The organism is Salinicola rhizosphaerae (assembly GCF_014652715.1).
GTDB lineage: Bacteria > Pseudomonadota > Gammaproteobacteria > Pseudomonadales > Halomonadaceae > Salinicola > Salinicola rhizosphaerae.
Window position 1 is genome coordinate 155,222 of record NZ_BMZI01000005.1, and the last position, 83,447, is coordinate 238,668.

The 83,447-nt window shown below is 62.6% G+C and carries 88 protein-coding genes, 1 tRNA gene and 1 other RNA gene (1 of these 90 cut by a window edge); 78 read left to right on the forward strand and 12 right to left on the reverse strand.

Annotated elements, in window-relative coordinates; translation table 11 throughout:
• From efeU to efeO (IE125_RS12105), 4 genes are all read left to right on the forward strand, one after another.
• A protein-coding gene (gene efeU / locus IE125_RS12090; protein WP_189444939.1) for an iron uptake transporter permease EfeU crosses the window boundary here: on the forward strand, nucleotides 1-131 show its 3' portion. 730 nt of this gene lie to the left of the window's left edge; the window shows 131 of its 861 coding nt (coding positions 731-861); its start codon lies beyond the left edge, outside the window; the stop codon is at nucleotides 129-131.
• Complete coding sequence (gene efeO, locus IE125_RS12095; RefSeq protein WP_189444940.1) at nucleotides 128-1,348, forward strand: iron uptake system protein EfeO; 1,221 nt, start codon at nucleotides 128-130, stop codon at nucleotides 1,346-1,348. Before efeU ends, efeO (IE125_RS12095) begins: the two co-directional genes overlap by 4 nt.
• A 55-nt stretch (nucleotides 1,349-1,403) precedes the next feature.
• Nucleotides 1,404-2,741, forward strand: coding sequence for an iron uptake transporter deferrochelatase/peroxidase subunit (efeB, locus tag IE125_RS12100; RefSeq protein ID WP_229809078.1), 1,338 nt, complete (start codon nucleotides 1,404-1,406; stop codon nucleotides 2,739-2,741).
• Between the two features lie 122 nt (nucleotides 2,742-2,863).
• Nucleotides 2,864-3,703 carry an iron uptake system protein EfeO gene (gene efeO, locus IE125_RS12105; protein WP_189444942.1) on the forward strand — a complete coding sequence of 280 codons (840 nt, stop codon included), beginning with the start codon at nucleotides 2,864-2,866 and terminating at the stop codon, nucleotides 3,701-3,703.
• A gap of 114 nt (nucleotides 3,704-3,817) precedes the next feature.
• On the opposite strand, the gene IE125_RS12110 is transcribed toward efeO (IE125_RS12105), so the two are convergent.
• On the reverse strand, nucleotides 3,818-5,062 hold the full coding sequence (locus IE125_RS12110; RefSeq protein WP_189444943.1) for a DUF2254 domain-containing protein: 1,245 nt from the start codon (nucleotides 5,060-5,062) through the stop codon (nucleotides 3,818-3,820).
• A 96-nt stretch (nucleotides 5,063-5,158) separates the two neighbouring features.
• Between IE125_RS12110 and IE125_RS12115 the strand changes: the two genes are divergently transcribed.
• The 3 genes from IE125_RS12115 to IE125_RS12125 all read left to right on the forward strand — a co-directional run bounded on the left by IE125_RS12115 (nucleotide 5,159) and on the right by IE125_RS12125 (nucleotide 9,798).
• Entirely contained in the window at nucleotides 5,159-6,169 is a 1,011-nt protein-coding gene (locus tag IE125_RS12115; RefSeq protein ID WP_189444944.1) for a DNA topoisomerase IB, read from the forward strand.
• A 90-nt stretch (nucleotides 6,170-6,259) separates the two neighbouring features.
• Nucleotides 6,260-7,330: a lactonase family protein gene (locus IE125_RS12120; protein WP_189444945.1), complete on the forward strand. Its 1,071-nt coding sequence runs from the start codon at nucleotides 6,260-6,262 to the stop codon at nucleotides 7,328-7,330.
• Nucleotides 7,331-7,560: 230 nt separating this feature from the next.
• Nucleotides 7,561-9,798 carry an NADP-dependent isocitrate dehydrogenase gene (locus IE125_RS12125; RefSeq protein ID WP_189444946.1) on the forward strand — a complete coding sequence of 746 codons (2,238 nt, stop codon included), beginning with the start codon at nucleotides 7,561-7,563 and terminating at the stop codon, nucleotides 9,796-9,798.
• 141 nt (nucleotides 9,799-9,939) lie between these two features.
• Here IE125_RS12125 and IE125_RS12130 read toward each other — a convergent pair whose 3' ends face one another.
• The gene (locus IE125_RS12130; protein ID WP_189444947.1) at nucleotides 9,940-11,412 is read right to left on the reverse strand and encodes a carbon starvation CstA family protein; all 1,473 of its coding nucleotides are present in this window, start codon (nucleotides 11,410-11,412) and stop codon (nucleotides 9,940-9,942) included.
• 155 nt (nucleotides 11,413-11,567) lie between these two features.
• Here IE125_RS12130 and IE125_RS12135 point away from each other — a divergent pair, with 155 nt between their 5' ends.
• From IE125_RS12135 to IE125_RS12150, 4 genes are all read left to right on the forward strand, one after another.
• Entirely contained in the window at nucleotides 11,568-12,389 is an 822-nt protein-coding gene (locus IE125_RS12135) for a murein L,D-transpeptidase catalytic domain family protein (protein WP_229809079.1), read from the forward strand.
• 145 nt (nucleotides 12,390-12,534) lie between these two features.
• Complete coding sequence (locus IE125_RS12140) at nucleotides 12,535-13,620, forward strand: L,D-transpeptidase (RefSeq protein ID WP_189444948.1); 1,086 nt, start codon at nucleotides 12,535-12,537, stop codon at nucleotides 13,618-13,620.
• Nucleotides 13,621-13,730: 110 nt separating this feature from the next.
• Nucleotides 13,731-14,234 carry a universal stress protein gene (locus IE125_RS12145; RefSeq protein ID WP_189444949.1) on the forward strand — a complete coding sequence of 168 codons (504 nt, stop codon included), beginning with the start codon at nucleotides 13,731-13,733 and terminating at the stop codon, nucleotides 14,232-14,234.
• A 17-nt stretch (nucleotides 14,235-14,251) separates the two neighbouring features.
• Entirely contained in the window at nucleotides 14,252-14,521 is a 270-nt protein-coding gene (locus tag IE125_RS12150) for a DksA/TraR family C4-type zinc finger protein (protein ID WP_189444950.1), read from the forward strand.
• 21 nt (nucleotides 14,522-14,542) lie between these two features.
• Here IE125_RS12150 and IE125_RS12155 read toward each other — a convergent pair whose 3' ends face one another.
• From IE125_RS12155 to IE125_RS12165, 3 genes are all read right to left on the reverse strand, one after another.
• The gene (locus IE125_RS12155; RefSeq protein ID WP_189444951.1) at nucleotides 14,543-15,580 is read right to left on the reverse strand and encodes a hypothetical protein; all 1,038 of its coding nucleotides are present in this window, start codon (nucleotides 15,578-15,580) and stop codon (nucleotides 14,543-14,545) included.
• Between the two features lie 2,022 nt (nucleotides 15,581-17,602).
• A complete protein-coding gene (locus tag IE125_RS12160) occupies nucleotides 17,603-17,842 on the reverse strand; it encodes a hypothetical protein (protein WP_189444952.1) in 240 nt (79 codons plus the stop codon).
• Nucleotides 17,843-17,850: 8 nt separating this feature from the next.
• A complete protein-coding gene (locus tag IE125_RS12165) occupies nucleotides 17,851-18,540 on the reverse strand; it encodes an XRE family transcriptional regulator (RefSeq protein WP_229809080.1) in 690 nt (229 codons plus the stop codon).
• Nucleotides 18,541-18,702: 162 nt separating this feature from the next.
• Between IE125_RS12165 and IE125_RS12170 the strand changes: the two genes are divergently transcribed.
• From IE125_RS12170 to IE125_RS12405, 48 genes are all read left to right on the forward strand, one after another.
• Nucleotides 18,703-19,062, forward strand: a complete 360-nt coding sequence (locus IE125_RS12170; RefSeq protein ID WP_189444954.1) for a helix-turn-helix domain-containing protein — start codon at nucleotides 18,703-18,705, stop codon at nucleotides 19,060-19,062.
• A gap of 2 nt (nucleotides 19,063-19,064) precedes the next feature.
• Complete coding sequence (locus IE125_RS12175) at nucleotides 19,065-19,502, forward strand: hypothetical protein (protein WP_189444955.1); 438 nt, start codon at nucleotides 19,065-19,067, stop codon at nucleotides 19,500-19,502.
• 56 nt (nucleotides 19,503-19,558) lie between these two features.
• A complete protein-coding gene (locus tag IE125_RS12180; protein ID WP_189444956.1) occupies nucleotides 19,559-21,583 on the forward strand; it encodes a DNA-binding protein in 2,025 nt (674 codons plus the stop codon).
• Between the two features lie 44 nt (nucleotides 21,584-21,627).
• Complete coding sequence (locus IE125_RS12185; RefSeq protein WP_189444957.1) at nucleotides 21,628-22,347, forward strand: AAA family ATPase; 720 nt, start codon at nucleotides 21,628-21,630, stop codon at nucleotides 22,345-22,347.
• 2 nt (nucleotides 22,348-22,349) lie between these two features.
• Entirely contained in the window at nucleotides 22,350-22,970 is a 621-nt protein-coding gene (locus IE125_RS12190) for a hypothetical protein (protein ID WP_189444958.1), read from the forward strand.
• Nucleotides 22,967-23,344 (forward strand): helix-turn-helix domain-containing protein, encoded by a 378-nt coding sequence (locus IE125_RS12195; protein WP_189444959.1) that lies wholly within the window; start codon nucleotides 22,967-22,969, stop codon nucleotides 23,342-23,344. Before IE125_RS12190 ends, IE125_RS12195 begins: the two co-directional genes overlap by 4 nt.
• The gene (locus tag IE125_RS12200) at nucleotides 23,341-23,841 is read left to right on the forward strand and encodes a hypothetical protein (protein WP_189444960.1); all 501 of its coding nucleotides are present in this window, start codon (nucleotides 23,341-23,343) and stop codon (nucleotides 23,839-23,841) included. The genes IE125_RS12195 and IE125_RS12200 overlap by 4 nt, the downstream gene beginning before the upstream one ends.
• Entirely contained in the window at nucleotides 23,838-24,458 is a 621-nt protein-coding gene (locus IE125_RS12205; protein ID WP_189444961.1) for a DUF3164 family protein, read from the forward strand. The genes IE125_RS12200 and IE125_RS12205 overlap by 4 nt, the downstream gene beginning before the upstream one ends.
• Before the next feature lie 2 nt (nucleotides 24,459-24,460).
• Nucleotides 24,461-24,688 carry a hypothetical protein gene (locus IE125_RS12210; protein WP_189444962.1) on the forward strand — a complete coding sequence of 76 codons (228 nt, stop codon included), beginning with the start codon at nucleotides 24,461-24,463 and terminating at the stop codon, nucleotides 24,686-24,688.
• Nucleotides 24,688-25,002 carry a host nuclease inhibitor protein gene (locus tag IE125_RS12215; RefSeq protein WP_189444963.1) on the forward strand — a complete coding sequence of 105 codons (315 nt, stop codon included), beginning with the start codon at nucleotides 24,688-24,690 and terminating at the stop codon, nucleotides 25,000-25,002. Before IE125_RS12210 ends, IE125_RS12215 begins: the two co-directional genes overlap by 1 nt.
• Nucleotides 24,999-25,202 (forward strand): hypothetical protein, encoded by a 204-nt coding sequence (locus IE125_RS12220; protein WP_189444964.1) that lies wholly within the window; start codon nucleotides 24,999-25,001, stop codon nucleotides 25,200-25,202. Before IE125_RS12215 ends, IE125_RS12220 begins: the two co-directional genes overlap by 4 nt.
• Nucleotides 25,201-25,276: hammerhead ribozyme type II (locus IE125_RS12225), an RNA gene on the forward strand. Before IE125_RS12220 ends, IE125_RS12225 begins: the two co-directional genes overlap by 2 nt.
• Nucleotides 25,277-25,285: 9 nt before the next feature.
• Nucleotides 25,286-25,984, forward strand: coding sequence for a DUF2786 domain-containing protein (locus tag IE125_RS12230; protein WP_189444965.1), 699 nt, complete (start codon nucleotides 25,286-25,288; stop codon nucleotides 25,982-25,984).
• On the forward strand, nucleotides 25,981-26,385 hold the full coding sequence (locus IE125_RS12235) for a gp16 family protein (RefSeq protein WP_189444966.1): 405 nt from the start codon (nucleotides 25,981-25,983) through the stop codon (nucleotides 26,383-26,385). The genes IE125_RS12230 and IE125_RS12235 overlap by 4 nt, the downstream gene beginning before the upstream one ends.
• Entirely contained in the window at nucleotides 26,382-26,831 is a 450-nt protein-coding gene (locus tag IE125_RS12240) for an HI_1489 N-terminal domain-containing protein (protein WP_189444967.1), read from the forward strand. The genes IE125_RS12235 and IE125_RS12240 overlap by 4 nt, the downstream gene beginning before the upstream one ends.
• Nucleotides 26,828-27,223, forward strand: coding sequence for a hypothetical protein (locus IE125_RS12245; protein ID WP_189444968.1), 396 nt, complete (start codon nucleotides 26,828-26,830; stop codon nucleotides 27,221-27,223). The genes IE125_RS12240 and IE125_RS12245 overlap by 4 nt, the downstream gene beginning before the upstream one ends.
• Nucleotides 27,213-27,614: a Mor transcription activator family protein gene (locus IE125_RS12250; RefSeq protein WP_189444969.1), complete on the forward strand. Its 402-nt coding sequence runs from the start codon at nucleotides 27,213-27,215 to the stop codon at nucleotides 27,612-27,614. Before IE125_RS12245 ends, IE125_RS12250 begins: the two co-directional genes overlap by 11 nt.
• Nucleotides 27,615-27,639: 25 nt before the next feature.
• Nucleotides 27,640-27,975: a hypothetical protein gene (locus IE125_RS12255; RefSeq protein ID WP_189444970.1), complete on the forward strand. Its 336-nt coding sequence runs from the start codon at nucleotides 27,640-27,642 to the stop codon at nucleotides 27,973-27,975.
• A 340-nt stretch (nucleotides 27,976-28,315) separates the two neighbouring features.
• Nucleotides 28,316-28,627, forward strand: a complete 312-nt coding sequence (locus IE125_RS12260; RefSeq protein ID WP_189444971.1) for a putative holin — start codon at nucleotides 28,316-28,318, stop codon at nucleotides 28,625-28,627.
• Nucleotides 28,627-29,148 (forward strand): hypothetical protein, encoded by a 522-nt coding sequence (locus tag IE125_RS12265; protein WP_189444972.1) that lies wholly within the window; start codon nucleotides 28,627-28,629, stop codon nucleotides 29,146-29,148. The genes IE125_RS12260 and IE125_RS12265 overlap by 1 nt, the downstream gene beginning before the upstream one ends.
• A complete protein-coding gene (locus IE125_RS12270) occupies nucleotides 29,145-29,756 on the forward strand; it encodes a transglycosylase SLT domain-containing protein (RefSeq protein ID WP_189444973.1) in 612 nt (203 codons plus the stop codon). The genes IE125_RS12265 and IE125_RS12270 overlap by 4 nt, the downstream gene beginning before the upstream one ends.
• Nucleotides 29,741-30,142, forward strand: coding sequence for a hypothetical protein (locus tag IE125_RS12275; RefSeq protein WP_189444974.1), 402 nt, complete (start codon nucleotides 29,741-29,743; stop codon nucleotides 30,140-30,142). Before IE125_RS12270 ends, IE125_RS12275 begins: the two co-directional genes overlap by 16 nt.
• Nucleotides 30,139-30,438: a hypothetical protein gene (locus tag IE125_RS12280; protein ID WP_189444975.1), complete on the forward strand. Its 300-nt coding sequence runs from the start codon at nucleotides 30,139-30,141 to the stop codon at nucleotides 30,436-30,438. Before IE125_RS12275 ends, IE125_RS12280 begins: the two co-directional genes overlap by 4 nt.
• 20 nt (nucleotides 30,439-30,458) lie before the next feature.
• Complete coding sequence (locus IE125_RS12285; protein ID WP_157958913.1) at nucleotides 30,459-30,800, forward strand: DUF2730 family protein; 342 nt, start codon at nucleotides 30,459-30,461, stop codon at nucleotides 30,798-30,800.
• Entirely contained in the window at nucleotides 30,797-31,096 is a 300-nt protein-coding gene (locus IE125_RS12290; protein ID WP_189444976.1) for a VpaChn25_0724 family phage protein, read from the forward strand. The genes IE125_RS12285 and IE125_RS12290 overlap by 4 nt, the downstream gene beginning before the upstream one ends.
• A gap of 1 nt (nucleotide 31,097) precedes the next feature.
• A complete protein-coding gene (locus tag IE125_RS12295; RefSeq protein WP_189444977.1) occupies nucleotides 31,098-31,646 on the forward strand; it encodes a DUF3486 family protein in 549 nt (182 codons plus the stop codon).
• A complete protein-coding gene (locus IE125_RS12300) occupies nucleotides 31,646-33,154 on the forward strand; it encodes a hypothetical protein (RefSeq protein ID WP_189444978.1) in 1,509 nt (502 codons plus the stop codon). Before IE125_RS12295 ends, IE125_RS12300 begins: the two co-directional genes overlap by 1 nt.
• On the forward strand, nucleotides 33,151-34,782 hold the full coding sequence (locus IE125_RS12305; RefSeq protein WP_189444979.1) for a DUF935 domain-containing protein: 1,632 nt from the start codon (nucleotides 33,151-33,153) through the stop codon (nucleotides 34,780-34,782). Before IE125_RS12300 ends, IE125_RS12305 begins: the two co-directional genes overlap by 4 nt.
• On the forward strand, nucleotides 34,769-35,938 hold the full coding sequence (locus IE125_RS12310; protein WP_189444980.1) for a phage head morphogenesis protein: 1,170 nt from the start codon (nucleotides 34,769-34,771) through the stop codon (nucleotides 35,936-35,938). Before IE125_RS12305 ends, IE125_RS12310 begins: the two co-directional genes overlap by 14 nt.
• Before the next feature lie 145 nt (nucleotides 35,939-36,083).
• Nucleotides 36,084-36,527: a phage virion morphogenesis protein gene (locus IE125_RS12315; protein WP_189444981.1), complete on the forward strand. Its 444-nt coding sequence runs from the start codon at nucleotides 36,084-36,086 to the stop codon at nucleotides 36,525-36,527.
• 220 nt (nucleotides 36,528-36,747) lie between these two features.
• Nucleotides 36,748-37,776: a hypothetical protein gene (locus tag IE125_RS12320; RefSeq protein WP_189444982.1), complete on the forward strand. Its 1,029-nt coding sequence runs from the start codon at nucleotides 36,748-36,750 to the stop codon at nucleotides 37,774-37,776.
• Nucleotides 37,763-38,269, forward strand: coding sequence for a hypothetical protein (locus IE125_RS12325; RefSeq protein ID WP_189444983.1), 507 nt, complete (start codon nucleotides 37,763-37,765; stop codon nucleotides 38,267-38,269). The genes IE125_RS12320 and IE125_RS12325 overlap by 14 nt, the downstream gene beginning before the upstream one ends.
• A gap of 67 nt (nucleotides 38,270-38,336) precedes the next feature.
• Nucleotides 38,337-39,461: a phage protease gene (locus IE125_RS12330; RefSeq protein WP_189444984.1), complete on the forward strand. Its 1,125-nt coding sequence runs from the start codon at nucleotides 38,337-38,339 to the stop codon at nucleotides 39,459-39,461.
• A 46-nt stretch (nucleotides 39,462-39,507) separates the two neighbouring features.
• Nucleotides 39,508-39,930 carry a hypothetical protein gene (locus IE125_RS12335; RefSeq protein ID WP_189444985.1) on the forward strand — a complete coding sequence of 141 codons (423 nt, stop codon included), beginning with the start codon at nucleotides 39,508-39,510 and terminating at the stop codon, nucleotides 39,928-39,930.
• Between the two features lie 53 nt (nucleotides 39,931-39,983).
• Nucleotides 39,984-40,889 carry a Mu-like prophage major head subunit gpT family protein gene (locus IE125_RS12340; RefSeq protein WP_189444986.1) on the forward strand — a complete coding sequence of 302 codons (906 nt, stop codon included), beginning with the start codon at nucleotides 39,984-39,986 and terminating at the stop codon, nucleotides 40,887-40,889.
• 38 nt (nucleotides 40,890-40,927) lie between these two features.
• Nucleotides 40,928-41,464, forward strand: coding sequence for an HI1506-related protein (locus tag IE125_RS12345; protein WP_189444987.1), 537 nt, complete (start codon nucleotides 40,928-40,930; stop codon nucleotides 41,462-41,464).
• Nucleotides 41,465-41,466: 2 nt separating this feature from the next.
• Nucleotides 41,467-41,874 carry a gp436 family protein gene (locus tag IE125_RS12350; protein ID WP_189444988.1) on the forward strand — a complete coding sequence of 136 codons (408 nt, stop codon included), beginning with the start codon at nucleotides 41,467-41,469 and terminating at the stop codon, nucleotides 41,872-41,874.
• A 12-nt stretch (nucleotides 41,875-41,886) separates the two neighbouring features.
• Nucleotides 41,887-42,171 (forward strand): hypothetical protein, encoded by a 285-nt coding sequence (locus tag IE125_RS12355; protein ID WP_189444989.1) that lies wholly within the window; start codon nucleotides 41,887-41,889, stop codon nucleotides 42,169-42,171.
• Nucleotides 42,171-42,605 carry a phage tail terminator protein gene (locus IE125_RS12360; protein ID WP_189444990.1) on the forward strand — a complete coding sequence of 145 codons (435 nt, stop codon included), beginning with the start codon at nucleotides 42,171-42,173 and terminating at the stop codon, nucleotides 42,603-42,605. The genes IE125_RS12355 and IE125_RS12360 overlap by 1 nt, the downstream gene beginning before the upstream one ends.
• The gene (locus IE125_RS12365) at nucleotides 42,602-43,543 is read left to right on the forward strand and encodes a phage tail tube protein (protein ID WP_189444991.1); all 942 of its coding nucleotides are present in this window, start codon (nucleotides 42,602-42,604) and stop codon (nucleotides 43,541-43,543) included. The genes IE125_RS12360 and IE125_RS12365 overlap by 4 nt, the downstream gene beginning before the upstream one ends.
• A 76-nt stretch (nucleotides 43,544-43,619) precedes the next feature.
• Nucleotides 43,620-43,943 (forward strand): hypothetical protein, encoded by a 324-nt coding sequence (locus IE125_RS12370; protein ID WP_189444992.1) that lies wholly within the window; start codon nucleotides 43,620-43,622, stop codon nucleotides 43,941-43,943.
• Between the two features lie 89 nt (nucleotides 43,944-44,032).
• Nucleotides 44,033-44,302, forward strand: coding sequence for a DUF1799 domain-containing protein (locus IE125_RS19265; RefSeq protein ID WP_268249108.1), 270 nt, complete (start codon nucleotides 44,033-44,035; stop codon nucleotides 44,300-44,302).
• Nucleotides 44,303-50,626 carry a tape measure protein gene (locus IE125_RS12380; RefSeq protein ID WP_189444993.1) on the forward strand — a complete coding sequence of 2,108 codons (6,324 nt, stop codon included), beginning with the start codon at nucleotides 44,303-44,305 and terminating at the stop codon, nucleotides 50,624-50,626. It abuts the gene before it with no gap.
• A complete protein-coding gene (locus tag IE125_RS12385; protein WP_189444994.1) occupies nucleotides 50,623-52,071 on the forward strand; it encodes a hypothetical protein in 1,449 nt (482 codons plus the stop codon). Before IE125_RS12380 ends, IE125_RS12385 begins: the two co-directional genes overlap by 4 nt.
• Complete coding sequence (locus tag IE125_RS12390; protein WP_189444995.1) at nucleotides 52,071-52,940, forward strand: hypothetical protein; 870 nt, start codon at nucleotides 52,071-52,073, stop codon at nucleotides 52,938-52,940. The genes IE125_RS12385 and IE125_RS12390 overlap by 1 nt, the downstream gene beginning before the upstream one ends.
• A 1-nt stretch (nucleotide 52,941) precedes the next feature.
• Nucleotides 52,942-54,294, forward strand: coding sequence for a hypothetical protein (locus IE125_RS12395; protein WP_189444996.1), 1,353 nt, complete (start codon nucleotides 52,942-52,944; stop codon nucleotides 54,292-54,294).
• An 11-nt stretch (nucleotides 54,295-54,305) separates the two neighbouring features.
• On the forward strand, nucleotides 54,306-54,632 hold the full coding sequence (locus IE125_RS12400; protein ID WP_189444997.1) for a hypothetical protein: 327 nt from the start codon (nucleotides 54,306-54,308) through the stop codon (nucleotides 54,630-54,632).
• Nucleotides 54,632-55,069, forward strand: a complete 438-nt coding sequence (locus tag IE125_RS12405; protein WP_189444998.1) for a hypothetical protein — start codon at nucleotides 54,632-54,634, stop codon at nucleotides 55,067-55,069. Before IE125_RS12400 ends, IE125_RS12405 begins: the two co-directional genes overlap by 1 nt.
• 48 nt (nucleotides 55,070-55,117) lie before the next feature.
• On the opposite strand, the gene IE125_RS12410 is transcribed toward IE125_RS12405, so the two are convergent.
• The gene (locus IE125_RS12410; protein ID WP_189444999.1) at nucleotides 55,118-55,396 is read right to left on the reverse strand and encodes a hypothetical protein; all 279 of its coding nucleotides are present in this window, start codon (nucleotides 55,394-55,396) and stop codon (nucleotides 55,118-55,120) included.
• A gap of 285 nt (nucleotides 55,397-55,681) precedes the next feature.
• Here IE125_RS12410 and IE125_RS12415 point away from each other — a divergent pair, with 285 nt between their 5' ends.
• From IE125_RS12415 to IE125_RS12425, 3 genes are read left to right on the forward strand one after another with little or no spacing between them, the layout of a single operon-like run.
• Complete coding sequence (locus tag IE125_RS12415; protein ID WP_189445000.1) at nucleotides 55,682-55,876, forward strand: Com family DNA-binding transcriptional regulator; 195 nt, start codon at nucleotides 55,682-55,684, stop codon at nucleotides 55,874-55,876.
• The gene (locus tag IE125_RS12420; RefSeq protein ID WP_268249104.1) at nucleotides 55,848-56,615 is read left to right on the forward strand and encodes a DNA adenine methylase; all 768 of its coding nucleotides are present in this window, start codon (nucleotides 55,848-55,850) and stop codon (nucleotides 56,613-56,615) included. Before IE125_RS12415 ends, IE125_RS12420 begins: the two co-directional genes overlap by 29 nt.
• 11 nt (nucleotides 56,616-56,626) lie before the next feature.
• On the forward strand, nucleotides 56,627-57,190 hold the full coding sequence (locus IE125_RS12425; protein ID WP_189445002.1) for a hypothetical protein: 564 nt from the start codon (nucleotides 56,627-56,629) through the stop codon (nucleotides 57,188-57,190).
• A gap of 5 nt (nucleotides 57,191-57,195) precedes the next feature.
• On the opposite strand, the gene IE125_RS12430 is transcribed toward IE125_RS12425, so the two are convergent.
• The gene (locus tag IE125_RS12430; RefSeq protein ID WP_189445184.1) at nucleotides 57,196-57,603 is read right to left on the reverse strand and encodes a hypothetical protein; all 408 of its coding nucleotides are present in this window, start codon (nucleotides 57,601-57,603) and stop codon (nucleotides 57,196-57,198) included.
• Here IE125_RS12430 and IE125_RS19445 point away from each other — a divergent pair.
• The gene (locus tag IE125_RS19445; RefSeq protein ID WP_189445003.1) at nucleotides 57,539-57,937 is read left to right on the forward strand and encodes a tyrosine-type recombinase/integrase; all 399 of its coding nucleotides are present in this window, start codon (nucleotides 57,539-57,541) and stop codon (nucleotides 57,935-57,937) included. The genes IE125_RS12430 and IE125_RS19445 overlap by 65 nt on opposite strands.
• Nucleotides 57,938-57,976: 39 nt before the next feature.
• Here IE125_RS19445 and IE125_RS12440 read toward each other — a convergent pair.
• Nucleotides 57,977-58,053 (reverse strand) — tRNA-Ile (locus IE125_RS12440).
• A gap of 83 nt (nucleotides 58,054-58,136) precedes the next feature.
• On the opposite strand from IE125_RS12440, the gene IE125_RS12445 reads away from it, so the two are divergent.
• From IE125_RS12445 to IE125_RS12465, 5 genes are all read left to right on the forward strand, one after another.
• Nucleotides 58,137-58,742 (forward strand): hypothetical protein, encoded by a 606-nt coding sequence (locus IE125_RS12445; RefSeq protein WP_229809083.1) that lies wholly within the window; start codon nucleotides 58,137-58,139, stop codon nucleotides 58,740-58,742.
• 7 nt (nucleotides 58,743-58,749) lie between these two features.
• A complete protein-coding gene (locus tag IE125_RS12450; RefSeq protein WP_189445004.1) occupies nucleotides 58,750-59,490 on the forward strand; it encodes a 4'-phosphopantetheinyl transferase family protein in 741 nt (246 codons plus the stop codon).
• A 65-nt stretch (nucleotides 59,491-59,555) separates the two neighbouring features.
• Nucleotides 59,556-60,458: a lipid A hydroxylase LpxO gene (gene lpxO / locus IE125_RS12455; RefSeq protein WP_229809084.1), complete on the forward strand. Its 903-nt coding sequence runs from the start codon at nucleotides 59,556-59,558 to the stop codon at nucleotides 60,456-60,458.
• Between the two features lie 174 nt (nucleotides 60,459-60,632).
• Nucleotides 60,633-61,658, forward strand: a complete 1,026-nt coding sequence (locus IE125_RS12460; protein ID WP_189445005.1) for a helix-turn-helix transcriptional regulator — start codon at nucleotides 60,633-60,635, stop codon at nucleotides 61,656-61,658.
• 89 nt (nucleotides 61,659-61,747) lie between these two features.
• Nucleotides 61,748-63,874, forward strand: a complete 2,127-nt coding sequence (locus IE125_RS12465) for a TonB-dependent siderophore receptor (protein ID WP_189445006.1) — start codon at nucleotides 61,748-61,750, stop codon at nucleotides 63,872-63,874.
• A gap of 57 nt (nucleotides 63,875-63,931) precedes the next feature.
• Here IE125_RS12465 and IE125_RS12470 read toward each other — a convergent pair whose 3' ends face one another.
• Nucleotides 63,932-64,372: a GNAT family N-acetyltransferase gene (locus IE125_RS12470; protein ID WP_229809085.1), complete on the reverse strand. Its 441-nt coding sequence runs from the start codon at nucleotides 64,370-64,372 to the stop codon at nucleotides 63,932-63,934.
• Nucleotides 64,359-65,624 (reverse strand): hypothetical protein, encoded by a 1,266-nt coding sequence (locus IE125_RS12475; protein ID WP_189445007.1) that lies wholly within the window; start codon nucleotides 65,622-65,624, stop codon nucleotides 64,359-64,361. The genes IE125_RS12470 and IE125_RS12475 overlap by 14 nt, the downstream gene beginning before the upstream one ends.
• Before the next feature lie 150 nt (nucleotides 65,625-65,774).
• Here IE125_RS12475 and IE125_RS12480 point away from each other — a divergent pair, with 150 nt between their 5' ends.
• From IE125_RS12480 to IE125_RS19315, 7 genes are all read left to right on the forward strand, one after another.
• Nucleotides 65,775-66,542, forward strand: a complete 768-nt coding sequence (locus IE125_RS12480; RefSeq protein ID WP_189445008.1) for an ABC transporter ATP-binding protein — start codon at nucleotides 65,775-65,777, stop codon at nucleotides 66,540-66,542.
• 214 nt (nucleotides 66,543-66,756) lie between these two features.
• Nucleotides 66,757-68,523 (forward strand): MFS transporter, encoded by a 1,767-nt coding sequence (locus IE125_RS12485; RefSeq protein WP_189445009.1) that lies wholly within the window; start codon nucleotides 66,757-66,759, stop codon nucleotides 68,521-68,523.
• Between the two features lie 30 nt (nucleotides 68,524-68,553).
• On the forward strand, nucleotides 68,554-70,605 hold the full coding sequence (locus IE125_RS12490; RefSeq protein WP_189445010.1) for a RecQ family ATP-dependent DNA helicase: 2,052 nt from the start codon (nucleotides 68,554-68,556) through the stop codon (nucleotides 70,603-70,605).
• A gap of 55 nt (nucleotides 70,606-70,660) precedes the next feature.
• The gene (locus IE125_RS12495; RefSeq protein WP_229809086.1) at nucleotides 70,661-71,962 is read left to right on the forward strand and encodes a putative DNA modification/repair radical SAM protein; all 1,302 of its coding nucleotides are present in this window, start codon (nucleotides 70,661-70,663) and stop codon (nucleotides 71,960-71,962) included.
• Nucleotides 71,963-72,043: 81 nt separating this feature from the next.
• Nucleotides 72,044-72,985, forward strand: a complete 942-nt coding sequence (locus IE125_RS12500) for a TIGR03915 family putative DNA repair protein (RefSeq protein ID WP_229809087.1) — start codon at nucleotides 72,044-72,046, stop codon at nucleotides 72,983-72,985.
• A gap of 290 nt (nucleotides 72,986-73,275) precedes the next feature.
• Nucleotides 73,276-75,927 (forward strand): cellulose binding domain-containing protein, encoded by a 2,652-nt coding sequence (locus IE125_RS19375; protein WP_189445011.1) that lies wholly within the window; start codon nucleotides 73,276-73,278, stop codon nucleotides 75,925-75,927.
• Nucleotides 75,928-75,941: 14 nt separating this feature from the next.
• Nucleotides 75,942-77,501, forward strand: a complete 1,560-nt coding sequence (locus tag IE125_RS19315; RefSeq protein ID WP_268249105.1) for a calcium-binding protein — start codon at nucleotides 75,942-75,944, stop codon at nucleotides 77,499-77,501.
• Nucleotides 77,502-77,535: 34 nt separating this feature from the next.
• On the opposite strand, the gene IE125_RS12515 is transcribed toward IE125_RS19315, so the two are convergent.
• Both IE125_RS12515 and IE125_RS12520 read right to left on the reverse strand, forming a co-directional pair.
• Complete coding sequence (locus IE125_RS12515; protein ID WP_189445012.1) at nucleotides 77,536-79,212, reverse strand: multidrug ABC transporter permease/ATP-binding protein; 1,677 nt, start codon at nucleotides 79,210-79,212, stop codon at nucleotides 77,536-77,538.
• A 169-nt stretch (nucleotides 79,213-79,381) separates the two neighbouring features.
• Nucleotides 79,382-80,290: a LysR family transcriptional regulator gene (locus IE125_RS12520; RefSeq protein ID WP_189445013.1), complete on the reverse strand. Its 909-nt coding sequence runs from the start codon at nucleotides 80,288-80,290 to the stop codon at nucleotides 79,382-79,384.
• Nucleotides 80,291-80,522: 232 nt separating this feature from the next.
• Between IE125_RS12520 and IE125_RS12525 the strand changes: the two genes are divergently transcribed.
• The 3 genes from IE125_RS12525 to IE125_RS12535 all read left to right on the forward strand — a co-directional run bounded on the left by IE125_RS12525 (nucleotide 80,523) and on the right by IE125_RS12535 (nucleotide 83,344).
• Entirely contained in the window at nucleotides 80,523-81,542 is a 1,020-nt protein-coding gene (locus IE125_RS12525; RefSeq protein WP_189445014.1) for a zinc-dependent alcohol dehydrogenase family protein, read from the forward strand.
• A 134-nt stretch (nucleotides 81,543-81,676) separates the two neighbouring features.
• Nucleotides 81,677-82,552, forward strand: a complete 876-nt coding sequence (locus tag IE125_RS12530) for an AEC family transporter (protein WP_189445015.1) — start codon at nucleotides 81,677-81,679, stop codon at nucleotides 82,550-82,552.
• 252 nt (nucleotides 82,553-82,804) lie between these two features.
• Nucleotides 82,805-83,344 (forward strand): PRC-barrel domain containing protein, encoded by a 540-nt coding sequence (locus IE125_RS12535; protein WP_229809088.1) that lies wholly within the window; start codon nucleotides 82,805-82,807, stop codon nucleotides 83,342-83,344.
• Nucleotides 83,345-83,447 lie beyond the last annotated feature (103 nt).

An 83,447-nucleotide genomic window follows, 5' to 3' on the forward strand; every position in this document is an offset into this window, starting at 1 on the left:
CGGTTAGCGAGGTGGTTTGCTACCTCGGCTATCTCGCTTTCGCCTACTGGCTACTGCGACCGCGGGCGTTATCCCGCCCTTCCGCCGCGGCAAGGGCAGCATCGCCGGCATCTTCGGCGAGCCAGCCATGAGCCAAGCCACGATGCCCAACCAGGCGCCCGCTGCGAGCGCGCCCCCGCCCGGCCTGCTCCGGCTCGGTGTCGCGCTCTCCGGCCTGACGATGCTCGCCGGACTCGCCACCTTTGCGCTGTCGCTCGAACATGCCGGATCGACGGGAGGAAAAGCGACGAAGGCGGGCACCGTGGTCAATGTGACCGCCAGCGGTTGCGAACCCGCGCAGCTCGAGGTGCCGGCCGGACGGCGCACCTTCACGGTCGTGAACCAATCGAACCGCGCCGTGGAGTGGGAGATCATCGACGGCGTCATGGTGCTGGCCGAGCGCGAGAATATTGCACCTGGCCTGCGCCAGCCGCTGACGGTCGATCTCGCCGCCGGTACCTACGCGATCACCTGCGGCCTGCTGAGCAATCCGCACGGCGAACTCAAGGTCGTGGCCAGCGACAATGGCGCACCACCGACGCCGCTGTCGAAAACGGCATTCATCGGGCCGCTGGCAGAGTATCGCGTCTATACCACGCTCGAGCTGCGCAAGCTTCAGGCTGGCGCCAAGGCATTGGCGGCAGCGATCGACAGCGGCGATCTTGAACGGGCCAAGGCTGCCTATGACGCGGCCAGACGCGCGGACATGCATCTCGCCATGCCGATCGGGCTGTTCAGCGATCTAGACCAGCGCCTCAACGCGCGCGCCGAGGATTTTGCCAGACGTGATCAAGATCCGGACTTCGCGGGTTTTCATCGCCTCGCCATCGGACTTTTCGACCATGGCAGCACTGTCGACCTCGCCCCCATCGCCGATCAATTGGTGACGGATGCCGCAGCGTTGAAGACCCGCCTGGACGCCACCGCGGTTCCGGCCAGCCAGCTTGCCGACGGCACGGCGCGGGTGCTTGGTGCCTGGAGCGATCGACAACGCGGTGCCACGGTGCTGACGACGCAGGACCTTGCCGACCTCAAAGCATTGACCGAGGGCGCGCACAAGGTCGTTACGCTGCTTTCACCGCTGCTGGCAAGCCAGTCGCCCGAGACGCTCACGTCACTGCAGTCGTCTCTCGCCACGCTCGAGCAGCGTCTGCCGTCCTCCGCTGGCGCCGCAGAACCTCCTGGAGACAGCCCCCCGGCGGGCGCCGCCCCTGCTGTGCTGCTGAACCCTTCTGTGTTGCTGAAAGAGACGCAGGCGCTCGCGGATTCGCTCGCCGACGTCAATGCCGCGCTGACGCAACAAGGATAATCAAGGTACCGGTTCTCTCATGTCATCATCGAACGCTTTCTGGCGCTGCCCTTTCTTGAAATCTGACGCCTCGAACTCAAGCGCCTCGAGGTCAGACGCCGCCGTCGAGGCCCCCGAAGCCGACCGTCGCCGCTTTCTCAAGACGGCCGGCATGACCGGCCTGGGCGCTGGAATGGCCGGCTTGAGCGGGCTCTGCCCTGCGCGGGCCGATGCGCCGGTCAGTCACGGCAAGGAGGTGACCAGCACCCCGCAGATGCAGGACGCCCAGCTGCGCTATCCGTTTCACGGCGTTCACCAGCAGGGTGTCGTCACACCGCGCCCCGCTTCCGGCATGCTGGTCGCGTTCGATGTACTCGCGCGCGACCGCGAGAGCCTCGATCGGCTGTTTCGAACGTTGAACGAGCGGATCGCCTTTCTGACCCAAGGCGGCGCCGTGCCGACCCGCGATCCCCGCTACCCGCCGCCCGACTCCGGCACGCTCGGCCCGGTTGTGCCGCCCGATGGGCTGACGATGACCCTCGCCGTCGGCGATTCATTCTTCGATGAGCGCTTCGGTCTGACAAACCTGCGCCCTCGCCACCTTCAGCGGATGGAAGGCTTTCCCAACGATGCGCTCGACGCCGACCGCTGCCACGGCGATCTGGCAATCCAGATATGTGCCAATACGCTCGATACCGCCTATCACGCGCTGCGCGACATCATCAAGAACACGCCGGGGCTGCTGGTGGTGCGCTGGAAGCAGGAGGGCACGGTGCCGCTGCTTCCCCCCTCCCCCGGCGCTGTCGATGGCAGTGCCCGCAACTTTCTCGGTTTTCGCGACGGCTCCGCCAACCCGAGCGGTGATGATCAAGCCCTGATGAACGAACTGGTCTGGGTGGGTAGCTCTCACGGAGAACCGGCCTGGGCCAGCGGCGGCACCTACCTGGCGGCGCGCATCATCCGCAATTTCGTCGAGCGCTGGGATCGCACCCCGCTGCAGGAGCAGGAGGCCATCTTCGGCCGCCGCAAGATGAGCGGCTCGCCGCTGGCGGGCGGCAGCGAGCAGGATCTGCCCGACTACGCTACCGATCCGGACGGCGACGTGACGCCGCTGGATGCGCATATTCGTCTGGCCAACCCGCGCACTGCCGCGACAGAGAAGAGCCGCATCCTGCGCCGCCCGTTCAACTACTCGAATGGCGTCGAACGCAACGGCCAGCTCGACATGGGGCTGCTGTTTCTTTGCTTCCAGGCCGATCTCGAAGCCGGTTTCATCAGCGTTCAGCGCCGTCTCGACGGGGAACCGCTGGAGGAGTACATCAAGCCCGTGGGCGGCGGCTACTTCTTCGTGCTTCCCGGCGTGCGAGACGAAAACGACTATCTCGGCCGCAGCCTGCTGGCAGCGGCCGTTTGAAGATGCGTCCCATACCGACGTAAGCACAGAAGAGCGCTCGACCTTCAGAGCGCCGCGGAAAGACCGCTGATTGGCTAGTGAATCATCAAGATTGGCTAGTGGATCATTAAAAGGAGCATCTTATGACAACCTATCGACAGTGCATCGCCGCAGGCGCCTTGAGCCTGCTCACCCTGGGCGCCACCGCACAGGCTGCCGTGGCACCGGAATCTCTGGTCGGGCCCATCGCCGACTACAAGCTCTATGTGCTCGACAACCTCGACCAGTTCGTCAGCCACACCAAGGCCTTCACGCAGGCGGTCGAAGCCGGCGATCTTCAGGAGGCGCAGGCGCTCTACGCACCGACCCGCATCTATTACGAGCGGATCGAACCGATCGCCGAGCTGTTCGCCGATCTGGATGCCAGCATCGATGCACGTGAGGACGACTACGAAAACGGTGTCGACGATCCCGACTTCACCGGCTTCCACCGGCTCGAGTACGGCCTCTTCCACGAACAGACCACCGACGGTCTGAAACCATTCGCCGAGCGCCTGATGAGCGACGTCAACGATCTCGACAGCCGGGTCCAGGATTTGACCTTCCCGCCCTCCTCGGTCGTCGGTGGTGCCGCGGCGCTGATGGAAGAAGTCGCCGCGACCAAGGTATCGGGTGAAGAGGACCGCTACAGCCGCACCGATCTGTGGGACTTCCAGGCCAACGTGGATGGCGCCAAGGAGATATTCGAGCTCTTCAAGCCACTCGCAGCCCAGGAAGATCAGGCGTTCGTCTCCCGCGTCGAACAGAACTTTGCCGCGGTCGATTCGACCCTGGCCGATTATCGCCTCGACGCCGATGACCCGCAGTCCGGGTTCGAGTCCTACGACGAAGTCAGCGACAGCGACCGCCGTGCGCTGACCGGGCCCGTTACCGTTCTCGCCGAGGATCTCTCGACCCTGCGTGGCCTGTTGGGCCTCGACTGACGAGGTCTGGCCTGCCCGGCGCCTGATGAACCGTGCCGGCCGTCGAACGATTCTGCCGGAGACCGGCACCGCTGGCGCCGGTCACCTCTCCGTGACTCGCGCTTGCGTTGCCGCCTAGACCCGCTCGACTGTGTTCAAGCGACGCAGATCCACCGCCATCTCGAGCCCTGCCTCGAAGCGTGCCCCGATCAGCGCCTGATGCGCCCTGATCAACTCGCGGGTCCGCTCGTCACTCACCGCGGCCAGCGCCACCAGCGCCTTCTGCAGGCGGATGCCGATCTCCACCGTCGAGGCACCGTCACGCGCAATCGGCGTGAAGAAGTCCTCGAACAGATCCTCGCTTTCGAGCGGCTCGACGTAGACATGCTCGGCGGCGGGAACGGCTTCGTCGATTCCGCCGGCCGCATGACGCAGCCACGGCGTCAGCACGCGCACGCCGCAACCGATGATATCGATCGCCGTACCGGGGTCGTTGATGCCGGGAGAGAGCGCCTTGGAAGCCACTTCGGCCAGCACGATGATGCCGAAACGCGGATCCTGCTCGAAATGTCGCGACGGCCCGATGGTAAAGGCCTCTGCAATCGCCTCCGCGCGCTCGTCGTCCAGACCGGCGGTGAGCGCCAGTACGCTGCCAGCGTGAACGAAGCTGCCCGGCAGCACCTGGACGTAGATGGCCTGGGCGTCGGACTCGGCCAGCGACGAAAGCCTTGGCATATCGACATGCTGCACGTAGCCGATCTGCTCGGACGGCACCGACTTCAGGTTGACCGGCAGCGACTCCGGCATTGCACTGCCGCCGAGATAGGGGTTTTCCATGCGCTGCTCCAGCGCCTGCCGCGCGGCCGTCTCGACCTTGTCGATGGTGTCGCGCACGCGCCCGAGCCGGGTCAGGTAGCCTGCCCATTTGATCAGCTGATAGACCACCAGAACGACGACCACGATCGTCACCGCGAACAGCAGCGAGCGTCCGTCCTCGTCATAGATACCTGCCGCCAGCGCGATGATACCGACGAGACTGAACAGGAAGGCGCCGATAAACGTGGCCAACGTGTTCTGGGTCACGCGGTCTTCGATCAACAGGATGTTGGCGCGCGGGCTGACGTTGCTGGTGGCGGACCCATAGGAGGTGACCATCGCGCTGAGCGAGAACGTCGTCACCGCCAGCATGCTCGACGCCATGATGTTGAGAATGCTGTCGACGGCGCTGGCGCCGACACTGATCGCACTGGGCACCTCCAGCCACGGCGTGGCGAGCCATGCGACCAGCGCCGTCACCATGCCGGCCAGCGAGTAGAGCGTGGCGCGATACCACAGCGAGCGGTGCAGCCGCTGCCACAGCCAGTGAAGACGTCCTGTCATGCCAAATCCTTTTATGAAGTGCTCGGGCCTTAGTCTAGGCGCTGAACTATGCTTGTTGCGCCAATTGAGAGACCGGTTCGGCAAAAGGAGTTTGCCATGACCACCAGATCCGCCCGGCGCGTGACGCGCCATCGCTGCGGCAAGGGATTCACCTATCGTACGGCCAGCGGCAAGACGCTGACCGACAAGTCCTGGCGCGACTGGATCGCGACGCTGGCGATTCCACCGGCCTGGCGCGACGTCGAGATCGTGCTCGACAAGCAGCACCATATCCACGCCACCGGCCGTGACAGCGCCGGACGCAAGCAGTACGTCTACAACGCCGAATGGCGGGAAAAGCGCGAGGTACTCAAGTTCGACCGTATCGTCGAGTTCGCCCAGCGGCTGACGCCGATGCGGCGCACCACTGGCCAGCATCTCGCGCTCGACGGCATGCCGCGTGAGAAGGTGCTGGCCTGCATGGTGCGACTGATCGATAGCGCTTACTTCCGCCCGGGCAGTGAGCGCTATCGCGACGAGAACGAATCCTACGGCTTGACCACCATGCGCTCGAAGCACCTGACCATCGAGGGTGACGAGCTGATCTTCGACTATCAGGGCAAGAGCGGGCAGCAGCAGCACCGCGTGGTCGAAGATGAGCGGCTGGCCAGGATCGTCGCCGAGCTCGATGACATTCCCGGCTACGAGATCTTCAAGTATTTCGACGATGACGGGAACAAGGTGCACGTCGACAGTCACGACCTCAACGACTACATCCATGACGTCATGGGCGAACGCTTCAGTGCCAAGGACTTCCGCACCTGGGCCGGCACTTCCATCGCCGCGCTGGCGCTCGAAGAGCTCGGCCCGGGCGAGGACGACAAGACGAGCGAGAAGAACGTGCGAGAAGCGGTCGAGCGCGTCGCCAAGATGCTCGGCAACACCCCGAGCATCGCCAAGGCCAGCTACATCGACCCACGGGTGGTCGAGAATTACCTCGACGGCCGCACCCTCGAGCACTTTCGCAAGCTGGTGGAAACGAAGCTCGAGCAGGACGACGAGCTCATCGGGCCGGACGAGCGTGCCATACTCGGCCTGCTGCGTAGTCGTCTGAAATCGGAACGTTGAACGCTATCCCGCTCGACGTAACGGTAATCGACGCCGCAAGTAAGCAGATGCTAAAAGAGAAGGTCATTTTCCACTGTCAGGGATCGCCCCATGAGCCACGCCGACACGACATTCGATACCGTCGTCTACGTCACCAACGCCGGGGACGGCACCATCGGCAGCTATGGCCTCGATCGACAGGCTCAGCGGCTGGTGCCGATGGCGACGACGCCAGCGGCTGAGAACGTGATGCCGCTGGCGCTGAGTCCGGATCGTCGCTTCCTTTACGCCGGCGTGCGCAGCGAACCGCTGCGAGCGCTGAGTTTTCGCATCGAGCCCGACGGCACGCTGAGCGAGCTTAGTAGTGGCGCGCTCGAGGGCAGCATGGCCTATATCGAAACCGATCGCAGCGGTCGCTACCTGCTCGCGGCGTCCTACGGCGGCAGCGTCGTCAGCACGAGCCCCATCGACGAGCACGGCGTCGTCGGTGACGCGCTGGAGACGCTTCCCTCCGGCAAGAGCGCTCACGCCATCGCCGCCACACCCGACAACCGGTACGTTTTCGCCACCCACCTCGGCGACGACACGCTGGCGCAGTACCGCTTCGAGGACGGCACGTTGACGCCGAACGACCCTCCCCTGGTCGACGTCGAATCCGGCTCCGGTCCTCGCCACTTCGTGTTCGCGCCCAACGGCCGTTTCGTTTTCGTGCTCGGCGAATTCAGCGGCAGCGTGACGACTTTCGCCCTGGATGCCGAGAGCGGCACCCTGAGCCATGTCGCCGTCTGCAGCGCGCTGCCCGATTCGATGGCGCTGGCTCCCGGCATGCCGCAGGAGAACATCCCGGCGGGCGATGACACGCAGCGCATCTGGGCGGCTGATATCCATATCACGCCCGATGGACGCCATCTCTACGTTTCCGAGCGCACCAGCAGCACCTTGAGCACGCTGCGAGTCGATCCCGACTCCGGCCAGCTCGAATTCATCGCCAGTCAGCCGACGGTGAAACAGCCGCGTGGTTTCGAGATCGACCCCACTGGGCGCTACCTGGTGGCCGTTGGCGAGCGCAGCGATCACCTGATCCTGTACGCCATCGATCCGGCGAGCGGCACACTCGAGCACCTGAGCGAGGCCCCGGTGGGTGCCAAGGCCAACTGGGTCGAGATCGTGGCCTTCGACTGACACCCAGGCTCTTTGATGGCAGTCCAAAGCCCTTGAATGGCAGCCCACAGCCCTTTAATGGCAGTCAAAAGCCCTTTGAATGCGCGTGACACCGCGCGCTGTTATACTCTTGGCCCGTTCCAAGTTGTCGACAACTTGTGACAGCGGTCGAATGACGCTGCCGAGTCGCTCGCGAAATCCGCGCCACCGCCACATTCGTGCAATCGCTAAAGAGAGGTCAACGAACAGACATGTCCAATACGCCCAAGATCATCTACACGCTCACCGACGAAGCGCCTGCACTGGCCACCTACTCTCTATTGCCGATCATCGAAGCCTTCACCGGGACCGCCGGCATCAGCGTCGAAACGCGAGACATCTCGCTGGCCGCCCGCGTGCTGGCCCAGTTTCCAGACGCACTGAGCGATGAGCAGCGCGTCAGCGACGACCTGGCAGAGCTCGGCGAGCTCGCCAAGACGCCGGAAGCCAACATCATCAAGCTGCCCAACATCAGCGCCTCCGGGCCGCAGTTGAAGGCCACCATCAAGGAGCTGCAAAGCCAGGGCTATCCGCTGCCGGATTACCCGGACGAGCCGAAGGACGACAAGGAAAAGGCAGTCAAGGCGGCCTACGACAAGGCCAAGGGCAGCGCGGTCAACCCGGTGCTGCGCGAGGGCAACTCCGATCGCCGCGCGCCGAAGTCGGTCAAGAACTACGCCAGAAAGTACCCGCACCGCATGGGTGAGTGGGCCAGCGACTCCGCCTCTCATGTCGCCCACATGAGCGAGGGCGACTTCTACGGCAGCGAACAGTCCGCGACCCTGGCCAAGGCCGGCAAGCTCAAGATCGCGCTGAAGCAGAAAGACGGCACCGAAATCGTGCTCAAGGATGGCCTGGCCGTTCAGGCGGGCGAAGTCATCGACGCCGCGCGCATGAGCAGTCGCCAGCTGCGCAACTTCATCGACAGCGAGATCAAGGATGCCAAGAAGCGTAACGTGCTCTTCTCGCTGCACCTGAAGGCCACGATGATGAAGGTCTCCGACCCGATCATGTTCGGCATGGTGGTCGAGGAGTTCTACAAGGAGGCACTCGAGAAGCACGCCGAGGCGCTGAAGCTGGCTGGCTTCAACCCCAACAGCGGCATCGGCGATCTCTACAGCGCGATCGAGAAACTGCCGACCGAGCAGCAGGACGCGATCAAGTCCGACATCGACGCGCTCTACAAGGAGCGCCCGCCGATGGCGATGGTCAACTCGCACAAGGGCATCACCAACCTGCACGTGCCGTCCGACGTCATTATCGACGCTTCCATGCCGGCGATGATTCGCGACTCCGGCAAGATGTGGGGGGCCGATGACGCGCTTCACGACACCAAGGCGGTGATTCCGGACCGCTGCTACGCGACCATCTATCAGACCGTGATCGAGGACTGCAAGCAGCACGGCGCCTTCGATCCGACCACCATGGGCAGCGTGCCCAACGTCGGCCTGATGGCGCAGAAGGCCGAAGAGTACGGCTCCCATGACAAGACGTTCCAGATGCCGGCCGATGGCACCGTAGTCGTCACCGACGAGAACGGTCAGACGCTGTTCAGCCACGACGTCGAAGCCGGCGATATCTGGCGCATGTGCCAGACCAAGGACGCGCCGATCGCCGATTGGGTCAAGCTCGCCGTCACGCGGGCTCGCGACAGCGGCGCACCCGCTCTGTTCTGGCTGGATGCCAACCGCGCTCACGATGCCCAGCTGATCGAGAAGGTCGAGACCTATCTCAAGGATCACGACACCAGCGGCCTGGATATCCGCATCCTGGCGCCGGTCGAGGCAATGAAGGTCTCGCTCGAGCGTATCCGTAAAGGCGAAGACACCATCTCGGTTACCGGCAACGTGCTGCGCGACTACCTGACCGACCTGTTCCCGATCATGGAGCTCGGCACCAGCGCCAAGATGCTCTCCATCGTGCCCTTGATGAACGGTGGCGGCCTTTTCGAGACCGGCGCCGGTGGCTCCGCGCCGAAGCACGTGCAGCAGTTCCTCGAGGAAAACCACCTGCGCTGGGATTCGCTGGGCGAATTCCTCGCACTGGCGGCCTCGCTCGAACACCTCGGCAGCACCTTCGACAACGCCCGCGCCAAGATCCTCTCGGCGACGCTCGACCGCGCCAACGGCGAGTTCCTCGACAGCGACAAGTCGCCCAAGCGCAAGGTCGGCGAACTCGACAACCGCGGCAGCCACTTCTACCTGGCGCTCTACTGGGCCAAGCAGCTCGCCGCCCAGACCGACGACGCGGAGCTGAAGTCGCTGTTCGAAGAGATCGCCGGCACGCTGGAGAAAAGCGAGAAGACGATCGTCGACGAACTCAATGGCGTGCAGGGCAAGCCGGTCGATATCCAGGGTTACTTCCATCCTAACGGCAAGCTGGCGAGCGACGCCATGCGCCCGAGCCAGACGCTGAACGCCGCACTCGAGAAGCTCTACAAGGCCTCTTGATCGGAGCGCCGGTACCGCCGGGTACCGGCTCTCCGGGCTGGAGCGTTCAAAGTAGCCTGAAAGAAACGGGCCCGTGCCAATGGCACGGGCCCGTTTGTATTGCTGCCCGGTGACCCCGTTGGATCATCGGGCAAAAGTGCCTCAGCTCGTCGCGAGTGACGAGTTCGACTTGCCACCGAAGGCCGCCGGCACTTCCGGCTCGTCGACCGCGAAGATGCCGCCGCTCAATCGGCGCACGCGCTTCATGAACAGCGCAATGCAGATCAGCGTGCCGATGGCGGCAACCACATAGCTCACCTGCAGCGTCAGGCCGAAGCCGATCGGCGCATACGCCAGATAGGTGAAGGTCGCCATGGTCATGAACAGCGCCGGAATCAGCGTGATCAGGTACGGCTTGCGCGAGAGAACGAGATACATGGTCGCGACCCACAGCGCGATGACAGCCGTCGTCTGGTTCGCCCAGGAGAAGTAGCGCCACAGCAGGGTGAAGTCCATGTGCGTCAGCGCATACGACACCACGAACAGCGGTGCCGCAATCAGCAGACGCCTTACCAGCGGGCGCTGGTCGATCTTCAGATAGTCGGCGATGATCATGCGCGCACTGCGGAACGCCGTGTCGCCCGATGTGATCGGCAGCACGATGACACCGAGGATTGCCAGCGTGCCGCCAATCGCCCCGAGCATCGTGGTCGAGACTTCGCTGACTACCGCCGCCGGGCCACCCGCCGCCAGCACGTCGGAGAGCGTGTGGTCACCGTGGAACAGGCTCATCGCGGCCGCCGCCCAGATCATCGCGATGACGCCTTCGGTGATCATCATGCCGTAGAAGATCTTGCGCCCATTACCCTCGTTCTCGGTGGTGCGCGAGATGATCGGCGTCTGCGTGGCGTGGAAGCCGGAGAGCGCCCCGCAGGAGATGGTCAAGAAGAGCAGCGGGAAGATCGGGGCACCTTCAGGGTGCATGTTCTGGAACGACAGTTCCGGAATCGGCGCGCCGGTAAAGATCAGACCGAGGCCGACGCCGAGCGCACTGAACAACAGCAGTGCACCGAAGTAAGGGTAGATTCGGCCGATGACCTTATCGATCGGCAGTAGCGTCGCCAGCAGATAGTAGGCGAAGATCACCAGCGTGATCAGCGTCAGCGAAATCGGCGTCATGTTGGCGAGCAAGGCCGCGGGCGAGGTCACGAAGACGGTACCAACCAGCAGCAAAAGCAGAATGGCAAACCCGTTGACCACGTGTTTCATCGCCTTGCCGAGGAACTTGCCCGCTAGCTGCGGCAGATGCGCGCCGTGGTTGCGAATCGAGATCATCCCGGTCAGGTAGTCATGCACGGCGCCCGCGAAGATGCAGCCGATCACGATCCAGAAGAACGCGACGGGGCCGTAAAGCGCACCAAGAATGGGGCCGAATATCGGGCCGACACCGGCAATATTGAGCAGCTGGATCAGCGAATTGCGTGTGGTGTTCATCGGCACGTAGTCGATGTCGTCACGCATGGTGAACGCCGGCGTACGCCGCTTGCGGTCGGTCACGAAGACCCGTTCCACGAATTTTCCGTACGTGAAGTAGCCTGCTATCAGCAGCAGGATCGATGCGATGAATGTGATCATTTTGGGTCCCTGAAACAGAAGAAACGCCTTTTGAGCGTTCGACGGGAACGTCACTCGACCGATCAAGGCCGCAGCTTCGTCATTCAGGCGCTAATTTACGAATGTCGCTAATCGATTACAGCTAGACTTTAGTGGCAACATCACGGTAAATCCGCTTGTCTGTCAGGCACCGCTCACGCATTCTTGGCCTTTCCCGACACCTGCCCTTCTGCCGCATGATGAAAAACTCCATCGCCGTCTGGCTGATCGCTTTGACGACCGCCCTGTCATCCCTTCAGGGGGCCGCCGCCGAGCCTCACACTGCCGGCATGATGGCGCGCGTCGATACCGGCACTTTGACCTCTGCCGACACGCTGACGCGCCTGGCCCCGGATGCCGACCCCGAAGTGCTCGCCCTCGGCCTGGCAACCATGCAGTGTGCGCAACTTCACGGCGTCGCCGAAGACGCCAAGCGTCTCGCGATCATCGACTACAGCCGCTCTTCACTGACGCCGAGACTCTGGGTATTCGACCTTGAGCGGGGAACGTTGCTTTTTCACGAGGTTGTCGCTCACGGTCAGGGGTCGGGTGGCAACGTACCGGATCGATTTTCCAACGAAGAAGGCTCGCACGCTTCGAGTCTGGGACTCTTCGTGACTCGCCAGACCTATGAAGGCAAGCATGGAGAGTCCCTGCGACTGGATGGCCTCGAGCCAGGTTTCAACGATGCGGCGATGAGCCGGGCGATCGTGATTCACGGCGCGGACTACGTGAATCCGGCTCTTGGCGAACGCCAGGGCCGTCTCGGGCGCAGCTGGGGCTGTCCAGCGCTCCGACCGGGGATCGCCGGCGACGTCATCGAGTCACTCAAGAACGGTCAGTTCGTCTTCTCTTACTATCCGGCACGGGACTGGTTGACCCGTTCAGCACTGACGCAGTGTGGTCTTGCCAAAGTCGAACAGACCGGTGGTGACGCAAGACTGCTGGGGTCACGCTGACGGCGGCCGACAGCGCCTCGACATCGGTGCCTCGCGATCGGATCGTCGGGACCGGCTGACCGATAACCTCACCGGGTTGCGCTACCGCAATCGCTGACTCACGCTTGAGAGAGATCACGGACCGTCGTCCAACAGGAGTGTCGTCATGTGGAACCGCGGCGCCATCATCGCCCTTGTCGCTCTACTCCTCTCCTCGACCGTTCAGGCCGCGCCGTTCTGGGGGGAGAAGCAGTCTCGTCCGGTCGACACGCCACTGGTCGATCTCGCGCCGGGCGCGTGGATCTGGGGCGGTGACGACAAACGAGGCGGCCCGATGGCGGTCATCGTCAGCCTGACCGAGCAACGAGCCTACGTCTATCGCAATGGCATTCTGATTGGCGTCACCACGGTCAGTACCGGTCGTCCCGGCTACGAAACGCCAACCGGCGTCTTTACCGTGCTGCAGAAGGACAAGGACCACCACTCGAATCTTTACGGCAACGCGCCGATGCCCTATCAGCAGCGCCTGACCTGGGATGGTATCGCTCTGCATGCGGGCGGCCTGCCCGGCTACCCGGAGTCTCATGGCTGCGTTCATCTTCCGACGGAGTTCGCGCGGCTGCTGTTCGACGCCTCCAATCTCGGTATGACGGTCGTCGTCTCCCAGGCGGACAAGGCACCGATCTCCGTCGTTCACCCCGGGCCGCTCAGCCCGATCGATGCAACGACCGGCGCCGATCTCGACATCCCGAGGCTCGCCGACGGCAGTGCGTGGCGCTGGTCGGAAGACGCGCCGACCGACGGCCCCGTCTCACTCGTCTTGAGCCGCAGCGATCGCCTGCTGGTGGTCTACCGCAACGGCCACGAAATCGGCCGCTCGCGCGTCGAGCTGGCAGAGCCGGGCAGGATTTCCGGTACCCGCGCCTACATCGTGGCAAGCGATGCCGCTAACGCCGGCCACTACACGCCCTCTTCGGCACCGGCCACCGAGACATCGCCGAAGATGCCGAACTGGATCGCCATCGGCGTTCCCGGTTACCGGGAAGCCTCAGGCCAACGTGTCCCCGCCGAGGTCGTCAATCAGGTGAGAGTGCCGGATGGTTTCAAGGCCCGCGCACTACCCCTGCTGACCCCAGGCACCGTGCTGGTCGCGACCGACGCGCACTTCTCGACGCAGACCAGCGGCGAACATCTGCGCGTTATCGACAGCGCGGCACCGCACAGCTGGCTGGACGACATCCTTACCGAGTAACGCGGCGCAGCCTCTCTGCGACATTCGGTGACTGGCGCGCGCGATCACGCTGGCATAAGTTGACAGCTCGATGATCATTCTCTGAACGCTCGACCAGCTGGGAGGTGACCATGTTCCAATCTCTGCTCGTTCCCATCGACGGTTCCGCCGATTCCCATGTCGCCCTCAACGTGGCGTGCCAGCTCGCCGCTCCGGTTCAGGGCAAGCTCTACCTGCTCAACGTGCGCGACCCGTACCCGCAGCTCCATCGTGGCGAGATGCTGAGCGTCGAGGCAGCCATCAAGGCCGCGTCGGTCGAAACCGCCGCCCGCGAAGGAAAAGCCCTGCTCGACGCCGCTCTCGACACGCTGCCCTCGTTTCCGGGCTACAACGGCGAATTCGATACGCTGATCAAGCAGGGCAGCCCAGCGCGGGTGATCGTCGACGAAGCCGAGAGACTAGGTGTCGATGCGATCGTCATGGGCAGCCGCGGGCTCGGACAGTTCAAGGGCCTGATGATCGGCAGCGTCTCGCACAAGGTGACGCACGTTGCCAATTGCCGCGTAATCTGCGTGCACGAGACGCCGACGCGTCATGCAACCCACGCACCACACGAATTCGTCGACTTCGATTGACGACGGGAGAAATCGCCATGGCAAGCGGATGGGCAAAGGATGGTGCCGTCCAGGATCAGATCGACAGTACGGTCGAGGACGGCATCCAGGAAGCCAGAGAGCGACTCAAACGAAACGGGCCCAGTCTGAGCCACTGCGAAGCGTGCGAGGCGCCGATCCCCCAGGCACGCCGAGAAGCGGTTCCCGGCGTGAGACTCTGCATCCAGTGCCAGGCGCTCGAGGACAAACGCCAAGGGCATCACGCCGGCTACAACCGGCGCGGCAGCAAGGACAGTCAACTTCGCTGATCCCGAGCGCCGGCGGATTGTTCAAGCAGGCTGCGCAGCCTGGCTTCGGGCTTCCGATTGCAGTAGACCGATAAGATCCCAGATCGCACGTTTGTAGATCTCGCGCTCCCGCTCGAGCGACATCGCCTCCGCCTCCCCTCGGGACACCGCACTCGTCGCCTGCGTGCCGAAGACGGCGTCGAAGTCCGTGCCGGGAAAGAAGTGACGATGCAGCCGCCGATTCTCTTCCTCGTGATGCGCCATGATGCTGATGGCGTCTTCGGGAGACATGAAGGCACTTTCGCGCCGGAACAGCTCGCTGCCAGGGCCAAGCAACTTGAGGAGACGCTGCTTGAGATCGTCATCGTGGATATCCCGAAACAGCTCTCGCTTCTCCGCGAGCACCTCGCACAGATAGGGATTCCAGCTCACGTTGCTGCGCGTCTTGTCGAAATCCAGCGCTGCCGTGTCGCCCATCAGTCGATGGAAAAAGTCAGTCAGCAAGTCCCCCTCGCGCAGCGCATGACGATCGAGCGGCACGACGGCCACCTGGTTCGCACCGTAGATCTGCCCGAATACCTGTGAAACCGCCCAGAAGTGCGGGTTGCTGCGCTTTCTCGCTTCCTCGAGATAGGTCGCGAAAGACTTGCCCTGCTTGAACCCCCACTGCTGCCAGGCAGACAGTAGGTACTCGTCCTGACGGCGGATGTAGTAAACCACTTCGACCGACTCGAACGTCTCCGCCAGCAGGCCGTGGATCGCGCGACCGATAGGCCCCATCAAATGGTTGATGAGATTCTCGGCAGAAATCAGGAAGGTCCCGTCTCGCCATGACGACGACTCCCGCCAGGCGTTGAGTCGCGATGCGAGCGGCTGCATATCCTGGGTTTCCATGAGCCGGCGAAAAAACTCTCTAGGCGTCTCGCCGTGGGGGCTGAACCCCGGCTCGCCGGGAAGCCGCAGCTCATGGTCAGGTACCACGATCCCCCGCTCGGCCAGCGGCGCGCGGTTGCGGATGATCGCTTTCTGAATGCTCGTCGAACCGCACTTGGCATGTCCGGGGTGAAGGAATAACTTCATGACCAACCTCGAGCGTTGTCGTTTGACGGCTAATCGTCTCGCAACAGATGTAAGCCATCCCCTCATCAGAGACAACGCCCTCACCGTCAAACCGTCCCAGAATCCTGAAATTCGCTGAGGCAGACCATACTTTTCAATGGGTTTACCGACGCGTCACCGACTATCAGTCGCCCGTGGATCACCGACGTCCTCTGCACGCCCCCCGTCAGATCATGGGTGGCCCTGGCAAAGCCAACCTCTTCACCAGCAATTGTTTAAATAACCATATTAAAAACAACCATTATCCAAATCGAACACTAACTAAACTTGGCATTCTCAAACATTCAGCATTTATCACTACTCAAGTGAAGAATCCAGACTATCGAATCGTTAAATAACGCTGCTGCAGAGGTTCTTTTCGGCACTGAATCCAAGCGCTGGCCGCGACACTAAAGTCGATGAAAATTTCTCTTTCTCATCGAGGGAAAAGCCTGCTAGCCTAGTGCTTACAGAGGCCAAGAAGGCCGAATACCTACCAGATATTGATTTTTTCTCTGCAAAACATTCAGTTGCAGAACCACTAAATTAGCTACATCTACCAACGTCGAGTAGACGATAGCATCCGAGGTTCATGGTCGCGGTTCCGCGATCTTTGGCCCGGCCCTGAATCCGGTATATTGCCGGCATTGAGGCGCCGGGCGTTTTTTTATTTATTTAAACCTGGTTGTGTTCGCCGCACGGCGTTGCGCAGGCTGGCAACCTGATCTTGCCTCCTCGCGCGCGCCCAGCCCCGAGAATACCAAGATCCGCCACCGCTCACGCACAGGGCCCCCTCGTGAAACATGGCCCCGGTCGTGAAACGAGAAAATTCATGCTGACGCGCCACCTCGGCGGGCGTATGTTGGACACAGGACGAGTTCAGACAGATTGGTAACCGGAGTGCCTCCGTCAGACCAGCACGACTTATTGCGACCATGAACCTCAACTCGACTCATCAATGAGCACCTCGTCCTGAATACCGAGCTGGCGCATTCGTTCCAATGTATGTCGCCGACTCCTCCCCACGCCCATGGCGCCGAGCTTTCGCGCATGGGCGTTTCTTTTGGCGGGCCCACGTTCTCCTCTGTGTTTCCACGCGTGCGCTACTCCTCCTCTCGGAGGGCCAGCTTCACGACGGCGCGCATCCTTAAGGCAATCTTATCGATTGCTTGCATATTGTTAGCATCTTTCTTGCCCAGATTGTCGCCAATACTGGACACGTGATGAAGATTCAGAGGTTCCCTGCTTTCATCACCTTCCTTACGATCGCACGCGCGATCGCGGCCCGCTCTGACCTCCCCCTGATCCCGCTTTTCAGAGCCGGGCCGTCTTTTTCTCGCTTTTCACTGGCTCACTCACTCGAAGCTACTTCCTGGCTAGCCGCCATGAATGCACCGCTCGGCGCCAGAACCTGAATCGGCTTTCCTAAAACCTGATATTGCCAAGGATGTCAGCGGATCGCTCGTCACGACGGGCTGTCTATAAGATGTCAGGGATATCGGTGAGGAGGGAATCGCCAAACTGATGTGTCGCCAAATCAACAAGAGAGATGCCGACAGGAGATTGGTGGGCCCAGTAGGACTTGAACCTACGACCAAGGGATTATGAGTGCAATTTTGCTAATGTAAGGATCGCGCCTGCAACGCGACTTCCTAACCAAAACAGTTAGTTATGATTTTCCACATCTCGCACCTGTTACTCTGGTTACGTGCAATCAGCAACCAGACCGCAACCAGAGTGGCCTCTCCAAGACTGTGGCGCAGTTGCGCGAGCTTAGGGCTTAGGCCGGTAGCAAGCTAAATGAACGACGTCAGTGTGAGTTAGCAGGAGATATGGCACTGGTGGAGTGAAGTGGGATTTGGTGGGCGGATCTGGGACAAGGCGGGATGTGACGCGGCTTCCAGCGCGGCGCGATGTTTAAAGCAGTGCCAAAGATGCACAAAAGCGAAAAAGGGCCGATCCGACATGGATTGGCCCTTTTTGCGTTAGGTTTGGCACTGAGAATCAGCGCGTATCGTAGTCCAAGAAATCCAGCGCCGAGCTAAGAACATCCCGAAGCGCGCGCGCCTGGTGCTCATCAAGGAGCATCTGCGAAACCTCGCCGTCAGCGTCAATTGCCCGTAGATAGATGTCAGGCTGACCATTGTAGGCAACTACATAAAGGCTGTGATCCAATTCAGCCCCCGATTGAGAGGCTTCGCCGGCCTGGGGAAGCTTAACTTTGAACATGCCGCGATCTGTCATTCTCGCTCCTATAGCCAGCCAGCTGACCAAACGGCCCTGCCGATGATCTCGAGCTCTTCCAAGCGATCTCTCGGCACGATGATCTTCTCGTATTCCTTATTCGCGCTGATGATGGCCACGCCGTCGAACTGGCGCTGTAGGCGCTTCGCGTACAGGTGGCCGTCCAGGCGCAGGATGTAGATGCCCTCACCCTCGATCGTAGTGCGCGTATGGTCGATCAGCACCGTGTCGCCGCTGTGCAGCACCGGCTCCATTGAATCGCCGTCGATACGAATCGCCGAGAGGTGGTCTGGTGTCAGCCCCTGCTTGCGCAGCGAGTAGCGTGTGAAGTTGATGTGCGTCAGTACGCGGCAGTTCTCGTTCCAGGCGCCGTCGCCCGCGCTGCACTGGGCATCGTATAGCGGTACCAAGGCATAGTCGCCCATCTCTGCTACTGGCGTCTGCTCGTCCTTTCCGAAAGCTAACCATTGCGCGTCGATGCCTAGCGCTTGGGCCAGGTGGACCAGCCTATCCAGTCCAGGGAAGGTATCCCCACTCAGATAACTGCGCACCGCCCCCTCAGAAACACCGGATCGTTTCGCAAAAGCGCGCGGTTTTTCGCTTCCCATCGCTTCAAGGAGCCGTTCTCGAAAGCATTCGATTCCCGAAGCGGGAAAAGAATGCTCGCTCTGAGACTTCCTGTCTTCATTCTTTTCCATGTAAGTCATTGATATAAAAGGAACGGAGTAATATTCCGCACCACCTCGCGCTGAATAATGAAAAGAACGCTCGGAATATCGCTTGATAGGTGCGAAATTCCGAGATATGTTTACTCACAACGCAGGGTTAGACAGCCAGAAAAAACGCCACGGAGTGACGCTGTGAAAATCGAAATTCCGACCAACCCATCAGCCCGCTGGGAGTGGATCAAGTATCAGATCCGATCCCAAGGTCTGTCCTTCGCCGAGCTGTCACGCCGCCTTGGCGTGGAGCTAGGCACTCTGACCTCCGTCAAGCGCTCGCCCTATCCTCGCATGGAGCGAGCACTGGCCAGTGCCATCGGTGTTTCACCCGCAATCATCTGGCCAGAGCGCTGGAATGCAGATGGCACACCGCATCGCCAACGGCCCAACCGCGCGGAAAGCCGCGTTATGTCCCAAAAGACGCGTTTCAAGACACATTGCGCGGATTCTAACGCGCCGTCTACCGATACGCACCGGCAAGTTGTTACGGAGGCGTGAACGTGAGACGTGTCCGCGATACCCAGACTTTAGACATCTTCGCCGTTCCCACGCCGGTGGTCCCCGCGCCGGGTAGCGGCAACTACGCCGCTCAAGTGAGCGAATTGGTCGGCATCATCCTCAAGGAATGCCCAATCGATCGTTACGAGGTCGCCTCCCAGATGAGCCGGCTCTCCGGTGACGACGTCTCGAAAAACATGTTGGACGCTTGGTCGAGTCCGGCTCGCGCCGATCACAACATCCCATTTTATCGCGTGCCCCTGATCGAGGAGGTGTGCTCGAGCCATGCCTTTACCGATTGGCTGGTTCATCAGCGCGGCGGTCGCGTGGCCTACGGACGCGAGGCACTACATGCCGAGTACGGCCGGCGCCAGCAGATGATGGATCAGCTCAAGGCTGACATGCGCAAGTTGAAACAGCTGATGGGAGAAGAGGAATGAACGGCCAGACCGTGTCCCTGACTCGCGGCTGGTTCACTGCGAATGAGTTGGCCGGGATGCCCGGATTACCTGGTACCCCTCAGAACGTCCGAGAGTTCGCCAAGCGCCACGGCTGGGAAGGTCAACGCCGCCTCGGTACCAAAGCCGTTGAGTACGCCTTCGCGGTTCTCCCCGCCGATACACAGAACGCGCTGCTAATACGCAGTGCCAGTGAGGCCGAGCCGGAAGTCATCACCGCCGCCGATGAGCCGCAGGAATCCGAACGCCCTGAGCAACGTGCGCTGACCGATGCACAACGCCGGGTGATGGGTGCCCGCGTGGCGTTCGTTCGCGAGATCCAGCGGATGACACAGCACGTCACCCAGGCTCGCGCGATCGAGACAATCGTGACGCTGGCCACGACCGACGCGCTGTCACCCTATCTTGCCGGGCGCGTGGTGCTGGCCAATGACCGTAAGACCGGCACACGCACGCTCTCCGAACGGACGCTGAAGCGCTGGATCGCAGACTACAAGAAGCACGGCGAGCGAGGCCTGGCACCGAAGCGCCAGAAGGCCGACATGAGCGTGCCGGCGTGGGCGGGTGACTTTCTCAAGCGTTATCAGCGCCCGCAGAAGCCAACCGTCGAAGCCGCCTATCAGCAGCTGGTCGAGCAGACCGAGTGGCAGCCGAGCATCCACCAAGTGCGCCGGTGGCTGGCGAAGCTTTCCCCGGAAGCGCGAGAGCGTGGCCGAATGGGTGCCCACGAACTCAAGACGCTACAGCCGTTCAAGCGGCGTAAGGCCGATGGAATGTGGCCCAACGACTGCTGGGTCGCGGATGGCCATACCTTCGATGCCGAGGTCATCAACCCGCTGACCGGTCAAGCATTCCGGCCCGAGATCACCATGATCATCGACTGGGGCACTCGGCGGATTACCGGTTTCGCGCTCAACCTGGCGGAATCGACGCTGGCTACGCTCGATGCCCTGCGTGACGCGGTCAGCCGCACCGGCATGTTCAACATCTTCTATGTCGATAACGGCTCCGGTTTTGACAACGCCACTGTTTATGAGGTGGTCGACCGGCTGGGCGGCACCATCACGCACTCGCTGCCTTACAACTCCCAGGCGCGCGGCGTCATCGAGCGCGCCCACCAATCGATTCTGGTCAACCTCGCCAAGACCATGCCGAGCTATATCGGCGCGGATATGGACAAGGAAGCTGGCACCCGCGCACACCGGCTGTCTCGTCGTGACATCGCCCAAGGGCTGAAGCCGGCGCAGGTCCCGACGTTTCAGGAGTTCTACGACCGCCTCTGCCAGGCGATCGACGCCTATAACCATCGCTCGCATCGTGGCCTGCCGAAGATCCGCGATCTGGACACCGGCAACCTGCGACATCGTTCGCCGATGGAAGCGTGGAAATTGGCAGAAGCCGAAGGCTTCGAAGCACTGACCGCACCCGCTGACGTCGTCGCCTCTTTGATGCGTCCGCAGGAGACCCGCAAGACCCATCGCGGAGAAGTGAAGATTAATAGCGGCGTCTATTTCCTGGACGCGCTGCGCGACTTCCACGGTGAAGAGATTCGTGTTGCCTGGGATTACCGCGACGTGGGTGCCGTCGGCATCTACACCCTCGACGGCGAATGGATCGGCGAGGCGATCCTGGACGGCAACGCCACCCCGGCCATGCCGCAATCGATGATGGAGCGCGCCGGTGAGAAGCGCGAGAAGGGCCAAATCGCCCGGATGGTGAAGAAAGCCAAGACGCTGACCGGCGGCGAGTTCGAGTTGAAGCGCGTCGAGTCACCCCAGCCTTCCGTGCGCAACGATCGCCAGCTCGAAGAAGCCCGCGCTCATGCCAAACAGCTCGCGAATGAAGCGCCGAAGTTTGAGATCCCGAAAGACAAGGTCGCGCGATACCGCGAATGGAAACGGCTGGATGCCCGCGTGCAGGCAGGTGAGAGCCTGAGTGTGGATGCCCAGCGCTGGCATGAGAACTACTGCAATCACTCCGACTTCAAGGCCATCGCCAAGGTGATGGATACCGAAATGGTCGCGGACGGGCTGCAACCCGCCCGCAACCGGCGGGCCGTGTAAGCGCACGGCCCATGACACCCGCAGAAGCAACTGAAGGAAGCACTATGAGCGTCAACAACATTGTACCACTCACCAATGTCGCCCTTCTCGCCGCCGCCATCGAGCGCGCCGCGAGTCGCCCGGCGGGCCTGCCGGGGCTGGTGGTGATGTACGGCCCCAGCGGTTACGGCAAGAGCCTGGCGGCGTCCTACTCCGCCAATCAACACCGCGCTTACTACGTCGAATGCCGGGAGAGTTGGACCAAGAAAGCGTTCCTGCTGGCGATTCTGCTCGAGATCGGTGTGATCCCGGCGAAGACGATTTCCGAGATGGTCGACCAGATCGCCGAGCAGCTCTCCCGCTCTGGCCGGCCGCTGATCGTCGACGACGTCCAGTACGTCATCGACAAGGCCGCCGCCAACGTGCTGACGGATCTCTACAACGCCTCAGAGGGCACCATCATCCTGATCGGAGAAGAGCGCGTGCCGGCGTCGATGGGTCGACTCGAGCGTCTACACAACCGCGTACTGGAGTGGGTGCCGGCGGAAGCGGCCAGCCTCGACGACGTAGGCGCCCTGGCCGCGCGTAGCTATCCGGATATCGACATCGCCGACGATCTACTGGCCCTGGTCAACGATCGCGTGCGCGGCTGCCTGCGCCGCGTCGCCGTCAACCTCTACCAGATCCACCAGGAAGCCCTGGCCAACGGCTGGGAGCGCGTCGACGCCGCCATCTGGGGCGAACGCGAGATCCACACCGGCCAGCCGCCGGCGCGGAGGGGTTGATCATGGCCAAGCGCAAGCCAGCAACGCTAGCCGGTGACGTACCCAGCCGCCAACAGATCTGGGAGTCGATCCGCACCCTGAAAGCAAGTCAGCGGACTATCACCATGGATCGGCTCAACCTGCTGCTGCCCAAGATGCCCGAAAGCCGCATCACCGACTATCTGCGCGGTCTAGTGGCAGCCGGCTACGTCGAACGCCGCAATCCGAATAAGGCGATTGGCGACGTCGCCGAGTACGAGCTGATTCGAGATATCGGCTTCGAAGCCCCCCGCGTGCGGCGCGACGGCAGCGAACCGCCGGTACCAGGGCGCGAGCAGCTCTGGCGCACGATGAAGATCATCGGAGAGTTCACGGCCCAGGAACTCGCGGACGCCGCCACGACACCGGCACGCTCGATTGCCGTCAACACGGCGCACGAGTACTGCCAGTTTCTGGCCCACGCCAACTATCTGCATATCACCCGCGCCTCCGGCCCCAATTTGCCGGCCAGGTATCGGCTCGCCAGCGGGCGCTGGACCGGCCCGATGGCGCCGCAGATCCGTCGGACCAAAGAGCTCTACGACCCCAACACCAAAGCGGTCGTGTACTCGCGCGTCACCAAGACTGAAGGGGGTGAGCCATGAGCGCCGTTCGCAAATCCATCGACCTTTCCGCCTGGGGCGATGAGCCACCGCGCTGGGTGCGCCTGCTCGCCGCCGAGGTCGAGGCCAGCAACATGACCCGCACCGGCGAACGTATCGGCATGTCTCGCTCGGCGGTCTCTTTGGCACTCGCCAACCGCTACCCGAGCCCGAACACCGCCGGCGTCGAGCAGCGCGTCATTGATGCACTGGACGGCATGAACTGCCCCGCGCAGGAAGCGGTGATCAACACCGATCAGTGCCGCACTTACCGGCGGCGCGCGGCACCGACACACAACCCGATGGCAATGCGTTCCTGGCTCACCTGCCAGAACTGCCCGAAAAACCCCAACAACGCGCAGGGAGACGAGTCATGACCCGCATCTCCGACGAACAGCTCGACTACTACGCCGATCGCTTCCAACTGCTGAGCATCGCTCGCGCCGGCATCAAGCTCGACCGCTACATCGCCAATCCGGCGCAAAGCGAGTTGATGGCGCGCTTTATCAAGCTCCGGCTGAGCAAGCTGCGGGTCAGCTTCGTGCAGTTCTGCGCGGACCCCGAGCTTTACGAGGAGCGCGCCGTCACGGAGTGCGAGCCGCCGCTGGCCAGCCAGCAAGCCGCGATTCTGCGCTGCTGGCAGCAGCAAGACACCGGCGTCATGCCGCGCCAACACGCCGACCCTACCCATGGCCCATGGCTGGACCCAGCCGACCTGATCGATGTCGCCGAACTACTCGCCGGTTGGCGTGATGACAGCGAACGGCTACCGCGCCGAAACGGTGCCGTGATCGAACCCATGCGCCATCACAGAAAACACCGTAGCCACCGCAACGCCAGTGCCAACTTCAAACTCCGAGGAGCCAACTCATGAACGCACCACAACAGATCCCCGCCGGATTCCGCCAGGACGCCAAGGGCCGGCTGATCCCCGAATCGCAGATCAAGCCGATCGACCAGATGCGCGACGAGCTGGTGCTGTCGCTGGTCGATCGCGCCAACCAGATCCGCGATGAGCTACGCGACTACAAGAGCGACGCCTTCAGCGAGATCGAGCAGTTCGTCGAAACCAGCGCCAGCGAGTACGACGTCCAGATCGGCGGCAAAAAAGGCAACGTCTCGCTGGTCAGCTTCGATGGTCGCTACAAGGCGGTTCGTGCCATTCAGGAGCGGATCTCGTTCGACGAGCGCCTGCAGGCCGCCAAAGGCTTGATCGACGAATGCCTACGCGAATGGACGCAAGACGCGCGGCCCGAAATCGCGACGATCGTGCAAGACGCCTTCCGCGTCGACACGGCGGGCAACATCCGCACCGGCCAGGTGCTAGGTCTGCGCCGCCTGGATATCGACGACAAGCGCTGGCTCAAGGCGATGGATGCCATCTCCGACGCTGTGCAGGTCACCGGCTCCAAGAGCTACATCCGGCTTTACGAGCGCATCGGCGACAGCGATCAGTACCGCCCCATCTCACTCGATATCGCGGGGGTGTGAGCATGGAGACCGCCACCATTCGAGTGCGTTCTGCAATGGGCGGTTACGCCGCCACGCTCAGAGGTCAACGCGCCACCTGCACCTGGAGCCACGAAGAAGCCGCCCGGAAAGTCGCTCGCAAGGTCTACGGCGACAAAGTCGACGTGGTGAATGACTACTTGCGCGATGGCGATGTCGCCGCCGGCATCCAGTACCGCTATCACGTCACGCATCTCAAAGGAGCCCATTAATGCGTACTCGCTACCGTGCCTACTGCTATGCCAGTGGCGAGATCCACATTGGATCATTCACTCCCAACGGTGCCGTAGAGCTGGCCACCGGCCCTCATCGTTCATTGACCCAGGAGATCGACGGTGTCGCCCGCCACGGTTACCGAGGCGAGCTGTTCGTTCCGGGCGTCCCCGAGACGATATCACTCGCAGAGAAACGTGACGCGCTAGCGCGCTTCGTCGATTGGGCCAGAAGCGGCACGCGCATCAACACCTGGCGCACCGGGGAGCAGGTCCGAGCCGACATCGATGCTCTGATGGAGGTGGAAGGATGAGCAGCGAACCAACTACCAACCGCATCTGCACGATCACCATTACCGAGACCGACGAGGGTATCTCCGTCGATGCCGGCTTTCCCGTGACCAACCCACGTGAAGCCACGGTTTCCCAGACCCTCGCGCTGGTCGGCATCAGCGCCATCCACAGCAAGATGATCGAGTACCGCGAAAAAGCCCGCACCGAAACGACCCACTAAGCGAAATGCCCCGGCTCTGTATGAGCCGGGGCATCTGCCAGGCGTGGTGGCCCGGCACTGATGAGCAGCCGCAGGAGACTCCAGTGGATTCGAAGATCCTCGACAAGATAAAAAAATGCCTTCGCCTGGCGAAATCGAGCAACGCCAACGAAGCGGCGGCTGCGATGCGTCAGGCGCAGAAGCTGATGGCAGCACATGGCATTACTTCAGACGACGTCGCAGTCAGTGATGTCGATAGCCATATCGCTAAGGTCGCCGCCGGTGAGCGGCCTCCCGCGCACATTGGCATGTTGGCCAACATGGTCGCCGGCGCGTTCGGGGCCGAGCTGATCTACTGCCCGATCCACGACGGAGAGCGTTGGAACGGCCGGTTCGAGTTCTACGGCGTGAATGGTGCAGGAGAAGTGAGTGGCTATGCCTTCGAGGTACTGCTTCGCCAGCTCACCCGCGATCGGAACGCCTACCTCAAGACGCAGAGCAAACGCTTGAAGCGGACGACAAAGATTCGTCGCGGTGATCTCTACGCGCAGAGCTGGATTTATACGGTCGCCCAGCACGTGATCAAGCACGAGCGTAGTGATGCCGAGAATGCCGTCATAGCGACCTATCAGGCGAAACGCTGGCAGCAGCCGCTGGAACCGATGACCGGGCGCGACAACACCAAAGGTCTTCGCAACCACGACGCTTCTGCCCTGATCCAAGGTCGTGCCGATGGCAAACGCGTGGAGTTCTATCAGGGCATGAATGGCCAGCGCCAAACAGCGCTTGGGAAATCATCATGATCCATCGCGGCAAGCTGGCGCAGATCCATATCGCTAAGGCGCAGCTCGGTCTCTCCGATGACGAATATCGCGCGCTGCTCGGCCGCGTTGCCGGCGTCAGCAGTGCCAAACAGCTCACGAATCGCAACGTCGGGGCGGTAATCAATGAGTTTCAGCGCCTGGGCTGGACGCCCAAGTCAACGAACAAGGCTGGCCGCAAAGCACCGCGTCCTCCACGTTCTCGCGCCGCCGTCATGGGCAAGGTCGAGGCGCTGCTGGCCGACTCAAACCGACCATGGGCCTACGCCGACGGCATGGCGCAGCGCATGTTCAGCGTCGATCGCATCGACTGGCTCGACGATGACCAACTGGTGAGGCTGATGCAGGGCCTGGTGATCGACGCGAAACGGAGAGGCAAATGAAAGAGATCCGCTGCCCAGCTTGCCACACGCATCTGACGCTCGAGCAGATCTGCGAGGACGAGTCTCTGCGCGAATTGATGGGCGTGCTGGCCGACTTGCCGCGCGATGTGTCGCGGCCGCTGGTCGCCTATCTCGGCCTGTTCCGGGGCAAGAGCCGTAGCACCGCCTACGAGCGTCAATTGCGACTCGCCCGCGAGGCGCTGGCACTCTCGGCGGACACCAGCCTGGTCGGTGCGGCGCTCTCCGAGACCGTCGAGGCGATCCGGGTCAAGCGCGATAGCGGCGATAACAGGCCGCTGACGAATCACAACTATCTGAAGCGCGTCGTCGAGAGCCTGGCCGCGCGCTCGGAGGCACGTGCCGCACTGCCGGAATCAGCCGAGCGCCGCCCGGCCAAGGGCGTTGCCCGCGCACTCGCCGCGCTGGATGCCGGGAGGCAGTCGTGAGCCAGGACGGAGCGAATCAGCCCGCGCAGTGGTTCCGCGACGAGATCGCCCAAGGGCTTGCTCGGCTGGTCGTGCTTCGTCTCCAGAACGCGCCCTGGGAAGACGATATCGCCTACACCCAGCAGGCGTGGGTAGACACACTCTGGGCGCGGCCGATCGGCTGGGATGCAGACCTTGATACCCGCCGGCTACGCACCGCGTTCCAGCGCCTCTCCGGCACGGTCAACCGCTGGCCCGCGCCGCGTCAGTTACTGGAGGCGATGCCAGATCGCCCCCAGCGACCGCGCCTGGGGAAACCGACCATGAGCGAATCACAGCGGCGACAAAACAGAGATCGCCTACAACGCCTGATGGCAGAAACCGGTATAGGAGGAATGCGACATGGCCGATAACCTCGACATGTTCCCGGATGTGCCGGACGACGCCCTGGAGCGGATGACCGATCCAGAGATCCTCAAAAAGTGGCCCCAGGGGCTGACGGATATCCTGGTCGTGATCGAGGCGGCATACCGACGCCACGGCGATGATGACGAGACCGCGCGGGCACGCGCTTTCCGTGCCGTGCGGGCACTGGCACACTTCCACGGCGGGCACTCCTTCTATCTGCCCAAGGGCGATCGATTGGAGATCGCCCTGCGGGATCGCGAGATCTTCGAGTGTCACAACGGCGCCAACGTTTCGCAGCTGGCTCGCCGGCATCAACTGACCGAGGTTCAGGTCTACTCGATTCTGGCCGAACAACGAAAACTGGCCCGCGACCGGCTACAGCCGGGGTTGTTCTAATAACGTGGATGCAAGGGAACGCAGCATGAAGACAGTCATAATGATGATCGCCATTGCCGCCTTGGGCTCAGCACTTGCTGGATGCAACGACAAAGAGCCCCTTGGCATGGAAGAGTCGCTATCAATTGCGGCGCTATCGCAGGATGCCGACACCTACAAAAATGAGTTCGCACTCGCAATACGAGATCTCAGCACCAAGGATGGATGCCAGCCGGACGTCATGCGAGAACAAGGCGGTTTCTCCAGGGTGACCGGAGCAGACCTCTACTTCATCTACTGCGGTAACCCGGCGAACCGAGAACACCGCTGGTACCTCGATCCGCAGTCCAACAAGCTTGGACAAGAGAAGAACGAGATATGACAATCTTCTTCGCAGTTGTCTTTCTGGTGGTCGGCATTAGTTCGACCATTCAATCCTTCCGCGAGGCCAATACACGCTATGAACTGGTCAAATCCGGTCGCAGTGAAGACGACGCAAAGAAATATCTCAGACGTTGCCGACTGCTAGGCATAGTGTGCATCTGTATTGCCATCTACCTATTCGTCATAGCGTAATTGGCACACGCTGATTGATCCACGCCCACCGCCCGGTGGGCGTTTTTCGTAAAACGCTTGAATCCCGCCTCAACCGCCCCCGCCGGTAACGTCAGAACTCACGCTACGCGCACAGATTCTGACCCGAAACCGACGGAGACGGCACCGTGTTCCAGACCTTCCTCACCAAGCTCAAGGGCTCGTTACGGCTGTGGCCCTGCCTGCTGCTGGCCATCGTTACCACCACTGCGGTAGGTGTCGTATACCCACAGCAGGTAGGGCTCCTGCTGTGGTCGCTAACCAAGGTGTTTTGGGCGGTTTATCTCGCCTACTGGCTGGATCGCTGGGTGTTCTGGTACGCCCGCCCTGGTGCGTATAAAGCCTCGGGTACGGCGGGCCTCACTTCGCTGGCGATGATGATGCTGCGCCGCGCGTTGCTGATGGCCGCCATCGCCATTGCCGTCGGGCTGGGCGTGTGATGAACGGCCAGCATCGCAGGATTCTGGAAGCGGTCCACGCCGAGTCGTCCGAGCGGCGCGGGCCTTGCCCTTTCAGCCTGGTGGCAGTGGCGCTCAACGTCGCATCCAACCCCGGACGTGATCAGGTCGATAGCCGTATCGCCGAGCTACTTCGCACCGGCCACCTCGAAGCGGTGGAAGACCGCGTGCGAGGCAATGGCCTGGTGGTGACGAAGCGCGGCCGGCAGGAGCTCAAAGAGGTGCGCGTCTTGCCTGGCACAGTTCTGAGCCCCACCGATGAAACCGAGCCATCTCCCGCACAACCCGTTGAATCCCAAGCACCGGCGAGTGGCTCAACGAATGACGCCGATCTTGCCGCCGAGGGCTGGTCGATCATGACTGGGCTGGCCGAGATCGCTATCGGCAAGCTGCAGTCACTCCCCGCGAGTGACGTGGCCGAACGCGCCAGGCTCTATGCCGTGCTGCGTCGTTACCAACGCCACACCGATTCGTTGCTTGCCCGCTACGGGGGCGAAGCATGATCCGCCTCTGCTTGCTGCTCATGCTGGTCGGCTGCCAACCGGCCTCGGCCTGGCAGCCGCCGGCCAATGCGGAGCGCTATCAGCGCGAGCTGACGCGGATCGTCCAGCAGACCTGGGGGCTGGATGGCAACGTCGCTATTCATGCCGCTCAGATTCAGCAAGAGAGCGGCTGGCGACCGGACGTCGATAGTCCGGTGGGTGCCCAAGGGCTAGCGCAGTTCATGCCGTCCACCTCCGCATGGATCGTCGAGATCTATCCGGACCTGGGGCCTGCAGCGCCGTACTCGCCCGGCTGGGCGATGCGGGCGATGACGCGTTATGACCGCTATCACTGGCAGCGCATTACCGGTACCGCTAATGCCTGCCAACACTGGGCGATGACGCTCTCCGCCTACAACGGCGGCCTGGGCTGGGTAAATCGGGATCGACGGCTGACCACGGCCGCCGGTGACGACGCCAGCCGCTGGTGGGGCCATGTCGCCGAGCACACCAACCGAGCCGGCTGGGCGAAGCAAGAGAACCGCGACTACGTCGACCGCATTCTGCTGCGCTATACGCCGAACTACGTCAGCGCCTGGGGCGGGAGGTCACCGTGCTATCGCTTCTAAGCCGCCTCGGGGGATTGCTCAAGGCCGTGCCGTTCAAAGCCTGGCTAGCGGTGGCCATCGTCGCGGCGCTGGCCGGTGGCGTCTGGTGGCATCTGCACCAGGTTGACGCACTCCGCGACGATCTGGCCGATGCCAAACAGGCCACAAAAACCGCCGAGCGGGATCGAGATGCCTGGTTGAACGTCGCCTTTCAGCGCACTCGCGAACTGAACCTGGAGCGAGAAGAACGCGCCGCTGGCGAGACAGCTACCCGTGAGCTGAACAACGACCTCGACACGCTCGACGAGCGTTATCGTCCCTCGGCCGAGCGCATCCGCCAGGCGCCCAAGAGCGATGACGCGCCTGTGGCGCCAGTGCTGCGCCAGGCGATCGAGGATCTGCCATGAGGGTCGTTATCGCTTTGGCTTGTGCGTGCCTGCTCACCGCGTGCGAGAGCGTGCCGCCAACGCCACCGCCGGTGATCGACAACCAGCCGCCGATGGTGGTCTGTGCGATCCCCGCCGGGATGACCGAGCGCGAAGCCGAACCGGCCAAACCGCTCGGCGACTACACCCAACGCGATGTCGGCAGCTACATCACCGCCCTGCATCGCTGGGGCTCTCGAGGCTGGCTGAGACTGGCCCGAGTCGATCAACGGAGCCAGGCGTGCCAAGCGCGAGCGCTGGCTCCGGCAAAACCATAACGCGTAACGCAGAGGAAACGATGGGGCCACTCAACTGGGATGCCATCCGTGTCGTCTGGGATTTCCTGCAGGCGATCTCGGTATTGCTCTTCTCCGCCGGCATCTGGTGGATCAACCGGACACGAGCCAGCGAGACAGCGATCCGTCGGGTGGATTCCCGCATCGACGAAGTGGAGCGCCACATGACCTCTCTCGAACACCAGGTGCATTCGCTGCCCAGCCGCGATGACATCGACCACCTACGTGCCGAACAGGCCAAGACCAACCGGCTACTGGCCGAGATATCCGCGACACAACGCGCCCAGGGGCAGCTCACGGATCGCATCCACACCTACCTGTTCAATGAGCGAGGGAACCGATGAACTATCCAGACTTCGAGACCGAGGGCCGGCGCCTTTCGATCCTGCGCATCCTGGCGCGGCGCAATCAGTACACCACCAACGAATACTCACTCAACGACGAGCTGGTGGGCGCCTACGCCCATCGCGTCAGTCGTGATCGGCTGCATGGCGACCTGGCGTGGCTCGAAGAGCAGCAGCTCGTGATCACCCAATCGCCGCGTGCCGGCATGATCGTCACGCTGACAGCTCGTGGCCATGATGCCGCGACTGGCCTCGCCAACGTTCCCGGCGTCGCCAAGCCGTTGCCGGAGGCCTAAGATGCCACCGCGCTCCAAGGTCTATGAGCTGCCGGCGGAAGTCAGGGATCAGCTCAACGAGAAGCTGGTTTCGAGCGGCTTTCAGGATTACACCGGGCTGGCCGAATGGCTCGAATCCAACGGCTACAAGATCTCGCGCTCCAGCGTCGCCCGCTACGGCTCCGATCTCCAGCAAGAGTTCGAAGAAGCCATGGGCGATGTGCGCAAGACGACGGAACTCGCCCGCGCCCTGACCGCCGAGCAGGAGGACGAATCCGGCGCGCTGCTGGATGCCACCGCGCGCATCGTGCAGGACCAACTGCTGCGGATCTCGATCGCCATGCGCAAGGCCGAAGAAGATCCGGCCAAAGCCGCCAAGCAGCTCGGCAGCGTGACCAAGGCGCTGGCGGATATCGGCCGCGTCAGCTTGAGCCAGAAGAAGTGGGCGCGGGAGCTGCGTGTCGAAGTCGCCGCCGAGGCAGCGGCGGCGGCCGAGGGCGCGATGGCCAGCCAGGGCATGAGTCGCGACGCCATCGACGCGATCAAGCGCGACATCCTGGGGATTGCGTGATGGTGGCCATGCCCAGGTCGGTGCTGCTGCCCTACCAGCAGGCGTGGATCGAGGATGAATCCGATCTCAAGATAGCCGAGAAGTCGCGCCGAACCGGTATCACTTGGGGCGAAGCGGCGGACGCCGTGCTGAGCGCCAGTGCGGCGAAGTCCGCCGGCGGCACCAACCACTTCTACGTGGGCTCGAACCGCGAGATGGCGATCGAGTTCATCGACGCGGCCGCCATGTGGGCCAAGGCGTTCAACAAGGCGGCCAGCGCGATCGAGGAAGAGATCATCCAGGATGAGGACAAGGACATCCTCACCTTCAATATTCGCTTCTCCAGTGGTTTCAAGATCCAGGCGCTATCCAGCCGGCCGAGCAATCTTCGCGGCCGCCAGGGCAACGTCACCATCGACGAGGCCGCCTTCCATGGCGAGCTAGCCGAAGTGCTCAAGGCAGCGCTGGCACTCACCATGTGGGGCGCCAAGGTGCGTCTGATCTCGACCCACAACGGTGTCGACAACCTCTTCAACGAACTGGTGCAGGACAGCCGCGCCGGCAAGAAGCGCTATTCGGTCCACCGCATCACGCTCGACGACGCCTGCGAACAGGGGCTCTACAAGCGCATTTGCCAGGTGCGCGGCAAGACGTGGACACAAGCCGACGAGGATCAGTGGAAGGCCAATCTGCTCGCCGACACCGCTACCCGCGAAGACGCGCTCGAGGAGTACTACTGCGTACCCAAGTCGGGCGGTGGTGCCTACCTTTCCCGCGCCCTGATCGAGTCACGCATGGTCGATGCCCCGGTGCTGCGTTTCGAGGGCTCGGCGACATTCAACGCGCTACCGGAAGCGCTACGTGCCGTCGAGACGAATCAGTGGTGCCAGGAGGAACTGCTGCCGCTGCTGATGCTGCTCGACCCGCAGCACACTCACTGCTTTGGGGAAGACTTCGCCCGCTCCGGCGACCTGACCGTGATCGCCCCCATGGCGATCGATCAACGGCTCAAACGCCTGGTGCCGTTCCTGGTGGAGCTGCGCAACGTGCCATTCAAGCAACAAGAGCAGGTGCTGTTCTTCATCGTTGATCGGCTGCCGCGCCTCCAAGCCGGCGCGCTGGACGCACGTGGTAACGGCCAGTACCTCGCCGAGCAGGCGGTGGACCGTTACGGCAGCGGCCGTATCGAGGCGGTGATGCTCTCTCAGGGCTGGTACCTGGACGCCATGCCCAAGTTCAAGGCGGCGTTCGAAGACGACGAGATTGCGATTCCCCGCGATCGCGACGTGGCCGATGACCTGCGTGCCCTGCAGGTGATCAAGGGCATTCCCAAGCTGCCGGACGGCAAGACCGGCGATGCCAAGGCGCGCCATGGCGACGCCGCAATCGCGCTGGCGTTGGCCTGGTACGCGAGTCTTTCCGATACCGTCGATATCGACTTCATCGCCGTGCCCAAGCCGGGCAGCTCGGATTGGGCGGATGACGACGACATCGGCGACTTACATGATGGTTTAGGGGGTGGCTGGTGAGCCTGACACAACGACTACGCGCCCTGTTTGGCACCGGCCGCGATGAGCAATCGCGTGCCCTGGACGGTCAGCAGACCGACGAAGACGAACGCTCCACGGTCGGCAACCTCAAGCGTGAGTTCGCCGAGCATCCGAGCAAGGGGCTGACGCCGGCGAAGCTCCACCAGATCCTCGAAGCCGCCGAGCAAGGTGACCTCAAAAGTCAGTCCGAGCTATTCGACGACATGGAGGAGAAAGACAGCCAGATCGGCGCGGACCTGGGCAAGCGGCGTCAGCTCGCCGCCGAGCTGGAATGGCAAATCGTGCCGCCGGACAACGCCAGCGCTGCCGAGAAACGCGCGGCGGACTTCTGCGCTGAGGTGTTCGACGGGCTCGAAGTCGAGGATCTGATACTCGACATGGGTACCGGCATCGGCCACGGCTGGGCCAACCTCGAACTTGCCTGGTTGCGTGATGGTGCCCAGCGATTTATCGAGCAGCCGCAGCTGCGCCCGCACTCCTGGTTTCGCCTGCACGGCGAGGATCAAAACCGCATCACGCTGCGCGACAGCTCCAACAACGGTGCCGACCTATGGGCGCTGGGCTGGGTGCAGCACCGCCACCGCGCCAAGCCGGGTTATCTCGCTCGTATGGGCCTCGGCCGGATGCTGGTCTGGCCCTATCTGTTCCAGAACTACGCCCTGGGCGATCTCGCCCAACTGCTCGAGATCTACGGGCTGCCGGCGCGGGTCGGCAAGTACCCCAAGAATGCGACCCAGCAGGAGAAAGCGACGCTCTTGCGGGCCGTGGTCTCGATGGGCAAGGACGCCGCCGGCATCATCCCCGAAGGGATGGCAATCGAGTTCATGGAAGCCGCCGGCGGCCGTGCCGATATGTTCGAGTCGATGATCCACTGGTGCGAACGCGCCAAGGCAAAAGCCATTCTCGGCGGCACGCTGACCAGCGGCACCGGCGAAGGCACCAACACTAACGCCTTGGGCAACGTCCACGAGCGCGGCCAGGCGTCGCTGATCCGCTCGGATATCCGCCAGTACGGCGGCACAGTCCAGCGCGACATCCTGTGGCCGTTGGCGGCGCTGAACTTCAACATCGACAGCCGCCGCCGCGCGCCCAAGTTCGTGCTCGACATGGGCGAGACAGAGGACTACCAGACGCTGGCCCGAACCGTGCCGACGCTGGTCGATATGGGCATGGCCATCCCCAAGTGGTGGCTGCACGAGAAGACTGGCATCCCGGAAGCCACCGAACAGGACGAGATCTTGACGCCCCGTATTCAGCCGCAGCCGTTCGGTCAGGCGGTGCTGAGGTCCACTGGCCGACCGCCGGGGGTGGCCGCGCTGCGCGAGGCGCCAGCGGTGCCGACGCCTGCCCAGCCTGAGCACTACCGCGCGCCAGCCTTTACACTGCTCGAGCGAGAGGCGCAGCCCGCTATCGATAGCTGGGTCGATCGGCTCCAGGTGATCGTCGATGAGGCCGAGACGTTCGAGCAGCTCCAGTCACGCATCCTGGACGCATTCAGCGATCTCGACGAAGCGCAGCTCGCCGAGGTAATGGGCCAGGCGTTTATGGCCTCCAACCTCGCCGGGCGCTCGACCGTCAGCGACGAGGTCGAGAATGCCAACGGTTAACGCCATGTTCCGGCGGCCATTCAAGGAACAGGTAGCCTACTTCCGCCAGAAGCAGAACCTGCCCACCAATCGCTGGGACGACTTGTGGCGAGATGAACACGACAAGGCGTTCGTCGTTGCCGGCGCGACGAAAGCCGACTTGCTCGCCGACCTGCGCGCGGCCGTGGATGACTCGATCGCCAACGGCCAGAGCCTGGGTGAGTTCCGCAGTCAGTTCAAAGAGATCGTCGCCAAGCGCGGCTGGACTGGCTGGACCGGTGAGGGATCGAAAGCCGGCACCGCCTGGCGAACCCGCGTCATCTACAAGACCAACATGGATACCAGCTACATGGCTGGGCGCTGGCAACAGATGACCGACCCCGACGTGGTCCGCGCGCGGCCGTATTGGCGCTACGTCCACAACACCATCGAGAACCCGCGCATCCAGCATCAGCGCTGGGATGGTCTGGTGCTGCCCGCTGGCGACCCGTGGTTCCACACTCATTGGCCGCCTAACGGTTGGGGCTGCAACTGCGGCGTCGAGACGATGAGCCGACGCCAGCTCGAACGCAGCGGCCGCACCGGCCCAGATAGCGCTCCCAATGACGGCATGACCCAGCACGTCAACGACCGAACCGGCGAAGTGACCGAAGTGCCAAACGGCGTGCAACCGGGCTGGGATTACGCACCGGGCAAGAGCGCCGCAGAGACGGCTGTAGCGGCTCGGCTCAACCGGCTGGATACCGTCGACGCGAACGTGGCCAGGCTCAACGTCAAGGACCTAGTCGACAGCGACCTGTTCGCGCGCTTCTTCTCCGGCGAGGTTCAGGGCGAATTCCCGATCGCGGTGGTGCCACCGGTCGAACGCGAGATCCTCGGTGCCGAGTCACCCACTGTCCTGCTTTCCCAAGCAAGCCTTGCCGCCCACATCGAGCGTCACCCAGAGATCGGTCTGGCTGACTATCGCCGCGTGCAAGAGCTGCTCGACCAGGGCGAGGTCTACCGCCGTGAAGGCGAGGATGGCCGGCTGATCTATCTGACGGTGGATGGCGTGACGTATCGCGCCGCGCTCAAGCGAACGCAGGACGCCAAGCGCAACTATTTCCTGACGCTGTTCAAGGTCAAGGAGTCGGCGGCGGACCGCAACGTGAGAAACAAGATGGAACGGCTGAGATAGGACTGCGGTAGGAAGAGAGCGAGGCTGGTTCGTCATCCCCAGATACCTCATCAGCGCGATGCGCTGGGTACGCCAGACGAATGTTGGCCTCTCGCACTCGTAGATCCAGTTTGAGCCGATCCGGGGCCGTTATCAAGGAGCCAGCATGTCGAACACCATCGACGACGACCAGGTACTGAAGGCGCTGAACGAGATGCAGCAGCGCTCGATTCGCCTGCAGCCCGCGTTCAAGGCGATCGGCGAGGCGATGGTGGCCAGCACTCACGAACGCTTCCAAGAGAAGGAAGCGCCGGACGGCACACCCTGGGCACCGCTCTCCCAGACAACCGTCGAGCGCAAGGGACATGACCGCATCCTCGAGGGCGAAACCCACCAGCTCGCCCGGCAGATCCACTACGAGACCAGCGACGACGAACTGCTCTGGGGTAGCTCGATGATCTATGCCGCCATGCAGCACTATGGCGGCGAGCAATCCGAGTTCCCGCATCTCCGGGGCGACATCCCCGCGCGACCGTTCCTGGGTATGTCTGAGGAGGACCGTGACGAGGTGCTGGATACCCTCTCGCTCTACCTAGAAGGCGCTTTGTGACCGACCGCCTGTAAGGCGCTGTGAGGTGTTCGGAGCAGCTGGGCGCTATGGTGGCCCAGAAAAATGGGGCGAGAGGCGTTAGAGGGGCGTTAGAGGTGCCGCTTCGCGGGACTGAAGCAGCGAGCCAGGCATCAGTTGTAGGAAATTGGCTAATTGATCCTGCCGCTTTTGATACATACAGTTACCTCCACAATGAAGGTTCACGACATGGGGTAGCCTGGTGGCAGATAATAACGAGATCGTCATCCGATCCGAGCAGGACGCTTACGACACTCTACAACTCGCAACCGCTGGTGGATTGCCCGATAACGTTGAGATCCGTTTCGATGGTTGGCCCCAGCTGGAGATAGTGGTCAAGGGAGACCGCTACCAAGGGACCATTAGCCCTAGCATTATGAAGGGCTTCATCGAGTTTCAGTCGGCCATCTATCGTACGTATGCACTGGCTCGATATAACTCGGTGAACGTCAACAAGCTTACGAGGGAGGAGCGGGATGCTCTTGAGCTTTTCATTGAGGTCGAGAAAGGTAGCTCCAAGTACAAGCTAGACGTTCAAGCCATCATGGAGACCTTCGCAGAGAGGGTAGCTGACAAAGTGACACCAAGAAGCCTAGTAGTGATTGCGTTGATCGTCGCTACCAGCTATTTCGGGACGAGCTTCGCCAAGTCTTATCTTGAGGAACGACGCCTGACGCGCGTCGCAGAGCTAAAATCAGAAGAGCGCATTGCCGAACTTGAAGCTCAGAGCTATGCCGATGAGTTAGACGTGAGGCGCATGCAGATTTTGGCAGATGCGACTCGTGATGAACCTCGCGCGGCCAACATCCGCGAATACGCCGGCGATGCTCAGCAAAGTATCGTTCGATCAGTGCGGAGTACCGATGAGACCTCAATTGGTGGAGTCGTAATCGATGGCGAGGTGGCGCAGGAACTGACGAAAAACGCTCGACGAGAATCGAAAGAGATTCGTCTCGATGGCCTGTACCGAGTCCAGGTTGTGGATGCATCTCAGATCGACGTTTTCAAGATCAAAGTTCGCAACGAGACCAATGGCGATGAATTCCAGGCTATCGTCCAAGACGATACGCTCCAAAGTCGCTATAAAGCTGCGATTCGTGAAGCCGAGTGGGAGAAACGGCCAGTCAATCTGTCCATCAACGCGAAGGTGATTGGTGATGACATTCGAAGCGCAGTAGTGATAGGCGCCCAGGCTGCACCGGTACCGGAGCAGGAAAATGAAGAAAGCTGACGAGGCAAGAGCAGAGTATGAACGCGAGATTGGTCGTCTCGTCATCACTCTCAGCGAGCTAGATGGACTGGTCCGCTCATGCAAGGGCTTAGTTTTTGGTGAGCGATTCTCCAAGAAATGGGACAGCAAAACGAGTAGGAAGCGAATACGCGCAGTCCAGGAGCGGCTCAAACAGCGTAGGAGTGCCCCGCTATGCACGCATCTTGTGGAGCTGAAAGCATTGCTGGATGAAGTGAAGCCACTGCTGGAGCTCCGAAACTTAGTTGCTCATCGCATTCTGACATTCAGACCATCAGCTCTAAGTTTCTATCATGGCAATTTTGAAATGTGGAATCCCGATACCAGGAGCAGCTTGTCTGTCGAGACCCTAGCTAAAGCCTCCGACGAAGGTCGACGGCTCCTTTATCGCATATTTGACTGCCTCGAAGATCATGAGCGATGCGTTCCAGATAACTACCCCGATAACATCGAAGACGCACTTGATCCCCCCTAGTACATAAGGGAAATTTCCCAAAACGCTTTAATCCCCCGCCTCACCCTGCGCCCGCCACCATGGGCGCATGGATACGACACTCGCACCACGCCACCCCATCGCCGCATGCTCGGCGCCGACCGCCAACCCCGTTGCGGTCTGTTCGCTGCGCGTCTCCGCCAGCGATGACCTGACCCGGCTGATTCCCGCTGGCACGTTCACCGCGCCGCGCGGATCGCTCGAGGGTCAAGGCCCGTGGCACCTGGACGAAGCGCACGCCCGCTCGATCATCGAGCGCGCGGCGGCTCGCTCCACCGATATCGTCATCGACTACGAACACCAGACGCTGTTGGCCGAACGTAACGGCCTGCCCGCGCCTGCCGCCGGCTGGGTCGACCCGCGCTCGCTGGAATGGCGTGCTGACGGCCTCTACGGCCGTGTGAAGTGGACCGCTGCCGCCAAGGCCGCGATCGACGACGACTCGTATCGCTATCTCTCCCCCGTTTTCCCCTACGACGCGCAGTCGGGCGATGTGCTCGACCTGCTGCACGTCGGGTTGACCAACACGCCGGCGATCGACACCGGCACTATCACCGAACTGGCCGCAGCGCGCATGTCGTCAGGCCGCACTCCCAATGACCAGGAGGTCACCACCGTGGACCGCGAAAAGCTGATTGCCGCGCTCGGACTGAAAGCCGACGCCACCGACGAACAGATCGACCAGAAGATCGCCGCGCTCAAAGCGGGCAGCGATGACGCCAGCGCGCTGCGTTTGGCACTCGGTGCCAAGGACGATGCGAAACCCGCTGACGCCGTGGCCGCGCTAAAAGCGGGCGTGACGCCGGCACAGCCGGACATGACCCAGTACGTGCCGCGCGGTGTGTACGACGAGCTGCATGTTGCTTACGCCGCACTCAGCACCGGCAGCCAACACGCCGAGCGTGATCGGTTGATCGAGGAAGGCCTCAAGGATGGCCGCATCGCCGGCCCAGCGATGGCCGAGTGGCTGAAGGGCCAAGACATCGCCGCGCTTAAGGCACACCTCAAGGATGCACCGCCGATCGCTGCACTGCGTGGCAGCTCGCAGACCCAGGGCAAGCCGCCGGCTGACGACAAACCGGACGCGCCTTCAGATATCGAGCTGGCCATCTGCCGCAACGCGGGCATCTCGATCGAGGACTACCGCAAGGCCAACCCGGCGCCGGCGAAGTAACAACCGCACCGGCTCTCGCTGAATTCGTTACCGAGGATCACCACCGATGAACCGCAATACCGCATCTCGCGCTGGCGATCGCCGCGCACACCTGGTGCTCGCTGGCGCCGTCTGCTTTGCCGGCACGCTCGCCATGATCGATGCCGATGGCTACGTCCAGCCCGGTCGCGAGGCCACCGGCCTGACCGCCGTGGGTGTGTTCGACAAGCTCGTCGACAACACCGGCGGCCTCTCCGGCGATGCCCATGCCGAGGTCTCTCGTGGCTACTTCAAGTTCGACGGTGCCACAGGCGAGGACGAGATCGCCGCCGGCGACATCGGCAAGCCGTGCTACGCGGTGGACGCGCAGACCGTGGCGCTCACCGATGGCGGCGGCACGCGTTCGCCGACGGGGATCATCGACGGCGTCGATGGCAATGGTGGCGTGTGGGTCAACGTCGACCCGACCAACGGCGTGGCGCTGGGCTGACCTGATAACCGGCGCCCGGCACACCCGACAACTAATCACGAGGACGACCGACGATGGATCTCACATCCGCCAACATGCAGGCGCTGTTCAGGGCCTACAACACCAACTTCCAGCAGGGGTTCAGCTCGTTGGGTGACAACGGCTCGACCTTCGAGCAGTTCGCCACCATCGTGCCTTCCAGCACGGGCACCGAGCTTTATCCGTGGCTGCGCGCACTGCCGCGCATGCGTGAGTGGCTGGGCGACCGCGTCATTCACAGCCTGGAAGGCGCGCAATTCGCGATCCGTAACCGCAAGTTCGAGCTGACCGAAGGCGTGAGCCGCGACAGCATCGAAGATGACACCTACGGGCTCTATGGCCCGATGATGCAGGAGATGGGCCGCTCCAGCCGCGAGCATCCCAACGAGCTGGTGGTCGAGACGCTGACCGCCAACCCGCTCTGCTACGACGGTCAGCAGCTGTTCGACAGCGACCACCCGGTGCTGGACAAGAACGGCCGCGAAAGCTCCGTCTCAAACGACATGGGTGGCACCGGCCCTGCCTGGTACGTGATGGACAACAGCCGCGCCGTGCGTGCGCTGATCTTCCAGCGCCGGCGCGACTACAACTTCCGCTCGATCACCAACCTGAACGACGGCGAAGTGTTCATGAAGGACCAATTCCTGTTCGGCGTGGACGCCCGCGTCAACGCCGGGCCGGGCCTCTGGCAGCTGATCGTGCGATCCAACCAGCCGTTCAACGCCGAGAACTACGAAGCGGCGCGCAAGCGGCTGACCACGCTCAAGGGTGACTACGAGCGCCCGCTGGCGCTGCGCCACACCCATACGATGGTACCCAACGGCCTGGAAGGACCGGCGCGCGCGGTACTCAACAACGCGATGAACGCCGCTGGTGCTACCAACCAGTGGGCCGGCACCTCTCAGCTGCTTCTCAACCCCTGGCTGCCGAGCGCCGCATAAGCGGCGCCAGGCTGCCGTTCATCTGAGGAGAAAGCGACATGGCCACCACCAACCGTAAGCGTTCGACCAGTGCCAAAAGCACCGCGAAACCGGCTGAAGCCAAACCAACCGAGACCAAGACCGACCAGCCAGCCGTCGAAGGACCGAAGGCAACGCCGGAAGCCGGGGAATCGGCGGCAACGCCGACCGACGCCTCCCATTCGGTCAGCTCGCCCAGCCCGGTCAATCCGATCGAATCGGCCGCGCCTGGCGATAGCCAGGAGGCTGCGCCGTCAGAACAGGCGACCGTCACTGGCGACGGCTCGGGCGAAGCACTGCCTCCGGTCGATCTAGACGCCGGTGAGCGCACCGCCGCTGGCGTGAACGACGAAGACCAGGAAGAGATCCCGGCGCTGTTCATCCGCACACGCAAGCCAATCCTGCGCCGCCGGCGCTGCGGGCACGTGTTCACGCCGGAAGGTCACGGCATCGCGCTTTCTGGCCTGACGGCGAAGCAGATCGCGGCGTTCGAGGGCGACCCGACGCTGATCGTCGAGGAGTGCTCGTTCCCGGCCAAGCCGGACGAGGACGAGTAGCCATGAGCTACGTCGATCAGGCGGCACTGGTCTCGCGTTTCGGCGAAGGCGAGCTGCGCGCCCTGGCGCCGGATGGTAGCGGCGGTATCGACGCCGGCACCGTGCAACGCGCCTGCGATGACGCGGCTGGCGAGATCGATGGACGCCTGGCCGCCGCCGGCATCGAGACGCCAATGGTGCCGGTACCGGGTTCGGTGGCCGCGATCGCTGCCGACATCGCCCGCTATCGGCTCTATGACGACCAGGTCAGCGACGCGGTGAAAGGCCGTTATGACGACGCCATGCGCTTTCTGCTCGGCGTCTCGCGCGGCGATATCAAGCTCGGCCAGGCCGCTACCGAGTCGCCCAGCTCTGCTGGCGACGTTCAGTTCAACGACAGCCGTCGCGTGTTTCGCGGCGGCGGATTCTGAGGAGTGCCGACCATGGCCGCGAAACCCCAGCCCCAGGAAAAACAGGACGCCCCCAAGGCGACCGAAGAGCAGTCCACGGCGCCGGTCGACCAGAAAGCGCCCTACAAGCCCGCGCTGGTTCGCTTGCGAGTGCGAACGAAGCAGACCGGCGCCAAGCGGGCTGCGATCGGCCTGGTCTTCACCGGCAGCTGGCAGACCGTCGAGATCGCCAGGAACCACAGTGCCCACAAGGAGCTGTTGGCCAACGCCGGGCTCGTCGTCGAGCAGTTGCCGGCGTCAGGTAGCAAGACCAACTGATGTTGAGCCTGGAACCGTGGCTCGAGCGGCTGAACGGTGCCGCGCTGGGCGTGCAGCCCAGCCTGGCGGCGGACATCAAGGCCGCCCAGCAGGTCCGGGCCAACCCGAGCCTGTCTCTGGTCAACGGTCGCGAGCGCGTCACGCACCAGGAGCGCCACCCGCGCACGCTGCACAAGGTGAGCTGCGAAGTAATGGTCGTGACCGGCGTGGCCCGCTTCGGTAGCGCGCGCTTTGGCACCGCCAAGGACCAGTTGGCGGATCTGCGCCAGCCGGTGCTCTCGCAGCTCATCTACTGGCAGCCACCCGGCGCAGAGCTGCCGATTCGCTGGAACGGCGGGCAGCTGCTCGCCCTGACCGACAGCGCCCTGTTCTGGGTCGATGTCGTCTCGACTGACTACTGGTGGACCGATCAACCGCAGGAGACAACCCCGTGAGCAATCAACGTACCAATCGCCGCGTACTGCGCTTCGGCATCGAAGCGAGCTACAACGCAGACACCGTGCCGGACATGGCGGCAATCCTGCCGACCTCCATTGAGGTGACGCCGATGGCCGGTAACGACATCGACCGCAGCTATATCCGGCCCTACTACGGCAACGCGCCGCAAGCGCCGGGCGAGAAGCACGTCCAGGTGCAGGTGGGCGTTGAGCTGACCACTTCCGGCGAGGCGGGCACGCCGCCGCCCTGGGGCGCACTGCTGCGCGCCTGTGGCTGGACCGAAACCATCGTCCCGGCGGATGGCGAGACACCCGCCCAGGTCGTCTACGCGCCGATCTCGGACTACGAAGACAGCGGCCGTTTCTACTGCCACGTCGACAAGAACCTACACGAGGGGCGCGGCGCGCGCGGTACGCCGCAGTTCACGCTGAACGCCGAGTCGATCCCGGCGCTCCAGGTCACGCTGATGGCGCTGATTCAGCCGGTGACCAACGTCGCGCTGCCGGAGGTGGATCTCACCCATTGGCCCAAGGCGCTGCCGATCAACACGCTCAATACCAAGCCCTTGAAGGTGTTTGGCGTCGCGTCGCCGTTCCAGTCGTTCTCGCTCGACATGAGCGCTCAGACGCGCCAACGCACCGTGGTCGGTGCCAACGACATCGCGATCACCGGGCGCCAGCCGAGCGGCTCGCTGACGATCGATGATCCCGGCGTCGCGGCCGTGAACTACTTCCAGCGTTCGCTCAACGTCGAGACCGGCGAGATCTCGCTGATCCACGGCACCGAGCCGGGCTCGATCATCGAGATCGTGATGCCTTCCTGCTCACTGGCCAGCCCGACCTACGCCGATGACCAGGGCGTGCAGATGCTCTCGATGAACTACCGGCCGGAGCCGGTCCAGGGTAACGACGAAGTCCGCCTCATCTGCCGCTAAGCGCGGCGCTTTTTTCCAACCAGCCCGAAGCCGCTGGCAGTCAGCGGCTTGCTTATCCGAATCAGGAGCCATGCCCGTGTTCAAGGTCAATCGCAACCGCACTTACCCGTACTCCGTCACCGCCACTGTCTTCGACGCCGAGGGCAAGGAACAAACCGGCAAATTCAAGGCGCACTTCAAGGTGCTGCCGCACGACCAAGCCCGCGAAATGCCGGAAGACACCACACTGCTGGATGCCGTGCTGACCGGCGTCAGTGAGATCGAGATCGGCGGCGAAGATGGCCAGCCGCTCGCCGGTAACGAGCTGCTCGACGCGGTGAAGAACGATCCCGCGCTCTCCGCTGCCACGGTCGGCGCCTATCACGAGTCGATCGCAAAAAAGAACCGGCCCAGAACCTGATAGACGCCGGCCGCTTCTGGGCCGGTGGTGGCCGGGCTTCTCGCTCGGAAGCCGAGTTTCGCGCGGAGGCAGCGGAGCTCGGCGTTCGTCTGCCGGATGAACCAGACGATCAGGACGAATCGTCTACCGACGAATTCGAGGTACTACCGGAGAACTGGGTCGCGCTGGAGCTGTTCCTCGACTGCTCGACCCAATGGCGCCAGGCCCCGATGGGTGGCCTGACCGGGCTGGATTACAGCGCGGTTTACGTGGTCATGCAGATCCACGCTGTGCCACCCGACGAAGGCCGCGACCGCCTACAACAGATCCGGCTGCTCGAGCGCGGCGCGCTCAATGAGATGAACAAGGCGAAAGGCTAGATGGCTGACAACCTCACTCTCAAAGTCACCCTGCGCGGGGATGGTCGCCATCTCTCCGGCACGCTGCGTGACGCCTCCGGTGAGGTCCGCGAGTTCGGGGCGACATCTGATCGCTCAGGGCGTCAGTCATCGGCCGCTTTCGATCGTACCGGCCGCAGCGTGCGCGGTGTCAATCGTGAGGTCACGGAACTCAACCGTGTCAGCGACCTCGCCCGCAACTCGCTGCTCGCCCTGGGTGGGGCGATTTCGGTTCGTGAGGTAATCGGCTATTCGGACGCATGGACCAATACCACCAACCAAATTCGCACGGTCTCGGACAGCAACGAGCGACTGATCGCCAGCCAACAACGGCTGATGGCGATCGCCAATGACACCCGAACATCCTACGAGTCCACCGCCAACCTCTATGCCCGCCTGACCCGAGCGACAACCAAGCTCAATCTCGGCTATGAGCGCACTTATAGCCTGGTCGAGACGATCAATAAGTCGTTCGCGGTTTCCGGTGCCACCGCAGAGGAAGCGTCTGCCGCGATCGTACAGTTGTCCCAGGGGTTGGCTGCTGGCGCCCTGCGTGGAGATGAGTTCAATTCCGTCTCGGAGCAAGCCCCGGCGATCATGTACGCAATCGCTGACTCGCTGAACATGACGCTCGGCGAGCTGCGTGAGTTCGCCGCATCCGGTGGCATCACCGCAGAGATCGTCGTCAACGCGCTGGAAAAGGCCAGCGCGGCGATCGATGAGACCTTCGGCGGGTCGATTGCCTCGTTTGGCCAGAAGATGGCCGTAGCTCGCAACGAGATGATCCAGTGGGTGGGAACCAGTGATCAAGTCAGCGGCGCTGTCCACCTCACGGGCGATGCCGTGCTCGGCCTGGTCGGTCATATGGACGAGCTGGTCACTATCGGTACGCTGCTTGCCACCCTCTACGGCGCTCGAGTCGCGGGGGCGCTGGCCAGCTCGGCGGCAGGATACGCAGCCCGCACCGTTGCCACCGTCCGTGATACCCAAGCCCAACGTGATGCATCCGCCGCCGAAGCGGGTCGCCAACTGGCTCTGGCCCGCACGGCGGCGGCGGAGAAGACGGCGGAGGCCAACAACGCCTCGTTGGCCGCACGCCGAGCTCTTTCCGCCCGTCAGGACGCGGCCAACAACGCCGCCAACCTCGCCCAGGTAAGGGCCTCGCTGGTTGCGGAGCGTGAGCTGGAAGCGCAGCGGTTACGGGCGCAAATTTCCGCGACCGGTCGCCAGCGCTCGATCGCTCGGATGGCGGAGCTGCGACGTTCCGAGATGCTGGTCACGACCCAGCTAACCGCCGCCAACGCGAAGTTGACTCAGACAGAAGCGGCAGTAACTTCCGCCAGTCGCGCGGCGACCTTGGCCTCGGCTGAACATGCGGCTGCAACGCGAGCGGCAACCGTGGCCCAAGGGGCATACACAGGGGCGATGCGTGCCTCTAGCGCTGCCGCTACCACGATGGCCGCAGCAGCGCGAGGCGCCTCGGCGGCGCTGGCTTTGATCGGTGGCCCCGCTGGCGCTGCCCTGATTGCCGTGGGTGCGCTTTACGCCTTCCGGGAAGAACTGGGCTTCGTCAGCAAGAAAGCCAATGACGCGAAGACGAAAGTCGATCAGCTAACCGGCAGTCTGGATGGTCTGACCGAGGCACAGGTCCGCAACAAGCGAGCGTCGCTGGTGCAGGATCTGGTCGAGGCCCGGATCGAAGCCGAGAAGCTGCAGAAGCAGTTCTCGGCGCTGGAGAAGCAGAACCGCGACCAGATGATCACCAACCAGGGCCGAGCCGGCTCGGCCTGGTTTGAACGCCAGAAGCTGAGCCCGCAGCTGGCGGAGGCGAAGTCCGTCGTCGCGACCCTCCAGCAAGGCCTCGACGACTTCGATGAGCAGGTCGCTCGCATCCGGACCTCGGCGACATCCGGGGTCAAGATCTTCAAGACGCTGGATCAGTGGCTGTTCGATACCGGCGAGACGGCTGACCAGACGTCTACCTCGGTCGCAAGCCTGGCTAAGCAGACGAGCGCCTATGACAACGCCCTGCAGGGCTTGGTCGATAAGCTCGACCCGGTCGCCAAGTCACAGCGCGACTTCCAGGCAGACACGCAGCTGCTCAACCAGGCGGTGTCTCAGGGCGCCATCACGTTCGACCGCTATTTCGAGCTGGTCGACAAACTCCAGTTGGCCTACCAGAACGCCGGCGATGCCGCCCAGGTCTATGGCCTGGACGGCAGCAACGCGGCGGAGACGGTCACGCGCGAAATGACCGTGCTCGAGACGACGCTCAAGCGCAGCCTGGAGCGCACCGACGACGCCTTCGTCGACTTCTGGGAGAACGTGATCAGCGGCAGCAAGAACACGTTCGATGCGTTCAAGCAGGTCGCGATCTCGACGCTGGCCGAAATCATCCACGCCTACACCACGCGCAAGATCACCGCGTCTCTGGGGCTATCGCTCGCCGGTACCGGTACGGCCGCCGCCGATGGCATGGGCGGTCTCGGCGGTGACGGTATGGATCTCACCAGTCTGGGCAAGACGATCTACCAGGGCATCACCGACGGCTTCGGAGCGATCAACTGGACCGGGGCCCCGACCGGCGCGACGTCTTACGCTCAAGGCTTTGGCTCCCAAGTCGCAACTGGCGGCGGACAGTTCGGCGGCTCCTTCTCCAACTTCAGCGGTATGAATGGCGTCGCATCCTTGGGGGCCGGTTATGTAGGCAGCCAGGTCGGGACGAAGCTGGGATCATCACTGTTCGGTAAGCAGGCCAACTCACAATGGGGCTCCACCATCGGTGGCGCGATCGGCACCTACTTTGGCGGTCCGATCGGGGCGTTCGCCGGCTCGACACTGGGCGGGATGGTCGATTCGCTGTTCGGTTCCGGTCGCAAGGCAAAGGTCAAAGGCTGGCAAGGCGGGCTGGGCTCCAACGGCGACAACGAGTATCGCGATTACCACGCGGATACGGCATTTGGCACATTCACGATCCTCGACAAGGTCAAGACCGAGCCCGAGGACATTCTCAACATGCTCGACGCGTTCGAACAGATCGATGGCGTGCTGTCGGACGCGATGACCGAGGTGCAGCGCAAGGCCGTCACCGACGACTTCGCCTCCGGCTGGAAGATCAACGAGTCGAACGTCGGCGAGGTGTTCGCAAAGCGCTATGAGCGGCTGTTACGCACGCTGGATGGCCAAGCATCCGACGGCGTCGAGAAAGCGCTGCTCGAGCGCGTGCCGGAACTCACGAATGACAATACCGAGGAGTGGTCGACCGCACTGGCCGGCGCATTGCAGCTCAACAAGCTGATCGATGGGCTGTCGGGGAACGTTCGTGCCTATGCCTCGCAAGTCGTCGAAGATACGAACCTCTCCATCGACGACGCGCTCTCCCAGATTACCGCCGGCGTCTCGGCCCACGCCGCCGTCTCCGCGATCGCGGATGAGCTCAACCTGACCTTCGACAAGATGGGCGATCAGGCCGTCGAGGCGTCGCTGGATCTCGCTCAGCTCACGGGCGGGCTGGAGAACCTGCAAAGCCAGGCTCAGACCTACTATCAAAATTTCTTCACCGATGCCGAGCGCCAGCAACGTACGATCGAGCAGCTAACCCCGGTGCTCCAGACCGTGGGGCTCTCCGCCGCCTCGACCCGCGAACAGTTCCGCGATGTCGTGGAATCGCTCGACCTAAATACCGAAGCTGGCCGCGAGACCTACGCCGAGTTGATGGGCGTCGCCGGCGCCTTCGCCGAGATCTCCGGTCCGATCCAGGAGACGACACAGTCGCTAGAGGATCTGCAGGCGGCCGCCAAGTCGCAGGTCGAGAGTGCCAAAGACGCCGTGCGCCAGGCGTATGAGACCTTCGCCAGCCAGGCCTTCGATCAGCAGGTCGCGCTCTTGCAGCTCGCCGGTCGCGACCAGGAGGCACTGAACCTGCAGCGCCAGCAGGAGCTGGACACGATCGACGAGAGCCTGCGACCGATCCAGGAGCGCATCTGGGCATTGCAAGACGAGCAGTCCGCGCTCCAGGACGCCCGCCAGGCCAGCGCCGATTACCGCTCCGCGCTCGAGCAGGCCTCGAGCCAGCTCGACGGCACCCTGGGCAATATCAGCGCCTGGATCGACCAGCAGACCGCCACTGGCGGCTCACCAGGTGTGAACCTGCAGGAAGCCCAGGCCCAATTCGCGCGCCAGTTGGCACTCGCCGAGAACGGCGACCGCGACGCGCTCAACTCGATTACCCAGTACGCCGACCGCTACCAGCAGGCCGGTCAGTCGTACTACGGCTCGGGCTCCGGCTATCAACGCATCCGCGATGAGATCCTCGACGCTCTGGGTGAGCTACCTGACCAGGTGTCTGCCGAGGAGTACATTGCCGACGAGATCAAGCAGGCGCTGATCGAGCAGACCGACGGCATCACGACGAAGCTCGCCGATGTGCTGCGTGGAGATAACCCGGCCTCCATCGGTGCCGAACTGGCTGGCTACTTCGCCACCCTGGCCGGCGGTATCGACGGCGTGCTGACCCGCGACCAGCTCAAGCTGGTGATGAACGGCAAGGCCACCGATCGTCAGCTCGACGCCATGATCCGGGCGCTCGACCTGAACGGCGACGACATCGTCTCTGGACTGGAATCCGTCATCGTTGCCGGCATGCCCACGGACGCGACTCTGGCCAACGTGCTCGGCTCTCAACTGCGCGCCAACGGCAACAAGGCGCTGACGGAGCGCCAGGTGCGTTCCGCGCTCTCTCCGATCGCGACCGATGCCGAGATCCAGGCGCTGATCCGCGCCACCGACACCAACGGCGACGGCCTGCTGGATGCGCAGGAAGTCGCCAACGCCCGGCTCGGCGGGCTGGCACGTGGCATCGGCGGCGCGCTGAATCCGATGTTCGACAAGATCGACTCGTCGCTGGACGGGCTGATCGATTACGGAGAATTCGGGAAGTATTTCAAAGGACTGGCCAGCGATTCGCAGCTGAAGCAGATCTTTCGTCAGCTCGACACGGACGGTGATGGCCAGATATCGGCGCTAGAGGCGGTGAAGGCATCGACCGACAAGGTGGGCAACAACACCGGGTCGATCGAAGAACGTTCGCTCGAACAGCTCGAGCGACTCACAAACCTGACGTCTGAGATGGCGCGCAGCACCGACCAGTTCATTACCCTCAACTCGAACATGGTTTCACTCCGCGACGCGATCGGTGCACTGGGCGTGGCGCAGGAAGAGCTGGCGCGGATCGAGAAGGCCCGGCAGGAAGCCGAGGCAGCGGCCAAGCAGCGCGCCGAGCTCGAGCGCCAGCTCACCAGCATCGAGTCGAAGCTGGACCGTGAGCAGTCCCGCTACGACGATGCGGACCAGACCCGGCTTGGCCTCTACGAAGACCGAAGCGCGGCCGCCTACAAGGAGAACCGGTTCAGCGCAGCGTCCTCCTCGTTCGATGACATGGATCGCTCCTATAAGGGCTATACCGGCTACATCGGTGACGAGAACGCCTGGTATGACGGAGGCCTCAAAACCTCGGGGAACAGTGCCGAAAAGCACAACGTCGGTAAGCTTTGGTACTCGATGAAGGACTTCATCGATCTCTACCAATCCCAGACCGGTAAAGGCGACTACAAGCAGTTGGCGTTGGACGAGACCGACTGGTATGGCGTCGGCGATTCCCGTAACCGCTACGAGATCGAGTACGGCGGCAAGACCTACAAGGCCGGTTACGACTCCAACGGCGTGCAAGACTTGGATGATGTCTGGACGGAGATGCAGAAAGCTCTGAACAGCTACTACGGCACCTCGTTCGACTACAAGGCCATAGATAGCGTCTCCGACATCAACCGCGACCTGGATCGATTCGGCGACGTCATGGACGACGCCAAGAACGATATCCGCGACTACCAGAAACAGATCGACAAGCTGGCCAAGGAGATCGCGAAGCTCAAGCAGGTCGAGCAGTACGACGGCAGCCACGCCGACGGCCTCTCCTACGTGCCATTCGACGAGTACCGCGCGGTCCTGCACAAGGGCGAGCACGTTGCGACAGCCGAGGAGGCGCCTGCCGTCCGCGCCTTCCTGAGTGGCCGCCTGTCGCCGCCGCCCGTTCAGCAGGCCGATAACCGGCAGATGGAGAATCTGCTCAGCCGTCTCGCCCAGCTCACCCAAGAAAACACCGAGCTGCTGCGACGGATCGAGGCCCACGAGGGGGCCGGCGTTCGCGTGGCGCAAGCTGGCCACCAGCGCTCGATCGACCAGCTCAAGCGCATCGCGGACAGCAACGACAGCATGAACGACCGCGAGCGGCTGGGGGCAATGTCATGACCTGGCTACTCACGATCGAAGCCCGCGACCCGGACAACCAGCCCTGCGTGCTGCGGTTCTCCGATGGCGCCTACGACGCCCCGGATGACACGCTTTATCTGCCACGCATCCAACAACCGGGCCTCTATCAGGCCGGGCTCTACGCCGGTGAGATCGTTAGTGTCGACCGCTCCGGCTTCGGCGAAACAACGTTGATCAACACCGATGGCGGCCTGGATTACCTGGTCGACTACGCCGTGGATGGTCGCGCCGTGGTGCTGTCGCTAGCGACCGAGACGGGCGTGACCGAGATCCTGCGCGGTACCGCCGCCGGTCTCACGTACCAGCGCGGTGAGGTATCGCTCAAACTGCGCGCGCCCCAGGCGCTGTTGCAGCGTCCGCACCCGTATCAGACCTATGCCGGTACCAACACGCTGCCGGAGGGCGTCGAGGGCACGGCCGACGATATCCAGGGCCAGCCCAAGCCTCGCGTCTATGGCGACGTGCGCAACGCCCAGCCGACGCTAGTCAACACTGCCAAGCTTATCTATCAGATTAGCAGCCGAGATGATTGCACGGTCACCAGCGTCTACGACAAGGGCGCCAAACTAACGGCTGGAGCGGCCTACAGCTCATTGGCGCAGCTGCAGAGCACCTCGCCTGCCGCCGGTGAGTGGCGAGCCTATCGCGGCTACCTGCGCCTCGGTGACTCTCCCGCAGGCACGCTGACCTGCGATGCCCGAACCGGCAACGCTGGCATCGAAGACGTGATTGCCATGCTCTGCGACGAAGTCGATCAGCCATGCGATACGTCCGCGCTCTCGGGCATGGGCAACGTCGGGCTCTACGTAACCGATACCGCCGACACGGCGGCGCTGCTCGACCGGCTCGTTGCCGCCGGTGCCTGGTGGCGTATCGACGGCGAAGGAACGCTACTTGCGGCACGACTCGAAGTGCCCCTCACTCAGTCAGACGGCTTGCCAGCGAAGATCCAGGACCACGAGATCCTTTCGCTCGACCGTAAAGCGGCCGGCGCCAGCAGCGATGGGCTGCCGATCTGGCGGGTCACGGTGCGGGCCGATCGTCTTGAGACAACGCAGACCGACCTCGCCGGCGCCGTCGATGAGGGTCGCCGCGCCCGGCTTGGCCGGCAGTACCGCGAAGCGATCGCCGAGCGCCCCGACGTGCTCGAGCGCCATCCCCTCGCTGGCGAACTGGAGATCGACTCTTGCCTGCGGGATCTCGCCGACGCTCAGGCGGCCGCAGAGGCGATTCTGGAGCTGGTCAGCGTGCGCCGCGATCGCGTGACGCTCGAGGGGCGCGTCGCTCGCCATCGTCTCGAGATCGGCGCCGGCGTCGAGATTCTCACGCCACGTCAGGGTTACGCCGCCGGCCGAACCATGCTGGTGCTTGGCCAGCAGATCAACGCCCGCACCGGGCGTCTCACACTGGAGCTCTGGGGCTGATGGCACTGAATCCCGACAAGATCACCCTGTGCTGGCCCAACCTGGTCGACAAGGCATCGCTCTCCGGCGGCGCCTGGCTAGCCGGCCTTCCGCTGGCCTTGGCCCAGGACTCGACCTTGGCCGTACGCTGCAAGAGCGTCGATGCCACACCTGAATCGACCTGGTTCGATATCACCCTCGACAAGCCACGCCCGATTCAGTGCCTGGCCATTGCCGCCCACTCGTTCAGCGCGCCGGCGCGCTACCGGGTGCGGATCTACGGTGACGTCGCACAGCAGTTCCTGCTCTGGGACGGCGCCTGGCAGACCGTGTGGCCGCAGCTCTTTGCCACCAGCGAGCTGGAGTGGGAATACGACAACTACTGGCTCGGCACCATCGCCGAGGATGACCGCGCCCTCTATACGCCGCTGCTGACGGTTTTCTCAGACGACGTCCAGCTCGCGCAGAGCGTGCGCGTCGAGATCGACGACGCCGGCAACCCAGAGGGCGCGGTGCGCTTCGGTCGCGTGTTCGTCGCCGACGCCTGGCAGCCGGACGTCAACGTCTCCTACGGCGTCCAGCACGGGTTCGATAACGCGACTGAATTCGCCGAGGCCGGCGATCGCACCGAATACGCGGATGTGAAGCGTCAGCGTCGTACCGCGACGTTCAACCTCGACTGGCTTTCCGAGGAAGAGGCGTACCAGCGTCTCTACTCGCTACAGCGTGTGCTGGGTACCCACGGCGAGGTCGTCTACGCCTTCAATCTGGCGGCCCGGCCGGAAAACTTCGCCCGGACGTTTCTCGCGCGACAGCAGCAGCTCGATCCGCTCGCCCAACCCTATGAATTCACGCACACCAACAGCATGAAACTGCTGGAGATCCTCTGACATGGCAGAAGTCACCTTTTCCGAAGACCTAGGCGGCGACGGCCTCACCGTCACCGACGACGCCAACCCAGACACCGGCCTCGCCGCCGGTGGTCACCGCCTGCGATTCGTCCCCGCCCTGGCCAACACCGTGGCCATGGCCCGCACCGCAAAACAGCAAGCCGCGCTGGCGCAGACGCTGGCCGACCAAGTGGCCGCTGATCGCAAGCAGACCGGAGAGGACCGGAATGCTATCGCCGGGGCGCGGGAAGCCACGGCCGCCGATCGGCAACAGACCGGACTGGATCGCGACGCCACGAAAGCGGATGCCGAAGCCACCGCCGCTGATCGCCAGCAGACCGGCGAAGATCGCAACGCAACGACCGCTGCTGCCGAGGCTACGGCCGCTGATCGCCAGCAGACCGGCGAGGACCGCACCGCGACAACCGCTGCCGCCGAGGCTACGGCCGCCGATCGCCAACAGACCGGCGCGGATCGCACCGCGACGACAGCCGCCGCCGAGGCCACGGCCGCCGATCGCCAGCAGACCGGCGAAGATCGTCAAGCCACGGCCGCCGATCGCGAAGCCGCGCAGTCGTCGGCAGCCAGTGTCGATGCCGACAAGATCATGCATGCCAAGGGCTCGGGGCTGCCGAACGAGGTGGGAACGGCCGCGACGCGGAATGTGGGCACCGGAGCCGGCAACCTGATGGAGGTCGGGGCGTTTGGGGTGGGTTCACATGGTGTGAGGCTGACCGATGCTGACGACTTGGCAAGCCTCCCTTTCGTTGACGCTACATATTGCTGCTATAGCAGCAAGCCGGTGAATGCCCCTGAGTCAGGTGGGACTACAGCTGTTATCTCTGTGCGCGCAACTTCCAGCGGCAGCTATCAATTCAAAGAGTTTGATTACACCGACAACGCTGGGCGTAAATTCAACGCTGTTCAGAGACAGAATTCGGACACAATCAATTGGATTCGCTCGGTAAGCTCCGCTACCGCTGTTGGTGATGTATCCGATCCATTGTCTGGCGCGATTGTCGAGTCCGGAGAAAACGAAAACGGCAGCTACACCAAGTTCGCGGATGGGACGCTCATCTGCCGAGGTGTAGACACGATTCCCTACGACACCCGCCTGCGCTGCAGGCTCTATAAAACGATGCCCGCCCCCTTCGCAAATGACACGGGGTCGGTCTGCGTTCTGCCGGACTGGGGAAGCCGAGGCACGAAGTTCAACCAGGCAATTCCTGCCGGGGGGCTCGCAAACAATGGGTATAACGCCCATCTGGCGTTCTGGGCGCCGGACACCTCCGAGTTTGAGACGACGGACTCGTTCCCTAAAACTGCCTGGATGGCGATCGGTATCGCTCGCTAAACGGAGAAGACATGAAGCTACTGCTATCACCCGTGCGGAGTGACGACGCCGTCACATATCACCGTGAAGGGGAACGTCTGATTATCGAGGTCAACGGGCAGCGTGACACATTCGACTTCACGGGGGCCAGCGATGGCGTCTTTCATGACTTCACATCCGACACACTGCCATTCGTTCCCATCGAGAGCGCTTCACGCGATAGCGGCTCGCTAACCGTGGTGATCATTTCACCCTATGGGCCGGAACCAGCCAGAACAGCGTTCGAAACTGACGATGCATTCCGGGAAGCTTTCGAAGCTTGGCGTGTTCAGCGGTCTACACGAGAGGTTGAAATCTAATGGGCAGCTTTACCCACACACCTCCCCCTTCCTCCACTAATCGGCTAGCGGAAGCTCGAGCCCGCGCGCTCAGGCGACTGAACGACAGCTACGAAGCCGCCGCTAGGCCGCTGATCCGGGAGTATCCCGAAATCGAGCGGCTGAGCTGGGGCACGCAGCAGACCGAGGCCAATGCCTATCGTGCGTGGCAGGACGCCGGCAAGCCGGGCGACGCGCCCCAAACACTGGTTTTGAAGGCGATCCTCACGGGGCGCAATGGCGCAACCGGCACCGAGACGCTCGAGCAGCTCGTTGCCGCAGTGCTAGCTCGCGCCGAGGCGTTCATCGCCTGGCAGACGTTCACCGGCACACGGCAACGCGGCGAGTGGGCAATACAGGGCGCCCAGACGCCGGAGGCGGCGCTGGCGGTGACGTGGGAGAGCTTGACGTCCGGGTAGGTCTGCTGAGCTAGGACAGGCAAGCCTGTCCTAGCAAACAGTCTTAGATCAGAGGTCTTCGGGCGTGTAACCCATCAGAGCGTCGTTTGCCTCGAGGTCGGAGTGAACAACCCTAAGGACTTCGCCATCTTGCCGGAAATCACCAATATTAAGGTATCCCTCGTCGTCAGGCCCGGCAACAACGGAGACGTCCGTTTCATGCTCGATGAAGAGGATGTCATTGCTCGACTCGCCTCCATCCTCGAACGCCAGATCGGAACCTTGGATGATGATCTCTTCCCCATCCGCGGATTCGAGTGTCACGCTACCGCTAAAACCAGGTTTCATAGCTGTACCTCCCCTAGGTTGAAGGGACAATAGTCAGAGCTGAGCCTCTGAGCCGTTAAACAAACTGGGGGCAAAACATCTCAATCCAAGACGGGGTAGAAGAATAACTTGAGCCAAGGCTATCAAAATGGAAGTTTCGTAGAGAGGAGCGATCGCCGGAGGTGCGGACACACCACCGGCGACCCCAACAGCAGATCCAGCCTGCGTGTCGGCCAGGGCTCCCCGCATCGCGCGATGCAGGCGGGAGTCTAGGCGAAACGTTAGATCGACAGAAGGCCTGGATGAATGAAAGCGATCCGCTGTAGCGGTTGTAGCAAGCTGCTGGCACGCGCCAGCCGATTCGACACCATCGAGATCAAGTGCCCGCGCTGCGGGCGACTCCATACCCAGAGAGCCACGAGCTCCATGCCAAACAGGATGCAAAATCGTGGCTCAACCGATAATCCCGTGGATGGGCGGCAAACGCCGGCTAGCCGATAGAATTTTCCCGCTTATGCCCGCGCACGAGTGCTACGTCGAACCCTTCGCCGGCGGCGCGGCGCTTTTCTTCCTACGCGCACAGCCCGCGCAAGTCGAGGTGCTGAACGACATCAACGGCGATCTGGTGAACCTCTACCGGGTCGTCCAGAACCATCTGGAAGAGTTCGTCAGGCAGTTCAAGTGGGCGCTAAGCTCGCGCCAGGTATTCGAGTGGTTGAAGCTGACCCGCGTCGAGACGCTGACGGACATCCAACGCGCCGCTCGCTTCTACTACCTGCAGCAGAACGCCTTCGGCGCTCGCATCGAGGGTCAGACGTTTGGCACTGCCACAACCACGCCGCCAGGACTCAACTTGCTAAGATTGGAGGAATCGCTGTCAGCCGCACATTTGCGGCTGGCCAGCACCTACATCGAGCACCTGAGCTGGCAAGACTGCATCGCCCGCTACGACCGCCCCCACACGCTGTTCTATTTCGACCCGCCGTACTGGCAGACCGAGGGCTATGGCGTTCCCTTTGGCATCGAAGAATACGAGCAGATGGCCGATATCATCGGTAGGCTGAAAGGCAAAGCCATCATCAGCCTCAACGACCACCCCGACATCCGCGGCGTGTTCGCCGGGTATCACATCGAGAGCACCGATATCCGCTACACCGTCGGCGGCGGCAAGGGTCAGGAAGCCCGCGAGGTGCTGATCTTTAGCTGGGATGTGGAGGCCGAGCCGGCGGGGTTGTTTTGACAGGAGTAAACATGGAACCACAACTAGCAGCCGACATCTTAACCAGCCTCGGCGAACTCAAACACTCGGTTGAAAGCCTCAATACCAGCTGGATGACCTTGGTAGCTTCCGCGATCGTGGGTGGATTAGGTCTCGCAGGCGCCTTGGGCGCGCCTGCCTATACAGAATGGCGACGTCGACGCAACGAATCGGAAACACTGAGAGCGGCCCTCGCCGCAGATATCAGAGCCTCGATAGGAGTCATACAGAATAGACAATATCTGGAGGCTCTACAGAAAGGCCCTTCAGAGGGGGAGCCAGGTCTGGAAGTTGCCATACCTGAAGATGCTTTCTCAATGTTCAAGTCCAATGCGGGGCTGGTGGGCCTTCTATCACCGGATGACGCAAACGACATCGTAACGTTCTATTTTTTGTTAGAGAGCGTGGTTCAGGACGTTAAGCCAGGAGGCGTACTCAGCAAAGCGCTAAGGGCGCCTTCAGTCACTCAGCAAACTAAAGACACTTTCCAACGCGATGCTCTGTTGCTCGAGCAGGCTCTGGCCATCGGAGAACGATTTCTTGCTAGGAAGCCATAAGCAGCCTAAGAAATGGCCCCTTTCAGAAGAGCGCCAATCGCCGCTTTGAGTGCTTCAGATCCAGCAATGCCGCCCACGCTTCTCATAGCTGTTTTTAGACGTTCCAACCCCTTAGGTTTGTTGAGCTCTTGCAGTAACTCACTACCGATAGGAGTCAGTACCAGAGGTATGGGAATGAGCATCATACGCGGGGGCTTACCCTGATACCCCCATCCGTTCTTACCAGGGCCATCGCGCCCCTTGATCAGACCGGCTTCCCATATCTCATCCATGTGATATTTGAGCTTCAGAAATTCTTCATCACTGAAATTCTCCCCAAGGGCGGCGTAGACTAAGTAGTTACTCTCGATGCCTGTGTACTTGGCAGCACCGATCCGTTGGAGCAGCTGTTTGAGGTATTCAATTTCTAACATCACACGGCCTCGATTCGGCGAAGAACTCCAAACCAAAGTAACCACCGGCGTGCCTGATGCCAAGTACAGCGCGAAAGCCTGCTCTCCGACCATCTGGCGGAGTGCCAAATACGGTGTAAACCAATGCCAAACATGGCGCGTCTCTACAGATTTGCGGCACTGCTACGCCTCATTGCTGGCCAGCAAGGGGGAGGCATTGACGAGCATCCGGGATCTACTGGGGCATTCGTCGCTGACGGTGACGAGCCGCTATGCGCATGCCGATCCGGCAAGGTGGGAAAGCGTGGTGGCCAAGTTGCCGCGGATCAGCAACCAAACCGCAACCACACATTGATGGAAAGTGACTCTTGGTCACGTAACCACCTGATTTTATTGGTGGGCCCAGTAGGACTTGAACCTACGACCAAGGGATTATGAGTCCCCTGCTCTAACCAACTGAGCTATAGGCCCGGAAACGCGGGAGCCGTATGATAACGAAAGCCGTTGGCGCAGGCTAGCCGCGGCTTCGTGTGAAGATGCCCAGGGAGGAGCTGATGTCGAATATGTTGATGCGAAAGCGTGCGGCAATTGCCATGATCGGCGGCTTGGCGGTTTGGTGTGGTGTTGCCCAGGCGGCGTGGCAGCTCGACCCCGCCCGGTCACAGGTGACCGCCACGGTCACGGAGATCACCAGCGGCGGCGAGTCCGTCACCCATCAGCATTCGCTGCGGCGCATGGAGGGGCAGATCGCTTCGGACGGCACGCTGACACTGCCGATCCGGCTCAATCAGACCGACCTCCTCGATCGGCTGGGGAACCTGACGCCCTGGATGTCATCGCTGACCAGCACGACACTGGTGACCGTCACGACACAGCTTCCGCCGGAACGGATCAATTCGCTGGCCGTCGGTCAGTCGACGGTAGAAACACTGACGCTGCAGACGACGTCCAACGGCGAACGACATCAGGAGCGGTTGCCGGTTCGCTTTACTCGCGAAGCAACCGATCTCGTTCGGGCACGCAACGCCCAGCCGGTCTCGCTGGATGGCAAGGAACTGATGCAGAATCAGAGCGTGCGCTCGATCCTTTCGCTGCTGGGCTACCAGCAGATCGGCGATGAGATCCCGGTCGAGCTGAATGCCGTTCTTGTCGACCGCTGAGGCGATGATGCCCGACAACCTGTCCCTGGCTTCCCCTCCGGGCTGCCGTGTCGTTGCCGAAGAGTGGCCGTGGCCAGAGCCGTGGCCGGCCGCGAACTTTGCCGCACTGCGATACGATACCGACACGCTTTGCCGTGCCGATCTCGCCGACTGGCACACCGCGCTGCCGCGTCGGCTCACCACCGCAGCCGACAAGCGCCGCGCCGAGTTTCTGGCGGGCCGGCTGAGCGCTCGCCGGGCGATCCAGGCATTGACGGGCGTTCCCGCCACGCCGGGTATCGATGAAGAAAGATTGCCTCTTTGGCCCGAGACCCTCGTCGGCTCCATCACGCACAGCCACGGGTTGGCTGCGGCCACCGTCGCACGGCGCTCGCATGCCCTCGGCATCGGTCTGGACGCCGAGCGGCAGCTCACCCCGGAGCGAGCCCAGCGCCTGGCGCCGCAGATCCTTGTCGATGCCGAGCGTGAATGGATGGAGAGCCTGGCCGACAGTGAGCGAGGCAAGTTCGTCACGCTCGTCTTCTCGCTGAAGGAGAGTCTGTTCAAGGCGCTCTACCCGCTCGTGCGTCGACGCTTCCATTTTCCCGACGCCTGCCTGACCGATTGGACACCGGCCAGTGGCCATGTCGCGATATCGCTGACCACGACGCTGGCGCCAGAGTGGCCGGCCGGGGCTCGGCTGGATGGGCAAGTCACAGAAATTGACGACTACCTCTTGACCTTTATCGCCATCCCCCCAAGATCGTGAGCATTCAAACGGTCTTGTCATGAACTGGCGAGTCCCCCGCCCGACCTCAGGAACTTCCGTCCGCCATGATCAAATGGATTCTCATACTGCTGTTCATCGCCAGCGTGCTCTACACGCATTTTCGTGGTCGCGTGCGTCACAGGCCGCTGCGACAGCTCTCCGACCACTCCACGTTCATGGCGCCTATCAACGCCCTGATGACGTTGTTCGGCCGCGACAAGGATCAGCCCTACCATGACCTCTCGAACTACCCCGAGCTCGAGAAGCTGACGGGCAGCTGGCAGCAGATCCGGGACGAGGCGATGGCGATGGCGATGCAGGACCATATCAAGGCCTCATCGCGCTACGACGACGCGGGCTTCAACTCCTTCTTTCGCCGCGGCTGGAAGCGGTTCTATCTGAAGTGGTATGGCGAAAGCCACCCTTCGGCCATGCAGCTCTGCCCCAACACGACTCAACTGCTGGCCGGTATCCCCAACGTCAAGGCGGCGATGTTCGCCGAGCTGCCGGCCGGCAGCCATCTCACGTTACACCGAGATCCCTATGCGGGCTCGCTGCGCTATCACCTGGGCCTGATCACTCCCAACGACGACCGCTGCTATATCGATGTCGATGGCGAGAAATACAGCTGGCGGGACGGTGAAGCCGTCATGTTCGATGAAACCTACTTGCACCGTGCGGAGAACGGCAGTGAGCAGAACCGGTTGATCCTGTTCTGCGATATCGAGCGGCCGATGAAGTTCGCCTGGGCGCGCAAGCTGAATCACTTCTTCGGACGCACGCTGATGGCCGCCGCAACGTCGCCAAACGATGAAAACGACCGTACCGGCGGGCTCAACCGCGCCTTCAAGTATCTTTACGCCGTGCGCAAGAAAGGCAAGGCGCTGAAAAAACGCAACAAGACGCTCTATTACGCGATTAAATGGGCCATCTTTGCCGTGGTGATCATCGGGATCATCGCCTGGTAGGTGTTTGCCGCCCTTCTGGCTCGACACTCACTCAAAGCAGCGCCGCAACGCGCTGCTTTTTTTGTGCCATCAACGCGCTTGGCATGCCGGAGAGAAGGCCGACCGGGTGACTGGCAATCGCCAGCAAATGAGACATATTATCGACTCCTCATCTTCATCTCGCCGGGAATCGATATGTCGCCCGACAATGTCGCTAACGCAGCAGCACGCCGCCAGGCCCTGAGGGTCGATGACTTCGTGCACTTCGAGCGTCGATACGCGCTGCGACATCACTTTCCCGATCTCGAGCCTGCTAATCGCACCTCGCGCACCGCGAATCCGCTGGCTATCGAGGGCTGCATCCGAGAGCGCCAACCCATGCCGGGCTGTCAGTGGGTCGGTTCGGACCTCGACATTCATCAGACCTGTGAAACGCATGCGCTGGCCAACGGTCCGGCCCACCTATCGATCATCGTCGTGCTGGAGGGTGAAGCGGAACTGCGGCTGGCAGACGAATACTGGCGCGTCGGTGCCGGCCAGAGCGCACTCATTGCCTACGATGGACGACAGCCGCTGAGCGCGCGCCACCGGAGCCAGCAGCGCATACGCGCTATCAATCTCACGGTCACCGCGGAAACCCTGGCGTCCGATACGCGGTTGAGCCCGCTCCATCGTTTACTGTCTCAGGGAAGCCAGTGCCGCTCTCTCGCCCTGGGCTCAGGTCTGATGCGCTCGCTGGATGCGTGGGTCGCTACCGAAGAGCCTGGTCGAGACGAATCGCTACTGGAGGAAGGGCTGACGCTCCAGGTGCTGTCGCGCGCCCTCTCGCACGCCCCCGCTACCGAGCCTTTGCCGGCCCTGACACCGAGGGATCGCGAATGGATCGAACGGGTACGCCATTATCTTCAGGCCCATCCGGACGCAGACCATACATTGACCGACCTGGCCAAACTGGCCTGCATGAGTCCGAGTGCCCTGCGCAGTAAATATCGTCGCCACTACGGACGCTCGGTTTTCGACCACCTTCGTGAGTACCGACTCTTGCTTGCCATGCGCCTGCTGCGAGAAGGGCTAAAAGTCCAGGACGTGGCGTTTCGCGTCGGCTACCGGCACGCCACCAATTTCGCGACCGCATTCCGCCAGCTGCATGGCATCGCGCCCAGCGACGTCTATCAGGTTCCGGAGTTCCATCGCGCCCGGCATCTGCGTCATCCGCCATAGCTTTCTCGACACTCGGCATAGGCTCCCACGCCTCTAATCGTGAATAATTCTCGATATCATCGAGAGTCTATTCGCATCAGGAGCCAGTTATGCCGCTCAGGCGCTACCCGTCTTCCCTGCCACTCTATCTACTGGGGCTCACCCTGCTACCGCTCACGGCCGCTGCCCAGTCCACCAGCACGGGCGATTCCAGCAACAGCCGTGATCTGGGCACCGTCACCGTGACCGGTCAGTCGGCCGCGACGAAGACCGAGACACCGTTTCTGGAAACGCCGCAGTCGGTGTCTCGAGTCGACCGCGATGAAATGGATGAGCGCGGCGTGCGTACGCTGCGCGAGGCGGCGCAATACACGCCAGGGGTTTACACCAACCAGGTCGGCGCCTCCAACCGGTACGACTACCTTGTCATGCGCGGTTTCTCGGACGGCAGCCTGAGCAACACCTATCTGGACGGGCTGAAGGTGATGGGCGATACCAACGGCTACAGTTCGATGGTCATCGACCCCTGGTTCATCGACAACATGGAGATCGTCAAGGGACCCGCCTCGGTGCTCTACGGACGCTCTTCCCCCGGTGGCCTGGTCGCGCTGACCAGCAAGAAGCCGCTGTTCCAGCCCTACCACAAGCTGCAAGTCAGCGTCGGCAACAATAGCCAGCGCACCGGTGCATTCGATGTGTCCGGACCGCTGGACGACGAACGACGCGTGGCCTATCGCCTGGTCGGCATCGGAAGCGCGGCAGACACCCAGTTCGACCCTGTCGAGGAAGAGCGCTATGCGATCATGCCGTCGATCACCTGGGATGCGACGGATGACACCTCGATTACCGTCATGGCTTATCTGCAGAAGGACCCGGAAGGCGGCTATCACTCCGGCGTTCCCTACGAGGGCTCAGTGACGAGCCACAATGGCCACAGGATCAGCAATACCTTTTTCGATGGTGAAGAGGACCACGACAAGTTCGAACGTTACCAGCGCATGTTCGGCTATGACCTGGAGCATAGATTCAGTCCCGACGTCACCGCGCGCCAGAAGCTGCGCTATCTCAACGCCGACGTTGAACTGGACCAGGTCTACGATTACGGCTGGGTCTCGGACGACGCCAATGAATTGAATCGCTACTATTCCGGCGGGCGTGAATCGCTTCAGGCATGGACGCTGGACAACCAGGTCGAAGCGAACCTCAAGAGCGGCTTCATCGATCACACCGTCCTGGTCGGAATCGACTATCAGAAGCGCCGGAACGACGTGGTTTACACCTACGGCACCTTCCCGACGATCAACCCGTTCGAGCCCAGCTACGGTGCAGACCCGGTCGGGGACATCATCGTGACCAACGATGAACGCCATGAGCTCTCCCAGACCGGCATTTACCTGCAGGACCAGATGGCGATCGACCGCTGGCGACTGACATTGGGCGGACGCTACGACTGGGTCGACATCAAGAACACCGATCACCTGAACGACACCGAAAGCCAGCTGAACGACACCCAGCTCAGCGGCCGCGCCGGCGTGCTCTACCTTTTCGACAACGGCATCGCGCCTTACCTCAGTTACAACACCGCGTTCACCCCCACCAGCTTCGTCGATGAGGAGGGCGACCTGCTCGAGCCAATGAAGGGCGAACAGTGGGAAACCGGGCTCAAGTTCCAACCCCCGGGCACGCGGGATCGCTACAGCCTCTCGCTGTTCCGCATCAATCAAGAGAACGTCGCCACGAAGGAGCAGCCGGAAGACCCCTACCGCTCGATCGGCGAGATCCGCTCCCAGGGCGTCGAGCTGGAAGCGCGAACCTGGCTGACCGACAGTTTCAGACTGCAGGCCGGCTACAGCTACACCGACATTCGCTACACCAAGAGCGACGACCCGACCGAGGATGGCAACTACGCCATCTACGCGCCGCGCCATCAGGCCAGTGTCTGGGGCAACTACACCTTCGCCCGCGGACCGCTGGATGGATTGGATGCCGGCCTGGGCGTGCGCTACTACGCAGACATCTACGCCGACCGGGCCAACACCGAGAAAGTCCCGGACTATACCCTGGTCGATGCCACGGTCGGCTACGATCTCGGCAAGATCGGCCTGCAGGGCGTCGACGCCCGACTCAATGTCGGCAATCTGCTCGACAAGGAGTACGTGGCCTCCTGCAACTCGCTCGAGTACTGCTACTTCGGCGCTGAACGAAACGTGACGGCAACCGTTTCGTACCAGTTCTGAAGCTTCCGTCTGGCTTCACCGTCGCCACGCCTCGCACGCTCTTGCTCACGCTCACGCTCACGCGGGGTGGGGATACCACGCCATGCCGATGGCCTTGGGGGCCGTCGGCCGGAACCCGAACTGCGCATACAGCCGATGCGCCTCGCCGTCGGCCAGCAGGCTGACGAAAGCGTTTTCCGGTGCCTCACGACGAATGTAGTCGGCGATCTCGTGCATGATTCGCTTGCCCAGCCCCCGCCCCTGATGCTCGGGATGCACGGCGATGTCGACGACCTGGTAGAAGCAGCCGCCGTCTCCGACCACACGCCCCATGCCCACGGTCTCGTCGCCATGAACGACCTGCACCGCGAAGAGACTATTGGGCAAGGCGCGCGCGGCGCCGGCATCACCGCGCGGGTTCATGCCGGCCGCCTGGCGAAGCGCCATGTAGGTGGCGACGGTCGGGGGCTCGAGGCGTATGGCGTAATCGCCCATCGAGGGCGGTTCAAACTCGGTCATGAGTGGCAATCCTGTCCGAACGAGAGTCCATCACCTTGCCATCGGGGGCCATGCGCTGTCTCGCGCTGCCGTCCGTTCCCGCGGTGACGCCGTCGCGTGCGCCAACCCAGCGCGGCACGCGCGAGGTCGCACGCAGAAGTGGCACCAGCAGCCACAGCAGCGGGGCCAGTATCCAGCGATAGACGAATCGAGCCACGAGCAGTAGCGGGATCAGTACCAGCGTCCAGATCAGGAACTGGCCCAGCCAGACCGGCCAGCCAAGCCAGCTGGCGAAATTGGCGCCCAGCGCGCTGACCAGGCTGGGATGGCGCACCACGACATAGGCGGTACCGGCTACGGCGGCCACTTTCGCCGTTCGGGAGAGATTGATGAAGCGGCCACCGCCAGCGATCGTTTCTCCCGCCGCCAGACGCGCGCCCTGCCCTTCCACGGCGGCGCCGGCACCCACGGCACGACCGGCCCGCAGCATTTTGACGGCGCTGGTCATCACCAGCAGATCGACGCCGGCCCAACCGACATCGGCAACGCCGATCGGCTCCCCCTGACGCCATTGACGCTCGAGATCGCGAATACCGCTGGTAAAGAAGTCGCCGATATCGCTGACCAGTCGCTCGCTCTGCAGCCACGCCACGCGGCCATCATCGCCAAGCACGAACTGATCGAGAAACCCGTGACCTTCCCTCGCGAGGATCGCGATGGCGATCTGGCCGCGGCGCTCGGGCGTCAGCGCCGGCCGCGTCTCGGCGTCGTCCGACGCCGCATCCCTGCCCCCCCCACCACCACCCATCGTCGCCTCGCTATCCGCGTCTGAGGCCCACCACTGCTGGAAATGCTCGCTGGCCGCGCGATATTGCGTTCCCAGCCAGTGCCGCGCGCGCAGCGTCGCCAGATCATGATCGCGATAGTAGGCGACGGGGAGAATCGCATCCGCGCCGTAACGCGCAAGCACCTGCTGAAAAGCCGGGTCGAGTCCGTATTCATCGAGCGTTTCACGGGCCAGGTCACCGTAGCGCTCGATGGCGATTCGCGCGCTCATCCACAGCGTCGGATCGTCCGCGTCAGCCGCCGCGTAGCGCAGAAACAGGGCATTCGTCGACACCGACTCGTGCGCCAGCGATCCAGCGATCGAAGGCAACGCCTGGGCTGTCTCGAGGCGAATCAGTCGCTGGCCGAAAGGCTCGCTCGAGGCCACCGCGCTCAGAAGCGCGGCAACGACCAACGCGACGATCAGAAACCGTAGACCTGTTGCCATCTCGAACTCCTTCACGTCCAACGTCTCAGCGGCGTTTGCCGCCCATGGGCGAATCGTAATCGCTGCCGACAAGCTTTGATAACCGTTCGTATTTGAATTAGGATTGCGTTCTCACTTGGTGCCCACCTTTCGCTGCGAGGTTCCCCTGCCATGTTCGAAGTCCAGTCGGCGAGCTTCGAGATTGCAGGCAAGACGCTGCTCTCCCCCATCGACTTCACCTTCGGCGAAGGGCGAATCTACGGCCTGATCGGACACAACGGTTCGGGCAAATCGACACTGCTGAAGCTGCTCGCGCAGCAGCAGCCGGTCAGCCAGGGGCGCATCACGCTTGACGGACGCCCGCTGGCGCGTTGGAAGCCGCGCGAATTCGCCCGTCATGTCGCGTACCTTCCCCAGCACCTGCCCAGCGCCGAGAACCTCACCTGCCGCGAGTTGATCGGCTTCGGGCGCTACCCCTGGCACGGGCTGCTGGGCCGGCTGACGCCACACGACCAGCAGCAGATCGATCGCGCCATCGCACTGACCCACACCGAAGCCTTCGCCGACCGCCTGGTCGACACGCTCTCCGGCGGCGAACGTCAGCGTGTCTGGCTCGCCATGCTGCTCGCTCAGGGTAGCCGCTATCTGCTGCTTGACGAGCCACTTGCCGCGCTGGATATCGCCCATCAGGTCGAAGTGCTGGCGCTGGTTCGCAAGCTCTGCCGAGAGCTTGGCCTTGGCGTGATCATCGTGCTGCACGACGTCAACATGGCCGCCCGCTACTGCGATCACCTGGTCGCCCTCCACAGCGGCCGAATGCTTGCCGAGGGCGAACCGGCGACCATGATGAACGCGGTCAACCTCGAAGCGATCTACGGTATCCCCATGCAGGTGATGAACCAGCCCGGCAGCGAGTGCCCCATCGCCGTGCTGCAGTGAGTGCCTGACCCGCAACGCTCTCACCTACGGCTGAATCACTCTCGGCAGTCGCGTCATCGGCATCGGTGCGCAGGCCAAGCAAGGTGTCGCAAAATCGCATGCGCGATGCCGTTGGGCAATAGCGCTGGACGATGCCGCTCATTCCAAGGATGCTGATAACACGACGCCGCGCCCAGCGGCGTCATTCGTTCAGCCTCTTGTTCACGAGCCCGCCATGCTGCAACCCGTCTCCCGTCAGAGCGACCTGACGCTGGAATCCGAACAGGCGCCGCCGCGCCCGGCGGATGTCAGCACCTTCGCCCCACTGGCCGTACCGGCCTTCCGCATGATCTGGATCGCCAACCTGTTCGCCAATCTCGGCGTCTGGGCACAGTCGGTGGCGGCAGCCTGGGTGGTCACATCGAATGACGGCGGCGCGGTTCTGGTCGCGATGATTCAGGTCGCGGCAGCCCTGCCGCTGGTATTGATGTCGATCGTTACCGGCGTGATCGCCGACAACTACGACCGGCGCAAGGTGATGCTGTTTGGCTTGGCGATCGAGGTCCTGGGCGGCGCCTTCATTACCGCGATCGCGTTCCTCGGACTACTCTCGCCCACCCTGCTTATCGCCTCCATCCTCTGCGTTTCCATCGGCGGCGCCATCACCACACCCGCGTGGCAGGCAGCCGTCAACGAGCAGGTACCGCGCAACCTGGTCTCGAGCGCCGTGCTGCTCAACAGCGTCAACTACAACGCCGCGCGCGCCATTGGTCCGGCCATTGGCGGGCTGCTGCTGGCGGCCGTCGGGCCGGCGTGGATTTTTCTGCTCAACGTGATCTGCTTCTGCGGGCTGATCGGGGCGCTGTGGCGCTGGAAGCGCGCCGTTCTGCCGAAATCGCTGCCGCCGGAGCGACTCTGGGAAGGCGTCAAGGCGGCGATGCATTTCGTGCAGTACTCGAGCGTGACGCGACTCGTCATGCTGCGGTCGTTCATCTTCGGTATTTCCGCGAGCGCGATCTGGGCGCTGCTGCCGCTTCTGGCCCACCAGCACCCCAGCGGCAGCGCTTCGCTTTACGGCTACATGCTCGGCGGACTGGGGATCGGCGCCATCGCGGGGAGCACGCTGGTCGGCAAGGCGCGTCAACGGCTTGGCAGCAGTCGACTGATCAGCATCGCGGCGATGACGCTCGGCGTCGTCATGGTGATTCTCGGCGGCGTCGAGACGCTCTGGGTACTGTTTCCCGCGCTGATCGTCGGTGGCAGCTGCTGGATCGCCGCCGTCGCCTCGTACAACTCCTCGGTGCAGGTGCTGGTGCCGGACTGGGTCAAGGCGCGCGCGCTGGCGCTCTATCAGACCGCGCTCTACGCCGGATTGACGCTGGGATCGCTGCTCTGGGGTCAGCTCGCCGACGGCCTCGGCGTGGAGATGGCCCTGCTGCTCGCCGGCATGCTGCTGATCGTCTCGGCGACGCTGCTGATGCCCTCGAAGCTGCCGGATCTTGACGCCAGCGGTCTGGTCGAGGCGCCACTGGCTCACACCGAAAACCCGGACTTCGATTTCGATCCGGCGCGCGGATCGGTGATGGTGACCATCGAGTACCGCATCGCCCCGGAGCACCTGCGCGAGTTCGCGCGCGCCGTCCGCCCCCTGCGCAAACTCCGCCTCAGGAATGGCGCCAAGCGCTGGTCGCTCTATCGCGATATCGTCGATCGCGATCTGTGGCAGGAGGTCTTTCTCGTACCCAACTGGCTGCAGCACCTTCGCATGCTCGACCGACTGACGCTGGACGACCGCGCGATCATCGACCGCGTCGCGGCCCTTCATGGCGGGACGGAAGCGCCGCGCATTCGCCACGGCGTCAGCTATCGCTCATCGCGTCATGCCCAGGCGACACTGACCCCAACGCAGACCGAAACGCCGAACGATGCACGCTACGACACCGCCGACGAGCCGCTCGACACCTCATCGACCCGGCCCGCACAGCCGCATTCGACGACCTGATCACGCACCACCCCATGCGATGGAGACCCCATGAGCTCGCTCGATACCGCCCGCCATACGCTGCAAACCGTCTTCGGCTTCGACGACTTTCGCGGCGGGCAGGCCGACGTGGTCGAACGCGTCATCACCGGACGCTCGACGGCGGCGATCTTCGCGACCGGCGCCGGCAAGTCGCTCTGCTATCAGCTGCCGGCGCTGGCACTGCCGAATCTTACCCTGGTCGTATCGCCACTGCTGGCCCTGATGCAAGATCAGCTCGCATTCCTCGAGCGCCACGGGGTCGCCGCGGCCAGTCTCGATTCCACGCAGGATCGCGACACCAGCCGCGAGATCATGGACCAGGCGCGTCGCGGTGAGCTGAAAATCCTGATGGTCTCGGTCGAACGCCTGAAGAATGAGCGCTTTCGGCATTTTCTACAGCGCATCGACATTTCACTGCTGGTGATCGACGAAGCGCACTGCATCTCCGAATGGGGCCACAATTTTCGTCCCGACTACCTGAAGCTGCCCGACTATCAGCGCGAGTTCGGTATTCCCCAGGCACTGCTGTTGACGGCCACGGCAACGCCGGCGGTCATCGCCGACATGCGCGAGAAGTTCGCGATTGCCGAATCCGATGTCATCACGACCGGTTTTTATCGGCCCAATCTCGAACTGCTCGTCGAACCGGTCCCCGCCGCTGCCCGCACCGATAGACTCATCGACTGGCTCGGCCCGCAGCAGCAGCCTGGCCAGGAAGTGCCGACCATCGTTTACGTCACGCTGCAGCAGACGGCAGAGACCGTTGCCGGAGCACTAGCCGCACGCGGTTTCAATGTTCGCGCCTACCACGCCGGACTCGACAGCGACACGCGCGACGCCATTCAACAAGGCTTCATGCGGGGCGAGATCCCCTGCATCGTGGCGACCATCGCCTTCGGCATGGGCATCGACAAGGGGGATATTCGCAACGTCGTCCACTTCGACCTGCCCAAGTCGATCGAAAACTATAGTCAGGAGATTGGCCGCGCCGGCCGGGACGGCAAGCCATCCCGCTGCTTGACGCTGGCCGGGCGCGACGGTCTGCGCGTACTCGAGAACTTCGTCTACGGAGACACGCCGGAGCGCGAAGGCATTCGCCACGTGCTCACCGAAATCGTCGCCGCCGGTCAAACGCCGGAGCGCCAGTGGCCGGTACTGCTGAATACGCTATCGCGCGAGTCCAACGTCCGCTTGCTTCCGCTCAAGACACTCCTCGTCCGCCTCGAAATGCTGGGCGTGATCGCCCCTCGCTTCGCCTTCCTTGCCGAATATCGCCTGCGCTACCTCGAGCCGCCCGATGCCTTGATTGCCCGCTTCGACGGCGAACGTGCCGACTTCGTACGCCTGATCGTGGACAACGTACCGGTCGCCCGAACCTGGGGCACGGTCGATTTCGAGCGCCTCTATCAGGCCGGTGCCGCGGCCGAGATCGACGCCTCGCGCTCGCGGGTGATCACGGCGCTGGAGTATTTCCAGGAAAAAGGCTGGCTGGTACTCGAAGGCAAGCGCATGACCGACGTGTTTGAGGTGATCGCCCCCGAGATCGACATCGACGCTTTGAGCGAACAGCTCGTCGGTGAAGGCGAGGCTCGCGAAGCGGCGGAGATCGGCCGCCTGCACGCCATGGTCGATCTGTTCGAATCGACGACCTGCCTGACTTACCGGCTGGCTGCCTATTTCGGTGACGATATTGCCGACGAATCCGGCCGCGATTCGGTTCAGACTGCCCAAAGCCGCAGTCATGCCACCCGCGGATGCGGCCATTGCTCCGTCTGCCATGGGCTGGTCGCGAAGCTGCCGCCGGCACCGTCGCTGCCGCCGCTGACCGAAGAGGCGTTTCGGCGTGATGCAGGGCCGTTGATCGCGCGTCACCGCGAGCAGTTCGGCCATTCGCCGGGCGCGCGGCGCGTGGCCCACTTCCTCTGCGGCTTGCCCATGCCGCTATTCACGCCACTAAAGGCGCGACAGTTGAAAGCTTTCGGTCAATACGAGCACTACCCCTATCCGGATATTCGCGCCTGGGCGGAAGCCTCGATGACAGCCACGATCGAGCCATCCTGAAGCCATAAATTGATCTGGGTGGTTGTCGATTCACCCGCTCTCGAATACTGTATGCATGAACAGTTATCGAGAGGGCGTGCCCTCGTGGAGTTGGACCGTGGAGCTGATCGACAAGCTTTCCATCCTCGCCGATGCGGCCAAATACGATGCCTCCTGCGCCAGCAGCGGCGCGCCCAACCGCTCGTCTCGCGGCAAGCAGGGGCTGGGCTCTTCCAACGGCATGGGAATCTGTCACAGCTTCACGCCGGATGGCCGCTGCGTCTCTCTGCTGAAAGTCCTGCTGACCAATTTCTGCCTGTTCGACTGCCAGTACTGTATCAATCGCCGCTCCAGTAGCATCCCTCGCGCGCGCTTCACGCCCGAAGAAGTCGTGCGATTGACGCTGTCGTTCTACCGTCGTAACACGATCAGCGGGCTCTTCTTGAGCTCCGGCATCATTCGCTCCAGCGACTACACCATGGAGCAGCTGATCCGCGTGGCGAAGCTGCTGCGGGAGACCCACCAGTTTCGTGGCTACATCCACCTCAAGGCGATACCGGAGGCCGACCCGGCGCTGATCGAAGAAGCCGGGCGCTACGCCGACCGCCTGAGCGCCAACGTCGAGCTGCCGACGCTCAATAGTCTCAAGACGCTGGCCCCGGAAAAGCGCCTGGACACCATTCATTCGGCGATGAACCACATGCGTCAGCGTATCGATGCCGCCAACGATGAAGCATCGGCCGACAGCAAGAGTGCACCGCGCAGCGCCAACCCCAAGCGCATGGCGCCCCGCTATGCCCCGGGCGGCCAGAGCACCCAGATGATCGTCGGCGCCGACGCCACCGACGACCGCACCATTCTGCAGTCCGCTCAGCATCTCTACCGGAGTTTCCGGCTCAAGCGCGTCTATTACTCGGCGTTCAGTCCAATTCCCGAGAGCCCGAGCGGGCTACCCCCCGCGGCACCGCCGCTGCTGCGCGAGCATCGGCTGTATCAAGCCGATTTTCTGATTCGCGGCTACGGTTTCCAGGCCGAAGAGCTGCTCGGGCGGCCCGGCAATCTCGATCTGGAGATCGACCCTAAGCTCGCCTGGGCGCTGAATCATCGCGACGACTTCCCGGTCGATCTCAATCGCGCCGAGCCGGCGATGATCGCGCGCGTGCCGGGTATCGGCATGCGCAGCGTGCAGCGGCTGGTCGAACTGCGGCGTCATCGACGGATCCGCTATCAGGATCTGGTAGCGCTGCGCTGCCGCATGGATACCTTGCGCCCGTTCGTCATCACCCAGGATTACCGGCCCTCGGAGAGCCACTGGGAAAGTCAGCGAATCCGCCAGCGGCTGACGGCGCCGCAGCCAGCGCAAATGGCGCTGCTGTGACATCGACGGCCCCATTCGACGCTCACCGGGGCTGAAAATGAGACCGAAAATGGCAGCGCCGACGCGCCACGGAGGGAGAGAATGAGCGAGAGCAGCCAGCAAATGCATGTCGTTCACGCGGCTGATTTCACCACCTGGCGCGACCAGGCCAGGCAGCTTCTGCAGGCCCGCATCCCCCCAAGCCGAGTGACCTGGCAGGATGGCACGAATGCTCATGAGGATCTGTTCGCCGCCCCTGCGGCCGGCGGAAGACGCCTTGCCACCGGCCACCCCGGCGCAAGGCTGATCTTGACCCGCGACCAACTGCTGCTGCTCGAACGCGCCGCTCGCTATCGCCCAAGGCACGGCGAACAGGGTCGCTGGTCGTTGATCTACACCATCGTCTGGCGGCTTGCCCAAAGCGACCCGGCCGCGGCGCACCCTGCCGACGAGGACGGGCGCGTTCTGCATCAGCGCTGGCATGCGGTCAAGCGCGAAGCGCATCACATGCATGCGTTTCTACGCTTTCATCGCGCCGCACCCGCCTCGGGCGGGCCATCCAACGATTCGACGACCGAACGCTATCTGGCCTGGTTCGAGCCGGCCCACGATGTGCTCGATCTCGGCGCCGAGCATTTTGCCGACCGGCTCGGCGGCGCCCATTTTCGCATTGCCACACCCGATGGCGGCGTCGACTGGAACGGTCGCGCATTCGACTACCGTTTCCCCTGCCCCGCCGGCTGGCGTCGCGAAGCCCGAGAAGCCGCGGCGGCGGACGATGATCACGAGCTGTGGCGGACCTACTTCGCCAGCACCTTCAATCCGGCGCGACTCAATCACAAAGTGATGACACAGCATATGCCCCAACGCTTCTGGCGCCATCTCAGTGAAGGCGACTTGATCCCTGCGCTGGAAGCCAGAGCGCGGTTTGGCGGACAGGGTCTGGCCCAGGACGCAAGCGTGGGTCGACGCCAAGGAAAATCTTTAAACCCGAAAGTTCGTTATGACTCGCCCACGACGCCCAACCACAAAAAGAAACGGTGAACTAACCGCCTAAAGTAGTGAACAGCCGGATGAATCGAGGCGTTCTTACCGCATTCACTGTAGTGGATATGATTCATATTCCTGATGGTTGGATATCCGGAATCGCTTCGGCGAATTCCTACGGTCGCTGCTCTGCCGTGAGATAGCAGCGAACCAAGCAAGCGAGCGCTTCCCGATCGAAATATAGCGACTCGAGCCCAAAAGGCTCGGCCCAGCCCTCCGTAACGATGGATGTTACGGCCACGTCACCGCAGGACGCATCGACACGACACTCGTCACGAGATGCCTAAATGAGTTCTGCGTTCCTGATCGATTACCGCCTGACCAGCGAATGGAACGGCGGCTTTACGCTGGAATTCTATCTAACCAACCAAAGTGAATCGTCGCTGAACGGCTACCAGCTCGATTTCGGTTTGGATGCCAAGATAGACGCCCTCTGGGGCGCCGACAGCTATCTGACGACAGAAGCGGGTTATCGGATCGACAATGACATCCGACTCGCTCCCGGCGAAACGACACGCATCAAGATCAAAGCGCTCGGCGACGAAACCGTAGTGCCGATCTCTCCACGGCTGAACGGCGAAGAGATCGAGTTGACCGACGGCGCTCGTCAGTTGACCGAAGCACACACACACCCCGACCTGCTGGGCGACGACTACCCCTTCTCGGATAACGCCATCACGGTGGATAACGGCATCGATGCCGCCACACTCAACGCCCTGATTGCCGCCGCCCCGGAAGGTGCCACGATCCATCTCGCGGCCGGACGCTACGTGTTCGACGAGTCACTCGCCATCGAGCGGTCTGATATCACACTGGCTGGGGCGGGATCTGACACCACCACGCTGGTCTTCTCCCAACAGGCGCTCGCGAGCGATTCAACGAATGCCATCCGCGTCAGCGGGAAGGAAGAAGGCGTCGTTGCCACGCTCGCCATTCATGCCCAACAGGGCGACACGAGGATCGAATTGAGCGAGGGGCACGGTCTGGAAGTCGGCGACACAATACGTCTGTCGCAACCGAACGACGCCACTTTTCTCGACGCCATCGGCGATATCGAATGGCGGGAAACGGATTCGCCGCTGCGCACCAGCATGGCCCAGATCGTTGCGATCGACGGTAATCAAGTCGTGCTAGATCGCGGCATCCACTTCGACCTCGATGCTGGGGTCACGGAAGTCGAGCAGGTCGAACCACTGACAGACGTTCGACTCGAGGGGATGAGCGTGGCTTTTACGCTGGGCGAACCCGACGACAGCGATTTCAGCAATACCCTGCCAGCGCTCTCGCGCTACCATGCCGTGGAATTCAACGCCACGGTAGGCGCGACCATGAAAGACGTCGAGGTCGTCGACGGCCCCTCCGTCGCGTTCGAGTTCAGCCGTTCACTGGACCTCGACGTGGCAGACATCACCGCCACTGGCAGTTTCAACAAAGGTAGCGACGGCAATGGCTACGCCTATGAGCTGCGCGAAAGCTACGACGGCCATTTCAGTGGCCTCGTAGATAGCGGCATGCGGCACAGCGTGCTGTTCGCCTCTTGGCACTCCTCGGTCGGCAACGACCTTCGCGTGACCTCGACCGACCGCGACATCAACTTCCACGGCGGGCGCGATCACGGCAACACCGTATACGTTGGACAGTCGATTCGCGATGCCGACAACGACGCCATGTCGACGACGGTGTGGACCAACGCCGGCGAAGCTTTCGGCGCACCGACGGAAGAGAATGCCAATCTCGTCACGTTCGACTATGCCATCGGCTCGCGGCGTGACGATGTAATACATGCCAGCGATGACGGCGCCTATCTCGATGGCGCGCTGGGTAACGACACACTGCTCGGCGGCAATGGCGACGACATTCTCGGTGGCGGTGGCGGCTGGGGTGAAAATATTCTCGATGGCGGCGCGGGAGACGACACTGCCCTGTTCATCGGGGCGCTATCGGACTACGACATCGAGCGTCTCTCCGACGATAAATGGCACGTTGCGGGCAACGGGAGTGATGACACTCTCAGCGATATCGAGCGCGCGCTGTTCGCCGATGGACAGTTGATGGATTTGGCAACCGGTGCGATCAGCCAGGTTGAGGCGCCGGGAAACCTCTCTCCCGAGCATTACTGGGCCAGCAGGGAAAGTCTCGATACGTCGTCCGTCAGTTCGCTGCATGCGACTTTCGACGTGGTCAGCCGCTGGTCCAGCGGATATGTCATGGGTATCACCATCACCAACGAAGGCGACTCGGCGGTGACGACCGATCATATCGCGCTGACCATACCGAGCGATATTCATACGCTTTACGGTGCAAGCCTCGTCGCGCAGCAAGGCGACGAATACCACCTCGACATCGGCAGTCGAACTCTCGAGTCCGGCGACGCTATGCGCTTTTCGTTCAAGGCTTATGCCGATACCAGTGAAATCCCTCGTGAGATCTTCGTCGGTGACCAGGCGGCGACCATCGATGAAGGGTCGCTGCCGGACGGGAGCCGCCTTGCCGAGGCGCTCGTCGATGCCGACCGCGTCGTCATGGCCACCGGAAGCGGTAGCCTGGTCGGTGGTAGTGGCAACGACATCCTGACTGGAAGCCCCGAGGACGACATTTTGATGGGTAGTCTAGGTGCCGACAGGCTCGAGGGAGGCGGCGGCCAGGATCGATTCGTGTGGCAGGCAGCAATGGAGTCCACCCCGCTATCGATCGACGAAGTCCTGGATTTTTGTGACAACGACCTGATCGACTTGTCCTCTCTCGACGCCAATACTTCGCAAGAGGGTCAACAGGCCTTCCAGTGGCAGGGTGAGGACAGTTTTACCGGAGAAGCCGGTCAACTCCGCTTCGCCAATAATCAGCTTCAAGGTGACATCAATGGAGACGGGCTCTCCGACCTGGTAATTGGCTTCCAGACGCTGGATCAATTGGATCCCGGACAATTGATTTTGAGCTGACTGCGGTTGGACGCTTGCGCAGAAGGCCCCGATATCCCATCGGGCTCGCATGCCCAGCTAACGCTCTCCGAGCGTCTTCTCACCATAATAAACCAAATGCTACAAAGCGTTTCCCTGATCGGGCAATGATCTGGGTAGGATCGCGCCGTTTCACTGATCCACAGCAACGCCAAGGGTGCACCATGATTCGTGTCGACAACGATATCACCGCCGACGAGCTCGAAAATATCATTAACAAAAAAGCCAACGAAAATGAGACCGTCAAGCTGGAATCCGGCGAGTATCGCTTCGACCATGCCATCACCATCGCCCGCTCGGACGTGTCTCTAGTCGGTGAAGGGAGCGACGAAACGCACCTCACGTTCACCGACGATGCCCTGAAAGCGAACGACGACAACGCCATTCTGGTAACCGGCAGCGGCAAGAGTCGTATCAGTAGTCTGGCGTCCGATGCTCAGGAAGGCGACACCACCCTTGAGCTCTACGGAACGAAAAATCTCAAGGTCGGCGACACCGTTCGTATCGCGCAGAACAACAACACCGAGTACCTCAACAGTATCGGAGACGACGCGTGGCGGGAGATCGATTCGCCGCTGCGCACGAGCATGGCCAAGGTGATCGGTATCGACGGCGATGTCGTCACATTGGATCGCGGCGTGCATTTCGACTTCGACCACGGCAAAGCCGAGCTGACGCGAGTCGATAGCGCCGACGATGTAGCCCTGAAAGGCTTTTCAGTGGACTTCGAGCTCGGCGAACCGGATGCCGGCGAGTTCTCCAATACGCTCGATGATCTGTCGCGCTATCACGCGGTCGAGTACGCGGACACCACGGCTGGCGAGCTCGAGGATATCACCGTGAACAACGGACCTTCGACCGCTTTCGAATTCAGCCGTTCGCTGGACATCGATGCCGATTCTCTCACCGCCGACGGCGCGTTCGACAAGGGCAAAGGGGGCAACGGCTACGCTTTCGAGCTACGCGAAAGCTATGACGGTACCTTCGACGACCTCAGTGATTCGGGCATGCGCCACAGTGTACTATTTGCATCGTGGCACTCCTCTGTCGGCAACGATATCGAGGTGACTCGCACCGACCGAGACATCAACTTCCATGGCGGAAGTGACCACGACAATCGCGTGCATGTCACCCAATCCATTCGCGATCCGGACCACGATAAGATGTCGACCACCCTTTGGGTCAACGAAGGTGAATCGTTCGGTGCGCCGACCGACATGTCGAGCAACAAAGTCACCTTCGACGACGTGGTAGGGTCTCGCCGTAATGACGAGATCCATGGCAGCGACAAAGGGGTGACACTAGTCGGAGGCCCAGGCAGCGACCACCTTTACGGCGGCGACGGTGACGACGTGCTGGACCCCGGTTTTGGCTGGGGCGACAACTGGCTGGACGGCGGCGAAGGAGAGGATATCGCCCGCTTCGAGGGGGCGCGGGAGGACTACTCGATCACAACCGAAGACGGCGCTACTCATGTTGAGGGCAACGGTATCGAGGCCTCGCTGGTCGACATCGAAACACTGACGTTCAGCGACCGGGAGCAAGCTGTCGATTGATCCCGGCGCGGCGATGCTGTCGCGAGGGTGCGCCTCAGTCGGCGTCGATTCGTGCCACAGCGTCGCGGCTGGCCAGGTCGCGCTCGTCACCGATGAGTTCGCGCAGCTGGCCGCCGCGCATTTCGAGTAGCCGATCGGCGTGAGCGAAGTAGTGGTCGTCGTGGCTGATGGCGAAGACCGTGATACCCAGCTCGCGGAAGCGCGGCATCAGCTCACGATAGAAGGTGCGCCGGAATTGCGGGTCCTGATCGGCGGCCCACTCGTCGAGCAGCAGAATCTGACGCCGTTCGACCAGCGCCATCAACAGCGCCAGACGTTTGCGCTGCCCTTGGGAAAGTTCGGTGTCCATGACCCGACCGGATTCGAGCTGCAGCTTCTTCGCCAGCTGCAGCGTCTCGAGCCAGTTGTCGAGCAGCGCGGGATCGGCAGGACCGCCACGCGGCCCCATCAGGCGGTCGAACTGGTGGAAGTCGGTATAGACGGCAGAAAATCGCTGCCGGTAGCGATGCCAGTCGGCCTCCTCCACCGGCTCGCCGTCGATCAGGATGTCGCCACCGGCGGGCCGATAGAGTCCGGTCAAAAGCTTGGCCAGCGTCGACTTGCCGCTGCCGTTGCCACCGATCAGATAGACCTGTTCACCTCGGGTCAGGCGCAGGTCGACGGGGCCGATGCCGAAGCCAGCTCGGCCGGCCTTCTCCGGGTAACGATAGGTGACTCCGCGGAGTTCCAGCGTACGCCAGTCGGCGTCGTGCTCGACCAGATCGAAGCCCGGCGCGTAGGGTGCGAGCGCCAGTTCTCGCAGCTTGTCGAAGGAGACCTGGGCGGTAATCAACGTCGGCGTCGCACCGACCGCCTGAATGAGCGGCGAGCGCAGGAACAGAAGCGTCAACGAAAAGGTGGCGGCCACGGCCGTATTGGACCAGCCGAGTCCGTTGGCGAGGAAGAAGACCACACCGATGGCGCCCAGCATCATGATGTTCGTCCAGTTACCGGCGCTCAGATGATAGGTATCCGCACGAATGATGTGATCGCGGTAGGTGCGCGCGTCGCTGTCGTAGATCTGTTCCAGCAGATGCCGGGCGCGATCGCGGTTGAGCGCGAGCTCCTTGCGGCCGTGAATGATCGTCTCGTAGCTGCGATAGAGTCGGTCATCGGTTTCTCGGGTCACGCGAATGTGGTGATAGACCCGCGACACCAGCCACCAGCCGACGATCATCGTCACCGCGATCCATACCGCGGTCACCAGCAGCAGCGGCGGCGACAACCAGAGCAGGTAGGCGACCGATGCCAGCGTGATGATCACGCCCTGAACCAGCTCCGGGAGACGTACGAAGGCGATGGTGACGTTGCGGATATCGCTGGACAGACTCGCCAGAAGGTGGGCGCTGCCCAGCTGCTCCAGACGTTCGAGATCGGTGTCCAGGATTCGCTTGACCAGGCGACCGCGCAGACGATAGACGAAGTGATGGCCGAGCGTCGTCAGCGCCAGCTGAGAGCCGAGCGTCACCGCCAGCAGCAGCGCGACGAGGCCGATGAAAGGCGCGAGCGCCGTCACCACGCTGCCTTCGCCCTCTGCCGCCGTGCTCTCGATCAGATAATGATTGATGAAGGCGATCACGCCGATACCCAGCCCGGCGCTCACGAGGCTCAGCAGCATGACACCGACAAACGGCCAGCGGTAATGACGAAAGACGACGCGCAGTAGTTCCATTCGGATCTCGGGATCGGGGTGGGAGGCCGCCACCGGTCGTCAGGCTCCGGCGGCGTGAGTCAGCGCTGATTCTCGCAGAGAACGCAGGCGCGAATGATTCTGATCTTCACTGGAGAAGTCAAGGCGACGCTGCTCTCGGCGCCCCCGGACAAGACTTCGTCTGAAAGGTCTAATCTTCGTCTGAGAACATCATGCGTATACGCGACCGCAGCCAGCGCTCGCTGGGGTCGTTGTCATAGACGCTTTGCCACACCATGCTCATGGGCGAGGGGGGGCGCTCGAGCGGTAGCTCATCCACGCGTAGCCCGCCCTGGGCCGCGAGCACGTCGGCGGCGTAGTCCGGTACGGTCGCGACCATGTCGGTATCCTGCAGCAGCGAGGCGAGGCTGTTGAACTGCGGCACCGCCAGCACGATGCGTCGCTTGCGATTCTGCTCGGCAAGCAGGTCATCGACGTAGCCGTTGAGATCGCCGTCGAACGAGACCAGTGCATGCGGACGAGCGCAGTATTCGTCGAGGCTCAATGATCCCGGCCGGGTATCGGCCCGCAGCACCTTGGCGTAGGCCTGGCGCAGAACCCGCTGCTTGGCGTTGGCCGGAAGCTGGCGAGCATAGCCGACACCCACCGTTACCTCGCCGGTATTCAAAAGCTCGGGCATCAGATGAAAATCGGCGCGACGGACGACCAGCACGATGCCCGGCGCCTCGTTGCGCAAGCGCTTGAGCAGCGCCGGCAGCAGCGCGAATTCGACATCGTCACTGAAGCCGACGCGGAAGACCGCCTGGCTAGTCGCCGGGTCGAACTCGGTCGTTCGGCTCAGCACGCTGGAGATGGCGTCCAGCGCCGGCTGGAGCGCGTCGAAGATCTCCTGGGCCCTTGCCGTCGGCACCATCTGACGGCCGGTCCGCACCAGCAGCGGATCGCCGAAGACATCGCGAAGCCTGGAGAGCGCCGCACTGGTCGCCGGCTGGCCAAGAAACAGACGCTCGGCGGCCTTGGAAACACTGCGCTCCTGCATCAGTGTCTCGAACACGACAAGCAGTTTGAAATCCACACCGCGTAGATCACTTCGGTTCATCGACGGCCCGCTCCCTCCCTGATGGCCTTCTCGCCTGCGATGACTGGATACCATCCGGCCGCCGAGCACCGCGCCGAACGAACGTCTCGGCGCCCTCGATGCCCCGGAGGCCGTTGACCGCGCTGCAGGCGTTATCGATCCGGCTTATAGCCGATATCGACATCTCAACATAGTGTTTGTCACTTATCGTGGTTAGAGTCAAAAACAAGTTGCGAGAAAATCGAGGTGCAAGATGTCACGCGCAATACAATTTCAACGATTTGGCGGCGCCGACGTCCTGGAAATCATCGAAAGCGAGCCCGCCTCTCCCGCCGCCGGCGAGGTAGCGATCAAGACGCAGGCGGTCGGCATCAACTGGCAGGACGTCCTTTGGCGACGCGACATGGCGCAGACCCATGCCACGCTGCCCGCCGGGATCGGTTGCGAACTGGCCGGCGTGATCGAGGCGGTCGGACCGGGCGTCGAGGACTATGCGCCCGGCGATCGCGTCGCGTCGATTCCGGCCTACGACCCCAACCGCTACGCGACCTATGCCGAGCGCGCCACGCTGCCGGTCCAGGCGCTGATCCGCTACCCGGACTGCCTCACGCCGCTCCAGGCGAGCGTTCATTACGTGCCCTCCCTGATCAGCTGGCTCGGCTTTCGAGAGGTGGCCGATCTCAAGCCGGGCGAGACCGTGCTGATCACGGACGCCTGTCACATCGGTGGCCCGTACGCCGTGCAGGTAGCGAAAGCGATGGGCGCCCAGGTCATCGCCGCGACGCCGTTCGAGGAGGCGATCGACTATCTCAGGTCACTCGGCGCCGACGCGGTCATTCATACCGAAACGCAGGATCTGGGCCGGCGTATCGACAAGCTGACCGATGGACTGGGCGTCAACGTGGTGCTCGACGTTCAGGGCGGGCCCCAACTGAGCCTTCTGGGCGACCTGATGGCGCCACGCGGACGGCTGATTCTTTATGGCGCCCTGAGTGGCAACCAGACGACGTTTCCGGCCAAGGCCGCGTTCAGCAAGAACATTCAGTTTCATATCCACTGCCTGTCCAATTTCAGTGGCAAGCCGGAGTTGGGCATACCGCAGAACCGTGAGGCGCTCGATCGCGGCATCGCCGCCGTCGACCGACTGACGCGCGAGGGCCGATTGAAGCCCCAGGTGGATCGAATCTATCCGTTCGAGGAGATCGTCGAGGCCCACCGCTTCATGGAAGCGACGCCTTGCCACCTGGGTCGCGTCGCGATCGAACTCGCCTGACCGCCAATCCCGATCACATCGCTGGCCGCTTCCGATTCGGCGGTGGATTGCCGACGACGGATTGATGACAATGGATGCGGTTTTCCGCTCCCCACCAGGGGGCTCATCCATCATCGCTTTCCGAGGTCTTCCGCATGCTCGCTCAACTGTTCGCCGTCATGGCCCCCGTCCTGGTTGGCGCGAGCATCGGTTTCGGCTGGATTCGCCTGGGGCTCTCCTACCCGACCGAGTTCATTACCAAGCTGGTCTTCAATATCGGCACTCCCGCGCTGGTGCTCGCGTCGCTCTCCAATGCCGATGTCGACCCTGACGATTTTGGCCTGACCCTGATCGCTACCTTCGGCGTGCTCGCGGGCATGGCCATCGCCAGCTTTGGCGTTGCCAGGCTGCTGAACAAGCCCTGGCGTGTGCTCATCTCGCCGATGATGTACCCCAATGCCGGCAACATGGGCCTGCCCGTCGCGCTCTATGCGTTTGGCTCGGACGGTTTCACCTTCGCCATGACGGCCTGGGTCGCCAACGCCCTGATCCAGTTCACGGTCGGCATGATGATGGCCGCGCGGGGCAACCCCTGGAAGGCACTGGCGCGCAATCCGACGCTCTACAGCATCGCCATCTCGATGACGCTGCTGCTGACTGGCACTCACCTGCCGGCGTGGCTCTACAACTCGGTTCATCTGCTGTCCGGCCTGACGATTCCGATGATGCTGATCACGCTCGGGGTCTCGCTCGCCAGTATTCAGGCACGCAATCTCACATCGGGGTTCGTGTTCACTCTCTGCCGGGTACCCATCGCGCTGGCACTCGCCTTCGGCATCGGCCATCTGCTTTCGCTGCCGGCAATCGCTGTCAGCGCCCTCGCGCTTCAGATGAGCATGCCGGTGGCGGTCTACAACTATCTCTTCGCCCAGCGCTCGCGCCAGGAGCCCGAGTACGTTGCCAGCCTGGTGTTCTGCTCCACCCTGCTCGCCTTCATCTACTTGCCGGTCGAGCTGGCGTTCCTGCTGTAACCATTCGATACGCGACGGCGGGATCTGGGCGTCGAATCGCCCGCAACCGACGAGCGTCGGACACGACGCACGTGAAAAATCCTGATCGGCCGGGTATCGGTTCGCCTTGAAATCGGCTGGCGAGCAACTATATTACAGACTGTAATCTTTAAAAGGATATGGATTACAGCAAGTTGCACGTCATTCGACGCCTCTGCCAGGACAATTTTCCAGTAGCGGCGCTCGACAAAGCCAGGAAGCAAGGAGACCGATATGGCCAACATGACATGGAAGCAGACACTGGGCGCCGCCGCACTCGTTGCCGGCAGCGCGGGATTCTCCCACGCCGCGCTCGCGCAGGAAGACGCACAGGGCAATGAGCTTCAAGGCCTCTACTCCGCCGAGGAGCTGATGGATGCCGATGTCTTCCTGAAGAACGCCCCTGACGAGGACATCGGCGATGTCGACGATATCCTGCTGGGTGAAGACATGTCGGTGCAGGCCGTGGTGATCGAGACCGGCGGCGTCCTCGATATGGGCGACAAGGACCTTGTCGTCGAGAAAGGCAATTTCCAGGTCGAGACCCAGAACGACAGCGATCTCGACAACATCGAATACCACGTCGTGCTCGACATGGATCGGGACCAGCTCAGCCAGCAGCCGGTCTATGACAATGACTGGTGGCAGAATGCCAAGTCCCACGCCGCCGAAGCCTGGGAACAGACCAAACAAGGCGCCTCCAGCGCCTGGCAGAGCACCAAGTCAGCCACCTCGAACCTGCTGCAGGATGCTAGCGACGCCATCGATAACTGAGTGACGCTAACGGTAGATCTCGGCAGCTGAGGCACTGGCGCTGCCGAGGCTGCCTGTCACTACCTTGCAGACAAAAAATCGCCGACGCATGCGTCGGCGATTT

Coding starts and splice junctions, on each gene's coding strand:
- efeO (WP_189444940.1), top strand. CDS start 128: ATGAGCCAAGCCACGATGCCCAACCAGGCGCCCGCTGCGAGCGCGCCC.
- efeO (WP_189444942.1), top strand. CDS start 2,864: ATGACAACCTATCGACAGTGCATCGCCGCAGGCGCCTTGAGCCTGCTC.
- IE125_RS12110 (WP_189444943.1), bottom strand. CDS start 5,062: ATGACAGGACGTCTTCACTGGCTGTGGCAGCGGCTGCACCGCTCGCTG.
- IE125_RS12115 (WP_189444944.1), top strand. CDS start 5,159: ATGACCACCAGATCCGCCCGGCGCGTGACGCGCCATCGCTGCGGCAAG.
- IE125_RS12120 (WP_189444945.1), top strand. CDS start 6,260: ATGAGCCACGCCGACACGACATTCGATACCGTCGTCTACGTCACCAAC.
- IE125_RS12125 (WP_189444946.1), top strand. CDS start 7,561: ATGTCCAATACGCCCAAGATCATCTACACGCTCACCGACGAAGCGCCT.
- IE125_RS12130 (WP_189444947.1), bottom strand. CDS start 11,412: ATGATCACATTCATCGCATCGATCCTGCTGCTGATAGCAGGCTACTTC.
- IE125_RS12140 (WP_189444948.1), top strand. CDS start 12,535: ATGTGGAACCGCGGCGCCATCATCGCCCTTGTCGCTCTACTCCTCTCC.
- IE125_RS12145 (WP_189444949.1), top strand. CDS start 13,731: ATGTTCCAATCTCTGCTCGTTCCCATCGACGGTTCCGCCGATTCCCAT.
- IE125_RS12150 (WP_189444950.1), top strand. CDS start 14,252: ATGGCAAGCGGATGGGCAAAGGATGGTGCCGTCCAGGATCAGATCGAC.
- IE125_RS12155 (WP_189444951.1), bottom strand. CDS start 15,580: ATGAAGTTATTCCTTCACCCCGGACATGCCAAGTGCGGTTCGACGAGC.
- IE125_RS12160 (WP_189444952.1), bottom strand. CDS start 17,842: ATGACAGATCGCGGCATGTTCAAAGTTAAGCTTCCCCAGGCCGGCGAA.
- IE125_RS12165 (WP_229809080.1), bottom strand. CDS start 18,540: ATGGAAAAGAATGAAGACAGGAAGTCTCAGAGCGAGCATTCTTTTCCC.
- IE125_RS12180 (WP_189444956.1), top strand. CDS start 19,559: ATGCCCGGATTACCTGGTACCCCTCAGAACGTCCGAGAGTTCGCCAAG.
- IE125_RS12185 (WP_189444957.1), top strand. CDS start 21,628: ATGAGCGTCAACAACATTGTACCACTCACCAATGTCGCCCTTCTCGCC.
- IE125_RS12190 (WP_189444958.1), top strand. CDS start 22,350: ATGGCCAAGCGCAAGCCAGCAACGCTAGCCGGTGACGTACCCAGCCGC.
- IE125_RS12195 (WP_189444959.1), top strand. CDS start 22,967: ATGAGCGCCGTTCGCAAATCCATCGACCTTTCCGCCTGGGGCGATGAG.
- IE125_RS12200 (WP_189444960.1), top strand. CDS start 23,341: ATGACCCGCATCTCCGACGAACAGCTCGACTACTACGCCGATCGCTTC.
- IE125_RS12205 (WP_189444961.1), top strand. CDS start 23,838: ATGAACGCACCACAACAGATCCCCGCCGGATTCCGCCAGGACGCCAAG.
- IE125_RS12210 (WP_189444962.1), top strand. CDS start 24,461: ATGGAGACCGCCACCATTCGAGTGCGTTCTGCAATGGGCGGTTACGCC.
- IE125_RS12215 (WP_189444963.1), top strand. CDS start 24,688: ATGCGTACTCGCTACCGTGCCTACTGCTATGCCAGTGGCGAGATCCAC.
- IE125_RS12220 (WP_189444964.1), top strand. CDS start 24,999: ATGAGCAGCGAACCAACTACCAACCGCATCTGCACGATCACCATTACC.
- IE125_RS12235 (WP_189444966.1), top strand. CDS start 25,981: ATGATCCATCGCGGCAAGCTGGCGCAGATCCATATCGCTAAGGCGCAG.
- IE125_RS12240 (WP_189444967.1), top strand. CDS start 26,382: ATGAAAGAGATCCGCTGCCCAGCTTGCCACACGCATCTGACGCTCGAG.
- IE125_RS12250 (WP_189444969.1), top strand. CDS start 27,213: ATGGCCGATAACCTCGACATGTTCCCGGATGTGCCGGACGACGCCCTG.
- IE125_RS12255 (WP_189444970.1), top strand. CDS start 27,640: ATGAAGACAGTCATAATGATGATCGCCATTGCCGCCTTGGGCTCAGCA.
- IE125_RS12265 (WP_189444972.1), top strand. CDS start 28,627: ATGAACGGCCAGCATCGCAGGATTCTGGAAGCGGTCCACGCCGAGTCG.
- IE125_RS12270 (WP_189444973.1), top strand. CDS start 29,145: ATGATCCGCCTCTGCTTGCTGCTCATGCTGGTCGGCTGCCAACCGGCC.
- IE125_RS12280 (WP_189444975.1), top strand. CDS start 30,139: ATGAGGGTCGTTATCGCTTTGGCTTGTGCGTGCCTGCTCACCGCGTGC.
- IE125_RS12285 (WP_157958913.1), top strand. CDS start 30,459: ATGGGGCCACTCAACTGGGATGCCATCCGTGTCGTCTGGGATTTCCTG.
- IE125_RS12290 (WP_189444976.1), top strand. CDS start 30,797: ATGAACTATCCAGACTTCGAGACCGAGGGCCGGCGCCTTTCGATCCTG.
- IE125_RS12295 (WP_189444977.1), top strand. CDS start 31,098: ATGCCACCGCGCTCCAAGGTCTATGAGCTGCCGGCGGAAGTCAGGGAT.
- IE125_RS12300 (WP_189444978.1), top strand. CDS start 31,646: ATGGTGGCCATGCCCAGGTCGGTGCTGCTGCCCTACCAGCAGGCGTGG.
- IE125_RS12310 (WP_189444980.1), top strand. CDS start 34,769: ATGCCAACGGTTAACGCCATGTTCCGGCGGCCATTCAAGGAACAGGTA.
- IE125_RS12315 (WP_189444981.1), top strand. CDS start 36,084: ATGTCGAACACCATCGACGACGACCAGGTACTGAAGGCGCTGAACGAG.
- IE125_RS12325 (WP_189444983.1), top strand. CDS start 37,763: ATGAAGAAAGCTGACGAGGCAAGAGCAGAGTATGAACGCGAGATTGGT.
- IE125_RS12330 (WP_189444984.1), top strand. CDS start 38,337: ATGGATACGACACTCGCACCACGCCACCCCATCGCCGCATGCTCGGCG.
- IE125_RS12335 (WP_189444985.1), top strand. CDS start 39,508: ATGAACCGCAATACCGCATCTCGCGCTGGCGATCGCCGCGCACACCTG.
- IE125_RS12340 (WP_189444986.1), top strand. CDS start 39,984: ATGGATCTCACATCCGCCAACATGCAGGCGCTGTTCAGGGCCTACAAC.
- IE125_RS12345 (WP_189444987.1), top strand. CDS start 40,928: ATGGCCACCACCAACCGTAAGCGTTCGACCAGTGCCAAAAGCACCGCG.
- IE125_RS12350 (WP_189444988.1), top strand. CDS start 41,467: ATGAGCTACGTCGATCAGGCGGCACTGGTCTCGCGTTTCGGCGAAGGC.
- IE125_RS12355 (WP_189444989.1), top strand. CDS start 41,887: ATGGCCGCGAAACCCCAGCCCCAGGAAAAACAGGACGCCCCCAAGGCG.
- IE125_RS12360 (WP_189444990.1), top strand. CDS start 42,171: ATGTTGAGCCTGGAACCGTGGCTCGAGCGGCTGAACGGTGCCGCGCTG.
- IE125_RS12380 (WP_189444993.1), top strand. CDS start 44,303: ATGGCTGACAACCTCACTCTCAAAGTCACCCTGCGCGGGGATGGTCGC.
- IE125_RS12385 (WP_189444994.1), top strand. CDS start 50,623: ATGACCTGGCTACTCACGATCGAAGCCCGCGACCCGGACAACCAGCCC.
- IE125_RS12390 (WP_189444995.1), top strand. CDS start 52,071: ATGGCACTGAATCCCGACAAGATCACCCTGTGCTGGCCCAACCTGGTC.
- IE125_RS12395 (WP_189444996.1), top strand. CDS start 52,942: ATGGCAGAAGTCACCTTTTCCGAAGACCTAGGCGGCGACGGCCTCACC.
- IE125_RS12400 (WP_189444997.1), top strand. CDS start 54,306: ATGAAGCTACTGCTATCACCCGTGCGGAGTGACGACGCCGTCACATAT.
- IE125_RS12405 (WP_189444998.1), top strand. CDS start 54,632: ATGGGCAGCTTTACCCACACACCTCCCCCTTCCTCCACTAATCGGCTA.
- IE125_RS12410 (WP_189444999.1), bottom strand. CDS start 55,396: ATGAAACCTGGTTTTAGCGGTAGCGTGACACTCGAATCCGCGGATGGG.
- IE125_RS12415 (WP_189445000.1), top strand. CDS start 55,682: ATGAAAGCGATCCGCTGTAGCGGTTGTAGCAAGCTGCTGGCACGCGCC.
- IE125_RS12420 (WP_268249104.1), top strand. CDS start 55,848: ATGGGCGGCAAACGCCGGCTAGCCGATAGAATTTTCCCGCTTATGCCC.
- IE125_RS12425 (WP_189445002.1), top strand. CDS start 56,627: ATGGAACCACAACTAGCAGCCGACATCTTAACCAGCCTCGGCGAACTC.
- IE125_RS19445 (WP_189445003.1), top strand. CDS start 57,539: ATGCCTGTGTACTTGGCAGCACCGATCCGTTGGAGCAGCTGTTTGAGG.
- IE125_RS12430 (WP_189445184.1), bottom strand. CDS start 57,603: ATGTTAGAAATTGAATACCTCAAACAGCTGCTCCAACGGATCGGTGCT.
- IE125_RS12445 (WP_229809083.1), top strand. CDS start 58,137: ATGTCGAATATGTTGATGCGAAAGCGTGCGGCAATTGCCATGATCGGC.
- IE125_RS12450 (WP_189445004.1), top strand. CDS start 58,750: ATGCCCGACAACCTGTCCCTGGCTTCCCCTCCGGGCTGCCGTGTCGTT.
- lpxO (WP_229809084.1), top strand. CDS start 59,556: ATGATCAAATGGATTCTCATACTGCTGTTCATCGCCAGCGTGCTCTAC.
- IE125_RS12460 (WP_189445005.1), top strand. CDS start 60,633: ATGTCGCCCGACAATGTCGCTAACGCAGCAGCACGCCGCCAGGCCCTG.
- IE125_RS12465 (WP_189445006.1), top strand. CDS start 61,748: ATGCCGCTCAGGCGCTACCCGTCTTCCCTGCCACTCTATCTACTGGGG.
- IE125_RS12470 (WP_229809085.1), bottom strand. CDS start 64,372: ATGACCGAGTTTGAACCGCCCTCGATGGGCGATTACGCCATACGCCTC.
- IE125_RS12475 (WP_189445007.1), bottom strand. CDS start 65,624: ATGGCAACAGGTCTACGGTTTCTGATCGTCGCGTTGGTCGTTGCCGCG.
- IE125_RS12480 (WP_189445008.1), top strand. CDS start 65,775: ATGTTCGAAGTCCAGTCGGCGAGCTTCGAGATTGCAGGCAAGACGCTG.
- IE125_RS12485 (WP_189445009.1), top strand. CDS start 66,757: ATGCTGCAACCCGTCTCCCGTCAGAGCGACCTGACGCTGGAATCCGAA.
- IE125_RS12490 (WP_189445010.1), top strand. CDS start 68,554: ATGAGCTCGCTCGATACCGCCCGCCATACGCTGCAAACCGTCTTCGGC.
- IE125_RS12495 (WP_229809086.1), top strand. CDS start 70,661: ATGAACAGTTATCGAGAGGGCGTGCCCTCGTGGAGTTGGACCGTGGAG.
- IE125_RS12500 (WP_229809087.1), top strand. CDS start 72,044: ATGAGCGAGAGCAGCCAGCAAATGCATGTCGTTCACGCGGCTGATTTC.
- IE125_RS19375 (WP_189445011.1), top strand. CDS start 73,276: ATGAGTTCTGCGTTCCTGATCGATTACCGCCTGACCAGCGAATGGAAC.
- IE125_RS12515 (WP_189445012.1), bottom strand. CDS start 79,212: ATGGAACTACTGCGCGTCGTCTTTCGTCATTACCGCTGGCCGTTTGTC.
- IE125_RS12520 (WP_189445013.1), bottom strand. CDS start 80,290: ATGAACCGAAGTGATCTACGCGGTGTGGATTTCAAACTGCTTGTCGTG.
- IE125_RS12525 (WP_189445014.1), top strand. CDS start 80,523: ATGTCACGCGCAATACAATTTCAACGATTTGGCGGCGCCGACGTCCTG.
- IE125_RS12530 (WP_189445015.1), top strand. CDS start 81,677: ATGCTCGCTCAACTGTTCGCCGTCATGGCCCCCGTCCTGGTTGGCGCG.
- IE125_RS12535 (WP_229809088.1), top strand. CDS start 82,805: ATGGCCAACATGACATGGAAGCAGACACTGGGCGCCGCCGCACTCGTT.